Source organism: Streptosporangium sp. NPDC002607 (assembly GCF_053592655.1).
In genome coordinates, this window is record NZ_JBSFWD010000015.1 from 1 (window position 1) to 110,677 (window position 110,677).

A 110,677-nucleotide genomic window follows, 5' to 3' on the forward strand; every position below is an offset into this window, starting at 1 on the left:
CGGCTTCACGGTGCTCCTCAGTCCAGTCGCCGGCGCGGCCTCACGGGTAGTTCCTTGGGATGGGGCGTTTGGCCTGTCCCTTGCACGGCAGCCCACCCAGCGCCCCTACGGCCTTCCGTTCCGCTGGTCGTCGCGACGTCCCGGTTGAGGAGATGCGATGGACTTCGACATTCGAAAGGACCGGGCCTCAGAGCTGTCGCGTACGGGACATCGGGCCCGCGGATTTGTCGGTGGTGCTCTGTAGCGTCGGAGGCCGCCGAACGAAGGGATCGCCATGGCCACGGTGACGTCACGCGACGGCACGCGGATCGGGTTCGAGCAGGCGGGAACAGGGCCGACGCTCGTGCTGGTCGACGCGGCAGGCGGGTTCCGCCGATTCGGGCCCATGCGCTCCCTCGCCGAACACCTTGCCGGCAGGTTCACCGTCGTGACCTACGACAGGCGCGGACGCGGCGAGAGTGGCGACACCCCGCCGTACGCGGTGGAACGGGAGGTGGAGGACCTCGCGGCCGTGATCGAGGCGGGCGGAGGACCGGCGTTCGTCCACGGGTTCTCCTCCGGCGCGGTCCTGGCCTTGCTTGGGGCGGCGGCCGGGCTGCCGATCTCGATGCTCTCGCTCCTCGAACCACCGATCGTCCTCGACCGGCCGCGGGAGGACGACCTCGCAGCCGAGATCGACGAGCTCGTCGCCGCAGATCGCCGGGCCGATGCGGTCGAGCACTTCCATACCGGCATCGGTGTCCCCGCCGAGATAACCGCGGAGATGCGCCAAGCCCCCTTTTTCCCGCTGCTGGAAGGCATCGCGCACACGCTCGCCTACGACAGCCGGATAACCACGGCCGTCTCCCACGACACCCTCCGGTCCGTCACCGTGCCGGCCTTGGTCGTCAACAGCGAGTCCAGCGACGACCGCCTGCGTGGCTGGGCCGCGGACGCGGCGACTGCCCTTCCCCAAGGCCGTCACCTGACCCTCAAGGGCGAGTGGCACGGCGTGTCCGACGACGTGCTGGCCCCCGCGCTGGGCGATTTCTTCCGCGGAGCCATCTGACAAGACGCGTGCGCTTCCGCTGGGGATCAGGTGGACACTCCCCCGAGTTCGTGACCGTCGGCGGAACCGGCCCGCGTCCTGCCGGTACGACCCGCCACCGCACGGTCGCCGACCGGCTGAGCAGGAACACGCTCGTCAGCCAGGCCATGACCGCCGCCGCATTCCCTCAGCTGGGGTGTTGCGACGATCACTAGAACGGAAGACCGGGAAGAGGGTCTCTGAACTGCGGAGGCTCGGGGATTTGAACCCCGGATGGGCGGTAAACCCAAACCGCATTGGCAGCTCGGGCCCTGGCCGTTCGGATCGGTTCAACCTGGACCGACACGCTTGGCCGGTCCATCTGGAACGGCATGGTACGGCGGTGAACTGCAACCCGGGCCAGGTCATCACCTGCGCAGACGCGCGTAGCCCACCCGCCTACTCATTTCGTCTGCCGTCGCCCTGCCCACAGGGAGCGGGGTAGGGCCGGGTCAAGGTAGGGCGCCCCGCTGGAGGCCGACTGCCGGTTCCGCTACATCTGGGCTTGGACGTTCGACACCTTCCGTGTGACTTCGGTGTTCGCCCATCGGTCGTGAAGCGTCCGGCCTTCAGGGTCGAGAAGCGCCCACACCCCATCCACGATGAGAACGATCGGCCCGGCGACCGGTACGAAGACCAGGAGCGGGAAGATCAGCGTGCGGAGGGCCGTCCTTCCCACCGTCGGCCGTACTGTCGTCCGCGCGGAGATGAGGCGGATGCGCAGCAGACGCTTGCCGAGCGTCTGTCCCCGCAGACTGTGCTGCGCCCAGAAGTACAGAAACACAACGAACAGGACGAGTAACCGTTCGGGATCTGCGTTATCCAGCGAGAGCGCCGCCCCGTTCAAGAGCCCGTAGCCCAGGTGGATGGAGGGGAAGAACTCGTCGACGCCGGTCAGCAACAGGATGGGTTGGACGACGAAGGTAAGGACCACGATGACGATCGCGTAGTCGACCAGTAGCGCCACCGGCCGGCGCCAGGTCACACCGGTCGACGAGGCGACCTCCGGCCGTTTCGAGGTGGCACCGCTCATCATCCGGGTGACGAGCAGGACGAGCGCGGCGGCGCCCAGGAGGCAGAGCTGGGTGCTTCCCCAACTGCTCATCACCGTGGCGAACCATTCGGTACTGAGGATGGGGATCGGGCCGCCGCACTCCTCCGCCGAGGCGTAGAGGGGGGTGGCCGGTTTGATGACCGCGATCAGAACGAGAACACCTGCCGTTCGCCGGCCCACGCTCCGTGGATTCCTGTGGCCTAGGCAGGCGAGGAATCCTCCCAGGACCAGCAGCGCGGGGATAGCCCATGCCTCCACGTTCTGCATGATCCCGTCGAGATCGCCTCGCAGGGTGTCCAGCGGCGATGTCTCCAACCACCCGGAACCCATGCATGCGTACATCTCGACCGGACCGGGGTGAAGCCGAAAGCGCCACTCCTCCCATGTCGGGAAGGCTGCGACGGCCGCAGCCACCAGCCAGGTCAGTAATGCCGGTCTCGACAACGGGGGGGAGTTCGACAAGGTGGTCCTTTCACAGACTGGGGCACACCTTAGCGATCTTGGAGCAACATGCGCCGATGACCGACCAGGATCGGTGGAGAGGTGTTTTGACTGGTGGAACCCAGGAGGTTCAAACTCCTGACATCCTGCTTGCAAAAACGCATTCCGATCTTGCTTGACCGGCGAAAACCCAACTCAGCGCCCTGATCGCGTTCCCCGTGACTCCCCGTTGTTCCACCTTGTTCTCCACCTCATCGGGCACGCGACGGGCACGGCGTTCGGGAGGGGCATCTTCCTTATCAGTGCGATCTTTCCGGTCAGCGGACCGGTCTAGCCTCGCTCGGAGCCATGGTTAGCGGCGAAGATCACGTGCTGACATTCGAGGGTATTATCGTCAACGTTGCCGTCACTGCTCTGCCTTTGAAGGCCGCGCGATGAGGATGGACCATTCGGCACCAAGTGGCGCCTCTACTGCGATGCGGCTGACTTCTATCCTGTTGGGAATCGTGCTGGTTCGTATGTCACCGGGACCGGTCGAACACCGTCGAGGAAACTGAGATTTCCCGACTCGTACCATCATTATTCCATCTGCACCGACGCAGTCGGTAGCGAGTCGAAAAGACGTTCCTACCTTTATATCCGTGCTCCAAGTAGAGGCCTGCCCCTGCTTTTCCACATGGTGCAGTAGAATCTTGGTCTTGACGCCTTGCGAAATATCGGCGAGGGTCTGGCGCGCACCGGGAATCGTCGTCTTGGTGACGTGCTTTGCCTCAGGTATGTTGCTGACGCTGGGAGTACAGGCGGCTAGGAGTGCCGTAGCTGCAATAACCGTGACCAGTATGCGCACTTCACACCTTTCGGGGATCAAGACGCACCTAGATTATTGGAGCGGCGCCGCAGGCTCCACCGGTCCTGCCTGATCTTCCCGCCCGCCTCGTCCCCCCTCGGAGGGCAACAACTAGGGGACGGTGGCGCCACTGCCATCCTCACTGTGTACATCAGCCGGTAGACGTTCCCCGGTCATGGGATGCCAGCGGTCACAGACGGTCTTGATCCGGAGGGGGCGGGATGTTGGGCTTGTCTGGGGCGTGATCCGGCCCGCCTCAGCCATCTATGGTCCTGGTGTTGGAACGTCGATCATCCCGGAGCCGAAGTGCCCCCGCCGGAGGCATTTCTTGGAATGAAAGCAGGAAGGCTACATAATCGCTGCATGTCTCAGATGCTCAAGCTGGTCAAGTTAGCGCTAGCGGTGATGACGCTGGCATTGGTGGTCAGGGTCCTTAAGTGGATAGCTGGGACCTACAACGTGCGCGAGCCACTCGACTGGGTGTTCATTGCTATCGCGGCTCTCGGCGTGGCTGTGGCTTTGGGGGCTGCTGTGTGGGGTTTGTTCAGAGCAGACTTGGAGCGGAAGCATAGGGCGGCGTCCTCAGGGGAGGCCCCCGAGAAGCCGGTAAAGTACGCGGTCCTGTCCGTGGGCATGTTGACGTGCGCGGTGATGGGACTCGCCTCGATCTTTATGACCTTTAGCTCAACGGATGGTGGAGATCCGTACTCGGTCAGGCCGATCGGCTGGGCGGGATACATCTCCATGGCTCTTGGCATGCTGATGCTGGCTGGTATGGCCGTCTGGGCCACTGTCAAGGCAAGCAGGGAGCGGTAACGGAACGGCCTGCGCCAATGCGAAGCACCCGAAGGGGTTGGGACCGGTAGCCAGAGCGGCCTTCTAAGCGGCGGTCGGCCCACGTGTGGTGGGCAACCACTGGGTGCGGTGCGGCGGGTGGCCCGAGTGCGGCCCCGGCCATGTCCGGCCCCAGGCAGCATGCGTGGCCGGGGTCCGCGACGCTGGGCTGTGCCGGCGGCGCGCCACGCCGCTGCCTTGACCAGCACCGTGCTCAAGATTCATCGCATCCTGTCGCGGGCGCTGACCATCGCGGTGCGCCGCAACAAGTTCACGCGGAACGTCGCGCCCCTCGTCGAGGCTCCCTCGGCAGCTTCCACCAAAATCGAACCACTGAGCCGTGAGGAGGCCCGCAACATCCTCGACGTGGCCGGCACCCGACGGAACAGGGCACGCTGATCGGTCGCTCTGGCCCTCGGCATCCGCCAGGGCGAAGCGCTCGGGCTCCGCTGGCAGTACGTCGACCTGGAGGCCGGAGTGATCAGGGCATGGTTCCAGATTCAGCGCACCGAGTGGCAACGCGGGTGCGCCGATCCACAAATGCGGTGAGAGGTGGCACCGCTGGCCCTGCAAAAAGTCACGGGCATAACCCCGGCTGCAAGGAGAACTACAAAAAAGCAGGGGCACACCTGCTTCAAGAGGACCTGTCTCAAGGACTGTACGAGCCATGCCGACAGGTGCCCGAAACGCACGGGCGGGGGCATCGTCTTCCGCCAGCGAAAGGGCAAGAGCAAGCTCACCCTTCAATGCCCTCCCGAGTTGCTCGCGCTTCTCAAGGCACACCGCAAGATCCAGGCTGCGGAGCGTCTCAAGGTGGGGTGGCTATGAAAGTGTGAGCGAGAGCCAGGTGTTGATGAGCTTGAGGGCCAGCCGCTGATCAACGAGCTTGAAATGTTGATGACTTTGGGAGCCAACCTAAACGGCCTGAACCGCCCAAGGAGCATCACTATGAGTGAGTCTTTCCAGCCGCTACCTACCGGGGATGACCTAGCGGTGGGGGATGCAGGACCATACTGGAACACTGCAGCGGCAGGATGGGCAGCACCATCTGAGCGTGTGGCCTGGACATCGTTACGCTGAAACACATGGGACATACGGAACAGGAATCGTCTGACGACTCCTGCCGATTCTTCGATGAGCAGGCGTTGTTCGACGCGCTCGACCACGGCGCACCGCCACTCCCGACGACTCTCCCGCCCGGCTCGGCCACGATCGCTGCGGCAGGCCTGTGGGGCCGCTATGGATCGATGATCGTACTGTTCCGCAGCGGAGAAGACGGAGAGCTCTACAACGACACTTACCTGCTGGCGCGCTCACCGGCCGGGCAGTGGCAGTATCCGCTCACCTCCTCGGGAGGCGGCATGCCGGAGTGGGTGCTGAACCGGCCGGATGAGCCGCTGTCCGACTGGCACGGCAACGACCTGGTGAACCTGTCGGCCCAGCTTGCACATCCCGGCACGGAATGGGTGGCTGAGTTGACGATGATGGCGACGCGAAGGATAGCCACCGTGCAGGTGCGCTACGCCGGAGACGTCATCGACGTTCCCGTTCCGGCCAGCGGACTGATCACCGTGCCGCACGCGATCCGCCACGTCGACGACAGGGCCGAATTCCGGGGCTTCGACGGCTCCGGTGAACTCATCGCCGTCACGCACTACCAGCCGTTGACTGACGATGACCGCAGGTACGAGTGGCCGGATACCTTGCTGTGGGCCGACTGATTCCTGAGCACGTCATCATGCGCATTGATCCACGAACTCGAGTACTACGAACAGATCGCACGACAGACCGAGGCCGCCAACCCGCCAGGCCTCGCCGACGACTTCGTCGCATGGATCCGTGATCAGTAGGAATTCGGACACTTGGAATATCCGACGTCACCAGAGCATGTGTCCACACCGCTCATGCGCGATAACGGGGAACGCCTGGCCTCGGCGCTCTGGGGGAGTCCTGAACCCCCGTTGCAACTAAGACTGCAATGACGCCCTTAGAGATCTAAAAGGCCCTCTCCCTGAATCTCGGGAGAGGGCCTCTGAACTGCGGAGGCTCGGGGATTTGAACCCCGGATGGGCGGTAAACCCAAACCGCATTAGCAGCTCTGATCTTGCCTGTTCAGATCAGTTCCACCTGGATCAACGGGCACGGCCGGTCCCTCCAGAACGGGGTTGAACGGGGCTGGATTGCAGCTAGACATGATCGCGATGATGCGTGCCGTGCCGGTGTCCGAGCTACGGGGGGAACCTCAGGGTCCGATCGAACTGAACGCGGCGAGCATGGTGGCTGCGATGCACCCCGCGGCCTGGTCAGCCGCGGCACGGCCGGCATTGATCTCATCCGCGACATGATGCATGACGCTGTGCATCACACCGACCAACCAATCGGTAGGGAGGTTGGTCTGGGAGACCCCCTCATTCCGACCACGCTCGACGAGCTTTTGAACGCGCTCGCCGGACCTGCGTGCAGGGTGCGAATCCGCTTGGGGGAAGGACGTTCTGTACGGCCGGCAGCAGCACCCCAGACCGATCGACCAGTTGCCAGCTCGAGTCGATCAGCCTGGTGAGAGCGCACAAGGGTCACCTGTGAGATCGACGTCATCAAGGCTGCAGGGGAACGAGGGATGGGCGAGGATGATCCGCAGCTCGGGGAAACGGCGACATCGTCGACCAGCGTCGGGTTGAAGTACTTCAGCCGATCCTCCATCTGCCGGCCGAGCATCTCCCCCGGACTGGCCAGCCGTCCGGGCCGAGCAGGTCTTCCACGCCCGCGCCGAAGAGTATGGGCGCCCTGCCCGGAAGGCCGCCGACGGCGTCCTGAACGAACTTCACCCCATGCCGCAGGCGGTGCCGTTGAGCGCGAACCCGGACGGCGCCGAGTTCGCGCCGCTGTAGGTGCCCTGGAACCCGAAGCTGGTCCGGGCCTGGGGAGCGATGGTGGCGTTGTAGGAGACGTTGCGCGCGCTGACCTGGAAACCCGACTGAGCGACGGTGGCGTTCCAGGCACTGGTGACCCTCTGGTTGCCCGGCCACGTCCAGGTCACGGTCCAGCCGTTGACGGGGGTCGTGCCGGTGTTCGCGACGGTGACATCGGCGGTGAAGCCGTTGTTCCAGGTGTTGGACAGGTAGGTGACCCTGCACCCGACACCGGGGCTCGGCGACGGTGAAGGACTCGGTCCGTTGGTGAGGCCGAAGAACTGGATCGCGGTGGCCATCCCGCTCATGGGGAGGCTGTGGCCGGCGCCCTGGATGTTGTACGCCTCGCCCCGGACCGTGCCGGAACCGTCGGCGTAGCGGCGTCGGTTCCAGTTCGGTTGCGGCGTGTCTGTACCGGTGAGCGTCTGGCTCAGGCCGCACACGTTGGTCCACTGGTCGATCGCCTGCTGGTGGGTGGCGTAGTAGACGAGGTTGGCCGTGGTGCCATGCCAGAGCTGAACTCGGGGCCGGGGTCGCTGTATCCGGGGTAGGCGGCACGAACCAGGTCTCCCCATCGCTGGGGCGTCTTGCTGATGCGCCCGGAGGCGCAGTTGCTCGCGCCGGGCGAGGGAATGTAGTCCGCCTCACTCGCGAAGCAGCCGAACGGCCCCCCATGAACGCCGCCCCGGCCTTGAAGACGTCGGGATAGTTGCCGAGCATGATGTTGGTCTCCATGCCGCCGGCGGAGGTGCCAGTGACGTAGACGCGGTTCGCGTCGCCGTTGTGGCGCTGCCGCGTGTAAATGACCATCGACCGTTCTCTCGACGGCATCGAAGAGGGCACGCTCGCGGACGTCGACGACACCACACGCGCCACGCTGATGGAGGGCCTCACTGCCTGCACGCGAGCCTTGCACCCGTTAGGCGTACCAGACACGCGCTCCTCCCTGGTCTGGGGAGATTCTCGGTGATCACCCCAGACCAGGTGGTGCTTGTCCTTCTTCCAGCGGACATGCCGTGCTGGCGGGAGTCCTCTCCCGATCGCGCAGTAGGGCCGCTGAGCGCGATTCTCAGGCGTTGCCGCCCCAGTTCCATCTCTGGTTGGTGCCACCGTGGCAGGAGTAGAGCTGGAGGCGGGTACCGTTGCCCGCCCCGGCCGCATCCAGGCACAACCCCGACTGGACGCCGACGATCGAGCCGTCGGAGTTGACGCGCCACTTCTGGTTGGCCCCGCCCCAGCAGGAGTAGAGCTGGATCCTGGCCCCGTTGCCCGTCCCGGCCGCGTCCAGGCATTTGTTGCCGAGGACCCGCAACTCCTGCGCGGAGGTGAGCGTCCACCTCTGGCTGGTGCCGCCGTGGCAGTCCCAGAGCTGGAGCTGCGTGCCGTCAGTGGTGCTGGAGTTCGGCACGTCCACGCAGCGCCCGGACGCGACGCCCCTGATCTGCCCGTTACCACCTGGGATGGGGGTCAGTGTGGGGGTGGGCGTCGGAGTGGGGGTGTCGCTGTTGAGGCCGAAGAATCGGATGGCGTGGATGGCCATCCCGGAGTGCGGCAGATTGTGCCCCGCCCCGTTGATCGTGTACGCCTCGACCTGGCCGGACCCATAGACCCGCCGCGTCCAGCCCGATTGCGGGCTGGACATCGAGGTGGGCGTCTGGCTCACCCCGTGCACGTTGGTCCACTGGTCGACCTCCTTCTGCAACATGCTGAAGTTCAGCACGTCGTCCGCAGTACCGTGCCAGGCCATCAGCCGGGGCCGGGGACCGGTGTAGCCCGGGTAGGCGTTGCGGACCACGTCGCCCCACTGCTGCGGTGTCCGGTCGTTGCAACCGGGCGGGCCGAGGCAGCCGAAGGGCACGCCGGCGAAGGGAGCACCCGCCTTGAACACATCGGGGTAGGTGGCGAGCAGGTTGATCGTCTCCATCGCGCCAGAGGAGAAGCCGGTGGCGAACACCCGCGAGGGATCGCCGTTATGCCGCTGCACGACGTAGCTCACCATCGACACGATCGAGACGGGGTCGCTGCCGCCCCCGTGCCGGAGCGCTTCGTTCGACCACACGTCGAAGCAGTTCGACAGGCCGTTGGCGCTCTTGTTGGCCTGCGGGTAGATGACGATGAAGCCATACCGGTCGGCCAGGGTCCTGAACTCCGTCTGCTGGTGGAAGTCGGTCGCCCGGCCGTTGCAGCCGTGCATCGCCACCAGGATTCCGGGGCGTGGAGCCACGTTGTCAGGCACGTAGAGGTGCATCTGAATGTTGCCGGGGTTCGCCCCGAAGTTGCCGATCTGAGTCAACGTGGCCGCCCTCGCTGTGGGCGTTTGAGCCAGAAGCCCGGCCAGGACGGCGATCACGGCAGCGACCACCGCCCCGATCCCGGTCGGCACCGACAGGTGCCGTCTCACGATCCGCTCCGGGTCCACTTCTGGTTGTTGCCGCCCCAGCAGGAGTAGCTCTGGAGCAGAGTCCCGTTGCCGGTGCCGGAGTTGGCGGCGTCGAGGCACAGACCCGACTGGACGTTCACGATCGAGCCGTCCGAGTTGATACGCCACTTCTGGTTGTCGCCGCCCCAACAGGAGTAGATCTGCACCTTGGCACCGTTACCGGTGCCCGCGGCGTCCAGGCACTTGCTGCCGAGAACGCGGAACTCCTGGGCGGACGTGTAGGTCCACTGCTGGTTGGAGCTGGAGTGGCAGTCCCACAACTGGAGCTGGGTGCCGTCGGTGGTCGTGGAGTTCGGGACGTCCACACAACGACCAGATGCCACGCCCCGGATCTGTCCCGCGCCACCTGGGGGCGGCGTCGGGCTGGGCGAGGTGGTCGGGCTCGGCGAGGGTGAAGGGTTGGGGGTCGCGTTGTTGAGCGCGTTCAGGACGGAGTTGTAGGCGGCCTTCTTGTTGCCGTTGCCGTCGAAGAGCAGCGGGCTGGTGTTCGCGCCCAGCCAGGAGTCGCTGTCCCGGACCCCCCACACCGTGATGCCAGTGCAGCGCGGCACGGCCAGGCAGTCGTTGACCACGTTGGCGTAAGTGGTGGCCGAGCCGCCCTGGATGTCCAGCTCGGTGATCTGCACGTCGACTCCCAGCGCCGCGAAGCTCTGGATGGTCGTGCGGTAGTTGCTGTTGTACGGGCTGTTGCTGTTGAAGTGCGACTGCAGGCCGACGCAGTCGATCGGCACGCCGCGCTGCTTGAAGTCGCGGACCATGTTGTAGACGCCCTGCGTCTTGGCCCAGCTCCAGTTGTCGATGTTGTAGTCGTTGTAGCAGAGCTTCGCGGACGGGTCGGCGGCCCGTGCGGTGCGGAAGGCCACCTCGATCCAGTCGTTCCCGGTTCGCTGGAGGTTGGAGTCACGCCGGCCACCGGAGTTGCCGTCGGCGTAGGCCTCGTTGACGACGTCCCAGGCGTAGATCTTGCCTCGATAGTGGCCCATCACGCCGTTGATGTGGTCGATCATCGCCTGGCGGAGGCTGCTACCGGACAGGGACTGCATCCAGCCCGGCTGCTGGGAGTGCCAGGCCAGCGTGTGGCCCCGTACCCGCTTGCCGTTCTGCACCGCCCAGTTGTAGATGCGGTCACCGTTGCTGAAGCTGAACTGCCCACGGTTGGGTTCCGTGGCGTCGATCTTCATCTCGTTCTCGGCGGTGATCATGTCGAACTCGCGGTTCGCGATCGTGGTGTACGTCTGGTCGCCCAGTTTGCCCGCGGCGATAGCGGTGCCGAAGTAGCGACCGCTCTGCTGGGCAGCGACGGCCAGCGTGCTGGCGGCCGCATCCGCGGGAACCGACACCATTAGCGCCGCACCTACGACACCCACGGCGCCGGCACTGATGACCCTGCTGAGGGCACCGAAACCTCGGCGCGCAGATAAGGGGGAAGCCTTCATACCCATGCCTGACTCCATACTGAAATCACGGAAAGAGGGATACACGGGAACCCGGCGAACGACGCCGCACCCCGGACCGGGGGCACACCACGATGGCGTCATGACCGGCGGCCCTCACTCGATCACCACATCAGGCAGGGCCGACCGCTTCGGAGACTCATTGTGGAAACCTATCCGAAACATGTCAATGCTTGAGCGAAATTTTCGGCCCCATCCTTTCAACGTCAATGCCCTTACCATGAGCTCAATACAGCTATGGCGAGACCATCTCCGCAGAGCAAAGAGGAGAAATTAGCTGGCGACCACGCCTTGAAAATTTCACCTCAGATCCGCAAGTTGCGGACCTGGGGGCGGGGATCCACAGGCAGCGGCGCCTTCTCGGCAACGCCGAGCACGGAGGACCCCTACCTCTTGACGACATCCGGTCCTGCTGTATTTACTCACCGCCATCACCACCCGAGATGCCGGGATGTCGAAGGGAGGTCGCACCGCAATTTGGTAGCGCTAACATGGCGCCTCTCCCATGAGATGCGCGATGTGGTCAGACCTGGGTGACACCACACTCCCAGGTCACGCTGTGTCCGCCGCTCTGCCTTCGCGCGTGAGGCAGAGCGGCCGACCAACCTCGAAGAAAGGCGCTATGGAGAAGGGTCGAATCCCTACCGGGATAAACCTCTATGGGTGCGGCTCTTCCTGAGGGAGTGAGGCGTTCAGGTCGGGCTGTCCGGCTGAACGCTCCCTGCCCCGGGCAGGCGTGTCGGGATTGCTCACAGGTAGTCGCGCCAGAACGGCACGGTGGCTTGTAGCGCCCGGCTTTCGGGGTGCTCGGGTCGGGGTTCCTCGAACTCCTGGTTGATGTAGTCGAGCAAGTCGACGCCGTAGTAGATGATGTCTGAGCCCCACATCGACAAGACCGGATGGCCGAAGCCGCCGCGGCCTTCGGGCAAGAACCTGTGCCCGTAAACCGGAACCATCCTGGGAACTCCGGCCAGATGCGACTGCGCACGTTCGGCGGCCGCCTCGGGTGAGTCCGGCCGGTCGCCCCAGGCGGTTGGCCAGTGTCCCCGCTGGATGTCCCGAAGCAGGAAGTCCGTCGGCCAGGTGAGGTGCCGGCGGAGTTCGCTCGGCTCGCCGTTTCGCCAGTCGGGCCATGGTCGTTCCCACGCGTAGCTGGTGCCGGGCTCGTCTTCCCGCGGTTCGCAGACCGGTAGTCCGGCGGCGAGGAAGGCCCGGTGGTCGTCGGCGAACGCGAAACCGTATTCGTGCTCGATGCGCGCGAACTCTGCGTTGGTCAGGCCGGGCTCGATCACGCAGCAGTCCAACTGGGCCAGGCGCTCCGCTGCCTGCCTTCCGAGCAGAGCTCCCTCGTCGCTGATCATGCTCGAACCGTATCGCGGAGGCCTGGGCCTAACGATTCCTGAGGGAAAATCACAGGTCAGGCTGGGACGTTGTAGGTGTGTTGGTGTTCTTGCCGGAGGTGGTACTTCCAGTAGTCCCGGAAGTCGCCGCAGGCGATCAAGGCGCGCAGTTGCAAGATGGCCTCCGCGCCGGCCAGGCCCCACCGGGCGCCGGTGATGTCGAGGCGGTCGCCGATCAGGTGACGGCACGCGCCTTCGATGACCCCGGTGGCGATCGGCCACCCGTTCTCTAATGCCTGGTCATAGCGGAGAAACTCGGCGTGGCCGGCCAGATAGCGGATGCAGGTGTCGATGCCACGGCGGCGCCCGGCAGGCAACACCGCGGCCTGCGCGGTGAGCCCATCGGTGACCTGCCCGGCGTTGCCCGCCAGTACCGCCAGCGCGCACCCGGCGACCCAGTCCTCGGCGGCCGGGTCCGCAGCGGGATGCAGACTCCAAGCCGCCGCCCACAGGTACTCCAGGACATGCACGAAGTCGATGACGATGCCGACGCTCACGTTCCGACGGGCGGCCTCGGCGCGGATCAGATCGAGCTGGTGCCGGGCGCCGTCGACCAGCACGACCCACGGGCGGGCGTGTGCGGGGTCGCGGGCCTCGGCGTGGTCGAAGACCTTCTCGATCACCGTGGCGGGATCATCGATCACCGAGCCGCACAACCACTTGCCCCGCGCGTGCGGCCCGGCCCGGGGCGGCCGCCGTCCGCGTCGCCCGCCGGGAACGGCGATCACATCGTGCGGACGCCGCGGCGCGGGGTCTGCGTCGTAGACCACGCCAAGGGTGGCCATCCGCTTGCGGCACGGTTTCTCCCCGGCCGCCAGACGGGTGCGAAACGTCGGCGTGTGGCCGGCGGCCGCCTTGCGGGTGGCGGGCCGCAACGCCTCGGACCGCATCACGATTCCCTTACCGTCCACGCTGAGTACCAGCAACGTGCCCGCGGTGCACGGCACCGGGATCTTCTGCCGGTAGAAGGCCCCGATATCGGCCGCGGCCGCCTGCACCAACTGCTCGAGTTGCCGTTTACCGAGCACCGGACCACACCGCGCCTCGATCGCGGCCTTGGCACCGTCAAAGGAGCCGCGCACCGCCTCGGTCACCGCCAGCCGGGTCAGTCCATGCGAGTGCCGCCCGCCCGGCAGCGATAACGCGGCATCGGCCGGATACACGTTGCGTACGCCCCGAGCCCGGAAGGCGCACCGCCGCACCGACACCGTCCCGAAGACGGTGGCCAGCAGCCGATGATGACCGGACTCCACACAGCGGCGCAGCACACCGTCGGCACCGGCCACCCCGCAGCGGCCGGCCGCACCGGCGTCCTGCGGGCCAGGGCCTGTTCCTCCCGCGCCGCCCGCAAATCCAGATGATCCTGCAGCAACTGCCGCAACAGCAGGCGGCCCCGCACCTCGATCATCTCCTCCAGCCGGGCGTGGGACAGCTCCGCCGACCCGGGACCGGCGAGCTCACCCAGCAGATACTCAAAGGTCTCCGTCGACGCTGCAAACACGTCAGTCACCGGGACCGTGTCATACGGTTCCATCGGGTTCCTCTTCCTCGGGTCCGACATGGGTCGCACCTTCGAACCTGGGGAAGAAGAGCCCTCCTTACAACCACCGCGGCGGTGACGCCGCAGTGACACCCCCGGCCTGCCGCGGCTTATCAGGGCTTATCGGGTGATCTGTTCCCTGACTCGCTCGTTCACCCCGAACAATCCCGGGCCGTCCTCGCTCAGCCAGCCCCGCTCCGCCATCCGCTTCAACTTCGCGCGCAGACCCTCGACCTTGGCCGCCTCGGCCGGCGACCCCAGCGCCGTCACGATCTTCCCGGCCCGCATCGCGCCACCGGCATCGACCAGCACCTCCAGCACATCCTGGTAGGTCTGCGGTAACACCGAGGCATCCATCCCCGGACGCCATCGCGGCACCGTGGTCACCCCGATCGGCGACCCGCCCGTCTGTGCGACCACCCCGCCGGCATCGCTCTGGTCGCCCGCCTCGGCAGGCGACCGCTCTGCCGGCCGGGCCGTCTCGCCCAGGATCTCCTCGACCGTCTCCCGAGTGATCATCAGCCGGGACAACGCCTCTTCCTCGGCCGCCAACTGCTCACGCAACCGCTCGACCCGTTCCCGGGCCACGGCCTCCCGCCGCGCCAACTCCTCCAGCAACGAGCCCACCGCGATCGCCTCCACCTCGCACGGTAGAAGACGAGCCCGCCTCTTGCGAGCAGACTCTCAAAACCCCACGTCAACCAGTCCCTGAAACCGAGCTACACCCAACTCCATTTGGGTGCCTTTGAGAGGCCATTGGGTGGTGTCGCGGGGCAGCAGAAGGACGTCGACAAAGCCGCCGATTGGGAGGTCGACATCCACGCCGATGCCTATCGCGCCGGGGTGGGGAACCCAGACGACGGTGCCGCTGAGTCGTTGGGCGAGTTGCAGCCGGGTCCGCAACTGGTCCCAGACGTCTTGACTGGCCGGAAGGTAGAGGAAGCGCCCGTCTACGTGTCGCCATGGCCGCATGATGCAGCAGGATAGCGGCCCGCTATCCCGTCGCTGGCGGCCCGTGCCCTGCTCGGCTTGTCCCGGGTCGAGGGCAGACGGGATGATCAGGCCCCTACCCCAGCCACCGGCAGGTCGGCGGTGATGAGCGCGTCCTTGGTGGTCATCCCGGAGCCGGAGTGCCCACGCCGGAGGTAAATGCCACGCAGGGTCGTAGGGCCCGAAGGGTGGCGTGGCTGTCGGATCTGATCGTTACCGTGGCGGCACATCCGGAACAGCAGGGAGCGCACACATGGAGATCAGTTGTGCCGATGTTGCCTGGCTCGCCAGTGATTACGGATTGGGCGACCTGTGGTGCCTCACTTTTATTCGTGGGCTCGATGAGGCTGAGGCGCTTCGGCGTGTGGGTGCCGAGGAAAGGAGCATCAGGCCACTCACCTACGAGGAGCTGATTGACGAGGGGTTGTTCCCCAACACGCTCCTGGCGGGCCGTCTGGGTGATTGGGCCGTGCTCATCGAGGAGTCTGGTTGGGATGCGCTCGACGCCGTGGAAACGCTGTCGGTCGGGTCGGAGGCCGTGTCGGTTCTGCGGCATGATTACGCGACCAATCGCTTCGCGTACGCGGTTGATGGGGAGGTGGTGACCTCGTTCGACCCGATGATTCCCGCATGGCGGTATGGGAGCGATCCTGATCGGCTGGTGGGCCTGATGAGGGATGTGGGTTTTGACCCTGCGTATGTGCCGGGAGATGGGGCCGACGAGGACAACGGGGAGAGGGCCGTCGAACATCCGATAGTGGACGGGGCTCTGATGCTCGTGGCGCGGTTGACCGGTGTCATGTTGACTCAGGAGGTCTTGAACGGGCCGCTGCGGGGAGGCGATGTCGGGGCTCGTCGGGCTCAGGACTGATGCGGCGGTGTGCCAGTGGTCGGTGAGTTCGTTGGGTACGGCGGGGCCGGCGGGCGGCCCGAGTGCTGTCCCGGCCGTGACCGGCCCCCAGGCCGCTTGCGCGGCCGAGGGCCGCGACGCTGGGCCGGGGCGCGGCGGCGCGCCGCCGCCTTGGCAATGCCGCAGCCGGGAAGATCTCCACCGCGATGGTTCGGCAGGGGCGGGCCGACCTGCTCGGTAACGGGGTCTCGGTCAGCGTGGCGGCCAAGGCGTATCGCCTGTTGCGGGCCGTGCTGATGACGGCGGTCGAAGAGGATCACATCATCTCGTGCAACCCGTGCCGGATTCGCGGGGTCGGCGACGAGCACGCCCAGGAGCGCCCGGTGCTCACCGTGGCCCAGGTCTTCGAGTTGGCCGACCTCGTGGGTCGTCGTCCGGTCGGCAACGTCCGCAAGCTCAAGGACAACGCCTACCGGTTGCGCTTCCAAAGGCGCGGCGAGATGCGGACCCATCCCGAGGTCTTCATCGGTCGTGCCGACGCCGAAAGGGCGCTGTGGAAGATGGGGACGGGCGGGCCGACCGCACTCATGATCGGCGCTTCCGCGCCCTGGTGCTCCTGGCCACCTTCGCGAGTCTGCGATGGGGTGAGGTGAGCGCGCTCCGTTGTACGGACGTCGATCTCGACGCGAGAACGGTGCGTATCCGGGCGGCCTATGTCGAGCACTCGACCGGCGGTCTGGTCCTCGGTCCACCTAAGTCCAAGGCGGGCCGGCGCGTGGTCGGCATTCCCGAGGACATCGTTTCGGCGCTGCGTGAGCACATCGCCACCTACGTTCAGGACGAGCCGGGCGCGCTGCTGTTTCCCGGTGCGAAAGGCGGGCCACTGCGGCGGAGTGGCTTCAACACCCGCACACGCTGGGTGGACGTGGTCAAGGAGATGGGCATGCCGGGCCTGCACTTCCATGATCTCCGGCACACGGGCAACATGCTCGCCGCCGAGTCGGGTGTCGGCCTCAAGGACCTGATGGCCCGGATGGGTCACGACAATGTGCGCGCCGCGATGATCTACCAGCACGCCGTACGAGGTGCCGACCGGGCGATCACGGACGCGATCGACAGGAAATTGGAAAAGCGGGACGACGGCGACGCCGATGAGCTGCCCGCAGGATGATCACGGAGCTAATGGCCCGAGAAGATCGAACAGTCCTGGAAACGACTAAGGCCCGGGTCGGGAATCCATCCCTGACCTGGGCCTTGAAGCGTGGAGCGGGTGACGGGAATCGAACCCGCGCTGTCAGCTTGGGAAGTCTCTAACGCTCTTGGCCGCTGGGCTGGCGAAACGCTGACCTGCGGGGGAGCGCTTCGGTTGCCCGTGATTCCCCGTGAGTTCCCCTTGCTCCCTCTACTGACGGGCACGCAACGGGCACGGCCTGAGAACCCCGTGCGGACGCACATACCCCACCCGCCGGATCTTTCCGTCTGCCTCGTCCCGCCCGGGGGCGACAGCCTGGAGATGGAGGGTCAAGGCGGTTTTCGCCTCCATTTCCACAGCCGGGGTCTGGGGCGGAGCTCCCTCCCCCTTTCCCAGTGAGTCATCTTGGTATGGGACGTCTGTCATCCGAATGCGCCTCCCAGGCGGTAGTCATCGCCGGGGACAACGAAACGGAGATGATGGATGGACGACGGGTTCGCCGAGTATGTGGCGCACCGGCATTTACGGCTGTGCCGGATGGCGTATCTCCTCACCCAGGACTGGGGTACGGCCGAGGATTTAGTGCAGACCGCACTGTCGAAGGCATGGCTTGCCTGGCGGCGGGTCGAGGGCAACCCTGACCCATACGTCTATCGGATCATCGTGAACACCCACGCCTCTTGGTGGCGCAGGCACTGGCGCGGGGAGGTGCCGGCCGCGAGTTTCCCTGAGACGGCCGATCCGCGCGACGCGGCCGCCGAGGTAGACGATCAGGCCGCGCTGTGGAACGCGATCGGCACACTTTCCCCGCGCCAACGTGCGGTGATCGTTCTGCACTACTTCGAGGGACGAACGCTCACCCAGGTCGCGGACATTGTTGGTTGCTCACTGGGAGCGGTGAAAAGTCAGCTCAGCCGGGCCCTCGCCCGTCTTCGAGTCGATCCGGACATGCAGACCATGAACTTGGAGAGGGTTTAGCGATGAGGCACACCGAGAGTGATCTGCGAAAGCTCCTGACCGAGTATGGCCAGGAACGGGCCCACTACGGACCGTCCGCCCATCTCGACGCGATCGTAAAGCGGGGGCGCCGCATGCGCCGTATTCGGCGGGCGGTGACGGCCGGGACAGCGGTGGCCTTCGCCGTCACCGCCGCCGGACTGGTGAACGGCCTGCTGACCGGGCCATCCGGGGTGGACGAGACGATGGTCGCCCGACGTCCTATGGACTCGGCCCGGGTGGATTCCGGACCAAAGCTCCCCGAAAGGTTTCCCGTGGTGTTGGGAGCCGAGAAATTTGATCTTCCCCTCATTCATTCCCAGCGGTTCGAGACGGTGGGCGTCGCCCGGACGGTGACCTTCACGCCGACCAGTTTCTTCACCGGGTACAAGGTGGTCTGCGACGATCCCCGGGCTTGGGTTGTCACCACGCAGCAGCTCAAGGGTGGCGAACCGGGCGGTACGGCAGGACGGTGCGGGGGTTCGGTGGGCGGACACCACGACCGGCTTTCGGCGCCCTCCGACTGGCTGAAGCGTCCGCAGTCCCTGCAGGTCTGGGTCTTTCCAGCGGACGCCCCGGTCAAGGAGGTGGCGAAAGCCGTCACGGGCTGCCGGCCGACCCTGAAGTCGAAAGAGTGTGACGAGACGGCCCAGTCCCTCGCGCTGATGCGCCCCAAAGTGCGCGAACGCCTGTTGGCCGAGGTTGGCGAACAACCAGGCGGGTGGGCCGTCGGGATCTACGACCGCCCCGCCATAGCCAAGTCCGTACCGAACGGCGAACCTTCGACAGACGCTGAACCTCCAACGGAAATCGCGTCCACGCCGGTCGGCTAGTAAGGAGAGCTTCACGCGACAAGCACGCCCTTGATCTGCTGGTTCATGATCTCCGGCACACGGGCAACACTCCTGGCGGCGATGACCGGGGCCTCGCACAAGGAACTGATGGTGAGGATGGGCCACTCCGGCACGGAGGCCGCGATGATCTATCTACACGCGGTCAAGGACCGGGATCGGGCCATCGCCGACGCACTGGGGGAGATCGTCAAGGGAGGGCTCAAGCCCAAGGATGACGACGGTGATGATCCGCCCCTCGCCGAGGTCAAGATCAACTGATCTGGCGCGCGAGTGAGAGTCGGCTCCGAAAACGACTAAGGCCCTGGTCCGGATTCATATCCTGACCTGGGCCTTCATGAGTGGAGCGGGTGACGGGAATCGAACCCGCGCTGTCAGCTTGGGAAGTGCATCGAGTACGGCAGGTGGGGCGGCTGAGCTGGGCGTTCGGCCGGTCGTGAGTGACTGTGGTTGACCTCTCGTCATCCTGGTTAATGGCCCGCTAATGGCCCGGCGGCCGCCCCGGCCCTACCTTGCAACATGGGACCCTCGGCACATGCCCACGATCATGAACAGCCTTCCCGTCCCCCTGCCCAAGTTCTTTGACTGCGGCTGCGTGGACATCTACTACTGCCCGCGGTCCAGGGAGGTCGAATGCCCCCGGCACAGTGGCTTCGATGTCTGCTGCGACGCACTTGATCAGCACATCCTGCTCCATGCGTGACCACCAGTTTGGAAGATCTCGGTACGCGACTCTCTGAACTGCTGCGAGCCAGGTCAGAGGCAATGTTGATCTGCCCGTGAGTCTCCGTGATTCCCCTCTGTTCCCTGGCCCTACTGGCACGCGAGTGGCACGGTCTGAGAACCCCGTGCGGATGAACGACCTTGCCCCCATGACCCTGGTCTGCCCGGCTTGCTCCACGTCGATGACATACGGGATGATCAGGCTTATGTCCATATATATGGACATGGAGGTCAAGATTAGGGAACATCGCGAAGCCAGCGCGCCCTGCCAGAGGCATGTGTCTGGCAATATTTCTCCATGGCCGTTGGGGATTGGGTTCAATCTATTATTGGATCACTCGCTTTAGCTGCAACAGCAGTTGTCGCATGGATGGTTTACCGTTTGCAGAAAAAAGACGCTAAGAGGGCCGAGCAGGAGAAGAGAAAAGAATTTAAAATAACGCGCGAAAGAGAAATGGAGGTAGAGGCCGAGAAAGAGCGGCGGACTTTGCGCAGAGAGCGGCACCGCGAAGATTATCAGGCTGCAATAAATGCGCTTAATGTTCTCGATAAAGTTTGCACGAAAATCATAGTATACTCGCACTGCTATAGCAGGGACGAGCTTATCGAGACTGGATATCCGGAGGCAATTGACCAACTTCGAGACATATGTAAGCGGATCCCGGCGTTCACTGTAGGAATTGCGTCGATCTCTGCCGCCAGCGTTGCTGGCCCTTATTTTCCATCAAAGATTACACTAAAGCATGCACTCTCTAGTTCTGAGAGTGATGCAGATCGTCTTTATGGATTTATTCATGAAGCATGCAAGGGTGCTATTTATCAGAGATTCGCTGCTGAAAAACTGCAGATAGCTATCCATGACATGCGTGAAGATATCTCGGCTGAGTGGGGCGCGTAGTTATCCCGGCACGCGGCCCGAGGCATCCTGTTCGCAATCGATGACAGGCTTGCAGGCCAACGCCAGAGTGCACCGATGCCGCCTCTAAAGGGCGCACGCGATTTCCGTCGGACCCGCATGCCAGGATTCTCATGATCTAGCCTCAGAGAGAGCAGGGTTCCCGTGAGCGTCTACAGATGGCTTGATGACACTGCGTTCTGCGCAACGCTCGTCCGCGGCCTCACCCCGCACGAGGCATTGGCCCGCCTCGGCATCGAGGTGTTCGACGGTGACGACGAGGAAGGCGAGATCGAGGAGGGCCTCGTATGTGCCCATCCGGCCGAGGGCGGCACCATTTTGAGCGAGTGGAACGGCTTCGCCGGCACGCTGGACGAGGTACTGCGGCCCTTGTCGGCAGGAACGGTCACGGCAAGCGTCTTTGTCAATATAAACACGGCCGCGTCCTTCGACCACTACGCGGACGGCCGCGAAATCCTGTCTTTCGACCCGCTGATCTCCCATGACGCGGACGACGCCACGCAGGACTACCTGGCCGACCGGATCGAGTTCGGCCTGGTCCATGGCAAGTCGGAGGGCGGGCTTGCCGCAGCGCTGCAGTTGGCCGAGCGCCTCCAGCCACATCGCGGCCGCCCACGGCTTCCTTGAATACTGAGCCTTTTCAGGATCACGTGCCAGACGTCGTGAGTGCAGTCGACCTGGGACAGCTCGGACTGAGCCGGGTCACCCGGTGACTTGCCTAACAGTGCATCGTTCCTTGCCCTGACCACCAATGAGCTGCGGCACCAGGATGAAAAGGCTCACTGGTCAACCACGTTCCTCGGTGAGTCAGGGTGAGGAACGAACCCTGGATCTTCGATCGCCCCCGACCACAACGAATCTTAGCCAAGACGTGGCGATCGTCGGGCTGCATCTGGGCGGCGGCGTGACCAGAGCCGGTGAAGAAAATAGATGCGGCGCGGCGTGCGTGCGGCGACGGCCCGGAGTCCTGCCCGCGCGCCGGGACCGGCCCCCAGGCCGCATGCCTGGCGTGCGCCGCAGGCACAGGGCCGGGCGACGGCGCGCAGCGCCGCCGCCCCTTGATACCCCATGAGAACAATTCGGCAGTGATCTGTGACAGGCTGCGCTCAACGTATGGGTGACTGGTAGAACGCTGGGTGTGGAGGATCGTCGGGAGCGGCTTCGGGCGTTGGGTGAGTTGCTGCGCCGGTTACGTAGGGATGCTGGGTTGACTGGTAAGGGCCTGGCGGTGCGGGCTGGGGTGACTCAGTCGACGGTCTCTCAGATTGAGACGGGGAAGCTGCTTCCGGTGCCGGAGACGGTTGATCGCCTCGTTGGGGCGCTGGGCCTGGATGAGGTGGGGCGGGCGGAGCTGGATGCTCTGCTGGCGCGGTTGCGTGATGAGGTCTCTCGGTTGAAGGACGGGCTTGCCGGGCGGGAGTCGGCGAATGTTGCTCGGATGCGTTCGGCTCGGCGGCTTGCGGTGTTTTCTTCGGCAATGATTCCGGCGTTGTTGCAGACGGCAGAGTATGCGCGGCTGGCTGTGGCTCTGGGGCGGGAGGTGGATGAGGGCGATGCGGCCAAGGTGGCGGCCGTGCGGGTCGAGGCGCAGGCTGTGTTGTTCGAGCCGGGCCGGACGTTCGTCTTTGTGTTGACGGAGGGAGCGGTTCGTACGTGGCCGGGGTCTCCGTCGTTGATGTTGGCTCAGCTTGACCGGCTGGCTCAGGTGTCGACGTTGCCGCATGTGCGGCTTGGTGTGGTGCCATGGTCGGCGGGAGTGCCGGCTTTCCCGCTGCACGGGTTCACCATCCTTGATGGGTCGGTGAGCGTGGTCGAGAGTTTCACGGGTGAGATCACGCTGAGCGAGGCAGAGGAGGTCGCGGTGCATGAGAGGGCTTTCAAGACGTTCGCGGCTGCCGCGGTGCATGGCGATGACCTGCGGAATCTTTTGGGGCGAATCGGTGCCGACTATCAGGAGTTGGCGACCCATCTCCAGTAGGCGACTTATTTATAAGTCGAATAACTTGAGGATCACCTAGTTTCGCTCATACGTTGGCGGCATGGATGTATAGCCCCCTAGACATCGGAGTTCGCCGTGTCGCCCTCCTGCGTATCCCGTACCTTTCTCGGCTCCCCCGCGTCGATCGTCGAAGCGCGCCGGTTCGTCACCATGATCTTGAGTGGCCGACCGGAAGCCGATGACGCCGAACTGATCGTCAGCGAGCTGGCCACCAACGCCATCCGGCACTCCGAGAGTGGCTGGTTTGGTGGCCGGTTCACGGTGTCCGTCCGGGTACAGGGCAAGCGGCTCTGGCTCGGCGTCCTGGACGAGGGCGGTCCCCATTCCCCGCATCCGCTTCTCGCTCAGTCCGACGAGGAGGGAGGGCGCGGCCTGGCGCTGGTCGCCGGGTTGGCGACGAACTGGGGTGTGACCGGAGATGAAACGGGCCGCATCGTGTGGGCCGTCCTGGATCTGCTTTCCCAGCCGGCGGTATGGCAGTGAGCTGTCTGGCTGCTCACGTTCCGATCCCCCAAGTCGATCATGCTCGGCTTACCTGGATGGACCCGCGACTTGGTGAGCGGTGCCGGGTGATCGCCTGGACCTGTCACTGCCGCTCGGTCGTCTACGAGCTGTGCGCCTCGGGCGGTCAGGTCTTCCTTCGTCGGACCGTGCAGGGAACACCTCGCACCGTCCAGGAGACTGGCCGGACGCGCATGGCCGAAGGTCAAGAGCTGTGGGCGGCGATGCTGACGGGTCGCGCTCGATGACCAGGGGTGTGCCAAAGCGTCGTTCGGCGATCCGGGCAGTAAGCCTGAAAACAGGCGAAACCCTTAAATCCGTACTGTCAAGGGGGATAGACGGCATTTCGTCTAGGGGTCTAGACTCGGCGGAGCACCACCGAAAGGGAACCACCGTGCCACCGAGTGACCTTGAGCGGATCGCCGCCATCGACGACCCGTACCTGCTGATCCGGACCGCGACCGAACGGCTGAGCGCCGCTCAACAGGAGGTCACCGAGCTGGCCCGGCTACGACGTCGGGTGATTCAAGAGCTGCACGCCCAAGGTGTCTCCTACGCGCAGATCGCCGAACAAGCCGGGCTCTCACGCGGACGCATTCACCAGATCAAACACACCGGACCAGCCCCGGAAGGCGCGTTCCTAGGCACGGGCATGGTCACCGTGGTCACCCCCCTGCGGCTCGACCCCGAGAAGAAGCGGCCCGTTCTCGCCCTGGACGACATGCGCTCGGGCCAGCGCCTGGAAGAGCTCGCCAAATCCTTTGGGCTCGCCATCGCCTCAGACAACGTCACCATCGACGGTCAGATCGACCTCAACCGGCCCAACCTCGTAGTCGTCTGCGGCCCCCGTATGTCCGAGGCGATGCAAACGGCCTACGACACCGACCCCGTCATCCGGTGGGAACGCGACGACCTCGGCTGGCTGCTACGCGACACCCGTACCGGTGTCGCTTACCGGTCGGGCACCCAGGTCGTCCCGGAGCAGCCGACCGACTCGGCTTATCTCGGCCGTCTCCCCCGGCCGGACGGCAACGGCACCTTCCTGGCCATCGCCGGAATCCGCACCAACGGTTCCCTCGGTGTGGTGGACCTGCTCACCTCGGAGATCGCGACGATCTGGGGGCAGGTCGGAGACCAGCGTTTCTCCACCGTGGTCAGCGTGGAGTACGACCCCGACAGCGGGGAACCAACCCGAACCAAACTTGCCAGTCCGCTCTATCGACACAAGGACGACTGACATGCGGCTCACCCTCGCCACCGAACCCGCCTATCCCGACCGACCAAACGAAGACTTCATCGGCGCTACCCCTGATGCCATCGTTCTCCTGGACGGCGCCGGCACCCCTGCGGATCTGGAATCGGGCTGCTCCCACGGCGTCGCCTGGTATTCACATACCCTCGGCTCGACTCTCCTGGCCGGAATGACCCAAAGCGCCGACTCCTTGACCACGATCCTGGCCGCGGGGATCAAAGCGACAGCCTCGATGCATGACTTCTGCTGCGACCTCTCTCATCCCGGCTCGCCCTCGGCCACCGTGGTCATGCTCCGCCGTACGGCCGGCACCCTGGACTGGCTCGTGCTGGCCGACTCCGTACTCGTCCTCGACATCCTCGATGCCGACCCCATGGTCATCTGCGACGAGCGGGAAGCCCTGACCGGTAACCGCTACCGGGATCCGATGAACGCCGCTGCCGGGGGGACCCCGGAACACCTCCAGGCCCTGAGCCGCTACATGGAGGCCATGCGCGCACACCGCAACGTCGACGGGGGATTCTGGGTTGCCGCGGTCGATCCCCTGGCCGCGGAACAGGCGTTGACCGGAGCAATGCCGGTCGACCGGGTACGCGCCGCCGCGGTCCTGAGTGACGGAGCGTCCCGGCTCGTCGACCGATTCGGCCTGGCCACCTGGCGGCAACTCCTCGACCTCGTCGATCACGACGGCCCGGCCGAGCTGATTCGTCAGGTCCGCGAGGCCGAACGCTCCGATCCGAACGGCTCCTGCTGGCCGCGGGGAAAGATCTTCGATGATGCCACGGCCGCCTACGGCAGGATCACCTGACGCCGGAAGCAGCACGCTGCCCTACCAGTTGTGCCGGCGGAAGACAGAGGTCATGCGCAAGTGGCCGGTCGCGATCCCGACGTACATCTCGGACGTGTGAGCCAGTAACCACCCCTGACGCTCTACGCCTTCAATCAACCCGGAGATGTCCCACGCCGTGTAGGCCTCCTTACGGAAATCGATCATCGCAATGGCCGTGAAGATCATGTGACCTTCCTCGCGCGCAACCCGAGCGTCTTCGACGATCTGCTGAACCTCACTGCTGTTCATGGCTTTCGGCACAGGCGATCCATTCTTCGGGGTCAACGCATAGCGGTCACCACGGCGGAAAACGACCTTGCTCCGCAAAGAGTTCCGGCTTAAAGGGTGCGGCACTTGTTTACCCCCCTAGACAGCCAGAGAGAGCCTAGAGTTTCCTGATTAGCCCCCTAGACAGTTTGCCCCGACGGAACGTCCATCACTGTCTAGAGGGATAGACGAAAGGTAGGGCCCATGGCCATCCAAGGCCCCATCCCCATCAGTTTCAGCCAGGTCTTCCCGCACGGCTGCTTCGTCATCGGCGAGGTCGAGCAGGTCAAGGACTTCGACGCCTCACCCAAGGGTCGAACCGTCTACGCCAAGGACAAGATCACCGGCGATGCGTGAGAACTGCAGCCCTGCCAGGGTTCGGAGATCAAAAAAAGGCCCTCTCCCGAAATCTGGGAGAGGGCCTCTGAACTGCGGAGGCTCGGGGATTTGAACCCCGGATGGGCGGTAAACCCAAACCGCATTAGCAGTGCGGCGCCATAGACCTGACTAGGCGAAGCCTCCTGGTAACCGTTCGGCTCAGGACAGAGTACCGGCCATCCGGCGAGGCGGCAAAGCGGTTGGTGATCACGTCGCGGGCAAGGGTTGGGCGAGAGTTGTCCACAGGCGGTGGATAACTTTCGCCGCCCCTGTGGACAAACCGGGGAGTCCCCAGCTGGGCCTGGCGGGAATCCTGTGGATTCCCACTTCATGAGACGCTATATCTCAACAGGCGGACGCACTGAGGCCCCTCGCCGCCCGAGGGGACGGGAGGGGTCCCGAGTGGTGGCGGAGATCAGGCGGCCGGGTTGGCCTCGCCCTCGATCTCAATCTTGATCTTCTTGCCGACCAGGACGCCGCCGGTCTCCAGCGCCTGGTTCCAGGTCAGACCGAACTCCTCGCGGTCGATCTCGGTCGTGATCGAGAAGCCCCAGACGTCCTGGCCCCACGGGTTGGTGCCGGCGCCGCCGTACTCGACGGTGAGCTCGACCGGCTTGGTGACGTCGCGGATGGTGAGGTCGCCGACGAGGGTGAACTCGTCACCGGAGTGGCCGACGACACGGGTGCTGCGGAAGGTCAGCGTGGGGAACTTCTCGACGGAGAGGAAGTCGTCGCTGCGCAGGTGGCCATCGCGGTCCGCGACGCCGGTGTTGATGCTCTCGGTCTTGATCGAGAGCTCCGCGGAGGAGTCCAGGGGGTTCTCGGCGATGGTGACGGTGCCGGAGAAGTCGCCGAAGTGACCGCGGACCTTGCTCACCATCATGTGCTTGACGACGAAGCCGATCCGGGTGTGGGCGACGTCCAGAGCGAAGGTTCCGGCGGCCGGGATCTGAAGGTTCTCCCAGGTCCGAGTGGTCATGCTGTGCTCCCGATGAGAAGGTTGCTGAGTAGATGATTGCAGCAACAGATTTCTACACGAGGAATATTCCTCCCGTCAACTACCTTCGGATAGAGTGTGAACGTGATCCCCTTTGATGACTCCCGGCTGACGGCGATGGGCCTCCTGGCGGAGGTCTACACCGGCATCTCGGCCAAGACGCATGAGTCCTTTGCGGCCGCGGGGCTCTCAGAGATCGACTTTGAGACGTTGCTCAGGTTGGCGCGCTCACCGGGGCGACGGCTGCGGATGAGCGACCTGGCGGCGCAGACGAGCCTGTCCACCAGCGGGATGACCCGGGTCGTCGACCGGCTGGAGCGCGAGGGACTGGCCATGAGGCAGGCGTGCGCCACCGACAGGCGGGCCTCCTACGCGGTCATCACCGAGGCCGGCGCCGACCGGCTCAGCGGCATCCTCCCCCGGCATCTGATCGACATCGACACCTGGTTCACCGGCCTGCTCTCTCCCGAGCAGCTCAGCGCCTTCCTCGACACCCTCAGAACCATTCGCGACGCCGTACGGCCGTGTGCCACCGCAGGGGCGGAAGCCGAGTCCGTCCCGTCTTGCCATGGCTAGAACCGCGGGATTCCGCCCCTCACCGGGCGGGTTGCCCGAATCGGATGTCCCGGGAAAGGCTCCGGTCGACGTGCGGGAATACCGGTTCAGGAGCCGTCCCGCAGAACGTGCTGTAGCGAGGACTCGCAAGGAGAACGTGGCGAGACCCGCCTGACCGCGGTGGGCAAAAAGGGTCTAGACCCGATGCTCCAACTCCCGCGGTTCGGAGAGCGTGAGGTCGCCGCGGAGCTTGGCCATCCCCCGGGAGACCGTGCTCTTGACGGTCCCGACGCTGATGCCCAGGGTCTTGGCGATCTCCGACTCGGTCATGTCCTCGTAGTAGCGCAGGACGACGGCGGTCCGCATCCGGGTGGGCAGCCGGTCGAGGGCCTGCTCGACCCGCTCGGGCAGGTGGGGGCCGCCCGCGAGCATCGGCTCGGGAAGCTCCTCGGACGGATACTCCTCCAGCTTGCGCCGCCGCCACCAGGAGATGTTGATGTTGACCATCGTCCGGCGCACGTAGCGGTCCAGGGCGGCGTGGTCCTGGATGCGATCCCAGGCGAGGTAGGTCTTGACCAGTGCCGCCTGCAGCAGGTCCTCGGCGTCGCTCGGATTCCCGGTGAGCTGGTAGGCGGCACGCAGTAACACCGGGCCGCGAGCAACGACATACTCGCGGAACTCCTCGTCGGTCCCGCCGGCCACCGTGATCACCAGCCTGTGCTCCAGGTGCGTATGGTGGTCAGAATCGCAGCCCGAACCCATACTGCGGCTGAACCGAAATCTATGTTTCATCCCATCAACGGTAAAGATCGGCTTCGATGGGCGACGGAGCACGCAAGAGATACTAGATAGCGGTTTGTCATCGAGTGGACACCAATGCGTTCTACCGAGGAGGGGAACTGTAGTACCTGGTTGGACACCTGCCGTGATTATTGGTGGAGCGGACAGCGGGACTCCGCGAAGCGTGTGACGCTGACTGCGACACCTCGCAGAACCTGGGGAGCGACGATGCCCTATCTCAGCGCCGATCGCCGCCGCGCGCTGGCGGCAGCCGCGCTTGGCCGGGCGGCGCAGGAGCCCGGCCCGCTCCCCGTCGAAGGTGAGTCCTTCCACTCGGTCAGCGGTGCGATCCTGGACGTCAGCCCGCACCTGATCGTCATCGACACCCCGGACGGCCACGAGGAGCGGCTCGTCATCGCGCCGTGGGCGACCGCCTGGCGTGGCGAGGCCGTCACTCCGGCCGACCTTCCCGTGGGCTCCAATGTGATCATCAGAGCGCTGCGGGCCGGCCGGGTCGTGGACCGGATCTGGGCGGACATCACCAGGATCACCGGTGTGATCCAGTCGATCGACTCGGAGGGCAAGGACCACTCCGTGGAGCTGTACTGCGGACCGCACCGTGGGCGGCGCACGATCGTCATCCCCTACCGCGCCTCGGGGCGCCTGCGGGTCAGGCATCCGCAGTTCGAACCCGGCTACCTGTTCGACGCCATCGGGGTCCGCGAGGACGGCGTGGCACAGGCTCGACTGCCCGCGACCTCGCAGCCGCCCTACCGGTGGAGGGCCGTGCCGACGCCTCCGCCCGGCTACAGCGGCATGCAGTCGCGGATCTCGGGCACGGCCACCTGGTCGGACACCTTCGACTGCGGGGAGCAGGGGGTGGCCTACCCCATGTTGGAGCGGTCCGATACGGCGTGCGACGACGCCGGGGTGTCCTGCACCGGGCTGCCGTACCTGTCGCTGGGTTCGATGCTCAACGTACGCAACGTGTGCGCCGGGCGGACCTCGGTCCTGCCGATCGTGGCGTGCGGCTGTCTGGCCGGCCGGTTCTGCGACCGGTGCCTGGAGTGCGGCACCTCGCCTCGCGGCCGGATTCTGGAGCTGTCACCGAGTTCCTTCGTGGAACTCGGTGGAGACCTGACCGCCGGATGCTTCAACGCCAGACTTGGAATGGGGTGACACGGATGCTGACGACGATCGCCGCCGAACAACTGCCGGTCCTGCTCCTGCTGCTGGTCGCAGGTACGGTCGCGAAGGTCTGGACCGTCGCGCGCGAGGCCGAGCCCGGCATGCTGAGCAGGCTGGGGCCTGCCGTGCTGGTGCCCGAACGCTGGCGTAAGCACATGATGCTGATCTGCGCGCTCGGCGAGTTGTTCCTGGCGTGCGGCCTGCTGGTGAGTGGCCAACCGTTCTTCCGGTGGGCGGTCGTCGCGTTCTTCGCGGTGTCCACCTATGTCCTGTGGGAACTGCGGCGCCGACGCCCGGACGCGGGATGCGGATGCTTCGGCGAGGTCAGCGCGGTACCGGTGGGACGGCGATCGCTGGGCCGCACCATGGTGCTGACGGCGATGTCCGCGGGGCTGCTCCTGACTCCGGAGGTCTCCGGCTGGGAGGCGATCGCCGGCATGACGTGGACGCACCTGCCCTACATGATCGCCGGTCTGCTGGTGCTCGCCGCACTCTCGCCGGAGATCGAGGAGGCGGTCGCCAGGCTCCGCTACCGGGCCCCCTGTGAGCAGCGCCGCTTCGACCCGGCCACCGCGCTCGGCCGACTGCGGTCGAGCACGGTCTGGCGCTCGCACACCGGCCGGCTGACGAGCACGGAGCCGGTCGACAGCTGGCGGGAACTGTGCTGGCGGTTCTTCGTCTATCCGGGACAGAGCCACACGGGCGAGCCCGTCGACGTGGTCTTCGCGGTCTATCTGAGCGGACGCCATCCGGCGGTGCGGGTCGCCATGGTCGGCTCCGACGGGCGTCCGGTGGAGACCACGCCTCTTCCGGAATCTCTGCCGGTATCGGCCTGACGCTAGAGGGCCCTAGATTCCTCTAGGCCCTGCCCCTGGGGTCCGTTGCCCATCGTGGTCAGGCGGCACCCCCGTGAGACACCACCTGACCGGACCTCGGCACAGCAAGATCCGCAGGGCAACACGATTGAGCTCTATATGGCTCTCTAGCTTCCCCACTAGAGAGCCATATAGAGAGCTAGGAGCTCCCTCACACTATATCGAACAAATGTTCGCTCAGACCGGTTGGGATCGCAGGAACTTTCCGAAGTGCGGCACGGTGAACGCGATCAGCCCCCGCTCCGCGCTGTAGATCAGGCCTTTCTTGATGAGGCTGTCGCGGGCCGGAGAGAGGCTCGACGGTTTACGGCCGAGCCCTTCGGCCACCTCGGCGGTGGCGACGGGCTCGTCGCCGATGGCGGCCATGGCGTGCATGTAGTCGCGCTCGGCGGGAGTGGCCCGCTCGTAGCGGCTGCCGAAGAAGCCGACCGCGAGCTCCTCCTCGGCCTCCGGCGCGGAGACCCTGATGTCGTCGGCGGTGATCGGGCTGCGCAGCGCCAGGTCCCAGGCGACCTTGCCGTACGCCTGGACGAAGTAGGGGTAGCCGTCTGCCGCCACGTAGAGGGCGTCGAGGGCGTCCTGGGTGAACTCCACACCCTCACTCTCCGCCGGGGCGATGAGCGCCAGGTCGGCCGCGTCGCGGTCAAGACGGTCGATCCTGGCATAGCGGAAGAGCCGCTCGGAGTAGCTCTTGCTGGCCGACAGCACGCTGGGGAGATGTGGCAGCCCCGCGCCCACCACGATCAGCGGGCCACCGCTCTGGGAGAGCTCGTGACAGGCCGCGCAGAGCGCCGAGACGTCGGGAGCCTGCACATCCTGCATCTCGTCGATGAACAGCGCGATGCCGACGCCCAGATCGGTGGCGACCCCGGCGGCGTCGACGAACAGCTCGGTGAGATCGATCTCCAGATCCCCGGAGTCGGCGCGCCCCCGCCCCGCGGGCACGTCGATCGCGGGCGACCAGTGCGAGGTGCCCTTGGCCGCGGACGGGTCGCGCATCGCGAACGCCTTGAGCACGCCGAGGAACTCCTCGATACGCTCGGGCGCCCGGTGCCTGGGGGCCAGCTCGCGGATCGCCATGTGCAGGGCGGCGGCCACCGGACGCCGGATCGACTGGTCGGGTCTGGCCTCGATCTTCCCGGTGCCCCACAGCCGCTGCATGGCCATCGACTTGAAGGTGTTGAGCAGGACGGTCTTACCGACGCCGCGCAGCCCGGTGACCACCATGCTGCGCTCGGGGCGCCCTCGGGCCACCCGCTCAAGGACGATCTCGAACTGCTGTAGCTCACGGTCGCGACCGGCGAGCTCTGGGGGGCGCTGTCCGGCACCTGGAGCGTAGGGATTGCGCACGGGGTCCACGCTCTCGGACTTTATGACGGGATATAGCGGTCGGCTTAGATTTCCGTAGAAAGGGCTACGGCGTGTCGCACCGCGCTCCACCGGCACCCGAGGAAACGGAGCGTGTGTCGCGAGCATCGCCATGGCACACCCCTTCACCTGGGCGGACGTCAGCCCGAACCCGTGTTCGATCCCGTGCCCATGACTGTAGCGCGGGTTCGAACACAGGCGCGATACGTTTCGATGAAAAGCCTTCCCAAGGAACCCGGGCTCCCGCGCCAAGCAGCTACAAATCCGGGCGTAAGCCACGCGAGCGCCCCGTCACGGGTAGAGAGCCCGGGGCCGCTCCGGTCTCAGCGAGCGGCCGGCAGGCCAGGCTCCCGCCAGGAGGCGCTCACCGCCCATGAGCGTTCAGTCGCGAACGGTCAGGCCCATCGAGCGCGCGGTGCCGGCGACGATCTTCTCGGCCTGGTCCAGGTCCGCGGTGTTGAGATCGGGCATCTTGCTCCTGGCGACCTCCCGCAGCTGCGCGCGGGTGATCGTGCCCGCCGCCTGATGTCCCGGGCGGGGGCTGCCGCCGTCCAGGCCGATCACCCGGCGGATCAGCGAGGCCGTGGTGGGCATCTTGATCGCCAGTTCGAACGAGCGGTCCTCGAACACGGTGACGACGACGGGGACCACGAATCCCCGCTGATCCTGCGTGGCGGCGTTGTACCGGCGGCAGAACTCCATGAGGTTCAGCCCCAGCGGGCCGAGGTCCTTGCCCACCGCGGCGGGACCGGCCTCGCCGGCCGGAAGTTGGAGCTTGGCGGTCCTGTTGACCTTCTTCTTCGACATGTCCGGCAAGCTAAAGTCTCCTGTAACTGGAGGCTCAACGGAATAATGAGCACATGAGCTACACGATCGGACAGCTCGCCAGACTCTCCGGTCTGCCGGTGAAGACGATCCGCTTCTACTCCGACATCGGGGTGCTTCCCGAACGCGGCCGCACCCGGAGCGGCTACCGCCTCTACGGCGACGAGGACCGTGGCCGGCTGGAGCTCGTCAGGGCGCTGCGCGAGATCGGCGTCGACCTGGCGACCATCAGGTCACTCGGCGACCGCGACCTGGGCGAGGTGCTCTCCCTGCATCTCCGTACGGTCGAGGCGCAGATCAGGTCACTACAGCGGACCCGTGCGGTACTCAGGGCCACGCTGGAGCGGGACGAGGTGTCCGACGACGATCTGCGCCGGATCAACGCCCTCGGGCGGCTCGGTGCGGCGGAGACGGCCGCACTGGTGAACGAGTTCGTCGACGAGGTCTCCGGCGAGAACCCCGCCAGGCAGAAGTGGCTCGCCGGTCTGCGCCCGGCCATGGTGCCCGACCTGCCCGACGACCCGGGCATCGAACAGCTCGACGCCTGGCTGGAGCTGACCGAACTGCTCTCCGACGACGACTTCCGCGCCTCCCTCCGCGAGATGGGCGGCGAGTTCTGGGAGAAGGCCGGCGAACTCGATCCGACCACCTGGCACGAGGCCAACACTCTGATCATGGAGAGAGCGCTGGCCGCGGTGCGCGACGGCGTGGCCCCCGAGTCGGAGGCCGCCGCACCCGTCGTGGCCGGGATCCTCGCGCTCATGGCCGACGCGCAGGGGCGCACCCCGGAGTCGGTCGTACGGGACTACACCGAGCACGACCCGCGCGCCGAGCGATACTGGGAGCTGGCGGCCATGGTCAACGGCACACCCTGGCCACCGGAGTCCGTGATCGCCCATGGGTGGATCGCCGCCGCACTCGCCCGTCACCTCGGGTAATTGATCAATTACAATGAACTATTGTCGCTTTTGTCCGTTTCGATGGGGGGCAGCACGTGGCAAGATCCAAATTCACGATCCGTACCCGGGCGGCGCTCGCGATGACCGTCGGCTGCCTGGCGGTCGCCTCCTGCGGCACGGCCATCTCCCAGCCCACACCGGCCCAGTCCACGTCGGCCGCGCGGCCGACGTCGCCGGCTCCCGAGCCGACCGCCGCGACGACGACACCGACGACGACACCGGAGCCCGGCACCGCGACACCGACCCCGACGGGCCCGCCGAAGTTCTCCGCGAAGATCTCCCCCGTCACCCGCCAGCTGCTCAAGTACTCCTGGCGGCCGGGCTGCCCGGTCCAGCTCAGCGACCTGCGGCTGATCACGATGACCTACTGGGGCTTCGACGACAAGCCGCACACCGGCGAGCTGGTGGTCTACAAGGGCGTGGCCGACGATATCGTCTCGATCTTCCGGCGCCTGTACGACTGGCGCTGGCCGATCAACAAGATGGAGCTCGTCGACGTCTACAAGGGCGACGACTTCGACTCGATCGAGGCCAACAACACCTCGGCCTTCAACTGCCGCGCGGCGACGGGGTCCAGCAGCTGGTCCCAGCACGCCTACGGCCGGGCCATCGACATCAACCCGCGCGAGAACCCGTACGTTTCGTCGAACGGCTCGGTGGCGCACAGCAACGCCCGCAGATTCGCCAAGCGCCCGGTGCAGGCCCCCGGCGTGATCAACCCGGGCGACCGGGTGGTCAAGGCCTTCCAGGCGAAGGGCTGGGAGTGGGGCGGCTACTGGTCAGGCATCAAGGACTACCAGCACTTCAGCAAGGGCGGTGGCTGAGGCCCGGGCCGTGGTTCGACGTCTCGTCCCCCCGTTCCCGCCGCCGTGATCGCCCGGCCGGTGCAGGTGGGGCCGCTCCGCCGGGTCTCCCCACGCTCGGGGGCCGTGTCACCGATCGGGGTGTCGGGCGGCGGGTGCTCCCCTCCCCGTTGATTCCACCATCCGTGCGGATCAGGCCTCGACAGCAACCCGGGGTAGAAGCCTGTCCAACAACTGCCCTACTCTGGGACGACGAGGGGAGTACTTCCCAAGAGCCGACCCGGTCAGTACGGACGTTTCATAATGTCCCCGGGCGGCCACCTGCTGCGTGCGGGTGAAGGAGACCTCGAACGGCCAAGCACGTTCGAGGAGGCTTCATGCCCACCGAGGCATTCCTGTCAGCAGTCAGTCTTGAAACGATCGGTTCGCCACAACTGTGGATCATCACCGTGGCCGCTCTGCTGCTGCTGCTCGCCGTGGACTTCATGCTGACGCGGCGACCGCACGAGGTACGGATGCGCGAGGCGGTGGGCTGGTCGGTCTTCTACCTGGCACTGCCCCTGATCTTCGGCGTCTACCTGTGGGGGGTCTTCGGGTCCGGTGTGGCGGTGGAGTTCTTCACCGGCTACGTGGTGGAGAAGTCCCTGTCGGTGGACAACCTGTTCGTGTTCATGCTGCTGCTGTCCGCCTTCGCGGTCCCGGTCGCCCTGGCCCAGCGGGTCCTGCTGTACGGCATCGTCGGGGCGCTGGTACTGCGGGCGATCTTCATCGCCCTGGGGGCGGCCGTCCTGCAGAGCGGCACCTGGGCGTTCCTGCTGTTCGGCGGGATACTGATCGTCACCGCCGTGAAGATCATGAAGGACGCACTGAGCGGGAAGGAGCAGCAGGTCGACATCTCCTCCATGCGCACGGTCCGGCTGCTACGGCGCTTCATGCCGGTCACCAACGACTATCGCGGTTCCCACCTGGTCGTTCGTGAGGGCGGCCGCCGCGCCCTGACTCCGCTGGCGCTGGCCATCGTGGCCGTCTTCGCCACCGACATCGTCTTCGCCGTCGACTCGGTGCCCGCGGTGTACGGCGTGACCGAGGACCCCTACCTCGTCTTCGCCACCAACGCCTTCGCCCTCCTGGGCCTTCGCGCGCTCTACTTCGTCCTCCTGGGCGTCCTGGCGAAACTGCGGCACCTGAACCACGGACTCGGCATCATCCTGGCCTTCATCGGGATCAAGCTCGTCCTGCACTGGGCGCACGGCGTCTGGACGTGGGTCCCGGAAATCCCCACTCCGGTCTCGCTGGGGGTCATCGTCGCGGTCCTGGCCACCGTCACGGCCACAAGCCTGTACGCCAACCGCCTCGACGCGAGGGTCGCCTCCTCACCCGCCGAACGCGGGTAGCCGGGCGAAACAGGCTCGGGCGCGACGACACCCGGGCGAGGAGACGACCACGGGGCCGCGCGGCGGACGTCCGGGCCTTGACCGGTCATCGGCCGGCCAGGCTCAGCCGTACGCGGGCGAGACGCGGGGCTGGAGCAGATCCCAGCGGTTGCCGTACAGGTCCCGAAAGGCGGCGACCGTGCCATAGGGCTCGTGCCGTGGGGCCTCCTCGAAGGTGACGCCCGCCGACAGCATCCGCTCGTGGTCGCGGGCGAAGTCGTCCGTGTGGAGGAACAGGCCGACCCTGCCGCCGGTCTGGTCGCCGACGCGGGCCTCCTGCTCGGGGCCGTCGGCGCGCGCGAGCAGGAGCGCCGTCTCCCGCGCGCCTCGCGGGCGGACGGTCACCCAGCGTCCGCCCTCACCCTGAGGCGTGTCCTCCAGGAGCTCGAAGCCGAGGACATCGACGTAGAAGGCGATGGCCTCGTCATAGTCACGCACGACGAGCGTGGTGAGCCCGAGGTGCGGCTTCCCGAGCGGTCCTGCCCTTTCCTGGAGCCATACCGGCCCTCCTGTGCGGGCGGTCTCCTGAAGATCGGTGATCGTCAGGACGACCCGGATGGCGAGGAGGCCCGCGGCGATCGGCAGCGCGATGCCGACGATCAGGGCGAGGTCTGCCAGGCCGCTTTCCAGGCCGCTTTCCAGGCCGCTTTCCATGCCCTCCATGTCCGTCCCCGCCAGCCCCACGGACGCCAGCGTCGCGTACGGCCACAGCACCCACGTCAGCCACCATGCCCAGACCAGCCCCGAGCGGCGGGCCCTGAAGAGGTCGCTCCCCGGTCGCAGGCCACCTGGCCGGGAAGTGGCCAGGATGTCGTCGACGATCCCCTTGGGAGCGAACAGGTTGACGATGGGGAGGATCCAGCCCAGCACCAGGTACGGCGGGCGTACACGTGAAAGACCCCTGGAGAGATCGCGTACGAGTTGGCGCGAGCACGGAACAGCCAGCATACGAAGGCGATTCCCGCCAGCAGGCAGAGCATCGGAAAAAGGAGGACGACCGGGGAGAGGAGGAGCGTGTACAGGGCCTCCCACTCGTAGACCAGTCGCCAGAGCCGGTCCCCCTCGTAGAGGATCCGCAGCCCCGACAGGCCCACGGACACGATGGAGACCAGCGCGATCAGAGTGATGGCAACGGTCGCGAACGTACGGATCGGGCGCAACGGGCGAATATGCACGGAGAACGCGCTCGACTTCATGCGGGTCCTTTAACGAGGGGCAAGATACGCGCAAGTATGGCTGATCCGATATAGCCGATATAGAGGTATTTCTGGCCGCCAGCGGAAGGCTTCTCCGCTTCCCCGAGGTGTGCCGCGGTCTCTCACCCGCGAGCGTTGGTCCGCGACAGGTCGCCGGGAGCATGGGCGGGAAGGCCGACCCGGTCCGGTGCCGCCGGACCGGGCTGATGCATCATGGGTCCATGGCGGCCAGGGATGGGGACGGTTGGGCCCAGTGTGAGCGCGGGCACCGGCACTGGGGCGTGTACGGGGCGGCCGGGCTGCTCGCCGTCCACCACGACGCCACCGGGAAGCCGCACATCCTGATGCAGAAGCGCTCCGTCTGGAGCCACCACGGTGGCACCTGGGGACTGCCGGGCGGTGCCCGCGACAGTCACGAGGACACCGTCACGACCGCCCTGCGCGAGGCGTTCGAGGAGGCCACGCTGGACGGCACCGGCCTGCGGATCCAGGGCGTCTACCTCGACGACCACGGCGGCTGGTCCTTCGAGACAGTGATCACCGAGGCCGCGGAGCTGCTGAGGGCGGTTCCGGGCAACAGTGAGAGCGCCGACCTGCGCTGGCTTCCCGCCGAGGAGGTCACCGCCAAAAAACTCCACCCCGGCTTCGCTGAGACCTGGCCGGTGATCGGTCTCGCGCTCGCCCCCTCCCTCGTCGTCCTCGACATCGCCAACATCGTGGGCGCCCGCGCCGAGCACGGCTGGTGGAGGGACCGCGCCGGTGCGGCGGCCAGGCTGCTCACCGAGGTCGGCACGCACGCCGCCGGTGGACTGTGGACCACGCCCGGCCAGATCCCGCCCCTGGCGCGCTGGTTCCCCCGGGTGACCGCGGTCGTCGAGGGGGCCGCCCGCGACGCCCCTCCGGTGTCCGGCGTCTCCGTGATCGCCGCGCCCGGAAGCGGGGACGACGCCGTCGTCCAGGCCGTAAGGGACGCCCGCCCGTGGGAGCGCGTCCTGGTCGTCACCGCCGACCGGGGGCTGCGCGAGCGGGTCACGGAACTGGGCGCCGAGGTCGTCGGCCCCCGGTGGCTGCTCTCCCGGTTGTGACGTTTCACGTGGAACATCCTCAAGGCTCGGGCTCTGGGGCGGCCTGTGGTTTCAGGTCGCGGGTGGCCCGGTGGAACAGCCAGTAGCTCGCCGCGGCGACGACGAGGAAGAGCAGGCGGGCGGGCTGGGGGATGTCCAGAATGAGCAGGCCGTCGCTGAGCGAGTGGAGCAGGGCCGCCGTCATGAAGGCGGCGATGATGGGGATGGTGACGACGGCGCGACCTCTGACCTGCCAGGCCCCGAAGGCCACCGCGCACACCAGGCCGGTCCAGACGAGGTGGCTGAAGGGGGTGCTGAGGCCGCGTAGCAGGAGAATCGTGCCCGCGCCGACGGCACCGCCGTGGTTGGCGACGCTCTTCCAGGCGTAGGCCATCGACTCCATGATCGTGAATCCGGTCGCACAGGATAGGCCGAGCGCGACCCCCGCGGCCTTGGTGAGGTGGCGCCCGGTGAGGGCGACCGCGAGAGGTGGGACGAGCTTCGCGGGTTCCTCGATCCAGCCGACCCGCAGGATCGAGGTGCTGTTCTTCTGGGAGATGAAAAGCGAGTCGAAATAACCGCCTAGCAGCAGGGCGACGCCCCCGCCGAACAGGAACATCCCCATCAGCGTCATGGCCGGCACGCTGGTGGCGATGTGGATACGGTCGTGGATGGCGAGCAGGAGCGCGATGGGCCCGGCTGCGGCCCCGTAGAAGAAGGCTGCGGGCATGACCGCCTGATTGCCGGCCGCCTGCATCATGGCGATAAGCGAGAAGGACAGAACGATCATGGCGATCCACGCCTTGAACCATCGATGCCGGTAGAAGCGCAAACGGTCTCGCATAATGATTAATTCCCCGATACACCTGCCCCAAATTCGGGCGAATTGTCCATATTTATCTAAATATCGACTCCGCCACAATGACCACACCGACATTCATGAACACCACGGGCACCAGCCACCTGCCCGACCGCTCCACCAGCTCGATGATCTTCCTGTGCGACCCGAGCCAGGAGGCCACCACGCACCAGACCACGACAAGCAGCGCGAACACGGCCACCGTGACGGCGCTGGATGCCGGACCGATCGTGCAGAACCGCGGGGTGTAGACGGAGATGTTGTGTCCCCTTCTTCCCAGCGCGCGCGGCGACCGTGGCCAGCCACGAGCTACGGGCATTATGATCACGTTCATCCACTCTTGTCGGCCCTCCGGAGACCGCACGTGGGCTATCCGCCTCCGCCGCAGTACGGCCGGCCGCCGCGGGGCGAGACGGGGCGCGGGCTGACCGTGCTGGTCGTCATGGCCCTCGGTATGGTCATCGGGGCCGCCATCACCGTGTTCATGGTGCTCAATCCGCCCTCCTCGCCGCCGGTCGCGGCTCCGACGCCCGATGCCGAGCACTCGGAGGCCTCGGTCCGCCAGGCCGCCCAGCCGGCGCTCGACGCGTACAGCAGCGGCTCCTACGGTGATTTCTGGGACCTGTGGACCACCGGGGCGCAAGGGTTGATCACCCGGGAGGAGTACGTGAGGCTGTTCGGTCTCTGCCCGCCGCTCGTGGCGAACTCCCCGTTCACCGTCGCCGAGGTCGCGATCACCGGCGACACCGCCCTGGTCCAGGCCAGCCGGCTCGGCGACACGACGGAGTTCGGCTTCGTCTTCGAGAGCGACTCGTGGCGGTACGAGCCGTCGCCCGAGGAACGGTCGGAGTACCAGAAGCCGGTCGACCAGATAGCCGAGCAACGGCGGGCCGCGGGATTCTGCGGCACCGTCACCCCCACCTCAGGCCCGTCCGATCCCGCCACCGGCCCCTCCGACCCGGCTTCCGCCCCCTCCGATCCCGTTCCTGGCTCGTCCGATCCCGCGCCAAGTTCGTCCGCCTCCCCCCAGCCATCAGGTTTCCTTGAATAATGGATTTTGGACCTGCACATATGCACACATGTGGATACGCTCGGTTGCGTAGGGATACGCGTGGCCCTGGGGATGCCCGAGACCGGTGATCTCCCCACCGGGGATGAGACGCGACCTCGGGGGGCGGAAAGGCAGGTGACGCGGATGACAACCGGCACCCGACCGGGAATCCCGCTCGCACCCGCCATCGAAGTCATGCAGAAGTGCTGCCATAATCCGCAATTCACAGCTACTGTCGAACTTATGGCCCACTCCATGCCGGCAAGGCAAGACGGCACAGGATCGGAAAAACCATCGGCAAATGATCACGATGGCGCCAGACATGAATCGGATTCGGTTCCGCTCTGGCTGGCGCATCTTCAGCTTAGAGAAGGACAGAAGACCATCAGCACATCAGCTCCCGAAACCTCTATCACTATAGAGCTGGATAAAGCGGATTATGAGGCACTCTCTCGTAAGGCGCGGCTGACCGGAAACCGCGTCGTCGACGTGATCCACACGGCGGTCCAGCGAGAGATCGGCAACAAACCCCACGTGATCACCCTGATGCACCGCTGGAACCTGCACCGAGAAGACCTCAACGTGGCGGCCGAATCCCTCGGGGTCGACCAGCTCTCCGAGGCGGAGTGGGGCCAGATCGGCATTCGCCCGTTCAGGAGGCGTTGAGCCGTGCTTCCCGGTCGAGTGCTCGACGTGAGCGCACTGGTCGACATCGCGGTGGCGAAGACCGAATACTCCAGAAGCATCGCCGCCATGTGCCTTTTCCGTGGCGGCGGGATATGCGTCCCGGCGACCAGCCTCGCGGCTGTCCTGTCCATCTCCCCGATCTCGACCCAGGTGGAGCTGTTCGAACTCGTCACGACCCCCGGCGTGAAGATCGATGACTTCACACACGGGAAGGTCGGAGACATCGCGGAGATCCTCGACGGATCGCGCGACATCACGGCCGGACACGTCATCTGGTGTGCCCGCGCCACCCGATGGCCCATCCTCACGGACCGCGGGGCCGAACTCGTCCAGTACGACCAGAACCTCGAAATCGATCCGCTGCCGTAGCCCCCCGGAGCGGGAGCGCCGTCCCGGGCAGGCCGCCATAACCATCCGGTTGAAACCGATGCCAAATATCATTGTGCGCGCGATCGATTTTCGGAGCCGGGGCTTTCACACTGGGAGGGTGACGTTCCAGACGAGGCGCATCAAGCTCGACATTCCCGACGGACCGGAATACGACCAGGTACGCGATATGCACGGTCACTCGGTCACGGTGTTCGCGTCCACGGAGATCAACGGTGAACGCTCCCTGAAAATCGGCAGCCGAACGTTGCGGCTGAGGAAGGTGGGCGTGGACGAGGACGGCGAGGAGCCGATGGACATCTACCGGGCCGAGTCCATTTCGGACCCCTCGTACTGAGGACCCCTCGCGCCGAGCGCACCCGCTCGCGCTCGGCGCGGGCGCCCATGCGCCCGCCCGTCGATCACACCCCGGACCCGCGGATCCGTAACGGGGATGCCGGCGATTCGGCTGGGACCTCACCCGTCCCGGCCCGCCGACCTGTTCGGGTCGGCCACCTGACCCGAGGCCCTCGACGCCCTCGAAAGGTCCGGGCTCGGCGAACCACCTGTCCGCCAGGTCCGCGAGACCGAGCGCACCGGCCCCGTGGCTCCCAGCGGACTCGGGCGAAAATCCACGAGGACACGGACGCCTTCCCGCACCGACCTGGAAGATCTCCGGCGCCGGAGGATTAGGAAATCATCACGTTTTCAGGATTCTGCCCTGATCCTCCCTTGCCCGGTTGCGCGAATATCCGCCTTGCGGCGCTTCCTAAGGGAGTACTTTTCGACAGAGACGTTGCCACAACTGCCCGGTATGGCAGGCCGGATATCAAGCCCCCAAGTGAGGTAGCGATGCTGTCTTCCTTTGACCCGGAATATGCCCCGGTTGGTGATGTAGGGACCGCGCTGCTCTACGTCGACTCGCTTCTCACCCGTATCCGCGAGGGCGTCTCGCAGGCCGATCCCAAGCAGCGAGAGCTGATCGACGAGTTCTTCGGATCCTTCTCCAGCAAAGACGCCAGTGACGTGCTCGACGGCGCCTGCACGCTCGTCTACCTGTACATGGAGTGGCTGCGCCAGGCCCACGAGGAGCAGGACCGTGACGTGGTCGAATCCGTGGTTCCCTACGTCATCGGCAGCATGCGCAAGATGACGGTAAGCGTCAGACCCGAGGCCATCCCCGCCATGGCGGGCATGCTGACCGCCAGCGCCATCGGCCTGAGCCCGACGCTCTGGCGCAAGCAGTACGGGCCCTGGACCGAAGCCGAGATGAACGCTCTGGAGGCGACCCTCGTCCTGCTGGCCGACTACATCAACCATCTAACCAACGACGAAACCATGGCAATTCGCATGATCGCCGACATTATGGAATCCATGGAGCAAGCGGGCGATATGGGATAAATCTTTTATGTGTGGTTCCGCTAAACGCGGATCGGCGCCGATGGCCGTCAAATGAGCCGACCAGGGGCGCCTTTCTCACGCCCGTTCATGGCAGGACCCGCAGGTGACCTTCATCCGGACTGTTCCGGACCGTCCAGATGGAGGAAGAGCTCGTGCGCCGAATCGATGCTCGCGCGCAACGCCTGCTCCAGCTCGTCGGCCTCACCCGTGAGATGTCCGATCTCCGGCATGCTCAGAGCGTCGGCACCGGACTCGGCGAGCAGTTCCTCATAACGGGGCAGCCGCTCCACCAGCGCCTCGATCTGGTCGCGGGCCCGGTAGGCACGTTCGGCGTCGGCGACGTGAGCCGCGTACCGTTCGAGCGCCTCCACCTTCGCGATGACGGCGCCCTCGCTGCCGGCGAGCGCTCGCTCCAGCGGTTTCACAGCGGCTGCCACCTCCCGGGTGACCCCGCCACGCATGAGATCGCGATGCTCTCCACGGAGGGAGGAGAGCTTGGCCAGTAGGCGCGCGATCTCCCATTCCTGCGGCGGCAGCATGACGGCGTTCCGCGCGACGTCGAGCAGTCCCTCGGTGTTGACGCGCGATCGCAGGACGGAACCGACCGCCGCCCGTGTCCGGGCGAGCAGGCGCCTCGCGTCGGCGTCGAAGTCGTCGAAGAGGAAATAGGAATCCCGGTGGCGGTGCGCGAGACCGTACAGTTCCCGCTCCGGAGTAACGCTCTCCTCGACCTCCCCCGCGGCCCTGATCGCGGCGGAAAGAAACCACACGAGCACGATGAACAGCGGGATTCCGGCCATGGCTCCCCATCCAAGGGAAAGCGCCACCAAAAGGCCGACCGCGGCGAGCATGCCACCAACGGCCAGGGGGGCCGCGGATTTTTTCTGTGGTTCTTCCGGTGGCCTCCAACCTGCTCGTATGCGCGCCAGCATCGATGGATTCGCACGGAGCAGACCCGCGATCTCCGGGGACAGACCGGGATCGACCACCACACCGAACCGCTCTCTTCCCAACCCCTCCAGATCATCACCTCTTTCCGATGATCATTCTAGGGGAAGCCCCGTCGTATATGAGTGAACCGCTCGAAGAATGCCTGAAGCGGACCGGGGACCACGAAAATCAATGGCGGTTCGCACCGCGCATACCGCGGCCCGCGACGATCGCGGGTACGTGATGGCGCCCAGGAATCGACGCGGCACACGGCGCCGGATCCCCGGGCGTGATCGTTTTCAGGCGGCGATCCACGGTCGGCCGCCCTCCGGAACCGCCGCTTCCGTGGTCTCGCGCACTTCACTCGCGACGGCGCCGCCCGGCTCCTTCGAGGGCTACGAGGGCTTCGAGGGCAAGGGCCCAGGGATGGCTCTCCGCTTCCCCGCCTCCGGCGGCGGCCATGTCCGGCTCGGACCTACCGGAGCCGAGCAGGACCGGGACGCCCTCGGCCCGAAGGCTTTCGACGCTCCGGCGGAACGGCTCGCGGGAGGCGAGGCCGCCGTTGACGAAGGGCAGTACGACCACGGGGATACCGAGCCCGGGGGCTTCGGCGAGGAGGCCGAGGGCGTAGGTGTCGGCGATCCCCTGGGCGAACTTGTTGATCGTGTTGTACGTCGCGGGAGCGACGATGATCGCATCGGCCCTCGGCGGCTTGGGCTCGTCCGGCTTGCGGTAGCGGCTACGGACGGGGCGGCCGGTCTGCCGTTCCAGGGCGGGGACGTCGATGAAGTCCAGCGCGGACGGGGTGGCGACGATCTGGACGGCCCAGCCCGCGTCCTGGGCGAGGGCGACGAGACGTCCCACGTCACCGGCGCCGCCCGCGGCACACACGATGACGTAGAGGACCTTGCCGGACTGGCTCACTGGTGCACCATCCTCTTGCCGGTAGCCGAAAGACCGCTGACGCACCCGAGGTGCCGCCGGGTCACCGCCCAGCTCGCTCGACCAGATGAGGTCCAGCATGAGTTCTCATGCGTCGACTCCAAATATGGAAACCTGCATCAGCTTCTCGGCCCAGTAGGGGCCGAGCCTGCAGCCCCGTTCAGGCCGCGTCGCCGGCAGCATGGCACACCGCCCGGCGACCGACATGAAATGATTCCAGCCCTTGATCTCGTATTGGGCTTTTGCTCGGCTCTTGGAGAGACAGATGCGGATATGGCCCTGGTGGTCGGCGGCTGCGCTGGCGGCCTTCTTCCCCTCTGTCATGGCGCGGATCGGCAGCGATCTCATCGCGAGCACCGGCCTCTTCTACTACGACATGCACGTCGGGGACGGGATCGGAATCTACCCGCTGGCCCAGGGCCTCGGCATCGGGCACCTCGGCTCCGCGGGCATCGACGTCATGCGGGTGCTGTGGGACATCGAAGTGGTCATGCTGGCCTTCGCCCTGCCCGTCCTGATGGTGGCGGTCGCGGCCCTGCTCCGGCGACGCCTGCACGGCCGGACCACCCAGGTCGTGGTCGTTGTGCTGAGCGTCCTCGCAGTGATCAACATCGCCGCCAACATCGTCGGCCCCTGGTCAGACCTGACCCAGTGCCCACCGACCGACCTCACCGACCTGACCGAGAGCTACTCCTGCTACCGGAACGGCACGGGAGTCGGCATCCCGCCGTTCATCTACGGCCCCGCGTACGCCTTCGCCGCGTACTTCCTGGCCGTCACCCGTCATCACGCGCGCACCGAGGCGCCGGGACTCGGGCGAGTGAGTCGCCCCAGCGTTCCAGACGACGGCCTTCCCCGCTCATGAGTTCGGGATCCCGCGTGACATTCCCGATGCCGCGGCTCGGCGGGGCGTCCATGCCGCTGGGACACGACCGAACTGCGACCTGCCTGGCCGAGGAAGTGCACCGGTACGGCGAGCGCTTCCGGTCAGCACACCGACCTAGGCTCGTACCGTGATCGCTATGTGGGAGCCCACGATGGCGGGCGTGCTGCGACTGCCCTCCGGTCGGCTCGTCCGCGGCCGGGGGTTGCGCCGGCCGCTCCCGGAAGGTCCCGCGCCCACCTTCGCGCTCTACCTGCTGGGCCATGAGCCACCCCCCGTCACCTGGGAGACCCGGTGGCTCCGCTGGCCCGACTTCTGGTTGCCGTCCGACCGTACGGCGGCCGGCGACGCGTTACGCGAGGCATGGGTACGCGCCGAAGCCGAGCGCGTCGAGATCGCCTGCGGTGGTGGATACGGCCGGACCGGCACCGCACTGGCCTGCCTCGCCGTACTGGACGGGGTACCGGGCCACGAAGCGGTCGCCTACGTCCGGCAGCATTACGCCCGCCGCGCCGTCGAGACACCATGGCAACGCCGCTTCGTCTCCCGCTTCCGGTAGGCGGCTCACCCACCCGGCATCTCGCCGGAGAGGTTCTCGGCCGCCCCTGACCAGCCCGGTACCACGTGCACATGAGGCTCAACGGGAACCGGGCCACCCGCGGTCGGGTCACCTCGCCATGGAGGACGAACTGCTTCCCCGGCGGGGCCTTTGACCAGCTTGCCGGGAGCCGCCGATGGTCCGCCCCACGAGAAGCGAACCGGCCCGAGCTGCTCATCTCCGGACGCCCAGCAACGATCAAACGGAGCACTTCGGGCGTCTTAGCCTCGTGGAGGCAACATTCCGAAAGGGGAGAACATGATCGGCAACCTGCAGTGCGTGGTGTTGGACTGCCCCGACGCCCTTGCTCTGGCGCGCTTCTACCAGTCACTCCTCGGCGGCACAGTCAACCGGCCCGATCCCCGATGGGGGCTCGACGACGCCTGGGCGACCCTGCACACCGGCTCAGGTCTCGTCCTCGCGTTCCAGGGCGTGGACGAGTACCGACCGCCGCGCTGGCCGGACCCGGCCCACCCGCAGCAGTTCCATCTGGACATCGACGTCGCGGACCTCGACCAAGCCCGGCAGCAGGTCCTTCAACTCGGCGCCACATTGCTGGACACCGGCGACGGCACCCGCGGCTGGCACATCTACGCCGACCCGGCCGGCCACCCCTTCTGCCTGCTCCGTGGCCGGCCTGACAGCGTGCATCCAGCTTGATCTTCCTGTCCGCCCGCTCCCTGAGCCTGATGAAGCCGCCCGAGCAGTCCCACTCCCGAATCCTGGTGCTGCTCCGGGTAAGTTCGCGGAGGAGTGCCGGTCGGCTCGTCAAGGTCCAGAACCACGCTTATCTCTCCTGGACCCGAATTACCGGCATGGGGGTGATGGGGAAGTTCACCGAGCGGGCGATGAAGCACACCGCGTGTACGTCGTCGTGCAGCGAGCGGGCCTTCTCCACCATCGACACGTCGGCGACCGTCACCCCCGGACGCAGGACAACCTCGGTGATCTGGCCTCCGCCACCGCTCTCGTCCATCGTCATAACCCCATGGGCGTGGTCCTCGTATTCGGTGACGATGACCCCGCCGACGGCACAGAGGTGGAGGTACCACAGCATGTGGCACTGAGCGACGGAGGCCACGAGCAACTCCTCGGGGTTCCAGCGCGCGGGGTCGCCGCGGAAGGCGGGATCCGAGGAGGCGGCGATCGCGGCCTTATTGTCCGCCGACACCTCGTGATCACGACTGAAGGACCGGTAACCGCCCGTGCCTGCTCCGAGGTTGCCCGTCCACTCGACATTGACGTCGTAGGTATGCGTGGTCGCCATAGGTTCAGAGCTTAGAAGACTCGGAAAGCACGCTCTCTGCTCATGGGCATGCGAAAAGGTGGGCGCACTGGTGACCAGAGATGATTCCACCGGCGACCGTGATGGGGAAAGAGCGTCATGGTGCGCTGGACGACATCGCTCAACACGTAGTCGCCGCCGTGGCCGTTGATGACGTCCAGGGCCGTGGGGCCCGGAGCGGGTGACGGATACGACATCCGGCGAGCCTGCTGGTCTCAGCACGCTCGACATGGACAACCTGTTACTCGGGTCCGCAGGTAGCGGGCAGAGCCCGAGGAGATGATCCGCTGTGACCTCGATAGACACCCGCGTCGTCGCCCACCAGGTGCGCCGGCTCGACGTCCCGCTCCCGCAGCGCTACGACGAAGCCGTACGCCGCTACGAAGAGCTGGCACCGGTCGTCGACATCGCCCGGTTCGAGCAACTCCCCAACTGGGAGGCCGCCCTTGAACTCGCCGCGACCAACGCGCCACACGGCTTCATGATCTACTGGAAATCCGACGTTACCGCCATGATGGCCGGATCGCCATCCGGCTGGAAATGCACCGAGTACCTGATGGGCAACCACACCATCGCCGAGCGCATGTTCCACCACGACCCGTCGGTCATGCTCCATGCACCCCTGCGCACCGTCATCTACGCCGACGCCGAGGAACGCACCCGGCTGGCCGTCGACCAGCCCAGCACGCTGTTCTCCACCTACGACAATCCCGCCATCGCCGAAGTCGGTCAGCACCTCGACCGACTGCTCGCCGAACTCTTCACGGCCATGGGGGCGACGCCGCCCGCTGAGCTGAAGCCGACGCGGTGAGCAGGCTGCGCCGGGACCACGACCACGACGACCGGCACACAGCGACGGACTCGTAATGGGTAGGTCGACAAGCCCAACGAGATCGGACAGTCAGGTCAGTATCCGGCGCAGGTCTTGGGCCCAGCCCGCGAGTGTTTCGGCATGAGCTGACCACCCAAAAATGAATGAAGCACTAGCAGTTACAGTCGCAGTTGCAGTTGCAGCAGTCGGAACAACCGGAGCAACAGTCGCAGCAACCCGAGCACCCATCGCAGCACTGCCCGCAGCCGTCGCAGCCGCCGGCGTCGCAGCGCTCACCGCACGATTTGTAGCGGTCCTCGTCCCACGGCGGCCGGTACAACCCGCAGGTGCAGCAGGCCGCCGACATGCACAGCAGCGACAGCAGCCCGCCGGGGTCCGGCTTCAGCCGCGGATCACGCGGGGGCGCCTCGGGACTCTCCTGCTCGGCCTCGCCGAAGATCCGGCCGGTGGTGCGGCCGGTCTCCCTGACCAGTAGCGCGTTGACCAGACGGCGTCGCTCCAGGTCCAGCTCGGCCACCGCGAGGCGCAATCCGTGCACGGCGTCGTCGCAGTGCCGCCGCGCGACGGCCAGATCGGTACCCGAGGCGACGAGCGGGTTGTAGGCACCGCGGTCGCGGTCGCGGGCCAGGTCCTCGACGGCGTCCAGCAGGTGCGCCAGACGGCCGAAGTAGCGCCCGGCCTCCTCCAGCGTCTCCCGGTTGTGCGGCTTGCCGGCCAGTACGGCGGTGTGCCCGAAGGCGGCGGCGACCGCGGCCTCGGTGGGGGCGGTGAGCTGGAGCAGGCTCGGGTTCGGCAGGCGCTCCAGCCGGGTCTGCTCCTCGACCGCGACGAGAAGCGGGGCGGGATCGAATCCGAGGGCGGAGGCCGTACCCGATCCGGCGGCCGACCAGCGGGCGGCCACCCGCCCCGCGCCGGCCGCCACCAACCGGCGGGCGTAGATGCCGTCGCCGTCCTCGACGTGGTCCCTGACCTTGCCCGCGGCCAGGATCAGCGAGACCGAGGCCGCCAGCCGTACCCCCTCGGCCTCGACGACGTCGGCGCCCTTGAACCCGCGCAGAGCGCAGGCCGCCGCACGCCGGTGCGGGGAGGAGGCCGGTGCCTGCGCCTCGGTGAGCACGGACACCAGCAGACCGTCGTAGTTGGTCACCAGCCGGGAGGCATGCCCGTGCTCATCCCTGAGGGCCAGGCAGAGCCCGCACAGGTGCGCCATCCACTCCTTGAACAGCCCACCGCACATCCCGTGCCGGCATGGGCGAACAATCCCAAACATAGGCCCCCTCCCTGAATATCCATCATCCAGCTTGCCAGCCGCCACTTGTCACACACTTGCAATGCGGCGGTTGCAGCGATCTCTCATCGAAATACCAGTGGGCTCCCGGACAATGATCTCGTTCACAAACCTGAAGGAACGAGATCATGAGAAGAGCAGTGACCCTCCTGCTCACGGCGACCGGGGCGGTCAATGGCTAAGGTTCCGAACGTGCGTGGGCTCGGGTTGTTTCTTGCGATGTCAGGCCTGGTCATGGCGGGTTGCGGCGGAGCGGATGACCCGGCCCCGGCCACCCCGGGTGCCAGGCCCCCGGCCACCGGTGTCGAGGAGTCCGGCGGACTGCGCGAGATGATGAAAGCGTTGTCAGCCGGCGGACCGGCCGCCGAATACCTGGAGTACGGAGAGATGACGCACTGGCGCGAGCTGGGCGTGGTCACCGCGAGCGGCCCGGAGAAGAAGGAGGGACGCTGGTTGCCGGCGATCGGCTTCGGCTTCGGCGCGCTCGGCAGCAGCGCACGGCTGCTCCCCGAGAAGACCGGAATCGACGTCTACGGAGCCGTCCGGGCCGTCTCCTTGGGTAACCCGCCGAATACCGCGATCCGTATCGAAGGCAAGCAGGACGCAGCGGCCATCCGTACCAAGCTGACCGCCCTGGGGGCGAAGCCGCGCACGATCGGTGGACAGCAGGGGCTGACGCTGGCCGCCGACGGCGCGATCGACCCGGGCAGCGTGCTGACCAGCGAGCTCGGCCTGCTCAACCGGCTCAACCAGGTGGTGGTGACCGATTCGGTGCTGGTGTCCGGAGCCTCGGCCGATCCGGTGGCAAGTGCCCTGGTCGGCAGCCCCTCCCTGGCAGCCGACCCCGATCACGCCGCGATCGCCGAGTGTCTGGGCGACGTGGTCGCCGCCGCGGTCACGGCACCGCCTGCGCCGACGGCCGTGGCGCTGTACGGCGTGGGCCTGCGCCGCCCCGCGGCCACGACCGACCAGGCGGTCAACGTCGTGTGCGTGCTGCCCCGTGGGACCAAGGTGAAGGAGACCTTCACCGGGAAGTTCACCACGAAGGCCGTGACGCAGTCCGGCATGCCGCTGTCCGACCTCGTCGAGGACATCGCGCACGACGAGGTCGGCTCCGGGGACGGTGCGGTGCTGCGGGCCACACTGAAGATCAAGCAGGACGGGCCGGTGACCCTGGTGCTGAAGATGCTGTCCACGGGCGAACTGCCCAGGCTGTTCGACCCGTCGGCAGCCCTCGATCCCTCGGACCTCGTGGACGGCTCCCTGAAGCCACCCTCCTGACCTGCTGATTTTCCGATTCGAGGTTCGGGGTCGGACCCGGTATCTGGGCCTGGGCCTCGGGCGGCGGACAGGTGAGCGCGGAGTGCCGCTCTTGATGCCCATGGGGATGATTCGGCAGGGTGTTGGCATGGTCGAGAATGCTTCGGACTGTGTCGAGGTTCGTGTCACCAGCAGCAGCCGCGAGGAGGCGGAGCGGATCTGTTCGGCGGTGGTGGGCCGGCGACTGGCCGCCGACTGCCAGATCATCGCGCCGATCGAGTCCGTCTACTGGTGGAAAGGCGAGATCCAGCGCTCCGAGGAGTTGCTGCTGCTGATGAAGACCACCGTGGAGCGGTTCGAGGACCTCGCCCGCCAGGTGCGGGAGTCGCACTCCTACGAGGTGCCGCAGATCGTCGCGGTCCCCCTGACGGTCGGCAACACCGACTACCTCGACTGGATCAGGCGGGAGACGTCCCCGGCCTCCGGCGAGTAGAAGTTTCGTACCGATCGCCCGGGGGGGGCTGGATGACCGCCGCCTGCGCCGACGTTGACATCGGCAAGCCGGTATGAGCTCAGCCGGGCTTAAGCGTGCTCTGCATGTCACTGATCCGCCCCTGGCCATCGAACTCCACGCGCAGGTCTGATCCGCCAGGGTGCTGACCGGCAATGACCGTCGCCGTTGTTTCAACATGCCAGCCCTGCTGAGTCAGGAAGCTCTCGACCAGCGTTCGATGGTCGAGTTCGTACATCGAAATGGCCTGGGCCAGGACGGAGACGACGCGTTCGGGCTGTGCGGGCATCAGCACCGAATCCGGCACGGTCTCCAGGAGGAGGAAAGCGGCCCCGCCCTGGTAGGGGCCACGGTAGTAGCAGAGCCCGGTCAGAGTTGCCGACAGCAGGGCGAGCAGGTGCCCGTCGACCTGGTCGAGAGGCAGCGTCGCCTCGGTCAATTCCGGGATGTGCTGCTGCCGCCCATACTCCTGCAACCAGTTGGCGGCGCGCAGAAGGTTGGGCGGGAGATTGCTCTGCGTGTTGGCCCACGCCCAGAGCCAGGTCTGATCGCGGTAGCCTTCCGTCCCCAGAAACTGGATCGGGAATCTGAAGTCTTCGCCGAACGTGATAGTTCCCGCACCGGTATCCACAGCCCAATGGCGGTCGCCAAGCAGATCGATCAGGGCGAACTGGCGTGCCAGGGAAGAGGCGACAGAACGTGAGAGGTGCTGGAGCAGGTTATTCAAAAGTAAGCCTTTTCGGCGATACGGCGAAGAGCGATACCATTGCCAGATCGTGAATGACAAGCCCTTCTCGGGTCACGGTCATCCTGGTGCGACGCTCCGGCTTGGCCATAACGAAACGATGCGGCGGCGTCCGTGGAACTGTGGCTTCCAGGTCCCCCGCCTTGAAGGCCGAAGCCCCATTTTTTCCTCAAGGGATGGGGCTTCGGTGTGTGTGACCGAAGGCGTTCTCAACTGCGTCCTGTCATCTTCCGGACGACGAGAGGACACTCATCACTGCCGCCTGGGCAGCCATTCTGATGAGAATCAGAACGGGCCGTCGGAGCACATCATCCGCTTACCGTCGATGGTGCACGGGTACCAATCAAGGTCGCGTGGCTGGGCCTGAGCGACACCCGTGGTCGCGGAGCCAACGATCATCAACGCCACGGTCGTGGTAGCTGCGACGGCGGCCACTCGCCTGACAAGGGTCCTCATGATTCTCCCTCCAACAATTCGTACTCCAGGATCAAATCAAGAGCCACTGGAAACCCGCTTGTGAGTCAATGGTGCGATCCGCGGCAGACCGGGGCCCGTACCGCTCCGGAGGAGCAACTTCGCGGTACGGGCACGGCGCGCCACGTGAGACTCGGCGGAGACAGTGCCATCGTTGGTACCCGCCCAACGCTGCTCCAGGCAGGCCCAGACCGTCCTACCGGCGTCGTTACCTCGGCGGACGCCCTGCCGCCTGCGTCCGGCGATCCCGCCCAGGTCCGGCCTCACCAGATCGCTCCGGCCTGGCACCGCGCGTCGCCTCGCGCCCCGCTCCCGCGCTACACCTGGGACCACGAGACCCGCTCCGAAGCCGTCATGCTGCAGATCACCCAGCCAGGATGGGCCGTGCTCTACGGCACCGGGAGCCGTCTCTTCCACGCCATCGCCACCTGGCCCACCCCTGAGCCGCTGCTGCTGTGCGACCGGACCGTCGAGGGACTGAAAGCCCAGATGCGCGAGGCCGAGACGACCGCGCTCCTGCACCGCTGGGCCCTCACCTTCACCTCGGCCACTATCGGCCGCTTCTGAGCGGGCACGGCGGCCTCCCTTCCCCGGTCCGGGCCGCCGTGCCGTCACCGATGTACGGCATGGGCACGAGCGGTCGCCTACGCGATGTGTCACCTGACCTCGGCATGTCGGCGCCGGAAATGAACCTGAACGCGAGAGCGGGTGGTCTTTTGCCCCGGATCGACGCTCATGGAGCTGGACATCGCGATGGTGAGAGCGACAGGCCAAAGCGGCGGTCTACTGCCTGGCCCGACCCACCTCCGCGCCGGCCGAGGAATTCCGGAACGCGATCACCCACCAGTCACCACTGACCTACAAGTTGGTCTCCAGTCTCGGTCTTTAGCCTCGTCAACAGTGCTCCTGACGGAAGCGGCACCGAGGGAACGGGCCGAAGAACGGCGGGACAGGAGGACGAGCCCAGGCGCGAGCGATGATGAAAGGAAGATCATGACGTGGTCCGAGGCAGGACATGCGATTGCCGTCGCACGGATCCGCAAACGCCTACGGAACGGATCGACCAGCCTCCACCTGTCCGATCTCGGCCTGGAGGCGTTGCCCGAGTTGCTCGGTGACTTCACTCACCTGACCAAGCTCGACCTGAGTCACAACCGGCTGAGCGTCCTGCCCGAGTCATTGAGGAACCTCACCGCTCTGACCACGCTCAACCTGTCACACCTCCGCCTGGAGAGGTTTCCTGAGTGGCTGGGGAATCTCCCCGCTCTCACCACGCTCAGCCTGCGCGGTAACCAGACGGCAGTCCTGCCCGAGTCGCTGAGGAACCTCGCCGCGCTGACCACGCTCGATCTGTCCTTTCGCGGCCCAGAGGCGTTGCCGGAATGGCTGGGAGATCTCTCCGCGCTGACCAAACTCGACCTACGCCACAACCGGCTGACCGCCTTACCCGAGTCACTGGGAAACCTCACCGCCCTCACCCAACTCGACCTACGCAACAACGAACTGACCGCCTTACCCGAGTCACTGGGAAACCTCACCGCCCTCACCAAACTCGACCTACACAAAAACTGGCTGACAGCCTTACCCGAGTCACTGGGAAACCTCACCGCACTGACCAAACTCAACCTGCGCCACAACCGGCTGACCGCCCTGCCCGAGTCGTTGGGGAAACTCATCAATCTCCCCCGGCTTAACCTGTACAACAATCAACTGGCAGCCCTCCCCGATTCCCTGGGGAACCTCACCGCACTGACCGAACTCAACCTGCGCCGCAACCGGCTGACCGCCCTGCCCGAGTCGCTGGGAAACCTTACGGCCCTGCTCCGGCTCGACCTGCGCGATAACCGGCTGGCTGCTTTACCCGAGTCGTTGGCGGGTCTTATCGCCCTCGCGAAACTCGACCTGGCCAACAACGAGCTGGCCACCTTGCCCGAGTCGTTAGGGAACCTCACCGGCCTGACCGAGCTCGACCTGCGTGGCAACCGGCTGACAGACCTGCCCGAATGGCAGGAAAGATTTACCAGCCACACCAGATGAGACTCTGCGGTCTCACCCGTCCGCGTGCTCTGGCCGGAACGTCACAGTGTGCCGGTCCCTCGCCGCTCAGAGCCATCGACGCCGGCCCCGGAAACACCCTGGCCTCTGGCGGATGCACTCAGCCAGATCCATTCGGCCCAGTTCAGGCCCGGCTCTGAGCGGATCTCATGCGACCTGTCCGACCACCTGGATTTGCAACATCAATATGCAACTGTGGAGTTCCGTGCCATACTCTTGCCCTGGCCATTACGCATAATGTCTATGCAGTTGAAAGGGCATCAAGATGAAAGCCCGTATCTGGTGGTGTCTGGCAGCGGTGGCCGTCTTCCTGCCGACCATGTTCATCTCCAACTGCGGGTGGGTCAGCGAATCCACCGGCCACTGCGGGCAAGACATGTTCGACCGAAGCGGTATAGGCCTACCGCATCTTGCTCTGATCCTGGACATCAAGATCATATGGCTGATAAAGATGCTTTTTACGGTGGACGCCTTTATATTGGTGTTCGCGATTTTGCCGATCCTGGTCGGCCTGGCGGCAGCGGTGAGAAATCGCTGGAGTGGGCGGATCAGTCTTCTGGTAGCCGGAATAATCGCAACCCTGGGGACGGTCAACGTTTTGTGTACGGCTCTCTCCAACTGGATTTTCGCGTCCGGTGAGATCTCCGTCATCTTCGGCGAACGTGACGACCCTCCCACCCAGGGCCCGTGGTCCCCGCCTTCTTCCGTCTGGCTGGGCCTCGCCTACCTTCTCGGCGCCGTTCTCCTGGTCATCGCGTTCAAACATGGACGGTCGGAGCCTCCACAAGCAGGAGAAGTCAAGGACAGCTCAGTCCCAGAGCCCTCAAGTGCGACAAACGAGGCACCCCACTTGTCATCCCGCTGACGTGGTGATCGATCGCCCGGCGGGCTCCTCGCACCTCAGGGGCAGGTCGGCCACCATGGTCGAGGTGGCATAGGACCCGGCGGCCAGGGAATCCGCTAGAGCATTCCCTCTCTTTGGACGCCCCGGCACCTGCCACGTTTCCCACCGCCGAACCTCCTCCAGCGGTTCGCGCCTGTCGGGACAGTCTTGATGCGGCTCTTCCGGCGGCGGTCACGAACCGACGAGGTTCAACGGCGCTTACCGCCTCCGCCGAACAGGTCACCGATGAAATCGCCGATGCGGCGTAGCACGCTGCGGTCCCGGCCGGAGTCGGAGGTCTTGCCCTGGCTCTGCCAGCGGTACTGGCCGCGTTGGGCCTCATCGCTCTCACACTTGCGGCGGTCGACGAGCCGGTGGGTGCCGTCGGCCTGACGTGAGTTCGTGTCCACGCACTGAGCGGTCGACCGGTTGTCGCCACTGGCTACGGGCTTCTTCCAAAAGGTGATCCCCACCAGGGCGATCAGGACAACGATCACGGCTGTGACGAGTATCGCGGGGATCCGGCGGCAGCCTTGCGGCTCCTCGCGTGGTGGATCGTCTGCGGGGTCGGAAAGCCTTCTGGGCGCATACGACTCGTGCTCCGACGCGATCATCTCTGTTCCTGTCACGCGGACGCGGGATCGGGGACCACACGGCCCACGACGGGCCTACCGGCCCCTGTGACATCCAGCCTGACGATGACTGCTTGCAACTCGCTTGGACATCGATGCAGAGGCGGGACGGACACTCGACGCCCTGGTGAAGAGCACCGCGCTCCAAACAGCAGCAGGCTGAACCCGTCCGGCTTCGGGAAGTGATGCCCCCTGAGTTCGACGGAGTTGGAGCAGGTCGCGCGCCGTCAACGCGAGCTGGAGAGGCGGGACTGCTGGACTTCTCCTAAGGCCTTGCCGGCTCCATAATCACTGCGTGTCCAAGATACCGGTGTGGTCCAAGTTGGCGCTCACCCTGATGGTGCCAGCATTGGTGGTCAAGGTCCTCACGTTGACCTTCTGGGCAAGTGGCACCGTACGCGAACTACTTGACTGGGTGTTCATCGTCATCGGTGTTCTTGCCGTGGCCCCCTACCTGGGAGCCGGTGTGCGGGGGCTGGTCAAAGCACGCAGGCACGAGTATCCCAAGCCCTTGCCGGGGGAAGCAGTCGATGGACCGGGTAAACGCCTGATGATGTCCTCGGCGCTCCGGCTCTCCATTGCCCTGATGGGGCTGTTCGCGATTTCCGGGACTCTCAGGTCGGCGATCGGGTCCGGCCGGTATGGAGCCGGGCCGCTCGACTGGGGCATGGAGGTCCTCGGACTTCTCCCCGTGATTCTGCTTTTCGCCGTGATGGGGATCTCCGTGGTCACTGTGGTGTGGGCCTCGATGAGGTCGAGCAAGTAGGAAGCGAGCGGCCGACGCAAGGTCGCAGATGTAGGCCACTGGGGCGTGTTCGCCTACCCGACCCGCCCGCGTCATCTGCACACGAAGACGATGCACACGGCCTACGACACCGCCCCTGTCATCCGGTGGGAACGGGATGATCTCGACTGGTTGCTACGCGACACCCGGACAGACATCGCCTACCGGTCAGGAGCCCCCGAGCAGCCGACCGACTCGGCTTACCTCGGCCGTCTCTCTCGGCCGGATGAGGGCATCTTCCTCGCCGTCGCTGGAATCCACCCCAACGGCCCCCTTGGGGTGGTGGACCTACTGGCTTCCGAGATCGCCACGACCTGGGAACAGGTCGGAGAGCAGCGTTTCTCCTGCGTGGTGAGTGTCGAATACGCCCCTGAGACAGGGAACCCGGCCGAACCGACCCGCCAGGTCCGTGAGGCCGAGCACTCCGACCCGTACGGCGAACGCCGACCCGCGCGCTCGACGACGCCACGTCAGTATCGCGAGGGACCGGGCGTAGGCCCCGGAGGACAGGTAGGACGCGACGGTGAGCAGGAGCCACCCGAGCAATGCCATGACGAGTGTCCACCTGGCCCAGAGGGGCGTCTTCATTGTGGGAAGCACAGGTGCAGTCTTGTGACGGAGGTGACACCTGACCAGGAATCTCACGTATTTTCACATTGTGCGCATGGTTTCTCCACATAAGGAGACGCACTAGAAACGACCAACGGCGCCCACCAGGCTCAGTGCCTGGTCAGACACGGTTAATCAAGCTCGACGGAGAGCATGGGGCTTGAACCCACGAGACCGGTCACCCGGCCTAGCGGTTTTCAAGAAGACTGCGTTCGGAGCAGTGGCAGGGCCTCTGACCAGGGTGGAAGCATCTCCCCGGACCGTAATCATCCCGTATATATCTCCGAGACAGAACGCGCCAGGATCGTCCCTGGTTGCTGTCAGCACTGCCGTCAGCAGTCGCTGCATGCGACATTATGCTCTTTGGCGTTGTATGGGAGGAGCGGCAGGTGCAAAACAAATCTGGCGAGGTTGACCGCTTCATGACGGCCCTCGATCACCCGTTGAAGGCGGGTGTTGAACAGCTGAGATCGGCGATTTTGGCGTCGAACACGGATATTTCCGAGCATGTGAAATGGAACGCCCCGAGCTTCCGCTATGACGGAGAGGACCGGGTGACCTTCCGGCTCCGGCCGGGTGATCGGCTGCAACTCATCTTCCACCGCGGGGCGAAGGTCCGAGCCGACAGCGCCGAGTTCGCCTTTCAAGATCCCACTGGTCTCATGACGTGGCTCGCACCTGACCGGGGTGTCGTCACGTTCCCAGATCTGGAAGCCGTCCAGTCCCAGCAGGTAGCGGTGGTGTCCTTAGTGAACCAATGGGTTCGGGCGTAGAGGCGGGAAATGTTCAAGACTCGGGCCGGAAAAGCGCCCCTAACCTGGGCGTTCGCTCTGAGAACAGGTGACCGGGATCGAACCCGTGCTGTCAGCTTGAGAAGCGCGGGGAGTACGGCAGGTGGCGCGGCTGAGCTGGTTCTCGAACCTGAACGCTGAGACCATACACGTGGTGAAAAGCGCAGCAAGGGCAAGCTGGGTTGGGGCTGTTCGTCAGTATCGCGTTGTGCGGGGTGGAAGGGCAAAAGCACGCCGAGGGTGACGGGGGCTGGAGACCCGCTCGTCGGTGACCCATCGTGCTGTGCAGGGGTTCGCTACCGCGTTCCAGCTGAGGTGGCTCGTTTTCCTGTCAGGAAAAGTGGGCTTCAGGGCCCGGCCAGGCCCCATCATCGGTGAACTGCGATCCCCAGTAGAACGGGTTCACGTCACGAAGAGTGCGAACGCTCCATCCCGTCACGGCGAAGTCGTCGGGCACGCCGACCTGGACGTCAGGCCCCCACAAGGCCAAGCGTTCCTGGCAGATGCCACACGGAGGAAGGACGAGGACGCGCTCACGTCCTGGGTCCCGATACACGCACACGGAGGCGGTGACCTTCCTGTCGAGCGTGTAGGCCTGGCAGATGGCGCCGGTCTCATGACACAGAGACACGCCGCCGTTGAGGTTGTCCAGGCCGACGCTGGTGAGGATTTGCCCATCATCCAAGTAGATGGCTGCCGCACCACCTTGCTCGTCAGAAGGCCATCGCCGATCCATCTGTGCGACAGCCGCGTCGACAAGTTTTTGATCAAGCTGCATGACAGCATCTTGACACATCAAGCAACCTGGCAAAGCGAGGACAAAGGTAGTCATAGTGAGCACCGAGGCGAGCAGACAGAGGGGTGATCAGGAGTTTTCTGTTCTCTGGATGATTTAGCACGCTGGTGGCATGTGGAATCACCCAGATCGAGGAAAGCGCCACTCCCGGCCCTTGGGCATGGTGATAGGCCCGGTTTGTCTCCGCGGCTGGCCGAGAGACCTCGTACCCCTCACAACTGGAGCCCCACGCGAGGCGACACCGCCGAGCGGCCCCGGCCCACCCCGGCGCGCTTTGCCCTTCCGCCCCCACCGGACCCGTATCGGTGAACGGCTCCGCCCTCTCCACCACCCTCGATGCGCTTTCCATCACGCACGACGCCGCGCTCTTCAAGCGCGACCGGCCCCCGGATCCGGATGTTCGTAGACGTGGTGCTCCATCGTGGTCGAGGTGGAAAGAGCGTTTTCCGTACTCCGTACCCGCCGGTCAGGGCAACTGAGGTTCGAGACCTGTACGGATGCGACCAACACCACCCCGGAAACGATCAACGGCGCCTGGGCCGAGGGATCCCCTCGTCAGACGCCGTTCGTCAAGCTCAGCGGAGAGCGTGGGATTCGAACCCACGAGACCGGTCACCCGGCCTAGCGGTAGAGGGCTACGTTCCGAGCAACGACAGGGCCTCTGACCAGGCCATGAGCCTCTCCTCGAATCTCAGCCATGGAAGATCATCCCGTATATATCCCACGGGCTCCTTGGCCCCCGATCACCATGGCTCGTGCTGCGGATCATTCCTTCCCCACCAACGGAAGCTTTTTCCTCCCCACCTCTTGACCTGCTCCCCACGTTGTCCGAGACCATGTCGATCATGTGGTTCTTCCGCTTCCTCGCCATCGGACTCCTCGGCGGGACCGTGATGATCCCGCTCCTGCACTCCCCACGGGGCGACGGATTCGAGCATCTGCGCCTGGATGCGATCATGAGCCTTGAGATCGGCTGGTTTCTCATGGTCCCGATCTCACTGGTGGTCGGAGCTTTGAGTGGGTGTTTGAGAGGTGATCGTTGGGCCGTCTTACCAGGTGGGCATAGGTGAGGCAGGACACGAGACCGGTTTTTACGCCTCTGGCCTGACCGATGAGCAGTGGGCGCTGATCGAGCCGCTGCTGCCCGCCCCGCACTGGGACGGCCGCCCGGACAAGCATCCACGGCGAGAGATCGTGGACGCGATCATGTACCTCGTGCGCACCGGCTGTTCCTGGCGGCCGCCCGGCTGCCGGAACGTGTAGTCGTGGCGGCGCTGGCCCCTGGGAGGCCAGCGCTCTCCTTCCGCCGCAGCAGGCCCGGCCCGACGCAACCGGCCGCCCCGCACCACCTCGGCGGCCTGGGTGCCGGTACGCCCCCGTGCGAACAGGTCGGCCACGCGCGGCCGTCCCTTCTCACACTCGGCCCGTCGTCCGGCGAGCAGGCCGCCGCCTCACGCATACCGCATGGACAGGGATGCCGCGGTGGCCCGGCCCTCTCACCGTCCGCAGAACATCACAATGCGAAAATCAGCAGCCGAAGGCGTAGAACTTAGCGTCGAACGAGTAATGATAGTATTTCCGCTTTGAGATTTCGGTTACGCCGCTGAACGGACGGTTGCACTCGACGATGACGTCCTTGGCCTCGGCGAGGAGGTCATCTCCGGAAGTGTCATCTTCCCACACCTGGACCGTCACCTTCTCACCCGGCGAAAACTTGAGAGGGTAATGCGACGGGAATTCGACTATCTGGCCCTCTTCGTCCTCGTTGACGTCGACCGTGCCATCGGTCGGGGCGAAGCGCTGACTTACTCCATTACGCACGACCTTGATGAAGACTTCGTCACCGTTGCTCCAGGTCCCCTCCTCGTCTATATCGTGAGCGTAGACGGTGATGCCGAGTTCGGTTTCGACCATGGCGGCGGGGGCGGCGGTGACAGGAGCGGCGCTGGCAGGGGCCGCGGTGACAAGGGCCAGTGCCCCGAGAAGGCCTAGCACCGACAGAACGGCGCTGGGCTTGGAACGCGCGAGCATGGTTTCCTCCTTTTATTCGGTCGATTTATCCGATCGATCATGGTCAAGACTTCCGCAGCATTCTTGGAGGAGGCTTGCAGACAGCTTGGAGTCCGCCCGGTGGACGCCTGATCTCCGGTTTCCCGGAAGCCAGCCGGCCGGCGAAGCCATGGTCGGCGAACACCACCCGGCAGCGCTCACTCAAGTACAGCCCTAGCGGGATGGTGGTGGCCCCGACGCGGTCCTGCGCCCGGCCGAGTGCACCGTCACCGCCATCAGCAGCCCGAGCGTGCCGGTGATGTGGATGCTTGTTCGGGCCGGCCGTCTCAGTGCGGGGCGGGCAGCAGCGGCTCGATCAGCGCCCACTGCTCATCGGTCAGGCCAGAGGCGTAAAAACCGGTCTCGTGTCCTGCCTCACCTATGCCCACCTGGCAAGGCGGCCCAACGATCACCTCTCAAACACCCACTGAGGGTCGGCTTTTTCAGCAAGCGGTCCCGGCCGGCGCCTCCGGGCTTCGTCCCGGGAGGGATCACCGTCGCGTTCGGAGCTCTGGTCCTGTCACAGCGTCACGATGGCTCAACAGCTCGCCTGCCGGAGTCAGCGATCCGGACGGCGAATACGTCATGGCAGCGTTCGCTGAGCTTTCGGGAGTGGTGACCCTGATCGTCTGCGCGGTGATCCTGATCAGTCGGGGCATCGCCGTCCGGCATTCGCGGAAGACGGTCGTCCCTGCACCCATGAGCCGTTGATCAACGGAGAACACCGCGGAAGCGAGAGATTCGAACTCCTGACGTCCTGCTTGCAAAGACGCATGCCAATCTTGCTCGACCTGCGAAGACGCAGCTCCGCGCCCTGATCACATTCCCTGTAATTCCCCGCTGTTCCCCCTCGTTTCCCGTCCCATCGGGCACGCGACGGGCACGGCTGGCAGACTCACCACATGATCACGAATTCTCTCGCCTTCCTCCAATCCTGGTATGCCTCATGCTGTGACGGTGAGTGGGAGCACGGCTACGGCATAAAGATCGAAACCCTGGATAACCCGGGATGGTCCATGGAGATCGATCTCATGGACACGCCTCTGTCCGGGGCCTCGCTGGAACGCCTTGTAATAGATCGCACAGAGGATGACCGGGTACAGTTCTGGAGCGACGGCACCCACTTTAAAGGCGCATGTGGACCCTTGAATCTCGGTGAGATGTTGGAAGCTTTCCAGGACTTCGTTGAGACCACCGCCATGCCTCCTCCCGCCTGACCTTCCTGTTCGTCGCTGCCTCACCTGTGGCGGGCGGAGACTCCGGGGCTCGAACCCTGAACGTGCGGATTAAAAGATCGGCCTTGGCTCGTTCCGGGCAGTTCAGTGCAGGTCAGAGAGTATCCGTGGTCCATCTTGAACCGCCTGGAACGGCCTCGGACTGCAACTGGAAGTGCAACGGGGCTATCAGGTTAGCCAAAGCCGCGGTGACGCCAAGCCGGATCGGCTGGACACAAACGTTACGAGGCACTCTCCTCCTCTCGGCGACTCTGCTCGGAGTTGGGCGGAGGGGTTTCACCATGCTCAACTATGGCCATGGCCACGGCGGCAATCATGAATCCCACACCAGCGATGGCCATGACTGGCAGCACTTCACGGATCGGCTGTGACGGAAACGAGCCTCCGATCGCGCCACATGATCTGAGGACGGGGGCGATGAGGAAGAAGGTGCCTAGCACAAGGAAGATTCGACGCCCGATCATGGAAGCCGATGTTAAGGCAAAAGGGGCCAACCATGCCGTGCGGCTCTCACGTGTGATTCTCCCCTGGTTCAGTGAGAACTCCAACGTGCCTCAAGTCCTATGGATCGGCTCAACGATCAAAGGGCCAGGTCACCGTATGCCGGTTGACCTGGCCCTTTGATGCGAGCCGACGAGGGGAATCGAACCCCTGACCTACAGTTTACAAGATCTCGGTACGCGACCCTCTGACCTGCTGCGTTCCAGGTCAGAGGCGGTCTCGCCTTGCCCGTGAGTCCCCGTGATTCCCCCTTGGTGCCTCTCCTGACGGGCACGCAACGGGCACGGCCTGAGAACCCCGTCCGGACGCACACAGCCCACCCGCCGGATCTTCCCGTCGCCTTCGTCCCACCCTCCGGGGAGCGGGCCGGGGCCAGGGCGCCAAGGTGGAGCGCCCCACCGGACGAACGATCTTGGCGCCCTGGCCCCGTCTGCTCGGCTTGCCCTGGGACGACGGCGACGGGAAGATCCAGCCCCCAGCCACCACGAACCCGGCCCTTGCCCCTGGCGATCATCCCGGAGTCCGAGGCCCCCGCCGGAGGCTGCTTGAACAGAACTCCGCCAGGAAGGGAGCGGCATGAGGATTACATTGCCGCCGAGCGTTCATGCCGCGCTACGGTATGCAGGGCCGTGAGCCGGACCTCGTCGGCGAGGCCGACTGGATTACCAGTGATCCCAGCCTTCGGAGCCGTACCAATGGTCCTTCAGGTAGCGGTAGCTATCGTCCATTGTCTCGTCTGGCTCGCCGGAGGGCAGCCAGAGAAAGCCCTTGTTGTCGTGTAGGAACCAGTCCTGGACGCCGAACTCTGCACTGCCGGGTACCCGTTCTCCGGTATCGAGATCTAGATACCGCCATCCGTCGCACACGTAGTACAGACCCACCCATTGGCAGGGCTCTTTGCGGTCGGGACTTTCGGCCACGGCTTTGGCGTAGGCTTCCATGCTGGGTGCAGAGATCGTGAAGCGTATCCAGAACGGCGCGTCGGTTATGAGGGCGAGCATGACGCCGCCCGTGATGAACCACGGGATGATCCAGCGGCGGCTGCGTGAGCCTTCCAAGGTTCCTTTGCGCTCGGCCCACACCATTCGAATGGCCCAGTAAGCGAGCAGCAACCCACCAACGGGGATCGTGAACAGGAACATCTCGATCCCGTACCAGTACGGATAGCTGGCCCATATCAAGATGACGGCTGCCGCAGCTGAGAAAACAGCCACGAAGGGCAACCCGGGCGGCTTGCTGATCACGGCGTCACCCTAGCGCCCATCCCAACGACACCGGGCAGTCGGAGTGACTGGCCTTGTGCGGCGGTGGTGCGACGCTAGGTCGGCGGCTTTGCGGTGTACGGCGGGGCGGGCCTATGGCGATGCCCCGCGCGGCGCCCGCGCCGCGACCGGCCCCCAGGCCGCAGCGCGGGGCAGGAGCGCCGGCGCGGGGCGTACGGCGGCGCGGCGCGCCGCCGCTTGATACCTCATGAGAACAATTCGGCAGTGACTCAGGTCGTGATCGGCTGGTGTGCCGTTGCTCAGGGCTTCGTGAAGAGATCCAGCACGTCAGCGAAGCTGTTGGTGAGGCTGTCGAGCAGGACTTTGCCTTTTTCGGCAGTGGCCAGGGAGGGGCGGCCGATGACTCCGCTGTCCGTGTAGGCCTGCATGCCTTTGGTCAGGAGATGGCGGCGGTCGTCTGCGATCCAGTCGGCGGAGTGGTAGCCAGGGCGGATCACTTCGGGGCAGGCGTGGAGCAGGAGGGAGGTCTCCAGTTCTCCGGCGTGCATGTCCTCGTGCATGGAGCCGGTGAGCTGGGCGGCGGCTCGGGCTTCGTTCCAGTCTTCGCGGGAGGGGAACAGCGCCATGTTGCGGCCTTCGGCGTTGGCCTCCTGGACGACGTTGCTCAGGACGTAGTTGCCGCCGTGTCTGTTGATGACGACCAAGGCTGTGGGGCCGGAGCGGGTGACGGAGTCGTGGACGTCGGTGACGATCGCGTGCAGGGTTCGCGCGGAGATGCTGACGGTTCCCGGCCAGGCGCTGTGCTCATGGGAGCAGGAGATCGTCACCGGTGGAAGCAGCAGGACGGGGTAGGCGTCGGCGATCTGGCGGGCTATCAGGGTCGCGACGATGCTGTCGGTGCTGAGAGGCAGGTGGTCGCCGTGCTGTTCGAAGCTGCCGACGGGCAGGATCGCGACCTGGGCGTTGCGCTGTCGCTCCTCGGTGGTGGTCGCGGTGGGCAGCAAGGGGGTCACCGGTCTCCTTGTGGCTGGGATGCTGGCAGGGAGAAGGACTCCGAGAGGATGTCGACCCTGGTGAGCAAGTCTGCCATGTACGGATCTGCCGACCATCGAGTCAGGTGAGCGCGTAGCGCTGTGAGCTGGCGGCGACCCGGCTGGATCGAAGGGCCTGCATGCGGGACAGAGCGTCTTCGGTCACTGCACAGGCTTGTTCTCGCTCGCCCGCTATGGCGTAGGCGGTGGCCATGCGGGTCAGGAACAGCACATGGTCGCGCGCCTGGCTGGATTCGGGCCATTGGGATCTGCTGGCCTCGAATATCGGGATGGCCGCAGTGGCCTCGCCCAGCAGTACGCGGGTCGCGCCGGTCTCCATAGCGATGTAAGCGGGAGTGCAGTACGGGGCACGGTCGGTAGCTGGTGGCCATTCTGCGCAAGCACATCGAAGAGTTCGGCGTCCACGAGGACGGGCGGCTGTTCCGTACCTCGCGCGGCGGCGTGATCTCGATCGGGACCTACTGCGAGGTGTGGAAGGCGGCAAGGGCCTTCGCTCTGACTCCCGAACAGCAGGTCTCACCCCTGACGGCCCGGCCGTACGACCTGCGACACGCGGCCGTGTCCCTGTGGCTCAATGCCGGGGTGGCGGCTCCCGACGTGGCCGAGCGCGCAGGACACGGGGTGGACGTGCTGCTCAAGGTCTACGCCAAGTGCATCGACGGCGGCACGGAGATCGCCAACCGGCGGATCGAGGATGCATTAGCGGCGTGAGCGGAGACACGAAGGGACCCCAAGCAGTACTGGGGTCCCTTCTGCGGCCCTGTTCGGTGTCGGCAGGGCTCAAGCCGCTCGGCGACTCATGATGAGGTCCACGATGATACGAACCGGCAAGCACAACGTCTGACCATGTGTCTGAAACAGGGCATCACGGGAGCTGAAATACCCCAGATCGGACAGGACGTGGCCGGACAGATCGCAAGATGAGCAGGTCACGCCGTCCCAGTCCACGGCGGTATGGGCCACCGCGTCGAAGAGCGTCTCACCACTGGTATTGGTGAACCCGCCTCCCTTCTGCAACGTACTCAGATCACCGTAGAGCTCGGAGACGGTCACCCACTGGTCGCCGAGCAGGAACTCCGGCCAGGCGAGCACTATCTGGTGCGGGATCAATGCCCGCAACCGGGGAAATCGCGGATGCCAGAAACGCCCATCCACCAGCAGTCCTCTGACCCGGCTGGCGATTCCGTCGGCCCGCCCCACCGCTTCCAGAACCGCCAGCCGCTGGCTGCATGATCCGCGTTCCAAGAGAAGCGTCCTGGAGACCGGCTGCGTGTCGTTCATGGCATACACCGGACGCACCCGTGCGGCGATAAGCCGGTGAGCTGTGACCAGAAGACCCCGGTCCGTCCCGGTGTTCTCACGCCGGGCTTCGCTCGCCAACCTCAATACCCGGGGATGCTTCCAGTCCAGGATGGGCGTCGCTGCCAGCTCGCTCTCACCCGTTCCCCGGTGGACGGCAGCAGCGCGACGACACCGTAAGGGCGAAAGGACCGGCTCCATTCCGTGATCGTATATGTGGCTCACGATGCATCAAGTGGAGCCTGCGAAGTGTGCCGGCTTCCTCCCGCCGTTCGCCACTTCACTGCTTTGCACAGCTTGCAGGTACAGGCCATGGCCAGGGTGGCAGGGCGTGCCCAGACGTGAGCCTGATTCCGGAGTTGGCAGCGTTCGCTGAACAGGACATCGAGGGCAGCCACCTGGGGAAACGCGACCAACATCATTCCGCGTATATTCCGCGAACACCGACTCAGGGCCGCTCAGCGCGGCATACGGCTGCACACCCTGGAAACGATCAACGGCGCCTGGTCCGAGGGAAGTCCCTGGTCAGACGCCGTTTGTGATGCTCAGCGGAGAGCGTGGGATTCGAACCCACGAGACCGGTCACCCGGCCTAGCGGTTTTCAAGAGGGCTGCGTTCCCAGCGGAGACAGGGCCTCTCACCAGGGCAGCAGTATCTTTCCCCGTCTCGACCACTGAAGATCATCCCACGCATATCCCGCAACGGCTATTCATCGACCTGGGCGTGCCTGGCGCGCTCTCGCAGCCGGCGTAGGCGACGGTCGTACTGACCGGCATATGACCTCTCGACTCTGTCGACCAACCGGTTCTGCGGGTCGGAGAAGCTTTCATACAACTCGGTCTCGAACAGATCGTGGTCGTACTCGATCAGCCGGGCCAGCGCTTCACGGTCCTGCTCGATGGAACCTCGCGCCCGAACCTGTTCGCGCCACCTCTCCGCACTCAACATGGCTTCATCCACGTCTTGACCTTAACTGCAACGCCAGGCGACAGGGCGTCTACCCAAGCCGCATTAGCAGCTCGGGGCGCCATCGTTCAGGACGGCCCCACCTGCACCAACGTCCGTCAGCGATCCTTCTGGAACGGACTGGTACGGCGGTGAACTGCAACCCTGTACAGGGTCTTCACCCTGCCTTCGGTCACCGCGTCCTCCGGCACTCGCATGTGCGGATGTCACTCAGCCGGCTGGCGTTGCCTTTTCCCGATCTTCCGCACCAACCACACAACGAAGACCACGAGTCCCAGCAGGACCAACAACAAGAACAAGCCGATGAGTGTTATGGATCGGCCGCCCAGCACATTCGCCAGCCACGTTAGGTCGAACAGCGCGGAGATTCCGAAGATCACACCGAACCCGATCAATCCTAAGATCATCGTGAAGGCAAACCCTTTAACTGCTTCCCGCAGGCGGCCCATCCGGCACCTTTCGTCATTTAACCCAATTCTGTCTGGTAACCAGCAGGGGCGCATGGCAGCCGGTAAGCAGGTTCATGGTCGGAACCGAACGGGAGTAGCGACCCACAGGGTCAGCAGGGCGCCGGTTGCCGGCGAACCACTGAAGTACAGCACGTGCTGTGTGACGGCTCGAACTCCTGACATCCTGCTTGCAAAGACGGATGCCGATCTTGTTCGATCTGCGAAGACGCAGCTCACGGCCCTGATCGCGTTCCCCGTGACTCCCCGCTGTTCCCCCTCGTTTCCCGTCCCATCGGGCACGCAACGGGCACAGCCCGAGATCCCCGCGCGGACGCGCACACCCCGCCGCCTGATCATCCCGTCTGCCGTCGACCCGCCCGAAGGGGAAGCGGGCCGGGGGCACGGGGCCAAGGTGGAGCGCCCTACTGGACGAACGACCTTGGCCCCGTGCCCCCGGTCTGCTCGGCTTGTCCCGGGTCGACGGCAGACGGGATGATCAGGCCCCTACCCCAGCCACCGATAGGTCGGCGGTGATGAGCGCGCCCTCGGTGGTCATCCCGGAGCCTGAGTGCCTCCGCCGGAGGCATTCCTTGTATACCTGATCTACGGATACTTGTGGCATGGCATCCTCGGAGGTTCCGCGCACTGTCAAGTCCATCAATACGGCCCAGCTCATTCACCTCGATGAAGAGGCGAGGGTGTGCGGGCTCAATCGTCAGCACGGAGCCGGGTGGCTGGCCGAGCATGCCGATCCAGAAGCGACTCACTACTTGTGGCCAGCCATAGTTCATCGCCTGAACCATCGGCCGGAGCACTCGCCGCATTGGCGCTGCATGCTGTTGCTGGCTCTGCGGGACGGTCGGGAAGTTTTCTCGCTGCTGGATGTGCTGCCGACCGCTTTTGATCGGCTGGCTGAGAGCCTGGACCGCGAAACGAAGACACGGATCGCCCAAAGGCTACTGGGGTCGATGCAGACCGTAGCCGAGTGGTCCGAGCGTAACACCTGAGGCGTTGCCCGATGGTCTGTGCATGAACTGGTTGCTCTACCAGCGCCCTGCGGCCCGCGCGCGTCGCGCGCGAGAACGGCCCCCAGGCCGCACGCGCAGCGTGCGGGCGTGCGCGGGCCGCAGGGCGGCGCGTAGCGCCGCTCTTGATACCTATGAGATTAATTCGGCAACTGTTGGCCGTGCTCTAGGTACAACGGGCGGCCGATGGTGCGTGCGGTGACGGCGGCCATGACGCGGTTGGCCAGTCGTTCGATCAGCAGACCGGGTAGCTCCTCAACGGGATGGAAGTCGTAGCCGGCCAACTCGTCGACGCCGAGGCGGATGCTGTCGCGCATGCTCGGGCTGAGGGTTCCCCCGTCGAAGAGGAACAGGACCTTGTCGCCTTCCTGCGGGTGAGGTGCCCAGTCGACCACGAGCAGGTCACCGATCGGCGGTTGGATGCCGAGTTCCTCGTAGACTTCGCGAACGCATGCCTGGAACGGGGTCTCGCCGGGTTCGATGTAGCCGCCGGGAATCTCCAGGTAGTCCTTGTAGTGGGGGCGGACCAGAAGCAGGCGGCCGTGTTCGTCGAAGAAGAGTGCCCCGGCTGCGGCGCGGGGAGTGGCCATGGGCGGGGTCTCTTGTCCGGTCATGATCCCTACGGTACGGGAAGTCCACCCCGTGTGAAGGTTCCTCAGGTGACGCGCAGGCGGCGGGCCAGATCGGCAAGTCGGTGGCTGGGCTTGCCTTTCTGGCGGCGGATCCAGCTCAGGACGAGTTGGCGGCTGAGGTAGTGGTGGCGGATCTGCTCGGGGGCCAGGTGCTCGGCCTGAAGGAGGGTATCCAATGCCTCGTCGGTGCGGTTCCACTGGCTGAACGCCTGGGCGACGGCGATGCCGTGGCGGGCGCGGCGCTCGATCGGCAGAGCGCTGGTGTCCAGTCCGGGGCCGATGTCGATGGCGACTTGGATGTCTCCCAGCTCGATGGCGGTGGCTACCTGGTGGATGGCCACGTTGGTGGGGCCGAATGCGGTCCACACGTGGTTGGCGTCGCCTCCCAGACGGCGGGCGGATTCCGCGGCTTCGGTCAGGAAGGCTTGGGTGGTGGCGCGGTCCTCTGCGCGGGCGGCGGCCATCGATCCGGCGAGGAAGAGTGTGCCGTGCACCGATAGGAGTTCGGGGCTCGCCTGGGACAGGTCTTCTTGGAGAAGTCCGGCGGCGTCGCTCGTCAGTTGGGAGGCGGCGTCGTAGCGACCGTTGGAGAGCAGGGCATGGGTGACGGATCGCAGGAGTGAGGCCACCACGATCTGATCACCGGAACTCTGGGCGTAGGTCAGGCCGCGTTCGGCAGCGATCCACGCGAGATCGGTCTCTCCGACCTTGACGAGGATGGTGGCTGCGGCGTGGTAGGTCTGGCCGAGCAGGCTGAGAGCTTGGATGCGCTGGTCGGCGTGGTAGGCGCCGACGGCGTGGTGGGCCTCGGCGAGAAGCGCCGGCAGGCGGCGGACCACGAGTCCATACCGGGATGCCTGGTAGGCGTGCCATACGTCGGCGATCTCGCTGCGCAGCTCGGTGAGGCTGGGGGGTTCGTGGGCCTGGGCGAGACTGGCGAGTGGGGTGAGCTGGCGGTAGTCGGTGATCGCTGCCCGCAGGGCTGGGATGGTGCGATCTCCGCTGTCGGAGCTCCAGTCGAGTAGGGACGGCTCGGCGAGAAGGTCACCGAGGGCGACGTCCAGAGCGCCCGCCAGGGACTTGATGACCGACAAGCGGTCAAGGTCGATGCGGTCGTTTTCGACTTTGCTCAGCCAATCGACCGTGCGGCCGACAAGACCGGCCAGGACTTCTTGTGACATTCCGCGTCGTCGGCGATACCACGCTACGCGTTCCCCGATGGTCAGGTGATCCGTCATGCCTCGCATACCGGTCAGCCTCGCACGGATATCTCGGAGACCCCGGAATTCTTTTCCGGGGCGGAGCGGCCTGTTCTTCCTAGTGTCTCGACTGACCGAGAAAACGTCCATCGTGACGGAGGAAAAGGAGTGGGTACGACGGGCTCACGTGGAACCGGCGGGGAGGACTGCTCATCCTGCCGGGGTAAGGGGTGGCGATATGTGCAGGTGAGCGCGACCTATGGTGCGCAGGCCATCGATGGCCGACGCATCCAGAGAACGCGGAGCGATTGCTTCGACTGTTCCGGAACCGGACGGCGGGGAACATGATGGACACACTTGTTTGGCGATGGCCTGTTGAATCCGGAAGCGATGATCCTTCCTATGCTGCTGCGGTGCTCGCCGAGGAGCTGCGAAATCTGGAAATGCCCGCCGATATTCACCGGGGTTTCGGTATCGCGCTGGTTTCGGTGTGGATTGACCTGGTCGTCTGGACCGACGGGATCTCGTACCGCTGGCGGTCGGGAACCAAGTCGGCGCGCGGACGCTGGCTTTATGCATACAACCCGGTGAGTGATCCGGTGACCGCTGCTCGCCGGATCGCCGTTCGGTATGCGGAGCTGCGCGGTGGCCACCCCTTGTCGAGGCTGGTTGAAGAGGTCCAATGTGTTCTCCCGGATGATCGTCGACCGGTCGACCTGCGCGGGAAGCGTTCCGCCCCGCCTGCCTGTCCGGAGTGATCCCATGACCCTCAACGAGTTGAAGGCCGCTTACGGCAGGCGCTGGAGCATCTCGGCGTCCCTGGGGGGCGGGTGGTACGCGGTGCGCCGAGATGATCTTTCTCTCAAGAGCCTCCAGCGTGGCCTGTCCCATGTGCGGTGTGGCCAGACCTTGGAGGAGCTGGCCGGCTGTCTGGCGGCCGAGAAGCGAATCGAAGAGCAGTGGCGGACGGCCGGTGTTCTGGATGAAGGTCCCGGTTCGGCTGCCAGTAGTCCACCGAAGCAGGCGCGACGGCGAGATTGACCGCTACTGGTGTGACCAGCACTGAGCGTGTCCTTTGCCGCCGCGCTGTGGCCCGGCAAGCCTGCCCTTCCCACACCTGGGCTTGCCGGGCCTTCCACATTCATGAAGGGTGGAAGATCAGAACGCCGATGCTACCCTCAACCTGATAGAACACGTTAAAGCTGGTAAGGCGGTTGTAATGGCAGCTCCACCTGGGGACGGCCTCAAGTACGAGCGGGTACTGAACGCCTTGAGGTCGCGCATCGCGGATGGAACCTATCCATCGGGGATGATGCTGCCTTCCCAAAGCCAGCTTGTCGCTGAGTTCGACGTGTCACGGCCGACAGTGATCGAGGCGTTGCGGCTGCTCCGCCAAGAAGGACTGATCGAATCTCAGACAGGGCGTGGTTCGTTCGTGCGTGGGAAGGTGCCCATGCTGAACCTGGAGCGCGCCTCCCCCGGTCAGCGTCTTCTCGACCTCGCCGAGTCGGAATCCTCGGCCGAGCTGCTGCAAGCCGGGATCATCGTCGCCCCCACTCGGGTTACCACCCTGCTTGAGCTGCCCACCGGGTCTAAGGCTTTCCTGCGGCAATACGTCCTCAGTGATGAGGACGGCCCGGTGGAACTGGTTTCGGCGTGGTTTCCCATCGACCTGGTGACCGGGACCAAGCTGACCTCGCCTGAACCGATGGACGAGGGGATCCGGCGTCATTTGTACGGTCGCAAGCGGCTCCGGCTGGACTATGCCATGGAACGCACGCTCGCGCGATCGGCAACAGCGGATGAGGCGCATGCTCTGAAGATGTCGGCCGGTGCGCCTGTGCTGAACCTCGTGGTGACCGGACACGACGCTGACGGCAAGGCGCTCCAACTCGTTGACGCGGTCCTTCCGGGGGATCGCCATGAGCTGCGCGACGCGTACCCCCTGACCTGACCATGCCTGACAGATCACCTTTATAATCCAACTTGACGTGACAGGTTGGCGAACCTATCTTTATGGAGCAACCTGATAGGTCAGGTTGAGATTCAAGCAAATCCTGTCACGTTAGGACAATGAAATGGCCCTTCAGGGACCCATCCCCGTCAGCTTCCACCAGGTCTTCCCGCACGGCTGCTACGTCGTCGGGGAGGTCGAACAGGTCAAGGACTTCGACGCCTCGTCCAAGGGCCGCACCGTCTACGCCAAGGACAAGAACACCGGAGAGCTGGTGTGGCAGGTCGCGGTCATGGACGCCGATCCGACCGTCAAGGCCGGACAGAAGACGGTCTCGGTCAAGATCCTGTCCCCGGTTCAGCCGATCGTCCCGGCTGCGCTGCCCGGCCTTCCGTTCGTACCGGTCGAGTTCGACGGCATGACCGCCACCGCCTACGTCGCCCAGAACACCGGACGACTGGCCTGGTCCATCCGCGCAACCGCGATGCGCCCTCCCCGCACCGCGGCGGCTCCGGTCAAGGCTTCGGCCGGTAAGGACGTGGCCGCGTGAGGAAGCACCTTCCCTACACCCGCGCCGTGGTGACCCTCGACGAAGACGGCACCCGGCTCGACACCTCGTTTCGCACCCCGTACCTGTCGGTCACGGTGCTGGGCGCCGAGAGTGGGCGGCCGTTCCTGCACCTGTCCTCCCGTGAGGCACAGGTGATCGTCTCCACCACCGGCGGCGGACCGGTCACCGAACGGGACGTGACCCTCGCCCGGCAGATCGCCGAAGCCGCCGCGCGCTACCTGGCCGACTGCGAGCGCCTGCACACCGAACAGTCCACCAGCCTCCACCAGGTCGACGAGTCCGAGCAGGGCAAGGCGGCCTGACACGAAGCGGGGCCGCTGGAACTGGCATTCCGGCGGCCCCTCGGTTCTCCCCAGACGCGAATCAAGAGAGGGCTCAAGCCTAATGTTCAAAAAACTGCCCGGCGACGAGGCACAGAACCTCGTCTCCACCACCCCCGATACCGCCGTCGTCTTCCGCCCGGCCGTCCTGCGCACCCCGGCGATCATCACCATTCTGATCTTCACGTGGCGACTGCTGGCCGGAATCGTCCAGCTCATCTGGCGTCACCCGGTCGCCCTGGCCCTGCTCGCCGTTCCCTCCGTACTCGGTGTTCTGTACAGCTGGCGGCTCGCCCTGGTCGTCGTCGCCGTCCCCGTCTCGCTGCTCGCTCCGTGGCCGTTCTTCGATCGGCCCTCGTTCAACCGTTGGATGGGCTGGCGGCTGCTGGCCTGGTGGCGACTGGTGTGGGTCTACCGACGGCACTGGCAACCAGTGATGATCATCTCCGGGCTCGGCCGGAACCTGCGCGGCCGGGACTACCTGCCCCACCTGGTCAAAGTCACCTGTACCTCGTGGGCCGACCTGGTCACGGTGAAGATGCTCACCGGCCAAGCGGTCAAGGACTGGTCCGACCGCATCGAGCACCTGGCCCACGGGTTCGGCGCCACCTCCTGCCGGGTGACCATCGCCCGATCGGGCCGGCTGCTGCTGACCTTCCCCCGGCGTGACCCGCTGGCCACCCCCTTACCCGCGCTACCGATCCCCGAGATGCCCTCGATCGGGCCGGTCGAGATCGGCCGATGCGAGGACGGTACCCCGTGGCGGCTCAAGGTCCACAGCACTCACGTCCTGGTGGCCGGCGCCACCGGGGCGGGCAAGGGCTCGATCATCTGGTCCACCATCCGAGGTCTGCTGCCTGCGCTGCGGGCGGGTCTGGTTCAGGTCTGGGCGCTGGATCCCAAGCGGATGGAACTGTCCTTCGGCCGCGACCTGTTCGGCACCCGCTACGCCGCAAGCCCGGCGGCCTGTGCCGATCTGCTGGAAGCGGCTGTGCAGGTCATGCAGGAGCGGGCCGACCGGTTCGCCGGACTCCAGCGCTCCCACACCCCCACCGTCGATGACCCGTTCGTCCTGGTGGTGGTCGACGAGGTGGCGTTCCTGACCGCCTACCAATCCGACAAGGGCCTGAAGCTCCGTATCTCCGCTGCCCTGGCCACCCTCACCACACAGGGCCGGGCGGTCGGGTTCGGCGTGATGGCGGCCCTCCAGGACCCGCGCAAGGAGGTCATGAACGTCCGCAACCTGTTCCCCGACAAGATCGCTCTTCGCCTGGATGAGTCCGAGCAGGTGGACATGGTGCTCGGCGACGGTGCTCGGGATCGGGGTGCGCTGGCCGATCACATCTCCCCGGTTCCCGAGCAAGGTGCGGGCATCGGCTACGTCCGCCTGGAGACCTCACCCGATCCGATCCGTGCCCGTGCCGGCTACGTCTGCGATGCCGATATCCGCGCCATGGTCACCGACTTCGCCGGGGAGGCACACCAGTGAAGATCATCATTCAGGGCACCCTCGCCGAGATCGACGCGATCCCCTTCCGCCTCCTCGGCTCCCTGGTCGACTCCCCGCCGCGATTTGAGCTGGTGCTCTCCGACCTGGTCAACATCCGGCTGCGCCGTGACCCCTACAGCGCCTCCTACCGGTTCACCGCCGACGTGCTCGACCGAGAGGAGGACAGGTGACCGACACCCCTGCTTCCCTTATCTCCCCGCCGGACGGCCTCCGACCGCACCTTGCCCCGGCTCGTCCGTGACACCCTGCCTCTCGCCCTGGATGTAGCCATCGAGGTCGCCAAGCTCAACGGGGTCTGCATCCGCCCCCTCGAACTGCGGCGCCTGGACACCCACACCGGCACGGTCGAGCCATTCAACATTCCCTGCGGCACCACCCAGGAAGCCAAATGCCCGCCCTGCGCTCAACGCAACAAGCAGCTGCGCAAAGCCCAGTGCCGGGAAGGCTGGCACCTGGATCACGAACCCATCGCCGAACCCAACCCCTCTACCGAAGACCAGCGGTGGCTGATCGAGTTCCGGGCCGACGTCCAGGCCAAACGCGACGAGGCCGAACGCGACGGGGAAGACACCCTCGACTGGGACGAGGCCATCGCGGGCATCGATGCCGAGATCAACGCCGCTGGAATGCGCGGCAACGTCCTGGGCGGGCGGACGGCTCCCAAGCGCTCCCGTTCCACGAGACGTCGCCAGGATGCGCCGGACCTGCCCAAACGGGCCAAGCAGGACACCACCCTCGGCCGGACCTTCATCGCCCCCGATGGCAGGGTCTACCGGCCGTCGCTATTCGTCACCCTCACCCTGCCCTCCTACGGCAAGATCCGATCCGGGCTGGGCGTGCCGGTCGACCCGAGCACCTACGACTACGCTCGCGCGGCCCGCGATGCGCTGCACTTCTCCAAGCTCGTTGACCGGTTCGTGCAGAACCTTCGCCGGGTGGCCGGCTACGACGTCCAGTACTTCGCCACCGTCGAACCTCAGAAGCGGCTCGCGCCGCACCTGCACATGGCAATCCGCGGGACCATGCCCCGCGCGGAGATCAAGGCGATTGCCGCCGCCACGTATCACCAGGTGTGGTGGCCCTCGGTCGATGAGGTCCGCTTCGACGGTGACCACCTGCCGGTCTGGGCGGAACGGGCTGAACTGGGCGACGGCGCCACCTACCCGGACGGACAGAGCGGTGACTACCTCGACCCCGTAACCGGTGAACTACTGCCCACCTGGAACGAAGCACTCGACCGGCTCGACCAAGACGACGAGGCTGAACCGCTGCACGTGGTCCGCTTTGGTCCTCAGGTCGATGTTCAGGGCATCGTCGCCGGATCGCCGGATGCTCACAAGCGCATCGGCTACCTCACCAAGTACCTGACCAAGAACCTCGGCGACCCCCTCGACCCTGACGACCAGGACAACCAGGCCCGTCGTGACCATGCCGTTCGGATGGTCGAGGCGCTGCGCTACGAACCGTGCTCGCCCACCTGCCCGAACTGGCTGCGGTACGGCGTGCAGCCCAAGGGGGCCAAGGCGGGCATGCTGCCGGGCCGATGCAAGGGCAAGGCACACAAGGCCGAACACCTCGGCTACGCGGGCCGTCGCGTCCTGGTCTCCCGCAAGTGGTCCAACAAGACCCTCCGCGAACACAAGGCCGACCGCCGGGCCTGGGTGCTCGACATGCTCGGCCTGCCAGACGACACCGTCACCGACCCACACCGCTACGTCTGGCGACCGGTCTCCTCCAAAGACCCCAACCGCACTCCACTGGCCAAACGCCTGCTGCGCGAGGTCGCCAACCGCCAGCGCACCCGCGCACGCCTGATCGAACTTCAAGCCAGAGCAGACGGACAACCCGTTCCAGATCTTTCGGTAATCGAGACTCGGGAGGCAGCGTGAGCAAGAACCGCGACCAGCTCATGACCGTTCCGGAAGTCCTCGACGAACTCGGCGGGGTGTCTCGGCGCACCTTCTACCGCTGGCGCGAGATTGGCCACGCTCCGCAGGGCCTCAAGCTCCCGAACGGCGAGATTCGCGTCTGGCGTAGCGAGTTCACTGCCTGGCTGGAGACGCTGCGGGAGGCGGCGTGAACCTCTCCTACGACGTGAAGTTTTGGGAAGTCCGGCGGAATCAGTCCAGTAAGACCGTGTCGTATGAGATTCGCTGGAAAGTCGGTGGTCGCCAGAAGTCCAAGACCCTGCGAACAAAGGCCCTCGCCGAGAGTTTCCTGTCGGATCTTCGGCAGGCAGCCAAGCGGGGTGAGGGCTTCGACATGGAAACCGGACTGCCCGCGTCCATGGCCAAGGTGAAGAACGCAGTCACCTGGTTCGCTTTCGTCATGGCGTACGTGGACATGAAGTGGCCGCACGCGGCGGCCAAGACGCGAGATAGCCTCACCGACGCTCTGGCGACCATTACCCCTGCCCTTGTCGACGAGAGCGCATCTGGCAAGCCTGAGCCGCTCGTTCTCCGGGAGGCTCTGCGGCAGTACGCCTTTCCTCCGGTTTCCCGGCAGTCGGAGCGTCCTGAAGGCATCCGATCGGCTCTCGCGTGGCTTGAGCGTCATTCTCTCTCCGTAGTCGACCTGTCCAAGGTTCGCAATGTACGTCTCGGGCTCGACGCGCTGACGCTCAATCTCGACGGTGGGGCCGCTGCGGCTACCACGATCGCCCGTAAGCGGTCGGTCTTCTACAACGCTCTTCAGTACGCGGTGGACCTGGAGGAACTGCCCTCCAACCCGATCGACAAGGTGAAGGCGTGGAAACCTCCGAAGGTCCGGGAGGTCGTTGATCGGCGTGTCGTGGTCAACCCGGTCCAGGCTCGGGAGCTGCTCACCGCGGTGACCTATGTGAGCCGTCTCGACCGTGGCCGGCACCTGCGCGGCTTCTTCGCCTGCCTCTACTTCGCCGGTCTCCGCCCGGCCGAAGCACTCGGGCTCCGCAAGCAGGACTGCCACCTTCCCACGATCGGTTGGGGACGGCTCGTCCTGGCCAAGTCCAAGCCGCAGACGAACAAGAAGTGGACCGACAGCGGGGAGGCTCACGACGATCGGGGCCTGAAGCACCGGGCCGAAGATGAGGGTCGTCCCGTGCCGATCCCGCCCGAGCTGGTGGCCATCCTGCGCGAGCACATCGAGGAGTTCGGCATCCACGAGGACGGCCGGCTGTTCCGGACCTCGCGTGGCGGAGTGATCTCCATCGGGACCTACTGCGAGGTGTGGAGAGCGGCATGGAACCTGGCATTGACTCCCGAACAGGTCGCCTCACCTCTGGCGGCACGGCCGTACGACCTGCGGCACGCGGCCGTCTCGCTCTGGCTCAACGCCGGGGTGGCGGCTCCCGACGTGGCCGAGCGGGCGGGGCATGGTGTGGGCGTGCTGCTCAAGGTCTACGCCAAATGCATCGACGGCGGCGCAGGAATCGCCAATCGCAGGATCGAGGACGCATTGGCTGCATGACCATCCACACCATTAAGGGGCCTCGGGAACGCCGGGGCCTCTTCTCTTTTCACCTCGACACAGCTAAAGGAATCTGGCTCTTCCGTGTCAGCCGGCCTCCATGTTCCAGCCTTCGTCGAGTCTGGCCAGCAGCAGCCTCACACCAGGCCGATGCCCTCCACCCCCGGACGGATCATCAGCGACACGGTGGAGCATGTTCGTGGCATCACGGACGCGCCTCACGATTCCTTCGATGAGACCGACAGAACCGGCCGACGGGTCCTCGTAGGTCCCGAACCCCGGCTCGGGACAGAAGCATCCCCACCAGTCCAGCAGCGCGTTCAACGCCTCCTGTCGGGGTGGTCCCGGCCGTTCCCCGATCGCCTCCAGAAGCACGCTCGCCGCAGGAACGGCGGCCGGGTAGAGGGTTCCGGCATGGTCGTTCGTGACCGCGTACCGGAGATCGGCCAGCGCGCGGGCGGCCTGCCGAGCGTCTACAGACCGGGTCAGCGCCTCCATCGCCGCTCGGGCGGCCTCCGGGAGGTACCAGGTAGGTCCCGGTATCCGGTCCCAGTCCATATGATCCATGGCTCCCCTCCCGGTTCTCGGGGCAGGATTCTCGGGCGCGGCCTGGGAGAACGTCTCAAGATCCATCCCGCGTATATCCCGCGAACACCGACTGAGAGCCGCTCACGGTGACCTACGGCTGCACACCCCGGAAACGATCAACGGCGCCTCACCAAGGCGAATCGCCTGGTCAGACGCCGTTTCACAAGCTCAGCGGAGAGCGTGGGATTCGAACCCACGAGACCGGTCACCCGGCCTAGCGGTTTTCAAGACCGCCGCCATCGTCCACTAGGCGAGCTCTCCTGGTGACACGTCCCAAGAACGTGTCAGATTGCACACTAGTCTCTCATTGGCCCGGACGTGCCCGAGACCCGGCAGGCGCTGAACAACAAAGCCTGCCGGGCCGGCGGGTCAGGGTTGGGGACCGGCGAAGCCGTCGCCGACCGAGGCGGCCAGGCGGAGGTAGGACTCGCGGGTGGCGGGCTGGAGCCGCTCCAGGTCGATCTCCGCGCCCTCCTCCAGATGTGTGTCGTAGGGGACCCGGATGACCGCGCGGCAGCGGGCCGCGAAGTGGGCTTCCAGGCGGTCGAGGTCGACGGTCGACTTCGACCTCGGGCGGACGCTGCACAGCACCACGGTGGCGGAGCGGACCAGTTCCTCGTAGTGGTGGGCCTCCAGCCAGTCCAGGGTCGCCGAGGCGGCGCGGGCGCCGTCCACGGAGGGGGAGCTGACCAGGACGAGCTGGTCGGCCAGCCCGAGCACGCCGGACATCGCCGAGTGGAGCAGGCCGGTGCCGCAGTCGGTGATGCAGATCGAGTAGAAGTTCTCCAGGACCTGGGCGACCGACTGGTAGTCGGACGCACTGAACGCCTCGGACACCGACGGGTCACGATCGGAGGCGAGAATCTCCAGGCGTGAAGGGGCCTGCGAGGTGAAGGCCCTGATGTCGACGTACCTCTTGATCTGCTGGCGCTCGTTGAGCAGGTCGCGAACCGTCGCGGAGGTTTCGAGCTCGACCTTGTCCGACAGGGTGCCCCGGTCGGGGTTGGCGTCGACCGCGATGACCCGGTCTCCGCGTACCTGGGCGAGGGTGGCACCGAGGCCGACCGTGGTGGTGGTCTTGCCGACACCGCCCTTGAGGCTGAGCACGGCGACGCGGTGGTGGCCGGTGGCCACCGGGGTGCGCGCGCGGCCGACCAGCTCGCGACGGCGGCGGACCTCGGGGGACTCGCCCGGCTTGATCAGTCCTGCGGACGCCTTGTAGACCAGCTTCCGCCAGCCCCCGGCGGGCGCGTTGCGACGCCCACGGAGCAACGACTCCGGATCCAGGCTGTCGGCCGACGGCCGGGGGGCCGTGCCCGGAGGGTGCTGCCTGGCCGGCGTGCCGAAGGCGGCCGCCGGAGCCGTCTGACGGCGGCGTGCCTGGTACGGCTCCCGCACCGGTTCGGCCGCGTCCCTGCCGGGTGCGAAGGGGTTCTCCCGTTCCAGCCGTTCCTGGGCTGAGGCGGCCTCCCGCCCGGAGGCGGCACCTGGCACGAAGGGGTCAGTGCGTTCCTGGGGTGAGCCGCTCTCCCGGCCGGGCGCGAAGAAGTTCTCCCGTTCCGTGCGCTCCTGACCGGAGGAGGAGTCCGAGAAGGCGGAGAAAGTGGAAGGGGAGGAACGTTCCGGTGAGGGTGACGGTGACGCGGCCGGCTCCGGCCTGTCGGCGCCGAAGGACTCTGGAGCCTGGAAAGGCTCGGGCTCACGGGAGGACGGCGGGGCGGGGGCCGGAGCGGGCTCGAAGCGCTCGGGTGACTCCTTCGCCGCCGGTGTCGCCGTGGATTCGCCACCGGTGGGGAACCTGTCGGTTTCCACCGAACCGAAGGTGAAGCGGTCGGCGGCGGTCTCGGCTGCGGGCCGGTCGGTCCCGGTGCTCTCCACGGAGAAGTCTCCGCTGCCGAAGGAGAAGGCCGTGCCGCCCGGGGTGGACTGCGCGCGGTCCTGACCACCGCCGAAGCCCTCACTGCCGAAGCCACCGCCGAAGGAGAACCGGCCGGGGTCGGTGCCGCCGAACTCGTCGCTGCCGAAGGTGAACCGCTGGGTGTCCGAGGAGGCCGGCGTGGCCGGCTCAGGGTCGGCGGTCCCGGCGGACGAGGTGGATGAAGGGGCGGGATCGGAGGACTCCGCCTGGCGCTGGGGTTGCTCGAACAGGCCGCGGGACGGCTCGTGCGCGGGCGCCGCGAACGGGGTGCGGATGTGCGGTTCGGTGAAGTCCCCCGGAGCGCTGTCGCCGGGCTCCTGGCGCGGCAGGGGCTTGAGCGGCGCGAGAAAGCCGTCGTTGTCCTGCTTGCCGGATGCCGGGGCGGGCACGGTGAAGGAGCTCACCGTGTCGGAGGCCTCCATCCAATCGGCCGCGTCGGCGTCCTCGACCGGCGGTTCGGCCATCGGCGAGCTCGTGGCCGGGTGGGCCGAGTCGACGGCCGCGCGGAACAGCGGCGAGGACGCCGTGTCGGGCTCGGCCGGGACCAGACTCCAGGGGTCCTGCGGGTACGGCGAGACGACGGTGTCGTCCACCGTGGTGGCCTTCACCGCCAGGGCCGGCGCCTCCTCCTGCTCTTTGATGGCGTCAAGCCACGCGAGCTGTTCCTCGAGAGATTCCTCACGATCGTGTCTTGCCACCGTGTTCCCCCTCGGGATGGGCATAAAAGGGCAGCAAACACATAGCAGGTTAACGCCCTGTGTTCTTGTCAACGCGAGCAACCACCAAGTTGGCTTGGCGGATACCTTTGCTCACATGCGCGCCATCGTGATCGATAAACCAGGCGGACCGGAAGTTCTGACGTGGCGGGAGGTTCCCGACCCGTTACCCGAGCGCGGCGAAATCATCATCGACGTGGCGGCCTCCGCGGTCAACAGGGCCGACGTGCTGCAGCGGCTGGGTTTCTACAATCCGCCCGCCGACGCCTCTCCGTACCCGGGACTCGAGTGTTCCGGCGTGGTCGCCGAGGTGGGGCCGGACGCCGTGGGATTCGCGCCGGGTGACCGGGTGTGCGCGCTGCTCAGCGGCGGCGGGTACGCGGAGAAGGTCGCCGTGCCCTGGCAGCAGGTCATGCGGGTGCCCGACGGTGTCGACCTCGTCGAGGCGGCCGGGCTGCCCGAGGTGGCCTGCACCGTCTGGTCCAACGTCTTCATGACCGCGCGCCTACGGAAGGGCGAGACCCTTCTCGTGCACGGCGGCGCCAGCGGGATCGGCACGATGGCCATCCAGCTGGCGAAGGCGTTCGGCTCGCGGGTGGTCGTCACCGCCGGGTCGCCCGAGAAGATCGCCCGCTGTCTGGAGCTGGGCGCCGACGAGGGGATCGACTACCGGCGGGAGGACTTCTCGGAGAAGGTCGAGGCCGATGTGATCCTCGACATCATGGGGGGCAGGTACCTGCCGGGGAACGTCAGGGTGCTCAAGACGGGCGGGCGGCTGGTCGTGATCGGCCTGCAGGGCGGCACGAAGGGCGAGCTGGACCTGGGAGCCCTGCTGGCGAAGCGGGCCTCGGTGCACGGCACCACCCTGCGTGCCCGGCCCGTCGACGAGAAGGGGGTCATCGTCCGCGGGGTGGTGGAGAACGTCTGGCCCCTGGTCGACGCCGGGGCGATCCGGCCCGTGGTGCACGCCCGGGTGCCGCTGAGCGACGCGGCCGAGGCTCACCGGATCCTGGAGTCCGGAGAACACACCGGGAAAATCCTGCTAGTAGGTTGAAGACTATGAACGCTGAGGAGAGCACTCCGCACATCGTTGTCGTGGGCCCCCATGGCTCTCAGGAAGATGAGACCTCCGAGGGACGATCGGTCGCCGACCTGGTCGAGCAGCCCGCCAAGGTGATGCGTATCGGCAGCATGATCCGTCAGCTCCTGGAGGAGGTCCGGGCGGCTCCGCTGGACGAGGCCAGCCGCAAACGGCTCAAGGAGATCCACCAGAGCTCCATCAAGGAGCTGGAGGACGGTCTGGCGCCGGAACTGGTCGAAGAGCTGGAACGGCTGTCGCTGCCGTTCACCGAGGACGTCAACGGCGCCCCGCCGAGCGACGCGGAGCTCCGGGTCGCCCACGCCCAGTTGGTCGGCTGGCTTGAGGGGTTGTTCCACGGCATACAGACCACACTCTTCGCCCAGCAGATGGCGGCCCGCGCCCAGCTGGAGAACATGCGCAGGGCCCTGCCCGGCGGCATCTCCCTCCAGCAGCAACAGCAGGAGGGTCACGGCGCCAACCCCGGCCCCTACCTGTAGGGCCGTCAGGGGCTGTAGAGCCGTTCGAGGACTCCGGCGACCCCGTCGTCGTTGTTGGCCGCGGTCACGTGATCGACCGCGGCCAGCACCTCCGGATGGGCGTTGGCGACGGCGTACGAGATGCCCGCCCAGCGGAGCATCGGAAGATCGTTGGGCATGTCACCGAAGGCGATCACTTCGTGCGGCCCGATGTCGCGCGTCATGGCGAGATGGGCCAGCGCCGAGGCCTTCGTGACGCCGTACGCGCTCATCTCGATCAGTGCCCGGCCGCTGGAGTGAGTGGGGGTGACCAGATCGCCGACCAGCCCGCAGACCGCCGCGTGGAGAATGTCGGGATCCATCGTGGGGTGGAGTGCCAGCAGCTTGGCGCAGGGCCGCGAGGTGAGCGTGGTCGTCCCCACCCGGAGTCCGGCGACCGCCCTGCTGTCCCACCCGCCGAGACGGAAGTCCGATTCGTGGGCGAATCCACCCTCGTATTCCACTGAGAAGGCGAGGTCGGGAACCTTTTCCCTGAGCCGTCTCACCACCTCTTCAAGCACGTCCGGGTGGATGAGGTGGGATTTGACGATCTGTTCGGTGTGCAGGTCGTAGACGAGGGCTCCGTTGGCGCATATGGCCAGCCCGCGATGGCGCACGGCTCCGGCGACCGTGTGCATCCAGCGGGGCGGCCTGCCGGTCACGAAGACCAGCGCCGCCCCGGCGTTCTCCACAAGCGCAAAAGCGGCGGCTGTACGGGGGGAGACGGTGCCGTCCGAACGCAGAGCGGTGCCGTCGAGGTCGGTGGCGACCAGCCTGGGGCTTCGCATAACAAGTCCCAGTCTGCACTGTGATGGCCGGGGTGTCGGCCCCCAGCATCCCGTCCCAGGAATCTTCCTGATGGCGGGAACACGCATGCGCCGGATAGTGTTAGATGTGATGGCGTTGTATTAGCTGAATCCCGTTGTGAAAACCAGTTTGACTGAGCCACCCCGGGGCCCGCTGTACGACACATGGGGTTCATGAGGTGTGAATCCCAAAGTTTCAAATCCTGAGGGAGAGCTTTAATGGCTCAGGGAACCGTCAAGTGGTTCAACGCTGAAAAGGGCTTCGGCTTCATCGCACCGGATGGCGGTGCACCGGACGTGTTCGTGCACTTCTCCGAGATCCAGGGCAACGGCTACCGTAGCCTCGAAGACGGCCAGCGGGTCGAGTTCGAGATCACCCAGGGCCAGAAGGGCCCGCAGGCCTCGCAGGTCCGCGCCGTCTGACGCATAGACCTCTTGGTTGAACCTGTTTGACCGGAAGGCGGGGTTCGCTCCTGGCGAACCCCGCCTTCCGCATTTCCGGGACATCCCAACTCGCGGTCGGGCGATCATTCGGCCGTCCGGGTGGCCGCCTGTGCGGCCCCACCGCCTCCGCCCGCGAACACCGGCCCCCGCGCCGCCCCCGCCCTCGTCGGCGGCCGGCAGGCGAGAGCCTCACCGGTGGACAAGACCCGAGAGCCGCCAGGCGAGACCCCGGCGGAAGGCCGGGCTGATCGCCAAGGCCCGCAGGACCAGGTTCCTGATCAGCCGCAGGCTCCTGTGCACGTTGGCCGGCCTGGAGAGCCGGCCGGCGAAGGCGACGACCTGGAAGGCGATGGGCGACGGTCGGCGGTGTAGCGGGCCAGATCCGCCTGCCCGCCGCTGAGAGCGATTGTGAGGGCTTCGACCAGGGCGGTGGCTCCTGGGACGCCGATGTCCATTCCCTGCCCTCCTGCGGGACTGTGGACGTGCGCGGCGTCGCCGGCGAGCGGGACCCGCCCGGCACGGAAGGTGCGGGCCACCCGGTGGTGGACGCGGAAGCGCGTCCCCCAGACGACCTCGCCGACCACCGCCCGCTCCCTTCGCGGGCCCCGGCTGTCCAGTAACCCCTGGACGAAGGCCACGTCGGGGTCGCGGGGCGCCTCGTCCACCGTGGAGACGATCCGGTGGGTGCCGTCGGGCAGCGGTGCGACCACGACCAGCCCGGCGGGTGCGAAGTAGAGGACCACCTCGTCGTCCGGCACCCCGCCGGTAAGCCGCACGTCGGCCAGGCTGAACGACTCCGCGTACTGCCCGCCCTCGAACTCGATGCCTGCCTGCTCACGGACCGTACTGTGCATGCCGTCGGTAGTCGCCATGTCCCGCGAGGAGATCGTCGACTGGCTCGGCCCCACGGTGCAGCGCTGTCTCACGGACTGACCGCCCTGGTCGGCTGGAGGGCCGCGGGGCGGTCTGCGACATGAACGCGTGAAGACCCCGCCGCACCTACGACGGGGCCTTCGAAGACGGCTACCTGACGGGTTCGAGCACGTCGAGGCCGACGTACGGGCGCAGGGCCTTGGGCAGCACGACGGAGCCGTCGGCCTGCTGGTGGTTCTCCAGGATCGCGACGATCCAGCGGGTGGTGGCCAGCGTGCCGTTCAGGGTGGCCACGTGCTGGGGCTTGCCACCGGAGTCACGGAAACGCACCCCGAGGCGGCGGGCCTGGAAGTCGGTGCAGTTGGAGGTCGAGGTGAGCTCGCGGTAGCGGCCCTGGCTCGGCACCCACGCCTCGCAGTCGAACTTCCGGGCGGCCGAGGTGCCCAGGTCTCCGGCCGCGGTGTCGATCACCCGGTAGGGCAGCTCGACCTTGGCCAGCATCTCCTTCTCCCAGTCGAGCAGGCGCAGGTGCTCGGCGTGCGCCTCCTCCGGCCGGACATAGGAGAACATCTCCACCTTGTCGAACTGGTGGACCCGGATGATGCCCCGGGTGTCCTTGCCGTACGAGCCGGCCTCGCGGCGGAAGCACGAGGACCATCCCGCGTAGCGGTACGGCAGCGCGGAGCCGTCCAGGATCTCGTCACCGTGGTAGGCCGCCATCGGCACCTCGCTCGTGCCGACCAGGAACAGGTCGTCGCCGGGCAGGTGGTAGACCTCGCCGGCGTGGGCGCCGAGGAAGCCGGTGCCCTTCATCGACTCCGGCTTGACCAGCACGGGCGTGATCATCGGGACGAAGCCCACCTCGATCGCCTGCTGCATGGCCATGTTGAGCAGCCCGAGCTGGAGCCGCGCGCCGACGCCCCGCAGGAAGAAGAACCGCGAGCCCGACACCTTCGCGCCGCGCTCCATGTCGATGGCGCCGAGCAGCTCGCCGAGCTCCAGGTGGTCTCTGGGCTCGAAGTCGAAGGACGGCTTCTCGCCGATCTCCTCCAGGACGACGTAGTCGTCCTCGCCGCCCTCCGGAGCGCCCTCCTCCACCAGGTTGGGCACCGTGTAGATCAGCTCATCGAGCTCGGCGGCGAGCTTCTCCGCCTCGGCCTCGGCCGACTTGACCTGCGAGGAGAGATCCTTCGCCCGCTCCAGCAGGCTCGCCTTCTCCTCCCCCGAGGCGCGGGAGACCGACTTGCCGACGGTCTTCTGCTCGGCGCGGAGCGTCTCGAAACGGCTCAGCGCACCACGTCGGCGCTCATCAAGGTCGAGCAGCGTGTCGACGACAGAGTCGTCCTCACCGCGGGCACGCTGCGACGCCCGTAGCCGGTCCGGATCCTCACGAAGGGTACGCAGGTCAATCACAGTCACAGGCTACCGAGGTACGGCTCGCGTCCGCGCCCGGTTTGCTCCGTACCGGCCGACGATCAGCTCTGGCCGGTACGGATCCTGTCGAGCCAGGCGGCGGCCTCGGCGAAGTCGTCGTTGTTCGTACCGCGCTTGATCTGCGGTGCGAAGGCGTCGGCGCGCGGGTAGCTGCCCAGGAAGCGCACCTTGGCGGAGATCCGGTGCAGACCGGAGATCGCCTCGCCGACCCGGGCGTCGGCGACGTGGCCCTCGAAGTCGAAGTGGAAGAAATAACGGCCGATGCCGTCGCCGGTGGGCCGCGACTCGATACGGGACAGGTTGACGCCGCGGACGGAGAACTCGGTCAGCATCTCCAGCAGCGCGCCCGGATGGTCGTCGGCCAGGAAGACCACCAGGGAGGTGCGATCGGCACCGGTCGGCTCGGGCAGCGGGCCGGGACGGGTCACCCGGACGAACCGGGTCACGGTGTCGGTGCGGTCGCCGATCCCGGTCGCGAGCTGGACGAGGCCGTAGTGCTCACCGGCGATGCGCGCGGCGATGGCCGCGTCGTACGGCGAGCCGGGGATCGCGACCTCCTGCGCCGCCGCCGCCGTCGACGGGGCGGCGACCACCACGGCGTCGGGCAGCTCGCGGGCTGTGAAGTTGCGGCACTGGGTGATGGCCGCCGGGTGGGTGAAGACCCTCTTGATGTGTCCCATCTCGGTGCCGGGGCGCGCCAGAAGCGAGAACTCGACGGGCAGCAGCAGCTCCGCGGTGATGAGCAGCGGCTCCCCCTGGGCGAGCTCGTCAAGGGTCGTGGTGATGGCGCCTTCGAGCGAGTTCTCCAGCGGGACGACTGCTCCGTCCGCCTCGCCACGCCGGACCGACTCAAGGGCCGCGGTGATGTTCGGGCTCGGCAGACGCTCGGCCTCCGGCGCCAGGATGCGCAGGGCCTCTTCGGTGAAGGTTCCCTCCGGTCCCAGGTAAGCGAATTTCGGCATGACCTCAGGTTATCCGGCGACTGTCGAAAAATGTGCCCAAGGTCGCACCTCCGGGCCGCTTGGTCCTCCCCAAGACCATCCGAGGTCGCTCCGCATTAAGCTGCTTCACCCTACAAGTCACATCAAATTTGGTCATTTCACACCACGGATCACCCCGTATCAGCGGAGTGCCTGGAATGCCGCTCTCCGTCTGGGCAGCCACACCCCCAGCAGCCAGACCAGGAAAAGCGCGCCCAGCCCGAACCCGTTCTGCACGATCTTGCCGAGCACGGGGCTGAGCACCGGGATCTCCGCCGCCTTGATCGTCACCCCCCACCAGGGGATCGGCAGCACGTAGTAGAGCCAGACCCCGGCGGCCACCCGGACCCTGACCGGGTCGCGCCCGTCGCCGGCCAGCGCCCCGAGCACCACGACCACCCAGGCCAGGTGGTGGATCCAGGCGACCGGGGAGAGCAACACCGCCATCAGCCCGACCAGGGCGACCCCGGCCACCGGGTGCCCGTCGAGCAGCGCCCGGCGAGCGTGGCGGAAGCCGTACCAGGCGACCACCGCGACCAGCGCCACCCAGAGCAGGCTCGTCAGCACGTCGGGCAGGTAGAGCCGGATGAGCATGCCGCGCATCGACTGGTTGGTGGTCGCGGCGTTGGCACCGAGCCGCTCGGGGTCGAGCAGCGCGCGGAACCAGAAGTCGGCGGCGTCCGCCGGGATCACCACGAACGGCAGCAGGGTCAGCAGCGCGGCGGTGAGCGCGGCGATGAGGAAGGTGTCGCGCTGCTCCCGTCTCGCCCCGGGGCCGAAACCGGTGATGAGCAGGTAGATCAGGAAGACGCCGGGGGTGAGCTTGACCGCGGTGGCCAGGCCGATCAGCATGCCGCGCGGCCACACCGGTCGCCTGGCCACGCAGTCGACCAGGCAGAGCGCGACGAGCAGGATGTCCACCTGGCCGAAGCGGACCTGGTCCCTGATCGGCATCAGGTAGGTGCACGCGATCATCAGGACGGCGAACAGCAGCGGCGCCCACAGCCGGTCCATCCCGCGCAGTCTCTTCAGACCGCCCGCCCAGCCCGCCCCATGGGGCCGGGTACGCGCATCCGCCCGTGCCAGGTCTCCGGCGGGCGTACCGGGAACGACCACCGGCGAGGCCGGCACCGCGCCCTGGGTGCCCGTCCCGGTGAGCAGGGCGCGGAAGGAAAGCCCGACGGTGACCGCCAGGGTCAGGAAGATCAGCGCCGTCCACGCCCACTGCGCCGCCGGCCACGACATCGCCGCCAGCGGGGTGGCCAGCAGGGCGGCCACCGGCGGGTAGGTGAACGGCAGCAACTGCGGCGCCGGGGTGACGAACCCGTAGACGGACCGGCCCTCCAGCACCGCCTCCCCGCCGGTACGGTACACATCCAGGTCGACCAGGCGCTGGTCGTCCACATTGCCCAGCCAGTAGAGCACCAGCGGGGCCACCGCCGCGGCGACCAGCAGCAGCGCGGGCAGCCAAGGTAGCCACCTCAACCACGTCAGCCACGTCCACGTGCGCCGTCCGGCCGTGGTCACCTCGCCAGTCCTCACGACCAGGCAGGCTACCGTGGGGCCGGGGAAACGGCCGCCCGACGGATACGGACAGGGGAACGGATGGCTTCGACACCGCGCGGTCGCGGGCTCGCGCGCCCGGCCGCCACCGGGACGCCCGGCGCCGCGACACGGCCGGGGCGGCCCGCGCGGCCGACGCGCCCCCTGCCCGCCGGGACTCCGCCCGCCGAGGTCGTCATCCGGTACGGAACACGCGGGTCACACGGCTCGAAAAAGAATCGGCCAGCGGGGTTCTCCAGGACCGTGCTGATCACCATGTCCCTGCTGCTGGCCGGGGTCTGCGGGCTCCTGGGAGCCCTTGGGGCCGGTACGGCGAGCGCCTCGGTGGCGAGGGCGCTTCCCGAGCGGGTCGTGGTCATCGGGGTGCCGGGGCTGGAGTGGAGTGACCTGGACCCGGAGCGGACCCCGAACCTGTGGAGGCTCGCGGGCGAGGGCGGGTCCGCCTCCATGTCCACCCGGGCGGTTCCGCCGCCGGACCGGGGGATCACCTGCCCGGTGGCGGGCTGGCTGACGATCTCCGCGGGCCAGCGGGCGGGTGCCCCGGGCGCGGGCTGCGCGCTGCCGCGCACGCCGGAGGCCACCTCCGACGGCGGGGCGAGCGTGCCCGGATGGGACGAGCTGTCCGCTTTCAACGCCACCACCTCCTACCGGCCGGTGCTCGGGCAGCTGGGCCGGCTCGCGGCCGGAGCGGGCCTGAAGGTGGCCGCCATCGGGCCGGGGGCCGCGCTCGCCGCCGCCGACACATCAGGAAAAATCGCGAAATACGCGGCGAACATCGAGGAACTCGGCGAGCTGTCCCCGTACGGGCTGATCGTGGTGGAGGCCGACGACCTGGCCAGGGCCTGGATCGGCGGCGGCCTCACCCCGGACGGCGTCCCGGTCTCGATGACCGCTCAGACCAGGCGGGAGGCCGTGGCCAGAGCCGACCGCGTGGTGGGCGCGGTCCTCGACCGCCTGCCCCCGCCACGCGCGGCCGCCACCGCTCCGGCGACGCCCCCCACGCCGACCTCCGAAACCACCCGGGCCCCCGGAACCGCGCAGACTCCGGAAGCCGGAAAGACACCCGGAAGCGGGACCACGGTCCTGCTCGGCGGCCTGGCCGACACCTCGATCGCGCCGCACCTGCACGTGGCGATCGCCCGGGGCCCGTCTCCCGGCGGTGAGCCGTACCCGCGCGGCTACCTCACCGCCACCTCCACCCGCCAGGACGGCCTGGTCGCCAACACCGACCTGACCGCCACCGCGATCGACCTGCTGGGCCTGCGGGCCCCGAACGGGGTCGTCGGCCGCGCCTGGCAGGGCCAGGAGCCGAGCGGGGAGCCGGTCGCGGCGACCGTGCGGAAGCTGGCGGACGACGACCTGGCGAGCCAGGTGCTGCGTGAGGTGCGAGGACCGTTCTTCGCGGTGTTCGTGGCGGTGCAGATCCTGTTCTACCTGCTGGCAGCCGTCGCGATCCGGCGGGGCTGGGGCGGCTCCCGAGCCCTGACCGCCGTCCAGGTCGTCGCCGTGGTCAGCGGGGCGATCGCGGTCTCCACCTTCCTGGCGCAACTCGTCCCCTGGTGGAGCCTGCCCGCCCCGATGGCCGCGGTGATCGTGACGATCCTCGGATTCGCCTGCGTGATCACGGGGGTGGCGTTCGCCGGGCCGTGGCGGACGCACCCGCTGGGCCCGCTGACCGTGGTCGCCGCCATCACCTCGATGGCGCTGCTGGCCGACGTGATGACCGGCTCGGTGCTCCAGGTGAACGCGGTCACCGGCTACGAGCCGGTGACCGGCGGGCGCTTCTACGGTTTCAGCAACATCGCCTTCGCCGTCTACTCCGCCGGTACGATCCTGGCCCTGGCCGGGACGGCCCAGTGGCTGATCTCACGCGGCCGGCGCGGGCTCGCGCTCGCGGTGTGCGTGACGTACGGGGGGCTGGCGGTGTTCGCCGACGGCTGGCCCGCGTGGGGCGCCGACTTCGGCGGGGTCCCGGCGTTCCTGGTGGGGGTCGCCATCCTCGTGATCCTGCTGGCCGGCGGGCGGGTCTCACCGGTCAAGCTGGGCCTGGCCGGTCTGGCGGGTGTCCTGCTGATCGGCATCATCGCGGTCGCCGACTGGCGCAGGCCCGCCGACCAGCGCACCCACCTGGGCGCCTTCGTCCAGCAGGTGCTGGACGGGGAGGCATGGACCGTGGTCGGCCGCAAGTTCGGCGCGATGATCGGGGTCACGGTCGGCAACTGGTCACTGTCCCTGCTCACGCTGGTCGCGCTGGCGTTCCTGTTCCTGGTGCTCGACCGCCCCTCGCGATGGGGGGCCTCGGTCCTGGGCCGTACCTACGCGCTCTCGCCCGCGCTGCGCGCCGGGCTGATCGGCGCGCTGGCCTGCGCGCTGATCGGCTTCCTGATGAACGACTCGGGCATCGCGATCCCGGCGATGGCGCTCACGGTCGCGGTTCCACTGACGCTCGCCGCCTCCGTGCGCGCCCTGGCGCTCTCGCCGCCCAGCACACCAGGGCGATCGTCAGTGCCAGCAGCGTCCACGGCACCACCCGCTCCCTGAGCAGGGTCTTCATCCAGAGCAGGTCCTCGGGGCGCAGCGCCTCCCTGGCCGGCAGGTAGCCCAGCGACAGCGCGACGACCCTGGCGACCATGAAGCCCTCCAGCACGGGCCAGGACGCCATGGCCAGCAGCGCGAAGGCCAGCCCGTCGTACCAGGGCAGCGCGTACGGCGCGGCGAACAGCCAGGCGACCACCATCACCGCGGCGACCGCGGGCGCGGTGTCGCCGGGCGCGGTCTCCGCGGGCAGTGCCCGCAGCAGCAGCCAGGCCAGGCAGACCATCAGCAGCAGGGAGCCGATCTGGATCCAGGCCGAGTACGCGCCCGGCCCGAAGAGCGACTGGAGCCCCACCTTGACGAGCTGCCAGGGCGTGGCGAGGGAGACCTTCCTGCTGGCGGCGCTCACCTGGTCGAGCACGTGCGGCCCGGCGACGGCGTAGATCGCCACTACGGTGGCCGTCGCGGTCCCCGCCACCACGGCGAGCCTGCCCGGCGAGCGGCGCAGCTCCCACGCCGGACCGAGGGCGACGAGCCCGGCGTTGAGCTTGACCCCGATGCCCACCCCGAGCAGCAGCCCGGAGGCGGCCCCGCGAACCGTGAGCGCGGCGACCATGCAGGCGATGGCGAGGGTGTCGATGTGCATCCCCGCGCCCAGGTGGTAGATCATCAGCGGGTTGGCCGCCCAGAGCAGTGCCGCCCGCCCGCGCAGTTCCTCGTCCCCCCTGGCGAAACGGTGCAGCAGCAGCGCGGTACCGATGAACGCCGCGGCGTTGACCGCGGCCATCACGAAGACCGTCAGCCGGACCGAGTCGCCGCCCACGAGGCTCGCCAGCGCCTGTACCGCGGTGGCCACCGGGCCGTAGACACTGGTCACCCCGGCCCACTCCTCCACCGCGCCGGTGACCGGATCGTGGGGCAGCAGGGCGGGGGTGACCGCGTAGGGGTCCTGGCCGAGCGTGACCAGCCGACCGTACGCGGCGTAGTTGAGATGGTCGGCCGAGCCCGAGGGCGGCAGGAAGGCGAGCAGCCCCGCGGTGGCGCAGCCCGCCATGAGCAGCCATCGCGCCTCCGGCCTCCACCGGGACCTGAGCGCGGCGGCGAGCCCGAGCCCGCCCAGGACGATCGCGGCGGCGCCCATGGCGATGACCAGATGGGCACTCACCGGAACGTCCAGCGAGTACGGCGGCTGCCAGGACGGCCCGGGCAGCCTCGGGACCATGGCGGAGGGCCCCAGCAGCCCGATCAGGACCGTGACCGCCACCGAGAGCCCCATGGCCCCGAACGCGGCGATGTCGAGCCTCCGCGGCATGCCGCCGAAGGGGCTCCGCCTCTTGTCGCCGACCGACGCCTCCAAGCTCACCCGCAGATTCCAGCACATCCCACAGGTGCCCGGTGCGGCAGCGGCGGACCGGACGGCACCGCGAGGAGCGGCGGGCGACCTGTTCTCCCGGTGGCCCCGGCCGTCCCCGCATCCCGCGTGTGACCTCGGCCGACCCACGACGACTACCCGCACCGCCGACTCTCACATGGCCTCTGACCTGCAAAGACATCACAGATATGGAGGCCGCGAGTCCTCGCCGGACCCGCGAGGAGCCGCTCGGCCGGGTGAATGCCGCCAGGCTCAGCGGCGGACCAGGAGGGCGCGGGCGACGTCGCGGAACTGCCTGGCCCGATGGAGCTGGGCCCGCCAGTCGGTGCCGGTGGCCCGGTGGGCCATCTCCACCTGGACCTCGCGTACCCGAAAGCCCTTTCTGAGCAGATCGATCGTGAGACCGGTCTCCACGCCGAAGCCGTGGGCCAGTGGCCGGGCGGCTTCGAAGGCCGCCCGGGTCAGGCAGCGCTGGCCGTTGAGCGGCTGGACGGGCGTCCAGCCGGTGGCACGCTCGACGCCCTCACGGGCGAGCTTCACGACGAACCCGTGGCCGCCGAGCTTCACCCGGGTGGCGAAGACGGCGATCGTCATGTCGACCTCGCCCGCCGCGACCGGCTCGATCAGCGGCGCGGCGGTACTGGCGGTCTCCCCCAGGTCGGCGTCGAGGAACAGCAGGTGCCGGGGCTCCTCGTCGTCGAGCAGGCGGACGGCCTCGGCACCGCTCTCCATCGCGGCGGCCTTGCCCCGGTTGTGGCTGTGCCGCACGACGTGGGCCCCGGCCACCTTGGCCACCCGCCCCGTCTGGTCGGTCGAGCCGTCGTCGACGACCATGACGAGATCGACGCCGGGGAGCGCCAGGGCCGCGGCCACGGTCGCCCCGATCCGATCATCCTCGTTCTTGGCGGGAATGATCGCCGCCGTACCGGTCATCGAACACCTCCAGCGTGGAAACCCCGGGCTTCGGCCGTGGGGAGCGGGTCATCCCTGGGATTCGGAGGTCATCAGCTTCTCCGGCAGGGTCTCGTGCACGACGAAGACCGAGTCTAGGCCCGTGACCTGAAGGATCTTGCGTACGGCGGGCCGGGGCGCCGCCACCTCCAGTGTGCCGCCGCGCTCGCGCAGCCGCTTGAGCGCGGAGAGCAGCACGTTCATGCCGGTGGAGTCACAGAACTCCACGGCGGACATGTCGAGGACCACGAGCATGGTCTGGCTCTGCCCGAGCAGCCGGGTGAACTCGGCCTGCAGGCGAGGTGCGGTGTATAGGTCGATTTCGCCAACGATGGTCACGACGGTGTGCCCGGCATGAGATCGAGTTGAGACTTTTAGCTCCACAGCGGGCACACTAGCGGCGCGAGAGCCACCGGTCACGCTCTCTTGAACAACCCGAGTCGTCCGCCCTTTGTCCCCCGTTTCGGCCTCATGGAAACCCGGAGTGCGCGAAGCTTGACACTGCGCAACACCGGCTTGGCCGGAAAAGGGAGAAGACCCGACACTCCCGATCATCGCTGCGCTACGGCAGTGACAGCCGTTGAGTTACAGGAAACGGGCTCGAACGCATCCATGAACACCGATCTACCCGAGGATCTCCAGCGGCAGCGGCTCCGGGAACACCTGGAGTCCATGATCACTCGTACCGACAAGGCCACCTCGTGGCGCGATGCGGCGAGTTCACTGCGGAGCCTGGTGAACCACGAGGGACACGTCCCGATCAGAACCAGCCTGTCGACCGAGGACCTCGACTTCCTCGAAGGGGCACGCGAAGAGCTCCTCGACTTCGCCACGCTCGGCGTCAGGCTGCTCGACCTGCACCAGCCCCGTGACGCGGGCGGCATCACCAGCGACACGGCACATCCGATCCTGCGCTGCCGCAGCTGCATGTGGCGCTGGCCGTGCCCGACGTTCCGGGCGATGGTGGAGTCCCTGGGCACCACCAGGAGGCTCACCTCCTGCCGGCACGTCGAAACCGGCACCGCCGAGGACGACGAGTCCGCGCAGGTGACCCTCATGGTCTCGGTGAGACCCGAGAGCGACGCCACGACCGCGCCGACCTCCAACGGCAACGGCCCCGGCTGACGGCCCGAACCGGCGGCTCGCCGGACCCGGGCCGATCGGATCAGGGCCGGTGACGGCGCCCCGCGACGGCGCCCCGCGACGGCGGCCGGGCGGTGCCGTTCAGACGGAGATCGGCAGGCGGATCTCAAAGCGGCAGCCCGGGCCGGAGTTGACGACGCCGATCGCTCCCTCGTGGGCCTCGACGATGCCGCGCGCGATCGCCAGGCCGAGGCCCGCTCCGGCGCCGTCGGCACTGGGCGTGCGGGCCGCCTCGCCGCGGAAGGCGACGTCGAAGACGCGGGGCAGGTCGTCCGCCGGGATGCCGCCGCAGCAGTCGGCGACGGACAGGCAGGCGATCTGGCCCTCGATCGAGGCGCGGACCAGGACGGTGCCGTCGCCGGGAGTGTGCCTGATCGCGTTGACCACCAGGTTGCGCAGCGCCCGGGAGAGCTCGGCCGCGTCGGCCTGAACGGGGATCACCGGGTCGACCTCGCCGGCCAGCCGCACCCCCTTGGCCCTGGCCAGTTGCTCCACCCCGGCCAGCGCGTCGGCGATCAGGTCGCCGAGGCCGATCCGGTTGCGTGACAGGCGCAGCGCCCCCGCGTGGATCTTGGACAGCTCGAAGAGGTCGTCGACCATTCCCGACAGCCGGTCCACCTCCAGACGGATCTGCCGGTGGTAACGGCCTACGGTCTCGGGGTCGGCGACCACCCCGTCCTCCAGGGCCTCCGCCATGGCCCGCATGCCCGCCAGCGGGGTACGCAGGTCGTGGCTGACCCAGGCGACGAGCTCACGGCGCGCGCTCTCCAGGGCGCGCTCGCGCTCGTGGCCCAGGCGCAGGCGCCGGTAGGCCTGATCCAGGCTCCCGGCGATCGTGCCGAGCTCGGCGGGGAGACCTCCGGGTGGGGTGAACTCCCCCGAGTCGGGCACCGCGTGCACGGCGTCGACGAGCCTGCGGCTGGCCGCCACGACCCGGCGGGCGAGCACCGTCGCGACGCCCAGCCCGACCAGACCACCCACCGCGACCACGCTGAGCACGATGTCCCTCGGCGTACCCTCAATGATCATTTTCAGGGTGATGGCGACCACGCCGCCCACCGTCGCCACCACGGTCACCACGACGACCACCGCGAGCATCGCGCCGATCGACCGCTCGCGCAGCAGCCACATCGCCCCCAACCCGGCGAGCGCGACCAGCAGGCCGAGGCCGGCGGTGACCGCGACGATCAGCAGGATCTCGGGGATCACGGCTCCACCAGCGGTTCGTAGCGGTAGCCGACGCCCCACACCGTGACGATGCGCCGGGGAACGGTCGGATCCGGCTCGATCTTCTCGCGGAGGCGGCGGACGTGGACGGTCACCGTGGAGGAGTCGCCGAAGGACCAGCCCCAGACCTGGTTGAGCAGCGCGGAGCGGCTGAAGGCCTGGCGGGGGTTGCGCATCAGGTGGGCCAGAAGGTCGAACTCGCGGGCGGTCAGCATGATCTCGTCACCTCGGAACCGCACCTCGTGCGCCCCGACGTCGACGGTCAGATCACCGTCCCTGAGCACCCCGGTGCCGGTCGGCAGCGAGGCGCCGCGCGCCCGCCGCAGCACCGACTGCACGCGCAGGGCCAGTTCCCTGGGGCTGAAGGGCTTGGTGACGTAGTCGTCGGCACCGGTCTCCAGACCGACGACCCTGTCCATCTCCTCACCCAGCGCGGTCAGCATGATCACTGGAACCGGCCACCGCTCCCTGAGCTTCCTGCACACCTGGAGCCCGTCCATCTTGGGGAGCATCAGGTCGAGCACCATCAGGTCCGGCGGGTTGGACAGCGCGCGCCTGAGCGCCTCGGCGCCGTCTCCGACGCACTCGACCACGTGACCGTCACGTTCCAGGTAGCGGGCCACCACCTCGGCCACCATCGGATCGTCGTCGACCACCAGAATCCGCGCGCTCATGACCTCAACGGTAGGCCCACGAGGGGAGATCCCTAAGCCGTGTCACCGGTCCGTAAGCACTCGATCGTTACGATCAAGGCGCCCGCCGCTTCCCCTGTCAGCGTACGGTGGAACACATGAGTCGTATCGTGCTGGCGGTCCTGGGCGCCCTGCTTGCGCTCTATGTGGTGTTCGGGCTCGTGCTGCCCGCCCTTTTCGGGCTGCTGAAGTTCGTGATCGTGCTGGCGGTCGTGGCCTTCGTGGTCGTCGCCCTGGTCACCGTGGTGTCCAAGTCCAAGAGATGAACCTGCTCCTCGCCGTCCAGACACTGACGGTCTGGATGTTCGACGGCGGCGGCGTCCTGACGGCGACCGCCGTGGTCGGGCTGGGCGTGCTCCTGCTCGCCTGGGCACTGCGACCGGCGCCCGTCACCTCCGGTGCGCGGGCGCGGTCGCCGCTGTCGCGGCGCGATCGGGCCAGGCGGACGATGTTCGTCCGGCAACGCGACCCCGACGCGGCCGGGAGATCCCGGCCCAGAGCACCCTCCGCGGGCCCGGCGCCCGCGTAACCCCCCGCGACCACCGTGTGCCGCGCGCACGCGCTCTGATAAACCCCCGCGGTGCGCGGGCGTCCTCTGTACCGTCTCCACTCCGGTCAGAAGGGCCCCAACCATGTTCGACCCCGTCATCGGGTTCACCGCCGACCTCATCACCGCGCTCGCGGGGCCACTGGGCTCCACCGCGCTCGCGATCGTCGTTTTCACACTCCTCGTCCGGCTCCTGCTGCTCCCGCTCAGCGTCATGCGGGCCAGGGGCGAGCGGGCCAGGATCCGCCTCGCGCCTGAGGTCCGGAAACTCCAGAAACGCCACGGCCGCCATCCCGAACGGCTCCAGCGGGAACTGGCCGCCCTCTACGCCAGGGAGAGGACCTCACCGCTGGCAGGCTGCCTGCCGTCGGTGGCGCAGTTGCCGTTCCTCATGGTGACCTACCAGGCGTTCGTCTCCTCGACGATCGCCGGCCAGGCCAACGCGCTGCTGACCCACGGGCTCCTCGGGGTGCCGCTCGGCCAGCAGTTCGCGGGCGCGGTGGCCGGGTTCGGGCTGCTCAGCGGCCCTACCCTGGTCTTCGCCGGACTTTTCCTGCTGCTCGTCGCCGTGGCGTGGGTCGCCTCCCGCCAGACGCGGAGCACGATGAGCGAGGACGTCCAGCCCGCGGCGCTGCGCCGGATGCTGCCCCTGCTGCCGTACGGGACCGTGCTGGTCGCGGCGGTGCTGCCGCTCGCGGCCGGAATCTACCTGCTCGTCACGACGGCCTGGAGCACCGGGGAGCGGGCGGTACTGCACCGGCCCGCGCTCGCCGGAGGCTGACGACACTCCGGACGGAAGAGGTGCCGTCCCGCTTCATGACAGGCGAAGCGGGACGGCACCCGACGGAAGGACTATCCGCATTCCCTGAGGGCGGGTTCGGGGGTGGAAACATGGCCGTTACCTACCGTGTCGACCGCCGTGACCACCGCCCAGACCGTGGTGATGTCCCCCTCGTGCCTGACTCCCCATGTCGAGGCCAGATATTCGACGATTCCGAGGCCTCGCCCTCCCAGGGAGGAGAGCGTCGGGCGCCCTGCCCTTGGCTCGGTGGCCGCGCCACCGTCACTCACCGCAACCTCGACCTGCTCCTCGGTCCAGTGCCATGACACCCTGATCTGCCCCGACGGCAACGGGTGCGCGTGACGCAGCGCATTACTCAGCAACTCGCTGACCACGAGCACCGCGTCGTCTATAGCGGTCTCGTACACACCCCGTTCCTGCAGGTCAGAGCAGAGGCGTTGGCGTGCGACAGCGACGCTGGACGGTGCATACGGCAACAACACGACGCTCGACGCACTCACCTCCCCGTATGCCTTTCCCCCCTGAGGAACTCACCCCAGTACGACCGAAATGCCCCGTTAGATAGCCTCGGAAACCGAGCAGCAATTACAGCTTGTGCACATTCGACAATAGATCAGCGGATCCGTTACCGACTCGTTACCGCCTTGGCGTGTCGATCAGGTAAGAGCGTCCGGCGTGTCGGCGATGCGGAGTGCCAACCTCATCCGGGTGCCGCCCGCGGGGCGTGGATGCGCCGACACCTCTCCTCCCTGGGCCCGTGCCAGGCTGCGCACGATGTAGAGACCAAGCCCGACTCCACCGAACCTGCGGCGGTCACCGCTGTCCGCCTGGACGAAGCGGTCGAAGACGCGCTCCCTGCTGGCGTGGGCGATGCCCACGCCCTCATCGTCCACGACCAACACCACCCGGTCACCATCCAGCCATGCCTCTACCCTGATCAGACCACCGTCCGGCGAATATTTGAAAGCGTTCTCCAGCAGCTGGGCCAGCAGGATATCGGTGGCCAGCGCGTCGCCGGAGACCAGGGGCAGGTCATCGGGAACGTCGACCTCGACCCGGTGCAGATCCGACAGGATCGGCAGGCCCAACGTGGCCCCCCGCACCAGCTCGGCCAGGTCGAAGCCCTCGATCCTGAGCGTGAGCTCGCCGGCCCCCGCGCGCGAGCCCAGCAGCAGGTGGTCCATGAGCTGGCCGAGGGAACGGGCCCGCTCGGCGATGATGTGCACCGCGGCACGGCGCTCGGCGTCGGTCATGCTGTCCCAGCGGTCGTCGAGGGTGCCGGCGAAGCCGCGGACCACGGTGATCGGGGTGCGGAGCTCATGGCTGGTGGTGGCCAGGAAGAGATCCTTGGCCTCCTCCAACTCCTTCGCGCGGGTGATGTCGCGGAAGTCGACCACGATCTCGCCCGTCTCCACGATCTCCGCGCAGAGCACGTCCAGCCAGATGCCCGAGGGCAACTGGATGGTGAGCTTCTCTCCCGGTGCCGGGAGCTGGAACGGGGGCGGACCGCCGATCACCTCGGCGGAGTGGAAGCCGGTCAGCTCGCTGGCGGCCGGGTTCCACTGGACGACCCGGCCCAGCTCGTCGAGGACCGCTATGCCGTCGGCGCTGGCGTCGAACACCGCTCGCTCGTGGGCCCGCTGCCGTACGGCCTCCTGGTAGGCCATCGCGTTGCCCACGGCGATGCCCGCGTGACCCGCGAGGAGCTCCAGCAGCTCCAGCTCCAGGTGGCCCACCTTGCGCTTGGCGAAGAGCGCGTACAGCGCGCCGTACGGTCGCCCGCCCATGGCCGCGAGACCGAGCGCGATGGTGTGCAGGCCGGGCAGCTGCGACCAGATCAGCTCGTCCAGCCGGTCCTGGTCACCGGTCTCCAGCAGGATGGTCCTGCCCTCGCGCAGCAGCTTGCCGACCAGGCTGGTGCGGAGGTCCGCCGTGGAGTTCCGCATCGAGCCGGGAAGGTTGTGGCGGGCCACGAGGCGGAGCCGGTCGCCCTCGATGAGCACGAATCCGCCCGCGTCGGCCCCGGTCAGGTCGGCGAGGCTGGCCGCGATCCGGTCGAGCACCGCGGGCAGCTCCAGCTCGGCGTTGATGTCGGCGACAACGTCGGTGAGCCGGCGGACGAGCTGTGCCCGGCGGGCGTTGCGGTCGTTGGCGCTCTCGTCGTCCTGGGCCAGGTGGTAGACGCTGACATAACCGCTGAGGGTGCCGTCCCGCGAGGAGAGCGCGCCGGTGTCGATCCGCAGGTCGAGCAGGCTGCCGTCCCGGCGGAACCGCTTGGTCCGCAGCGACACCTGGCCACCGGTGCGGACCTTCTCCAGGACCGCGTTGTGCTCGGCCATCAGCTCCTCGGGAACCACCGGAACCCGCCGGCCGACCGTCTCCTCGGCCGGCCAGCCGAAAAGGCGCTCGGCCGCGGGATTCCAGGCGATGACCGTCTGTTCACGATCAATGGCGACGATCGCGTTGGGCGCGTCGGCCACGACCGCCCGGCCGATGCCCCCGTCGTTGTCGGCCGTGTAGTCCACCACACACCCATAGTGCCGTCTCAACCGGCCTGATCTTGGCACTTTCGTCCCGCACGTGTTGCCACTGGCCGGGCGATCCGTCCGATACTCTGCGGTCACCACACACCTGGATACGAAAGGGTGGGGCCATGTCATCCGGCGACATCGATGCATTGCTACGGGTGACCTCGCCCGACTACGTCGGCACGAGCCATCCCGACATCGCGTTCGGCACGCTCGACGGACCGCTGGGGCGTCTTACCCTCGCCGTGACCGGCCGGGGTGTGGTGGCCTGCAGCTACGAGGACGAGAACGTCGTCTTCGAGCGGATCAGCAGGGAGGTCGGCACCTTCATCGGGCCGGACCCCCGGCGGCTCGACCCGGTCCGCCGGGAGCTGGACGCCTACTTCTCCGCCCGGCTCCGTGCCTTCACCACAACGGTCGACCTGCGCCTGGCCACCCAGTTCTCCAGGACGGTGCTGCAGATGATGCTCTCGGTGCCGTACGGGACGGTGACGACCTACCGCGAGATCGCCGAGCGGATCGGCAGGCCGCGGGCGCTGCGCGCGGTCGGCAACGCGCTGGGCAGCAACCCGGTGTGCGTCATCGTGCCGTGCCACCGGGTCGTCGAGAGCGAGTCGGTCCTTGGCGGGTACGCCGGGGGCTCGGCCGCCAAGGAACGCCTGCTGCGCATCGAGTCCCGCGCGTAGCGCGCCTCCGCCCGGTCAGGGACGGCGCCGGAGCGCACCGGTGCCCAGGGTGACGAGACCCGCGACGAGGAACGCGCCGACCGCCGCGCTCATCCACGGCTGCGGGACGAAGCCGAGCAGGTCACGGGCATCGGTCCAGAACGAGGTCCACCAGGCCAGCTCCGGGGCGGCCGGCAGCGCGGCGAGCATCCACCATGCCGCGAAGCCCAGCAGCCACGGGGCCACCATGAGCCAGCGCGAGGGCGCGCTGTCGGAGGTGTCCCAGCGCCTGGCGCCGCCGAGCAGGAAGTAGTCCACGGCGAGCACCGCGAACATCGGCACGAAGACCGCCCCGATCAGGCTCAGGAACGCGGTGTAGGTGTCGACCTTGACGAAGATCGCGAGCAGGGTGACCAGTACCCCGATGACCACGGAGATGACCCTGCGGTCCAGCCTGGGCATCAGGTTCTGCAGTGACATGGTGGTGGAGTAGACGTTCACGAACGACTGGTCGGTCTCCCGGAGTACCAGGATGCCGAAGAACAGCGGGCCGAGCGCCGCGGCCACGAAGGGGTCCCAGACCCGTTCGGTGTCGTTGCCGACCAGGGCGAGCGCCGCGATTCCCAGGACCAGGCAGGCCACCTGGGTGATCGTGTAGCCGCCGACGACACCGGTGAACGTGGCCCTGCCGGACCTGGAGAACCGGGCGAAGTCCGCCGCGACCGGCACCCACGAGACCGACAGCGCGATCACGTAGTCGACCGAGGGCGCGAAGGCCTCCCACGATCCACCGCCGATGGACGGTCCCCGGCTGAACAGGGCGACCGCGAACCAGATCATCGAGACGACCACGCCGGCGGTGACGTACCGGCGGAGCAACCGGACCGCTCCCAGTGGCCGGATGCTCAGCGCGGTGGTGATCACCCCTCCGACGACCACCCAGACCGCGTAAGGCACCTCGATCCCGAAGGATCCGGCGATGGCCTGGGCGCCCTGGGCGATGACCCAGAGCTCGAACGCGCCCCAGCCGAACATCTGGATGATGTTCAGCACGGTCGGCAGGTACGAGAGCCTGGCGCCGAACAGCCCGCGGAGCAGGACCATCGCCGGAGCGCCGGTCCGCTGCCCGGGAATGGCGGCCAGGCCGACCATCGCGGTGCCGATGACGCTGCCCACGACGGCGGCCAGGACCGCGGCCACGAAGCTCAGCGGCCGGTCGCCGAGCGGATCGATCAGCGCGATCGCGCCGGAGAATCCGAGCAGGCTGACCCCCAGGTTGGCCCAGAGCGCGCCCTGGTCGAGCACGCCGAGCTCCTTGGGAGGAGCCTCGTCGAGGGTGAGGGGAGCCTCGGCTGACTTGGAGTCAACGACGGCAGGCGACATCACACGCTCCCTACGCCGGCATTACCCGGACAGGTTCATGCGGTCGGCAGCAGCTGTAGCTGCCCTCTCAGCCTGGTTGCCCCAAGCTCCCGCGCTGGTTGATACGCAAAGCCGAGATCACCCCAGCTCGCGCCCATCATGATGCACCATCTGTCTGGATTCGGCCAGCGCGGGGTTCGCGCGACCGTCTCACGAGACGAGTCCGTGCACATCCGCAGAAGTACAGCTACGTACGTAGCGGTAGCTGTACTTCACGGCTGTTGTGCGCCACGAGGTGAACCGCGCCGAGTCTCCACGAAACCCGGCGCGGTTCAGCGTGCTCAGCGCGCTCCTGGTTTGTCTGGCAATCGCACGACGGCGGTACCGGCCTGGGACTCGCCGAACCCCCAGCCTGCGACAAGGGAGCAGCCGACCGCTTCCAGGACATCGGTCCACGGCCAGTAGTCGGCGCCGCAGTAGAAGCCGCCCTCGCTGCGCGCGTCGTCCTCGGTGAGGCAGAGCATGCGGAGATGGTCGCGGAGCGCGGGATGCGTGACCGCGCTCAGCCTTTCTTCCCAGGGCTCGTCGGCGGAGCGGGCGTCATCCATGTCGTGAATCGACACCAGGTGTTCGGGGCCACGCTCGGTGAACGTGGCGGCCCGCATCGCATCGGTGAGAGTGCCATCGGTGGCGACGCGCAGCAGCACGGTCAGCCAGCCGTTCAGTTTCTTGGATTTCTTGTTGGTCAGGTCGACGCCATGGCGGCCCAGGAGCGGTCCCAACTCCGCGCCGTGCACCAGCACTTCACCGGCTTCATCGACCGAGGAGACGGTCCGCAGGTCGGCGACGAAGGTGTCGTCGAACGGCCGGGGGCCCTTGTGCCCGCCGTCGCCCCACGGTCCCGTTCCTGCCAGGAGTTCGGCGTCGAAGCGGAACAGCGACTCGCTCAGGTTGAACTGCCATGCCCAAGGGGAGAAGGGGTACTCACCGTCCGAATCCGGAAGGTGCCTCGGCTCCCGACCTGACAGCGCGTCAGGGGTGGCCCAGGGATTCGGGAACAGGAACTCGTCGAGGGGGTCCGAGGCGTAATACACCCCGTATCTGGCGGCGGGGTCGACGGTCGGCTTTCCACCGAGCAGTATCTCGAAGGCACTGGCCAGCGCGGCACCCCACCCGCTGAGGTCAGTCGCCGGGTCCGTCTCGGGTGTCACGATGAGCACTCCTTCGTGTCGTGTCGCGTGGGTTGACGCAAGGTATCGGCCGCCATTGGCACTTCCCGGGGCCAATGGCGAAGTCCGCCGCAAAGGCGGACGTGATACTTCCAGACTCGTTGCTTATCGGCATCGGTAAAACTACGTAACACGGATCCCGGGTTCGAAAACACGCACTTAGGGGTTCTCAGCCAGGCTAGTGCCGTACTTCGTAGCTGTACGGACGCCAAAGGGGCCACCTACGCCACCTGTAGGTGGCCTCTGACCTGCGCAGGGGCCACGCGATGGGCCGTGACGGCACTGTCCGGACAGGTTCATGCGGTCGGCGGCGCGTCGGAGGATCTGTGCGACCCTCTGCGTGGTTCCGCCCTCTCAGCCCGGTCACGCCCGAGCTCCCGCAGTAGATAATTCGCCCCGATTATGCCGTTTATTCCTTTCTTGGCAAGGACCGCCTCCTCGATAGACGTCGTCTCAGGCCCCCCGGGCCACTGAAACCACTCAGACCACTGAGACCACTCAGGCCGCTCAGGCCACGAACGGGTCCTGACCGCTCTCGGCGACCATCGAACGCCCCGCCACCTCCCAGGACTGCATACCGCCGCCGACGTTGATCGCGTCCCGGCCCACGTGGTTGAGCCAGGCGGTGGCGTTGGCGGAACGGCCGCCGACCCGGCAGATCACGTAGACGGGCGCGTCCTTGGGCACCTCGTCGACCCGGGACTGCAGCTCACCCAGCGGGATGTGGACGGCTCCCGGCGCGTGCCCGGCACGCCACTCGTCGTTCTCGCGTACGTCGAGCAGGAACGCGTCATCCGGCACGGCCCGTACCTCGACCTCAGGAACACTCATGCGCCCATTGTTCCAACTCCCACACCTGATGGGTGCGCAAAGCCTCTCGGACGCCCTCATCCGGACTCTCAATTTCCCCTGATAGTGAGCTAATTCACCACAACTGACCGACTGGATCGGCCAACCTTCGGCGCCCCGTGGCCGAAGGATCGGCGAGACCGCTGCCGAGGAGAGCGGAGCCGAAGGCGAGGGAAGTCAGGAGGCCGGGAAAGACGAAAACGGGCCACGAGGGGACGGGCTCAGGGCACGTCCCAGAAGGCGAGTTCGTGGGCCATTCCCTCGGTGAACAGCTTTCCCGCCCTGCCGGGATCGGGTGCCGCCTCGTCGATCATCACGGCGATGCGCTCGGTCAGCTCGGCGAAGGCCGGGTGGGCGTAGGTGTCGACCCAGGCACGGTATCGCGGCTCGTCGGGCGGGTTCTCGGCCAGGGCCCGACCGAGCGTGGAGTAACCCCACATGCAGGGGTAGAGCGCGGCCAGGCCGTCGGCGTAGACGGCCGCGGAGTCGAGCAGGAAGGAGGTGTAGGCCGCACAGGCAGGCCCCTTTCGCACCCCGCCGAGATCGGCGCCGAACTCCGCGGACAGTGAACGGTGCAGGTTCAACTCCTCGTGGAACGTGGCGTGGGCCAGATCCACCAGGTCGCCCAGGTGCCCGTCAGGGGCCTGCCAGGCGAGTCGCGAGAAAACCCGGACGTAGTCGAGCAGGAACAGGTAGTCCTGCTCCAGCCAGGACCGGAACACCGGCTCGGGCAGGTCCCCTCGCGCGATGCCGACCACCGTCGGGTGCGCGAGCTGCACCTCGACGAGCGGGCGGCCAATGGCATGCAGTTCCTCGGAAACACTCATAATCCGGGCATTGTGTCAGGTGAGGGCGGCGGCGCCGAAGGAGACGCCGAAGCGCTTGCACCAGATGGTGACGCTCTTCAGGCTGTCGAGGTCGGCCCCTGCGGGGATGGCGTAGTTGGCGTTACCCCGGTTGCCCTTCAGCTCGCCGAGTTCGAGGTGCTTGCCGTCGTCCAGGTTGAACCATCCGGCCCTGCCCTCCTTGACGGGCTGGTCACTCAGCCAGACCCGCAGATCCGGGCCGTCGGAGGTGTCCAGGTCCTCGATCCGCAGGACCCGGCTCCCATCCGGGAGCTCCAGCACCCTCGCCTTGCCCGTGGTCTCGTGCTCGTGGGAGATGAACGTGCCCTTGGCCAGATTTTTCGGCTCCTCGGGTGCCTTGGCGGGCTCGCTCGCCCCGTCTTCCACCACCGGGGTCGCCTCCGGCCCGGAGGTCACGGCCACGGCCGGCAACGCCTCGTTCACCTCGACCGTGGTGAACAGGCGCCAGGGCTGGAACAGGTAGAGGGCGACGCCGAGCACGACGGTACCGACCGCCAGAACGCCCCACGTGGCGGGGTGTCGGAGCAGTCTTTTGATCCTCATCGAATACCTCCGGCGTGGGGCCCCGGCTCTGGTCCTCGAGGCCGAGACCGGCCTCGGGATCGACGCTACCGGTGCCGTGGTCGCGCGCCGCTTACGGAGTGCTTACGACCACGGCACCGGTAGCGTCGATGGACGCCTACTTGGCGAGGACGTCCTTGGGGACGGGCTTGTCCTCGGCCAGCGCGTCGAACAGGCGCAGCGCCTTCTCCCGATCCCACTTGACGACCGCCTGACCGTTGATGGTGGGCAGGGAGCCGACCGGGACGACGGTGGTGACCGGGTTGTCGCCCATGGCGAGACCGAGGGAGAGCAGGTCGAAGGCGCCGGTCTCCTCGCCCACGGACACCGAGTCGGCGGCGCTCAGCGCGAGCGGCACGGAGGTGAAGGGGTTGATCAGGACCCCGGGGCTGGCCGCCTTCTTCACCACCGCGGAGAAGAACTGCCGCTGGCGCTGGGTCCGGTCGAAGTCCGGGATGGCGCCGGTGGCACGGGTACGGACGTAGCCGAGGGCCGTCCCGCCGTCCATGAGCTGGAGCCCCTTCTTCAGGTTGATCCCGGCCTTGGGGTCCTTGATGGCCTGCTTGACGTCGATCTCGACCCCGCCGATGGCGTCGACGATGCCCACGAAGCCGCCGAAACCGATCTCCATGTAGTGGTCGAGCCGCAACCCGGTCACCTTCTCCACGGTCTTGGCCAGCAACTTGGGGCCGCCGTCCTGGAAGGCGTAGGCGGCGTTGAGCTTGTCGCTGCCGTGGCCGTCGATCGGCACGTAGGAGTCACGCGGCAGGCTGACCAGGGTCGGGCGGCCGTCACCGTCGGGGATGTGCAGCAGCATCATCGTGTCGGTCCTGCGGCCCACGGCCTTGCCCGTGGCGAGCTTCTTACGCTGTGCCGCGGTCAGGCCCTCCCGGCTGTCGGAGCCGACCAGCAGCCAGTTGGTGCCGGGGGTGTCGGCGGGCCGGCCCTCGTAGTCGGCGAGCGCCTCGATCCTGGTCAGCCGGGAGTTGATCATGAAATATCCGCCGATGGCCACGACCAGCAGCACGACGAGCAGCCCGGCGAGGATCCGCACGATCAGCCTGCCCGGACGCTTCGGGCGCCAGCCCGGCAGCCGCGGCCCGCCGCCACCACCCGGGCCGCCGGAGCCGTCGGAGGGGGCGTTCAGCGGTCTGACCGGGCTGGAGCCCGACCTGGCCTTGCCGTACACCCGCGAGCCTCCTCGTGGGGGCGGTACCTCCTCGCCCGCGGACGTCCCCCGCCGGGCGGACCCCGCCGGCCCGCCCGGCAAGGGGTGGGCGGGCTGCCCGGCCGCTCGCTGCGGCGCGGGCCCCGGCGTGGGCGACCGCAGCGCGCGAGTGCGATCGTCGTCTTCGGGCCAGTCAGCCACGTCGTGTCCCGCCACTTCTTGATCTCATGGTGAAAACGTCATTATCGACGCTACGTCGCGGCTCACGCGCATGCCGCAGGGTCCCCAAGGTTTCCCTATGTAAATGTACTCAGACAGGTTGTTAGCCACCGACAATGCGATCGTCTGCTGATCCGGAAACATCAACCCCTACCCGGATCGTTACGGTAGAGAACTACCTCTGCTCGAAAGGATGATCGTGTCCACTCCGGACTCGTGGAGTACCTGCCCGTGCAAACGCACGGGAACCGCTGAACCGACCGGGAGAGCTACCCGGTGAACACGGCTCTGGGCCTGCTGGCCGTACTTCTGCTCACCCTCGCCACCGGCTATTTCGTCGCCCAGGAGTTCGCCTTCGTCGCAGCGGACCGCGGTGTGCTGCGTGAGCAGGCCGACTCGGGCGACGTGGCCGCGGAACGGGCGCTGGAGGTGACGGGACGCCTGTCGTTCATGCTGTCGGGCGCGCAACTCGGCATCACCGTCACCGCGCTGCTCGTCGGTTTCATCGCCGAACCCGCCATCGCCACGGTCATCCGCCCCTGGCTGGAGGCCGCGGGAGTCCCGTCGGGCGCCGTGCCCGGCATCGCCGTGGCACTGGCCGTCGCGGTCGCCACCGTCATCCAGATGGTCCTCGGCGAGCTCGCCCCCAAGAACCTTGGCATCGCCCGTCCCGAGCCGGTGGCGAAGTTCCTCGCCCGCTCGACGTTGATCTACCTGCGGATCGCCGGACCGGTCATCCGGCTGTTCGACTCCGCCGCCACCGGCCTGTTGCGCCGGGTCGGCGTCGAGCCGGTGGAGGAGATCGAGCACGGCGCCAGCCCCGAGGAGCTGTCCCGGATCATCTCCGAGTCCGCCAGCACCGGCGACCTGCCGCCACGGCTGTCGGAGCTGCTTGAGCGCGCGCTGGAGTTCGGCGACCGTACCGCCGAGGACGTCATGGTGCCGCGTCCCCGCGTGGTGCTGCTGAGGGAGGAGCGCCCGATCTCCGACCTGATCGAAGCCGTCCGCAGGCACGGTCACTCCCGCTACCCGGTGCTCTGCGACCAGAACGGCGACGACGTGGTCGGCGTCACCGGCGTGCGCGAGCTGCTCAAGTCGGGGCTGAGCACCGGGACGCTGGAGAAGATCACCCGTCCCGCGCTCCTGGTGCCCACCTCCCTGCCGCTCCCCGTCGTGCTGGAGCGCATGCGCGCCGCCCGCGACGACCTGGCGTGCGTCATCGACGAGTACGGGGGCCTGGCCGGCGTGGTCACCGTCGAGGACCTCGCCGAGGAGCTCGTCGGCGAGCTCGTCGACGAGAACGACCCGGAGCCCGCGGGGGTCGTCGCGGGTGAGGAGGGCACCTGGGACCTGCCTGGCACGCTCAGGCTGGACGAGATCGAGCGGGCCATCGGTCTGCAGCTTCCGGAGAGCGACGACTACGACACCGTCGCGGGCCTCGTGCTCGCCACCCTCGGCCGGATGGCCGAGCCCGGTGACAGCGTGACCGTCACGCTGACCCTGCGGAACGACCCCCTGGAGAACGACGGCGCCGACGAGAAGGACGCGCTGCTCACCGTGCTGTCGGTGCACCGCAGGGTCCCCGAGTGGGTACGACTGTCGCTCGCCGTACCGCAAAAGGACGATCCCGTGGGGGAGGCGACGCCGGGAACGGCGGGGAGAGAGGATGATCCGGCGATGACCGCGCCGCAGATGATCGAGCCTGTCCCGGAGACTTCCATGATCGAGCGGAGCGGGGTGAAGCGACGATGAGCACCACCGCCGCCCTACTGCTCGGTGTGGCCCTGCTGATCGGCAACGCCTTCTTCGTCGCCGCCGAGTTCGCGGTGATCTCAGCCCGCAGGCACCGTCTGGAGGAGCTCGCGGGCAAGGGCGGCCGGTTGACCCGGATCGCCGCCCGCGCCGCCGTGCGCGGCGGCAGGGAGCTCTCCCTGATGCTGGCCGGTGCGCAGCTGGGCATCACGCTCTGCTCGCTCGGTCTGGGCATGGTGACCGAGCCCGCCGTCGAGCATCTGCTGGAACCGGTCTTCGGCGCGGTCGGCGTGCCCGAGTCGCTACGGGTCCCCATCTCGCTGATGATCGCGCTGGCGATCATCACCTTCCTGCACATGGTGGTCGGCGAGATGGCTCCCAAGTCGTGGGCGCTGACCCATCCCGAGATCGCCGCGATGGGTCTGGCCCTGCCGTTCCGCGGCTTCACCTGGGTCGTCAGGCCGGTGCTCGCCTCGCTCAACGGCCTGACCAACGGGATCCTGAAGCTGTTCGGCGTGCATCCCAGGGACGAGCTGGCCACCACCAGGACCCCTGTCCAGCTGGCGATGCTGGTCGGTGAGTCGGGCCGGATGGGGCTGCTCGACCGGGACGAACACGACCTGCTCACCCGGGCCCTGCGAGTCCACCAGCAGCCGGTCGAACGGTTGATGCTGCCGCTGGCCAAGGCCACCTCGGTGCCCGGCGACGCGACGGGCACGCACATCCGCGAGGTGGCCGCGCGCGACGGGCACCTGCGTCTGCTGGTCACCTCCGGCCAGCCGCGCGACGTCCTGGGCGTGGTGCACATCAGGGACATCCTCGTCCGGCCGGATGCCAGCCCCGCGGAGCTCGCCCGGCCGGTGCCCCGCCTGGACAAGGCCACCACGATCCCCGACGCCGTCTCCGCCCTCCAGGACGCCCACGCGCACCTGGGTCTCGTCACGGACGACGGCGGCGAGGTGGTCGGCATGGTGAGCCTCACGGACCTGCTCGGCGAGATCCTGGGCGTCCGGGTGCTCGCGACCCGCTAGTGCGGCGGCCGGGGCCCCTCACCGGCCTCCTGGGCACTCCGTGCCGAGGTCGCCCCCGAGGCGCCCCGCCGTCGCACCCGGTGAACACCGGTGGGTGCCGGTAGGTGCCGCACCTGTGGGACCACCTCGTCCCGGATCGGCCCGCCGATCCATCGACTCGGCGGGCCGGCGGACGCCGCGGGCCGGGGGAGATCCTCTCCCCCGGCCCGTTTTCTCTGTCAGCGTAATAAGTCAACCGGCAAACCCATGCAAGTCATCCGAAAGCGATCAGCAAGCGTGGACGGGTAGAACGGGAAGGCGTGCCGCACTGCCCCAAAAACCACAAGACCCATACGTAAGCCCCGAGACTTCTCTATAACGGAGCGAGCGGCTACCTTGATCGATGATCGACTCG

At 66.9% G+C, this 110,677-nt stretch carries 119 protein-coding genes, 3 tRNA genes, 3 pseudogenes and 1 riboswitch; of the genes and pseudogenes, 67 read left to right on the forward strand and 58 right to left on the reverse strand.

Annotated elements, in window-relative coordinates:
• The first annotated feature begins 274 nt into the window (after positions 1–274).
• Positions 275–1,048, forward strand: coding sequence for an alpha/beta fold hydrolase (locus ACWD3H_RS18495; protein ID WP_451955809.1), 774 nt, complete (start codon positions 275–277; stop codon positions 1,046–1,048).
• A gap of 511 nt (positions 1,049–1,559) precedes the next feature.
• Here the strand turns inward: ACWD3H_RS18495 and ACWD3H_RS18500 are convergent.
• Both ACWD3H_RS18500 and ACWD3H_RS18505 read right to left on the reverse strand, forming a co-directional pair.
• Positions 1,560–2,450, reverse strand: a complete 891-nt coding sequence (locus ACWD3H_RS18500) for an RDD family protein (RefSeq protein WP_451955810.1) — start codon at positions 2,448–2,450, stop codon at positions 1,560–1,562.
• A 517-nt stretch (positions 2,451–2,967) separates the two neighbouring features.
• Positions 2,968–3,408, reverse strand: a complete 441-nt coding sequence (locus tag ACWD3H_RS18505; RefSeq protein WP_451955811.1) for a hypothetical protein — start codon at positions 3,406–3,408, stop codon at positions 2,968–2,970.
• 363 nt (positions 3,409–3,771) lie between these two features.
• Between ACWD3H_RS18505 and ACWD3H_RS18510 the strand changes: the two genes are divergently transcribed.
• From ACWD3H_RS18510 to ACWD3H_RS18520, 3 genes are all read left to right on the forward strand, one after another.
• Positions 3,772–4,224, forward strand: coding sequence for a hypothetical protein (locus ACWD3H_RS18510; RefSeq protein WP_451955812.1), 453 nt, complete (start codon positions 3,772–3,774; stop codon positions 4,222–4,224).
• A gap of 216 nt (positions 4,225–4,440) precedes the next feature.
• Positions 4,441–4,641: a hypothetical protein gene (locus ACWD3H_RS18515; protein ID WP_451955813.1), complete on the forward strand. Its 201-nt coding sequence runs from the start codon at positions 4,441–4,443 to the stop codon at positions 4,639–4,641.
• Positions 4,642–5,387: 746 nt separating this feature from the next.
• On the forward strand, positions 5,388–5,963 hold the full coding sequence (locus tag ACWD3H_RS18520) for a hypothetical protein (protein ID WP_451955814.1): 576 nt from the start codon (positions 5,388–5,390) through the stop codon (positions 5,961–5,963).
• 1,100 nt (positions 5,964–7,063) lie between these two features.
• On the opposite strand, the gene ACWD3H_RS18525 is transcribed toward ACWD3H_RS18520, so the two are convergent.
• The 7 genes and pseudogenes from ACWD3H_RS18525 to ACWD3H_RS18555 form a co-directional block, all read right to left on the reverse strand.
• Positions 7,064–7,726 (reverse strand): cellulose binding domain-containing protein, encoded by a 663-nt coding sequence (locus tag ACWD3H_RS18525; protein WP_451955815.1) that lies wholly within the window; start codon positions 7,724–7,726, stop codon positions 7,064–7,066.
• A gap of 160 nt (positions 7,727–7,886) precedes the next feature.
• A pseudogene (locus ACWD3H_RS18530) lies at positions 7,887–8,312 on the reverse strand (hypothetical protein); the annotation flags it as partial.
• Positions 8,221–9,552, reverse strand: a complete 1,332-nt coding sequence (locus tag ACWD3H_RS18535) for an extracellular catalytic domain type 1 short-chain-length polyhydroxyalkanoate depolymerase (RefSeq protein ID WP_451955816.1) — start codon at positions 9,550–9,552, stop codon at positions 8,221–8,223. The gene ACWD3H_RS18535 and the pseudogene ACWD3H_RS18530, both read right to left, overlap by 92 nt.
• On the reverse strand, positions 9,549–10,934 hold the full coding sequence (locus tag ACWD3H_RS18540) for an endo-1,4-beta-xylanase (RefSeq protein WP_451955817.1): 1,386 nt from the start codon (positions 10,932–10,934) through the stop codon (positions 9,549–9,551). Before ACWD3H_RS18540 ends, ACWD3H_RS18535 begins: the two co-directional genes overlap by 4 nt.
• 860 nt (positions 10,935–11,794) lie before the next feature.
• A complete protein-coding gene (locus ACWD3H_RS18545; RefSeq protein ID WP_451955818.1) occupies positions 11,795–12,406 on the reverse strand; it encodes a hypothetical protein in 612 nt (203 codons plus the stop codon).
• A gap of 56 nt (positions 12,407–12,462) precedes the next feature.
• Positions 12,463–13,979 (reverse strand): annotated as a pseudogene (locus tag ACWD3H_RS18550) (ISKra4 family transposase).
• A 126-nt stretch (positions 13,980–14,105) separates the two neighbouring features.
• Positions 14,106–14,627: a hypothetical protein gene (locus ACWD3H_RS18555; protein WP_451955819.1), complete on the reverse strand. Its 522-nt coding sequence runs from the start codon at positions 14,625–14,627 to the stop codon at positions 14,106–14,108.
• A 601-nt stretch (positions 14,628–15,228) separates the two neighbouring features.
• On the opposite strand from ACWD3H_RS18555, the gene ACWD3H_RS18560 reads away from it, so the two are divergent.
• From ACWD3H_RS18560 to ACWD3H_RS18620, 13 genes are all read left to right on the forward strand, one after another.
• A complete protein-coding gene (locus ACWD3H_RS18560; RefSeq protein WP_451955820.1) occupies positions 15,229–15,846 on the forward strand; it encodes a DUF6461 domain-containing protein in 618 nt (205 codons plus the stop codon).
• A gap of 185 nt (positions 15,847–16,031) precedes the next feature.
• Positions 16,032–16,478 carry a hypothetical protein gene (locus ACWD3H_RS18565; RefSeq protein WP_451955821.1) on the forward strand — a complete coding sequence of 149 codons (447 nt, stop codon included), beginning with the start codon at positions 16,032–16,034 and terminating at the stop codon, positions 16,476–16,478.
• Complete coding sequence (locus tag ACWD3H_RS18570) at positions 16,436–16,996, forward strand: site-specific integrase (protein WP_451955822.1); 561 nt, start codon at positions 16,436–16,438, stop codon at positions 16,994–16,996. The genes ACWD3H_RS18565 and ACWD3H_RS18570 overlap by 43 nt, the downstream gene beginning before the upstream one ends.
• Positions 16,997–17,500: 504 nt before the next feature.
• On the forward strand, positions 17,501–17,995 hold the full coding sequence (locus ACWD3H_RS18575; protein ID WP_451955823.1) for a SigE family RNA polymerase sigma factor: 495 nt from the start codon (positions 17,501–17,503) through the stop codon (positions 17,993–17,995).
• A gap of 2 nt (positions 17,996–17,997) precedes the next feature.
• Positions 17,998–18,846, forward strand: a complete 849-nt coding sequence (locus tag ACWD3H_RS18580; RefSeq protein ID WP_451955824.1) for a hypothetical protein — start codon at positions 17,998–18,000, stop codon at positions 18,844–18,846.
• Between the two features lie 45 nt (positions 18,847–18,891).
• The gene (locus tag ACWD3H_RS18585; protein WP_451955825.1) at positions 18,892–19,125 is read left to right on the forward strand and encodes a hypothetical protein; all 234 of its coding nucleotides are present in this window, start codon (positions 18,892–18,894) and stop codon (positions 19,123–19,125) included.
• A 274-nt stretch (positions 19,126–19,399) separates the two neighbouring features.
• Positions 19,400–19,567 carry a hypothetical protein gene (locus tag ACWD3H_RS18590; RefSeq protein WP_451955826.1) on the forward strand — a complete coding sequence of 56 codons (168 nt, stop codon included), beginning with the start codon at positions 19,400–19,402 and terminating at the stop codon, positions 19,565–19,567.
• A 318-nt stretch (positions 19,568–19,885) separates the two neighbouring features.
• Positions 19,886–20,485, forward strand: a complete 600-nt coding sequence (locus ACWD3H_RS18595; protein ID WP_451955827.1) for a hypothetical protein — start codon at positions 19,886–19,888, stop codon at positions 20,483–20,485.
• A 162-nt stretch (positions 20,486–20,647) separates the two neighbouring features.
• Positions 20,648–21,130, forward strand: coding sequence for a DUF6461 domain-containing protein (locus ACWD3H_RS18600; RefSeq protein ID WP_451955828.1), 483 nt, complete (start codon positions 20,648–20,650; stop codon positions 21,128–21,130).
• 511 nt (positions 21,131–21,641) lie between these two features.
• Complete coding sequence (locus ACWD3H_RS18605) at positions 21,642–22,481, forward strand: helix-turn-helix domain-containing protein (RefSeq protein ID WP_451955829.1); 840 nt, start codon at positions 21,642–21,644, stop codon at positions 22,479–22,481.
• Positions 22,482–22,577: 96 nt separating this feature from the next.
• The gene (locus ACWD3H_RS18610) at positions 22,578–22,985 is read left to right on the forward strand and encodes an ATP-binding protein (RefSeq protein WP_451955830.1); all 408 of its coding nucleotides are present in this window, start codon (positions 22,578–22,580) and stop codon (positions 22,983–22,985) included.
• A 412-nt stretch (positions 22,986–23,397) separates the two neighbouring features.
• A complete protein-coding gene (locus ACWD3H_RS18615; RefSeq protein ID WP_451955831.1) occupies positions 23,398–24,240 on the forward strand; it encodes a sigma factor-like helix-turn-helix DNA-binding protein in 843 nt (280 codons plus the stop codon).
• 1 nt (position 24,241) lies between these two features.
• Positions 24,242–25,063, forward strand: a complete 822-nt coding sequence (locus ACWD3H_RS18620; RefSeq protein ID WP_451955832.1) for an integrase — start codon at positions 24,242–24,244, stop codon at positions 25,061–25,063.
• A 21-nt stretch (positions 25,064–25,084) separates the two neighbouring features.
• Here ACWD3H_RS18620 and ACWD3H_RS18625 read toward each other — a convergent pair whose 3' ends face one another.
• Positions 25,085–25,345: a hypothetical protein gene (locus ACWD3H_RS18625; RefSeq protein WP_451955833.1), complete on the reverse strand. Its 261-nt coding sequence runs from the start codon at positions 25,343–25,345 to the stop codon at positions 25,085–25,087.
• A gap of 210 nt (positions 25,346–25,555) precedes the next feature.
• Here ACWD3H_RS18625 and ACWD3H_RS18630 point away from each other — a divergent pair, with 210 nt between their 5' ends.
• Complete coding sequence (locus tag ACWD3H_RS18630; protein WP_451955834.1) at positions 25,556–25,708, forward strand: hypothetical protein; 153 nt, start codon at positions 25,556–25,558, stop codon at positions 25,706–25,708.
• A 75-nt stretch (positions 25,709–25,783) separates the two neighbouring features.
• Here the strand turns inward: ACWD3H_RS18630 and ACWD3H_RS18635 are convergent.
• A tRNA-Ser gene (locus tag ACWD3H_RS18635) sits at positions 25,784–25,873 on the reverse strand.
• Positions 25,874–26,144: 271 nt separating this feature from the next.
• On the reverse strand, positions 26,145–26,708 hold the full coding sequence (locus ACWD3H_RS18640; RefSeq protein ID WP_350914098.1) for a YceI family protein: 564 nt from the start codon (positions 26,706–26,708) through the stop codon (positions 26,145–26,147).
• A 102-nt stretch (positions 26,709–26,810) separates the two neighbouring features.
• Between ACWD3H_RS18640 and ACWD3H_RS18645 the strand changes: the two genes are divergently transcribed.
• Positions 26,811–27,302, forward strand: a complete 492-nt coding sequence (locus ACWD3H_RS18645) for a MarR family winged helix-turn-helix transcriptional regulator (RefSeq protein ID WP_355614842.1) — start codon at positions 26,811–26,813, stop codon at positions 27,300–27,302.
• Between the two features lie 174 nt (positions 27,303–27,476).
• Here ACWD3H_RS18645 and ACWD3H_RS18650 read toward each other — a convergent pair whose 3' ends face one another.
• Positions 27,477–28,043 carry a SigE family RNA polymerase sigma factor gene (locus ACWD3H_RS18650; RefSeq protein WP_451955946.1) on the reverse strand — a complete coding sequence of 189 codons (567 nt, stop codon included), beginning with the start codon at positions 28,041–28,043 and terminating at the stop codon, positions 27,477–27,479.
• A gap of 246 nt (positions 28,044–28,289) precedes the next feature.
• On the opposite strand from ACWD3H_RS18650, the gene ACWD3H_RS18655 reads away from it, so the two are divergent.
• A complete protein-coding gene (locus ACWD3H_RS18655) occupies positions 28,290–29,240 on the forward strand; it encodes a hypothetical protein (protein ID WP_350914093.1) in 951 nt (316 codons plus the stop codon).
• 5 nt (positions 29,241–29,245) lie between these two features.
• Positions 29,246–30,085, forward strand: coding sequence for a MauE/DoxX family redox-associated membrane protein (locus tag ACWD3H_RS18660; RefSeq protein WP_350914091.1), 840 nt, complete (start codon positions 29,246–29,248; stop codon positions 30,083–30,085).
• Positions 30,086–30,301: 216 nt separating this feature from the next.
• Here the strand turns inward: ACWD3H_RS18660 and ACWD3H_RS18665 are convergent, their stop codons facing one another.
• Positions 30,302–31,474 (reverse strand): AAA family ATPase, encoded by a 1,173-nt coding sequence (locus ACWD3H_RS18665; RefSeq protein ID WP_451955835.1) that lies wholly within the window; start codon positions 31,472–31,474, stop codon positions 30,302–30,304.
• Between the two features lie 399 nt (positions 31,475–31,873).
• Positions 31,874–32,299, reverse strand: coding sequence for a 50S ribosomal protein L11 (gene rplK, locus ACWD3H_RS18670; RefSeq protein WP_451955836.1), 426 nt, complete (start codon positions 32,297–32,299; stop codon positions 31,874–31,876).
• A gap of 53 nt (positions 32,300–32,352) precedes the next feature.
• Between rplK and ACWD3H_RS18675 the strand changes: the two genes are divergently transcribed.
• The 3 genes from ACWD3H_RS18675 to ACWD3H_RS18685 all read left to right on the forward strand — a co-directional run bounded on the left by ACWD3H_RS18675 (position 32,353) and on the right by ACWD3H_RS18685 (position 35,473).
• On the forward strand, positions 32,353–33,255 hold the full coding sequence (locus ACWD3H_RS18675) for a MerR family transcriptional regulator (protein ID WP_451955837.1): 903 nt from the start codon (positions 32,353–32,355) through the stop codon (positions 33,253–33,255).
• A gap of 56 nt (positions 33,256–33,311) precedes the next feature.
• Positions 33,312–34,100, forward strand: coding sequence for a M15 family metallopeptidase (locus ACWD3H_RS18680; RefSeq protein WP_451955838.1), 789 nt, complete (start codon positions 33,312–33,314; stop codon positions 34,098–34,100).
• A gap of 356 nt (positions 34,101–34,456) precedes the next feature.
• Positions 34,457–35,473 (forward strand): TerC/Alx family metal homeostasis membrane protein, encoded by a 1,017-nt coding sequence (locus ACWD3H_RS18685; protein ID WP_451955839.1) that lies wholly within the window; start codon positions 34,457–34,459, stop codon positions 35,471–35,473.
• 102 nt (positions 35,474–35,575) lie between these two features.
• Here ACWD3H_RS18685 and ACWD3H_RS18690 read toward each other — a convergent pair whose 3' ends face one another.
• Complete coding sequence (locus tag ACWD3H_RS18690; RefSeq protein WP_451955840.1) at positions 35,576–36,460, reverse strand: VOC family protein; 885 nt, start codon at positions 36,458–36,460, stop codon at positions 35,576–35,578.
• A 469-nt stretch (positions 36,461–36,929) separates the two neighbouring features.
• Here ACWD3H_RS18690 and ACWD3H_RS18695 point away from each other — a divergent pair, with 469 nt between their 5' ends.
• Positions 36,930–37,793 (forward strand): NUDIX domain-containing protein, encoded by an 864-nt coding sequence (locus tag ACWD3H_RS18695; protein ID WP_451955841.1) that lies wholly within the window; start codon positions 36,930–36,932, stop codon positions 37,791–37,793.
• Positions 37,794–37,812: 19 nt separating this feature from the next.
• Here the strand turns inward: ACWD3H_RS18695 and ACWD3H_RS18700 are convergent, their stop codons facing one another.
• Positions 37,813–38,616: a PrsW family glutamic-type intramembrane protease gene (locus ACWD3H_RS18700; RefSeq protein ID WP_451955842.1), complete on the reverse strand. Its 804-nt coding sequence runs from the start codon at positions 38,614–38,616 to the stop codon at positions 37,813–37,815.
• Between the two features lie 52 nt (positions 38,617–38,668).
• On the reverse strand, positions 38,669–38,965 hold the full coding sequence (locus ACWD3H_RS18705) for a cadmium resistance transporter (protein ID WP_451955843.1): 297 nt from the start codon (positions 38,963–38,965) through the stop codon (positions 38,669–38,671).
• A 30-nt stretch (positions 38,966–38,995) separates the two neighbouring features.
• On the opposite strand from ACWD3H_RS18705, the gene ACWD3H_RS18710 reads away from it, so the two are divergent.
• The 5 genes from ACWD3H_RS18710 (at position 38,996) to ACWD3H_RS18730 (ending at position 42,136) form a co-directional block, all read left to right on the forward strand.
• Positions 38,996–39,682: a hypothetical protein gene (locus ACWD3H_RS18710; RefSeq protein WP_355559714.1), complete on the forward strand. Its 687-nt coding sequence runs from the start codon at positions 38,996–38,998 to the stop codon at positions 39,680–39,682.
• Positions 39,683–39,826: 144 nt separating this feature from the next.
• Positions 39,827–40,348 (forward strand): hypothetical protein, encoded by a 522-nt coding sequence (locus ACWD3H_RS18715; protein WP_451955844.1) that lies wholly within the window; start codon positions 39,827–39,829, stop codon positions 40,346–40,348.
• 3 nt (positions 40,349–40,351) lie between these two features.
• Entirely contained in the window at positions 40,352–40,738 is a 387-nt protein-coding gene (locus ACWD3H_RS18720) for a hypothetical protein (RefSeq protein WP_326646349.1), read from the forward strand.
• 118 nt (positions 40,739–40,856) lie between these two features.
• Positions 40,857–41,093, forward strand: a complete 237-nt coding sequence (locus ACWD3H_RS18725; RefSeq protein ID WP_030921016.1) for a hypothetical protein — start codon at positions 40,857–40,859, stop codon at positions 41,091–41,093.
• A gap of 494 nt (positions 41,094–41,587) precedes the next feature.
• Entirely contained in the window at positions 41,588–42,136 is a 549-nt protein-coding gene (locus ACWD3H_RS18730) for a hypothetical protein (protein WP_451955845.1), read from the forward strand.
• Positions 42,137–42,246: 110 nt separating this feature from the next.
• Here the strand turns inward: ACWD3H_RS18730 and ACWD3H_RS18735 are convergent, their stop codons facing one another.
• Together ACWD3H_RS18735 and ACWD3H_RS18740 are read right to left on the reverse strand one after the other, a co-directional pair.
• Positions 42,247–42,936, reverse strand: a complete 690-nt coding sequence (locus tag ACWD3H_RS18735) for a hypothetical protein (RefSeq protein WP_355559703.1) — start codon at positions 42,934–42,936, stop codon at positions 42,247–42,249.
• A 490-nt stretch (positions 42,937–43,426) separates the two neighbouring features.
• Positions 43,427–44,089 carry a flavoprotein gene (locus ACWD3H_RS18740; protein ID WP_451955846.1) on the reverse strand — a complete coding sequence of 221 codons (663 nt, stop codon included), beginning with the start codon at positions 44,087–44,089 and terminating at the stop codon, positions 43,427–43,429.
• A 184-nt stretch (positions 44,090–44,273) separates the two neighbouring features.
• On the opposite strand from ACWD3H_RS18740, the gene ACWD3H_RS18745 reads away from it, so the two are divergent.
• The 3 genes from ACWD3H_RS18745 to ACWD3H_RS18755 all read left to right on the forward strand — a co-directional run bounded on the left by ACWD3H_RS18745 (position 44,274) and on the right by ACWD3H_RS18755 (position 46,149).
• Positions 44,274–44,873: a hypothetical protein gene (locus tag ACWD3H_RS18745; RefSeq protein WP_451955847.1), complete on the forward strand. Its 600-nt coding sequence runs from the start codon at positions 44,274–44,276 to the stop codon at positions 44,871–44,873.
• Positions 44,874–45,030: 157 nt separating this feature from the next.
• Positions 45,031–45,450: a protein-tyrosine phosphatase family protein gene (locus ACWD3H_RS18750; protein ID WP_350959841.1), complete on the forward strand. Its 420-nt coding sequence runs from the start codon at positions 45,031–45,033 to the stop codon at positions 45,448–45,450.
• A gap of 297 nt (positions 45,451–45,747) precedes the next feature.
• Positions 45,748–46,149: a VOC family protein gene (locus ACWD3H_RS18755; RefSeq protein WP_451955848.1), complete on the forward strand. Its 402-nt coding sequence runs from the start codon at positions 45,748–45,750 to the stop codon at positions 46,147–46,149.
• A 127-nt stretch (positions 46,150–46,276) separates the two neighbouring features.
• Here the strand turns inward: ACWD3H_RS18755 and ACWD3H_RS18760 are convergent, their stop codons facing one another.
• On the reverse strand, positions 46,277–46,756 hold the full coding sequence (locus ACWD3H_RS18760) for an OsmC family protein (protein WP_451955849.1): 480 nt from the start codon (positions 46,754–46,756) through the stop codon (positions 46,277–46,279).
• Between the two features lie 307 nt (positions 46,757–47,063).
• On the opposite strand from ACWD3H_RS18760, the gene ACWD3H_RS18765 reads away from it, so the two are divergent.
• Positions 47,064–47,585 carry a DUF302 domain-containing protein gene (locus tag ACWD3H_RS18765; protein ID WP_355559689.1) on the forward strand — a complete coding sequence of 174 codons (522 nt, stop codon included), beginning with the start codon at positions 47,064–47,066 and terminating at the stop codon, positions 47,583–47,585.
• Between the two features lie 172 nt (positions 47,586–47,757).
• On the opposite strand, the gene ACWD3H_RS18770 is transcribed toward ACWD3H_RS18765, so the two are convergent.
• Positions 47,758–48,876: a DUF5685 family protein gene (locus ACWD3H_RS18770; protein WP_451955850.1), complete on the reverse strand. Its 1,119-nt coding sequence runs from the start codon at positions 48,874–48,876 to the stop codon at positions 47,758–47,760.
• Between the two features lie 237 nt (positions 48,877–49,113).
• Between ACWD3H_RS18770 and ACWD3H_RS18775 the strand changes: the two genes are divergently transcribed.
• Together ACWD3H_RS18775 and cutA are read left to right on the forward strand one after the other, a co-directional pair.
• Positions 49,114–50,175, forward strand: coding sequence for a hypothetical protein (locus ACWD3H_RS18775; protein ID WP_451955851.1), 1,062 nt, complete (start codon positions 49,114–49,116; stop codon positions 50,173–50,175).
• A 127-nt stretch (positions 50,176–50,302) separates the two neighbouring features.
• Positions 50,303–50,647, forward strand: a complete 345-nt coding sequence (cutA, locus tag ACWD3H_RS18780; RefSeq protein ID WP_451955852.1) for a divalent-cation tolerance protein CutA — start codon at positions 50,303–50,305, stop codon at positions 50,645–50,647.
• A gap of 79 nt (positions 50,648–50,726) precedes the next feature.
• On the opposite strand, the gene ACWD3H_RS18785 is transcribed toward cutA, so the two are convergent.
• On the reverse strand, positions 50,727–51,452 hold the full coding sequence (locus tag ACWD3H_RS18785; protein WP_355559678.1) for a DUF6882 domain-containing protein: 726 nt from the start codon (positions 51,450–51,452) through the stop codon (positions 50,727–50,729).
• A gap of 786 nt (positions 51,453–52,238) precedes the next feature.
• On the opposite strand from ACWD3H_RS18785, the gene ACWD3H_RS18790 reads away from it, so the two are divergent.
• The 3 genes from ACWD3H_RS18790 to ACWD3H_RS18800 all read left to right on the forward strand — a co-directional run bounded on the left by ACWD3H_RS18790 (position 52,239) and on the right by ACWD3H_RS18800 (position 54,804).
• Complete coding sequence (locus ACWD3H_RS18790; RefSeq protein WP_451955853.1) at positions 52,239–52,451, forward strand: hypothetical protein; 213 nt, start codon at positions 52,239–52,241, stop codon at positions 52,449–52,451.
• Positions 52,452–52,877: 426 nt separating this feature from the next.
• Complete coding sequence (locus ACWD3H_RS18795) at positions 52,878–53,921, forward strand: leucine-rich repeat domain-containing protein (RefSeq protein ID WP_451955854.1); 1,044 nt, start codon at positions 52,878–52,880, stop codon at positions 53,919–53,921.
• 283 nt (positions 53,922–54,204) lie between these two features.
• A complete protein-coding gene (locus tag ACWD3H_RS18800; protein WP_451955855.1) occupies positions 54,205–54,804 on the forward strand; it encodes a hypothetical protein in 600 nt (199 codons plus the stop codon).
• Positions 54,805–55,031: 227 nt separating this feature from the next.
• On the opposite strand, the gene ACWD3H_RS18805 is transcribed toward ACWD3H_RS18800, so the two are convergent.
• Positions 55,032–55,436, reverse strand: a complete 405-nt coding sequence (locus ACWD3H_RS18805; protein ID WP_451955856.1) for a hypothetical protein — start codon at positions 55,434–55,436, stop codon at positions 55,032–55,034.
• A 313-nt stretch (positions 55,437–55,749) separates the two neighbouring features.
• Here ACWD3H_RS18805 and ACWD3H_RS18810 point away from each other — a divergent pair, with 313 nt between their 5' ends.
• Entirely contained in the window at positions 55,750–56,220 is a 471-nt protein-coding gene (locus ACWD3H_RS18810; RefSeq protein ID WP_451955857.1) for a hypothetical protein, read from the forward strand.
• 306 nt (positions 56,221–56,526) lie between these two features.
• Here ACWD3H_RS18810 and ACWD3H_RS18815 read toward each other — a convergent pair whose 3' ends face one another.
• Positions 56,527–56,826, reverse strand: a complete 300-nt coding sequence (locus ACWD3H_RS18815) for a hypothetical protein (RefSeq protein ID WP_451955858.1) — start codon at positions 56,824–56,826, stop codon at positions 56,527–56,529.
• A gap of 410 nt (positions 56,827–57,236) precedes the next feature.
• Between ACWD3H_RS18815 and ACWD3H_RS18820 the strand changes: the two genes are divergently transcribed.
• Positions 57,237–57,620 carry a DUF1801 domain-containing protein gene (locus tag ACWD3H_RS18820; RefSeq protein WP_350959772.1) on the forward strand — a complete coding sequence of 128 codons (384 nt, stop codon included), beginning with the start codon at positions 57,237–57,239 and terminating at the stop codon, positions 57,618–57,620.
• A gap of 349 nt (positions 57,621–57,969) precedes the next feature.
• Here the strand turns inward: ACWD3H_RS18820 and ACWD3H_RS18825 are convergent, their stop codons facing one another.
• Both ACWD3H_RS18825 and ACWD3H_RS18830 read right to left on the reverse strand, forming a co-directional pair.
• Positions 57,970–58,416 (reverse strand): cytidine deaminase, encoded by a 447-nt coding sequence (locus tag ACWD3H_RS18825; protein WP_355560712.1) that lies wholly within the window; start codon positions 58,414–58,416, stop codon positions 57,970–57,972.
• Between the two features lie 597 nt (positions 58,417–59,013).
• Positions 59,014–59,118, reverse strand: a tRNA-OTHER gene (locus ACWD3H_RS18830).
• A 348-nt stretch (positions 59,119–59,466) separates the two neighbouring features.
• Here ACWD3H_RS18830 and ACWD3H_RS18835 point away from each other — a divergent pair.
• Positions 59,467–59,673: pseudogene (locus tag ACWD3H_RS18835) on the forward strand (transposase); the annotation flags it as partial.
• A 288-nt stretch (positions 59,674–59,961) separates the two neighbouring features.
• On the opposite strand, the gene ACWD3H_RS18840 reads toward ACWD3H_RS18835, so the two are convergent.
• Positions 59,962–60,465, reverse strand: a complete 504-nt coding sequence (locus ACWD3H_RS18840) for a hypothetical protein (protein ID WP_451955859.1) — start codon at positions 60,463–60,465, stop codon at positions 59,962–59,964.
• 305 nt (positions 60,466–60,770) lie between these two features.
• Positions 60,771–60,872: a transposase gene (locus ACWD3H_RS18845; RefSeq protein ID WP_451955860.1), complete on the reverse strand. Its 102-nt coding sequence runs from the start codon at positions 60,870–60,872 to the stop codon at positions 60,771–60,773.
• A 513-nt stretch (positions 60,873–61,385) separates the two neighbouring features.
• Between ACWD3H_RS18845 and ACWD3H_RS18850 the strand changes: the two genes are divergently transcribed.
• Positions 61,386–61,700 (forward strand): immunity 53 family protein, encoded by a 315-nt coding sequence (locus ACWD3H_RS18850; protein ID WP_451955861.1) that lies wholly within the window; start codon positions 61,386–61,388, stop codon positions 61,698–61,700.
• A gap of 1,181 nt (positions 61,701–62,881) precedes the next feature.
• Here the strand turns inward: ACWD3H_RS18850 and ACWD3H_RS18855 are convergent.
• From ACWD3H_RS18855 to ACWD3H_RS18865, 3 genes are all read right to left on the reverse strand, one after another.
• Positions 62,882–63,463 carry a hypothetical protein gene (locus tag ACWD3H_RS18855; RefSeq protein WP_451955862.1) on the reverse strand — a complete coding sequence of 194 codons (582 nt, stop codon included), beginning with the start codon at positions 63,461–63,463 and terminating at the stop codon, positions 62,882–62,884.
• 278 nt (positions 63,464–63,741) lie between these two features.
• The gene (locus ACWD3H_RS18860) at positions 63,742–64,455 is read right to left on the reverse strand and encodes a creatininase family protein (RefSeq protein WP_451955863.1); all 714 of its coding nucleotides are present in this window, start codon (positions 64,453–64,455) and stop codon (positions 63,742–63,744) included.
• Positions 64,456–64,555: 100 nt separating this feature from the next.
• Positions 64,556–64,813, reverse strand: coding sequence for a hypothetical protein (locus ACWD3H_RS18865; protein WP_451955864.1), 258 nt, complete (start codon positions 64,811–64,813; stop codon positions 64,556–64,558).
• A 44-nt stretch (positions 64,814–64,857) separates the two neighbouring features.
• On the opposite strand from ACWD3H_RS18865, the gene ACWD3H_RS18870 reads away from it, so the two are divergent.
• The gene (locus ACWD3H_RS18870) at positions 64,858–65,205 is read left to right on the forward strand and encodes a hypothetical protein (protein WP_451955865.1); all 348 of its coding nucleotides are present in this window, start codon (positions 64,858–64,860) and stop codon (positions 65,203–65,205) included.
• A gap of 69 nt (positions 65,206–65,274) precedes the next feature.
• On the opposite strand, the gene ACWD3H_RS18875 is transcribed toward ACWD3H_RS18870, so the two are convergent.
• From ACWD3H_RS18875 to ACWD3H_RS18885, 3 genes are all read right to left on the reverse strand, one after another.
• Entirely contained in the window at positions 65,275–65,775 is a 501-nt protein-coding gene (locus ACWD3H_RS18875; protein WP_451955866.1) for a hypothetical protein, read from the reverse strand.
• A 723-nt stretch (positions 65,776–66,498) separates the two neighbouring features.
• Positions 66,499–66,753 (reverse strand): hypothetical protein, encoded by a 255-nt coding sequence (locus tag ACWD3H_RS18880; RefSeq protein ID WP_451955867.1) that lies wholly within the window; start codon positions 66,751–66,753, stop codon positions 66,499–66,501.
• 212 nt (positions 66,754–66,965) lie between these two features.
• Positions 66,966–67,208 (reverse strand): hypothetical protein, encoded by a 243-nt coding sequence (locus ACWD3H_RS18885; RefSeq protein WP_451955868.1) that lies wholly within the window; start codon positions 67,206–67,208, stop codon positions 66,966–66,968.
• 620 nt (positions 67,209–67,828) lie between these two features.
• On the opposite strand from ACWD3H_RS18885, the gene ACWD3H_RS18890 reads away from it, so the two are divergent.
• A complete protein-coding gene (locus ACWD3H_RS18890) occupies positions 67,829–68,215 on the forward strand; it encodes a hypothetical protein (RefSeq protein WP_451955869.1) in 387 nt (128 codons plus the stop codon).
• Positions 68,216–68,373: 158 nt separating this feature from the next.
• Here ACWD3H_RS18890 and ACWD3H_RS18895 read toward each other — a convergent pair whose 3' ends face one another.
• A complete protein-coding gene (locus tag ACWD3H_RS18895) occupies positions 68,374–68,847 on the reverse strand; it encodes an NUDIX domain-containing protein (protein ID WP_451955870.1) in 474 nt (157 codons plus the stop codon).
• Positions 68,848–68,888: 41 nt separating this feature from the next.
• Positions 68,889–70,214 carry a helix-turn-helix domain-containing protein gene (locus tag ACWD3H_RS18900; protein ID WP_451955871.1) on the reverse strand — a complete coding sequence of 442 codons (1,326 nt, stop codon included), beginning with the start codon at positions 70,212–70,214 and terminating at the stop codon, positions 68,889–68,891.
• Between the two features lie 263 nt (positions 70,215–70,477).
• On the opposite strand from ACWD3H_RS18900, the gene ACWD3H_RS18905 reads away from it, so the two are divergent.
• The 10 genes from ACWD3H_RS18905 to ACWD3H_RS18950 all read left to right on the forward strand — a co-directional run bounded on the left by ACWD3H_RS18905 (position 70,478) and on the right by ACWD3H_RS18950 (position 77,866).
• Positions 70,478–70,822 carry a hypothetical protein gene (locus tag ACWD3H_RS18905; protein ID WP_451955872.1) on the forward strand — a complete coding sequence of 115 codons (345 nt, stop codon included), beginning with the start codon at positions 70,478–70,480 and terminating at the stop codon, positions 70,820–70,822.
• 4 nt (positions 70,823–70,826) lie between these two features.
• The gene (locus ACWD3H_RS18910) at positions 70,827–71,105 is read left to right on the forward strand and encodes a hypothetical protein (RefSeq protein ID WP_451955873.1); all 279 of its coding nucleotides are present in this window, start codon (positions 70,827–70,829) and stop codon (positions 71,103–71,105) included.
• A 109-nt stretch (positions 71,106–71,214) separates the two neighbouring features.
• Entirely contained in the window at positions 71,215–72,018 is an 804-nt protein-coding gene (locus ACWD3H_RS18915) for a GntR family transcriptional regulator (protein ID WP_451955874.1), read from the forward strand.
• A gap of 124 nt (positions 72,019–72,142) precedes the next feature.
• On the forward strand, positions 72,143–72,568 hold the full coding sequence (locus ACWD3H_RS18920) for a plasmid replication, integration and excision activator (RefSeq protein ID WP_451955875.1): 426 nt from the start codon (positions 72,143–72,145) through the stop codon (positions 72,566–72,568).
• Complete coding sequence (locus ACWD3H_RS18925; RefSeq protein ID WP_451955876.1) at positions 72,565–72,891, forward strand: hypothetical protein; 327 nt, start codon at positions 72,565–72,567, stop codon at positions 72,889–72,891. The genes ACWD3H_RS18920 and ACWD3H_RS18925 overlap by 4 nt, the downstream gene beginning before the upstream one ends.
• Positions 72,892–72,973: 82 nt before the next feature.
• Entirely contained in the window at positions 72,974–74,398 is a 1,425-nt protein-coding gene (locus tag ACWD3H_RS18930; protein ID WP_451955877.1) for an FtsK/SpoIIIE domain-containing protein, read from the forward strand.
• Complete coding sequence (locus ACWD3H_RS18935; protein ID WP_326646370.1) at positions 74,395–74,589, forward strand: hypothetical protein; 195 nt, start codon at positions 74,395–74,397, stop codon at positions 74,587–74,589. Before ACWD3H_RS18930 ends, ACWD3H_RS18935 begins: the two co-directional genes overlap by 4 nt.
• A 51-nt stretch (positions 74,590–74,640) precedes the next feature.
• Positions 74,641–76,308 (forward strand): replication initiator, encoded by a 1,668-nt coding sequence (locus ACWD3H_RS18940; protein ID WP_451955878.1) that lies wholly within the window; start codon positions 74,641–74,643, stop codon positions 76,306–76,308.
• A complete protein-coding gene (locus tag ACWD3H_RS18945; protein WP_451955879.1) occupies positions 76,305–76,499 on the forward strand; it encodes a helix-turn-helix transcriptional regulator in 195 nt (64 codons plus the stop codon). Before ACWD3H_RS18940 ends, ACWD3H_RS18945 begins: the two co-directional genes overlap by 4 nt.
• Positions 76,500–76,555: 56 nt before the next feature.
• Positions 76,556–77,866: a tyrosine-type recombinase/integrase gene (locus ACWD3H_RS18950; protein ID WP_451955880.1), complete on the forward strand. Its 1,311-nt coding sequence runs from the start codon at positions 76,556–76,558 to the stop codon at positions 77,864–77,866.
• Positions 77,867–77,953: 87 nt separating this feature from the next.
• Here ACWD3H_RS18950 and ACWD3H_RS18955 read toward each other — a convergent pair whose 3' ends face one another.
• The 3 genes from ACWD3H_RS18955 to ACWD3H_RS18965 form a co-directional block, all read right to left on the reverse strand.
• A complete protein-coding gene (locus ACWD3H_RS18955; RefSeq protein WP_451955881.1) occupies positions 77,954–78,433 on the reverse strand; it encodes a hypothetical protein in 480 nt (159 codons plus the stop codon).
• Between the two features lie 193 nt (positions 78,434–78,626).
• Positions 78,627–78,715, reverse strand: a tRNA-Ser gene (locus tag ACWD3H_RS18960).
• A 108-nt stretch (positions 78,716–78,823) separates the two neighbouring features.
• Entirely contained in the window at positions 78,824–81,070 is a 2,247-nt protein-coding gene (locus tag ACWD3H_RS18965; RefSeq protein WP_451955882.1) for a nucleotide-binding protein, read from the reverse strand.
• A gap of 115 nt (positions 81,071–81,185) precedes the next feature.
• Between ACWD3H_RS18965 and ACWD3H_RS18970 the strand changes: the two genes are divergently transcribed.
• Entirely contained in the window at positions 81,186–82,142 is a 957-nt protein-coding gene (locus ACWD3H_RS18970; RefSeq protein WP_451955883.1) for an NAD(P)H-quinone oxidoreductase, read from the forward strand.
• 5 nt (positions 82,143–82,147) lie between these two features.
• Complete coding sequence (locus tag ACWD3H_RS18975) at positions 82,148–82,666, forward strand: bacterial proteasome activator family protein (protein WP_350914018.1); 519 nt, start codon at positions 82,148–82,150, stop codon at positions 82,664–82,666.
• A gap of 5 nt (positions 82,667–82,671) precedes the next feature.
• Here ACWD3H_RS18975 and ACWD3H_RS18980 read toward each other — a convergent pair whose 3' ends face one another.
• Complete coding sequence (locus ACWD3H_RS18980; protein ID WP_355560751.1) at positions 82,672–83,472, reverse strand: HAD family hydrolase; 801 nt, start codon at positions 83,470–83,472, stop codon at positions 82,672–82,674.
• Between the two features lie 237 nt (positions 83,473–83,709).
• On the opposite strand from ACWD3H_RS18980, the gene ACWD3H_RS18985 reads away from it, so the two are divergent.
• Positions 83,710–83,913, forward strand: a complete 204-nt coding sequence (locus tag ACWD3H_RS18985) for a cold-shock protein (protein ID WP_012886943.1) — start codon at positions 83,710–83,712, stop codon at positions 83,911–83,913.
• A gap of 299 nt (positions 83,914–84,212) precedes the next feature.
• Here ACWD3H_RS18985 and ACWD3H_RS18990 read toward each other — a convergent pair whose 3' ends face one another.
• A complete protein-coding gene (locus tag ACWD3H_RS18990) occupies positions 84,213–84,806 on the reverse strand; it encodes an FAD-dependent monooxygenase (protein ID WP_451955951.1) in 594 nt (197 codons plus the stop codon).
• Here ACWD3H_RS18990 and ACWD3H_RS18995 point away from each other — a divergent pair.
• A complete protein-coding gene (locus ACWD3H_RS18995; protein WP_451955947.1) occupies positions 84,805–84,867 on the forward strand; it encodes a hypothetical protein in 63 nt (20 codons plus the stop codon). The two genes, ACWD3H_RS18990 and ACWD3H_RS18995, sit on opposite strands and share 2 nt — an antisense overlap.
• Before the next feature lie 90 nt (positions 84,868–84,957).
• Here ACWD3H_RS18995 and serS read toward each other — a convergent pair whose 3' ends face one another.
• The 3 genes from serS to ACWD3H_RS19010 all read right to left on the reverse strand — a co-directional run bounded on the left by serS (position 84,958) and on the right by ACWD3H_RS19010 (position 88,763).
• Positions 84,958–86,220 (reverse strand): serine--tRNA ligase, encoded by a 1,263-nt coding sequence (gene serS, locus ACWD3H_RS19000; protein WP_451955884.1) that lies wholly within the window; start codon positions 86,218–86,220, stop codon positions 84,958–84,960.
• Positions 86,221–86,282: 62 nt separating this feature from the next.
• Positions 86,283–87,203 (reverse strand): prephenate dehydratase, encoded by a 921-nt coding sequence (pheA, locus tag ACWD3H_RS19005; protein ID WP_350959745.1) that lies wholly within the window; start codon positions 87,201–87,203, stop codon positions 86,283–86,285.
• A 159-nt stretch (positions 87,204–87,362) separates the two neighbouring features.
• Entirely contained in the window at positions 87,363–88,763 is a 1,401-nt protein-coding gene (locus ACWD3H_RS19010) for a glycosyltransferase 87 family protein (RefSeq protein WP_451955885.1), read from the reverse strand.
• 264 nt (positions 88,764–89,027) lie between these two features.
• Between ACWD3H_RS19010 and ACWD3H_RS19015 the strand changes: the two genes are divergently transcribed.
• Positions 89,028–91,325 (forward strand): hypothetical protein, encoded by a 2,298-nt coding sequence (locus ACWD3H_RS19015; RefSeq protein WP_451955886.1) that lies wholly within the window; start codon positions 89,028–89,030, stop codon positions 91,323–91,325.
• On the opposite strand, the gene mptB is transcribed toward ACWD3H_RS19015, so the two are convergent.
• From mptB to ACWD3H_RS19030, 3 genes are all read right to left on the reverse strand, one after another.
• Positions 91,207–92,682, reverse strand: a complete 1,476-nt coding sequence (mptB, locus tag ACWD3H_RS19020) for a polyprenol phosphomannose-dependent alpha 1,6 mannosyltransferase MptB (RefSeq protein ID WP_451955887.1) — start codon at positions 92,680–92,682, stop codon at positions 91,207–91,209. The genes ACWD3H_RS19015 and mptB overlap by 119 nt on opposite strands.
• Positions 92,683–92,943: 261 nt before the next feature.
• Entirely contained in the window at positions 92,944–93,624 is a 681-nt protein-coding gene (locus ACWD3H_RS19025; protein WP_451955888.1) for a glycosyltransferase family 2 protein, read from the reverse strand.
• Positions 93,625–93,672: 48 nt separating this feature from the next.
• Entirely contained in the window at positions 93,673–94,026 is a 354-nt protein-coding gene (locus tag ACWD3H_RS19030; protein WP_350913998.1) for an STAS domain-containing protein, read from the reverse strand.
• A gap of 228 nt (positions 94,027–94,254) precedes the next feature.
• Between ACWD3H_RS19030 and ACWD3H_RS19035 the strand changes: the two genes are divergently transcribed.
• Complete coding sequence (locus ACWD3H_RS19035) at positions 94,255–94,767, forward strand: hypothetical protein (RefSeq protein ID WP_451955889.1); 513 nt, start codon at positions 94,255–94,257, stop codon at positions 94,765–94,767.
• A gap of 99 nt (positions 94,768–94,866) precedes the next feature.
• Here ACWD3H_RS19035 and ACWD3H_RS19040 read toward each other — a convergent pair whose 3' ends face one another.
• On the reverse strand, positions 94,867–95,994 hold the full coding sequence (locus tag ACWD3H_RS19040; protein ID WP_355560770.1) for a sensor histidine kinase: 1,128 nt from the start codon (positions 95,992–95,994) through the stop codon (positions 94,867–94,869).
• Positions 95,991–96,686: a response regulator transcription factor gene (locus tag ACWD3H_RS19045; RefSeq protein ID WP_355560773.1), complete on the reverse strand. Its 696-nt coding sequence runs from the start codon at positions 96,684–96,686 to the stop codon at positions 95,991–95,993. Before ACWD3H_RS19045 ends, ACWD3H_RS19040 begins: the two co-directional genes overlap by 4 nt.
• 116 nt (positions 96,687–96,802) lie before the next feature.
• On the opposite strand from ACWD3H_RS19045, the gene ACWD3H_RS19050 reads away from it, so the two are divergent.
• The 3 genes from ACWD3H_RS19050 (at position 96,803) to ACWD3H_RS19060 (ending at position 98,032) form a co-directional block, all read left to right on the forward strand.
• A complete protein-coding gene (locus ACWD3H_RS19050; protein WP_326646316.1) occupies positions 96,803–96,970 on the forward strand; it encodes a hypothetical protein in 168 nt (55 codons plus the stop codon).
• On the forward strand, positions 96,967–97,233 hold the full coding sequence (locus tag ACWD3H_RS19055) for a DUF6412 domain-containing protein (RefSeq protein ID WP_350913989.1): 267 nt from the start codon (positions 96,967–96,969) through the stop codon (positions 97,231–97,233). Before ACWD3H_RS19050 ends, ACWD3H_RS19055 begins: the two co-directional genes overlap by 4 nt.
• 103 nt (positions 97,234–97,336) lie before the next feature.
• On the forward strand, positions 97,337–98,032 hold the full coding sequence (locus ACWD3H_RS19060; protein WP_451955890.1) for a YidC/Oxa1 family membrane protein insertase: 696 nt from the start codon (positions 97,337–97,339) through the stop codon (positions 98,030–98,032).
• 71 nt (positions 98,033–98,103) lie between these two features.
• Here the strand turns inward: ACWD3H_RS19060 and ACWD3H_RS19065 are convergent, their stop codons facing one another.
• Both ACWD3H_RS19065 and ACWD3H_RS19070 read right to left on the reverse strand, forming a co-directional pair.
• A complete protein-coding gene (locus ACWD3H_RS19065) occupies positions 98,104–98,553 on the reverse strand; it encodes an ATP-binding protein (RefSeq protein ID WP_451955891.1) in 450 nt (149 codons plus the stop codon).
• Between the two features lie 156 nt (positions 98,554–98,709).
• Positions 98,710–100,581 carry a PAS domain S-box protein gene (locus tag ACWD3H_RS19070; RefSeq protein WP_451955892.1) on the reverse strand — a complete coding sequence of 624 codons (1,872 nt, stop codon included), beginning with the start codon at positions 100,579–100,581 and terminating at the stop codon, positions 98,710–98,712.
• Positions 100,582–100,706: 125 nt separating this feature from the next.
• Between ACWD3H_RS19070 and ACWD3H_RS19075 the strand changes: the two genes are divergently transcribed.
• The gene (locus ACWD3H_RS19075; protein ID WP_343970715.1) at positions 100,707–101,267 is read left to right on the forward strand and encodes a methylated-DNA--[protein]-cysteine S-methyltransferase; all 561 of its coding nucleotides are present in this window, start codon (positions 100,707–100,709) and stop codon (positions 101,265–101,267) included.
• A 15-nt stretch (positions 101,268–101,282) separates the two neighbouring features.
• Here the strand turns inward: ACWD3H_RS19075 and ACWD3H_RS19080 are convergent, their stop codons facing one another.
• The 6 genes from ACWD3H_RS19080 to ACWD3H_RS19105 all read right to left on the reverse strand — a co-directional run bounded on the left by ACWD3H_RS19080 (position 101,283) and on the right by ACWD3H_RS19105 (position 107,302).
• Positions 101,283–102,629: a purine-cytosine permease family protein gene (locus ACWD3H_RS19080; RefSeq protein ID WP_451955893.1), complete on the reverse strand. Its 1,347-nt coding sequence runs from the start codon at positions 102,627–102,629 to the stop codon at positions 101,283–101,285.
• Positions 102,620–102,732: riboswitch (TPP riboswitch) on the reverse strand. It overlaps the preceding gene by 10 nt.
• A gap of 217 nt (positions 102,733–102,949) precedes the next feature.
• Positions 102,950–103,819: a hypothetical protein gene (locus ACWD3H_RS19085; protein WP_451955894.1), complete on the reverse strand. Its 870-nt coding sequence runs from the start codon at positions 103,817–103,819 to the stop codon at positions 102,950–102,952.
• Between the two features lie 525 nt (positions 103,820–104,344).
• Entirely contained in the window at positions 104,345–104,668 is a 324-nt protein-coding gene (locus tag ACWD3H_RS19090; protein WP_355560794.1) for a rhodanese-like domain-containing protein, read from the reverse strand.
• A 239-nt stretch (positions 104,669–104,907) separates the two neighbouring features.
• The gene (locus tag ACWD3H_RS19095; RefSeq protein ID WP_350913977.1) at positions 104,908–105,513 is read right to left on the reverse strand and encodes a TenA family protein; all 606 of its coding nucleotides are present in this window, start codon (positions 105,511–105,513) and stop codon (positions 104,908–104,910) included.
• 15 nt (positions 105,514–105,528) lie between these two features.
• Complete coding sequence (locus tag ACWD3H_RS19100) at positions 105,529–106,095, reverse strand: DM13 domain-containing protein (RefSeq protein ID WP_355560797.1); 567 nt, start codon at positions 106,093–106,095, stop codon at positions 105,529–105,531.
• 136 nt (positions 106,096–106,231) lie between these two features.
• Positions 106,232–107,302 (reverse strand): LCP family protein, encoded by a 1,071-nt coding sequence (locus ACWD3H_RS19105; RefSeq protein WP_451955895.1) that lies wholly within the window; start codon positions 107,300–107,302, stop codon positions 106,232–106,234.
• Positions 107,303–107,776: 474 nt separating this feature from the next.
• Here ACWD3H_RS19105 and ACWD3H_RS19110 point away from each other — a divergent pair, with 474 nt between their 5' ends.
• Together ACWD3H_RS19110 and ACWD3H_RS19115 are read left to right on the forward strand one after the other, a co-directional pair.
• Positions 107,777–109,252 carry a hemolysin family protein gene (locus tag ACWD3H_RS19110; RefSeq protein WP_451955896.1) on the forward strand — a complete coding sequence of 492 codons (1,476 nt, stop codon included), beginning with the start codon at positions 107,777–107,779 and terminating at the stop codon, positions 109,250–109,252.
• Complete coding sequence (locus ACWD3H_RS19115; protein ID WP_355566164.1) at positions 109,249–110,283, forward strand: hemolysin family protein; 1,035 nt, start codon at positions 109,249–109,251, stop codon at positions 110,281–110,283. Before ACWD3H_RS19110 ends, ACWD3H_RS19115 begins: the two co-directional genes overlap by 4 nt.
• Positions 110,284–110,677: the final 394 nt, after the last annotated feature.

Coding starts and splice junctions, on each gene's coding strand:
- ACWD3H_RS18495 (WP_451955809.1), top strand. CDS start 275: ATGGCCACGGTGACGTCACGCGACGGCACGCGGATCGGGTTCGAGCAG.
- ACWD3H_RS18500 (WP_451955810.1), bottom strand. CDS start 2,450: ATGGGTTCCGGGTGGTTGGAGACATCGCCGCTGGACACCCTGCGAGGC.
- ACWD3H_RS18510 (WP_451955812.1), top strand. CDS start 3,772: ATGTCTCAGATGCTCAAGCTGGTCAAGTTAGCGCTAGCGGTGATGACG.
- ACWD3H_RS18525 (WP_451955815.1), bottom strand. CDS start 7,726: ATGGGGAGACCTGGTTCGTGCCGCCTACCCCGGATACAGCGACCCCGG.
- ACWD3H_RS18540 (WP_451955817.1), bottom strand. CDS start 10,934: ATGGTGTCGGTTCCCGCGGATGCGGCCGCCAGCACGCTGGCCGTCGCT.
- ACWD3H_RS18545 (WP_451955818.1), bottom strand. CDS start 12,406: ATGATCAGCGACGAGGGAGCTCTGCTCGGAAGGCAGGCAGCGGAGCGC.
- ACWD3H_RS18560 (WP_451955820.1), top strand. CDS start 15,229: ATGGAGATCAGTTGTGCCGATGTTGCCTGGCTCGCCAGTGATTACGGA.
- ACWD3H_RS18565 (WP_451955821.1), top strand. CDS start 16,032: ATGGTTCGGCAGGGGCGGGCCGACCTGCTCGGTAACGGGGTCTCGGTC.
- ACWD3H_RS18575 (WP_451955823.1), top strand. CDS start 17,501: ATGGACGACGGGTTCGCCGAGTATGTGGCGCACCGGCATTTACGGCTG.
- ACWD3H_RS18580 (WP_451955824.1), top strand. CDS start 17,998: ATGAGGCACACCGAGAGTGATCTGCGAAAGCTCCTGACCGAGTATGGC.
- ACWD3H_RS18585 (WP_451955825.1), top strand. CDS start 18,892: ATGATCTCCGGCACACGGGCAACACTCCTGGCGGCGATGACCGGGGCC.
- ACWD3H_RS18590 (WP_451955826.1), top strand. CDS start 19,400: ATGCCCACGATCATGAACAGCCTTCCCGTCCCCCTGCCCAAGTTCTTT.
- ACWD3H_RS18595 (WP_451955827.1), top strand. CDS start 19,886: ATGGCCGTTGGGGATTGGGTTCAATCTATTATTGGATCACTCGCTTTA.
- ACWD3H_RS18620 (WP_451955832.1), top strand. CDS start 24,242: ATGCGGCTCACCCTCGCCACCGAACCCGCCTATCCCGACCGACCAAAC.
- ACWD3H_RS18630 (WP_451955834.1), top strand. CDS start 25,556: ATGGCCATCCAAGGCCCCATCCCCATCAGTTTCAGCCAGGTCTTCCCG.
- ACWD3H_RS18640 (WP_350914098.1), bottom strand. CDS start 26,708: ATGACCACTCGGACCTGGGAGAACCTTCAGATCCCGGCCGCCGGAACC.
- ACWD3H_RS18650 (WP_451955946.1), bottom strand. CDS start 28,043: ATGGGTTCGGGCTGCGATTCTGACCACCATACGCACCTGGAGCACAGG.
- ACWD3H_RS18655 (WP_350914093.1), top strand. CDS start 28,290: ATGCCCTATCTCAGCGCCGATCGCCGCCGCGCGCTGGCGGCAGCCGCG.
- ACWD3H_RS18660 (WP_350914091.1), top strand. CDS start 29,246: ATGCTGACGACGATCGCCGCCGAACAACTGCCGGTCCTGCTCCTGCTG.
- rplK (WP_451955836.1), bottom strand. CDS start 32,299: ATGTCGAAGAAGAAGGTCAACAGGACCGCCAAGCTCCAACTTCCGGCC.
- ACWD3H_RS18675 (WP_451955837.1), top strand. CDS start 32,353: ATGAGCTACACGATCGGACAGCTCGCCAGACTCTCCGGTCTGCCGGTG.
- ACWD3H_RS18685 (WP_451955839.1), top strand. CDS start 34,457: ATGCCCACCGAGGCATTCCTGTCAGCAGTCAGTCTTGAAACGATCGGT.
- ACWD3H_RS18690 (WP_451955840.1), bottom strand. CDS start 36,460: ATGCTGGCTGTTCCGTGCTCGCGCCAACTCGTACGCGATCTCTCCAGG.
- ACWD3H_RS18695 (WP_451955841.1), top strand. CDS start 36,930: ATGGCGGCCAGGGATGGGGACGGTTGGGCCCAGTGTGAGCGCGGGCAC.
- ACWD3H_RS18700 (WP_451955842.1), bottom strand. CDS start 38,616: ATGCGAGACCGTTTGCGCTTCTACCGGCATCGATGGTTCAAGGCGTGG.
- ACWD3H_RS18705 (WP_451955843.1), bottom strand. CDS start 38,965: ATGAACGTGATCATAATGCCCGTAGCTCGTGGCTGGCCACGGTCGCCG.
- ACWD3H_RS18715 (WP_451955844.1), top strand. CDS start 39,827: ATGACAACCGGCACCCGACCGGGAATCCCGCTCGCACCCGCCATCGAA.
- ACWD3H_RS18730 (WP_451955845.1), top strand. CDS start 41,588: ATGCTGTCTTCCTTTGACCCGGAATATGCCCCGGTTGGTGATGTAGGG.
- ACWD3H_RS18735 (WP_355559703.1), bottom strand. CDS start 42,936: ATGGCCGGAATCCCGCTGTTCATCGTGCTCGTGTGGTTTCTTTCCGCC.
- ACWD3H_RS18740 (WP_451955846.1), bottom strand. CDS start 44,089: ATGCTGGACCTCATCTGGTCGAGCGAGCTGGGCGGTGACCCGGCGGCA.
- ACWD3H_RS18745 (WP_451955847.1), top strand. CDS start 44,274: ATGCGGATATGGCCCTGGTGGTCGGCGGCTGCGCTGGCGGCCTTCTTC.
- ACWD3H_RS18750 (WP_350959841.1), top strand. CDS start 45,031: ATGTGGGAGCCCACGATGGCGGGCGTGCTGCGACTGCCCTCCGGTCGG.
- ACWD3H_RS18755 (WP_451955848.1), top strand. CDS start 45,748: ATGATCGGCAACCTGCAGTGCGTGGTGTTGGACTGCCCCGACGCCCTT.
- ACWD3H_RS18760 (WP_451955849.1), bottom strand. CDS start 46,756: ATGGCGACCACGCATACCTACGACGTCAATGTCGAGTGGACGGGCAAC.
- ACWD3H_RS18770 (WP_451955850.1), bottom strand. CDS start 48,876: ATGTTTGGGATTGTTCGCCCATGCCGGCACGGGATGTGCGGTGGGCTG.
- ACWD3H_RS18775 (WP_451955851.1), top strand. CDS start 49,114: ATGTCAGGCCTGGTCATGGCGGGTTGCGGCGGAGCGGATGACCCGGCC.
- cutA (WP_451955852.1), top strand. CDS start 50,303: ATGGTCGAGAATGCTTCGGACTGTGTCGAGGTTCGTGTCACCAGCAGC.
- ACWD3H_RS18790 (WP_451955853.1), top strand. CDS start 52,239: ATGCTGCAGATCACCCAGCCAGGATGGGCCGTGCTCTACGGCACCGGG.
- ACWD3H_RS18795 (WP_451955854.1), top strand. CDS start 52,878: ATGACGTGGTCCGAGGCAGGACATGCGATTGCCGTCGCACGGATCCGC.
- ACWD3H_RS18800 (WP_451955855.1), top strand. CDS start 54,205: ATGAAAGCCCGTATCTGGTGGTGTCTGGCAGCGGTGGCCGTCTTCCTG.
- ACWD3H_RS18805 (WP_451955856.1), bottom strand. CDS start 55,436: ATGATCGCGTCGGAGCACGAGTCGTATGCGCCCAGAAGGCTTTCCGAC.
- ACWD3H_RS18815 (WP_451955858.1), bottom strand. CDS start 56,826: ATGAAGACGCCCCTCTGGGCCAGGTGGACACTCGTCATGGCATTGCTC.
- ACWD3H_RS18825 (WP_355560712.1), bottom strand. CDS start 58,416: ATGCAGCTTGATCAAAAACTTGTCGACGCGGCTGTCGCACAGATGGAT.
- ACWD3H_RS18840 (WP_451955859.1), bottom strand. CDS start 60,465: ATGCTCGCGCGTTCCAAGCCCAGCGCCGTTCTGTCGGTGCTAGGCCTT.
- ACWD3H_RS18850 (WP_451955861.1), top strand. CDS start 61,386: ATGATCACGAATTCTCTCGCCTTCCTCCAATCCTGGTATGCCTCATGC.
- ACWD3H_RS18865 (WP_451955864.1), bottom strand. CDS start 64,813: ATGGAGACCGGCGCGACCCGCGTACTGCTGGGCGAGGCCACTGCGGCC.
- ACWD3H_RS18875 (WP_451955866.1), bottom strand. CDS start 65,775: ATGAACGACACGCAGCCGGTCTCCAGGACGCTTCTCTTGGAACGCGGA.
- ACWD3H_RS18885 (WP_451955868.1), bottom strand. CDS start 67,208: ATGGGCCGCCTGCGGGAAGCAGTTAAAGGGTTTGCCTTCACGATGATC.
- ACWD3H_RS18890 (WP_451955869.1), top strand. CDS start 67,829: ATGGCATCCTCGGAGGTTCCGCGCACTGTCAAGTCCATCAATACGGCC.
- ACWD3H_RS18895 (WP_451955870.1), bottom strand. CDS start 68,847: ATGACCGGACAAGAGACCCCGCCCATGGCCACTCCCCGCGCCGCAGCC.
- ACWD3H_RS18900 (WP_451955871.1), bottom strand. CDS start 70,214: ATGGACGTTTTCTCGGTCAGTCGAGACACTAGGAAGAACAGGCCGCTC.
- ACWD3H_RS18910 (WP_451955873.1), top strand. CDS start 70,827: ATGACCCTCAACGAGTTGAAGGCCGCTTACGGCAGGCGCTGGAGCATC.
- ACWD3H_RS18920 (WP_451955875.1), top strand. CDS start 72,143: ATGGCCCTTCAGGGACCCATCCCCGTCAGCTTCCACCAGGTCTTCCCG.
- ACWD3H_RS18930 (WP_451955877.1), top strand. CDS start 72,974: ATGTTCAAAAAACTGCCCGGCGACGAGGCACAGAACCTCGTCTCCACC.
- ACWD3H_RS18955 (WP_451955881.1), bottom strand. CDS start 78,433: ATGGATCATATGGACTGGGACCGGATACCGGGACCTACCTGGTACCTC.
- ACWD3H_RS18970 (WP_451955883.1), top strand. CDS start 81,186: ATGCGCGCCATCGTGATCGATAAACCAGGCGGACCGGAAGTTCTGACG.
- ACWD3H_RS18975 (WP_350914018.1), top strand. CDS start 82,148: ATGAACGCTGAGGAGAGCACTCCGCACATCGTTGTCGTGGGCCCCCAT.
- ACWD3H_RS18980 (WP_355560751.1), bottom strand. CDS start 83,472: ATGCGAAGCCCCAGGCTGGTCGCCACCGACCTCGACGGCACCGCTCTG.
- ACWD3H_RS18985 (WP_012886943.1), top strand. CDS start 83,710: ATGGCTCAGGGAACCGTCAAGTGGTTCAACGCTGAAAAGGGCTTCGGC.
- ACWD3H_RS18990 (WP_451955951.1), bottom strand. CDS start 84,806: ATGGCGACTACCGACGGCATGCACAGTACGGTCCGTGAGCAGGCAGGC.
- pheA (WP_350959745.1), bottom strand. CDS start 87,203: ATGCCGAAATTCGCTTACCTGGGACCGGAGGGAACCTTCACCGAAGAG.
- ACWD3H_RS19025 (WP_451955888.1), bottom strand. CDS start 93,624: ATGACCGGTACGGCGGCGATCATTCCCGCCAAGAACGAGGATGATCGG.
- ACWD3H_RS19035 (WP_451955889.1), top strand. CDS start 94,255: ATGAACACCGATCTACCCGAGGATCTCCAGCGGCAGCGGCTCCGGGAA.
- ACWD3H_RS19045 (WP_355560773.1), bottom strand. CDS start 96,686: ATGAGCGCGCGGATTCTGGTGGTCGACGACGATCCGATGGTGGCCGAG.
- ACWD3H_RS19050 (WP_326646316.1), top strand. CDS start 96,803: ATGAGTCGTATCGTGCTGGCGGTCCTGGGCGCCCTGCTTGCGCTCTAT.
- ACWD3H_RS19055 (WP_350913989.1), top strand. CDS start 96,967: ATGAACCTGCTCCTCGCCGTCCAGACACTGACGGTCTGGATGTTCGAC.
- ACWD3H_RS19060 (WP_451955890.1), top strand. CDS start 97,337: ATGTTCGACCCCGTCATCGGGTTCACCGCCGACCTCATCACCGCGCTC.
- ACWD3H_RS19075 (WP_343970715.1), top strand. CDS start 100,707: ATGTCATCCGGCGACATCGATGCATTGCTACGGGTGACCTCGCCCGAC.
- ACWD3H_RS19080 (WP_451955893.1), bottom strand. CDS start 102,629: ATGTCGCCTGCCGTCGTTGACTCCAAGTCAGCCGAGGCTCCCCTCACC.
- ACWD3H_RS19090 (WP_355560794.1), bottom strand. CDS start 104,668: ATGAGTGTTCCTGAGGTCGAGGTACGGGCCGTGCCGGATGACGCGTTC.
- ACWD3H_RS19095 (WP_350913977.1), bottom strand. CDS start 105,513: ATGAGTGTTTCCGAGGAACTGCATGCCATTGGCCGCCCGCTCGTCGAG.
- ACWD3H_RS19100 (WP_355560797.1), bottom strand. CDS start 106,095: ATGAGGATCAAAAGACTGCTCCGACACCCCGCCACGTGGGGCGTTCTG.
- ACWD3H_RS19115 (WP_355566164.1), top strand. CDS start 109,249: ATGAGCACCACCGCCGCCCTACTGCTCGGTGTGGCCCTGCTGATCGGC.